General features: G+C 51.3%; 101 protein-coding genes, 1 other RNA gene, 1 pseudogene and 1 other annotated feature (1 of these 104 running past the window's edge). Of the genes and pseudogenes, 26 read left to right on the forward strand and 77 right to left on the reverse strand.

Features of this window, described 5'->3' with window-relative positions; genetic code table 11:
* From emrB to D9742_RS04030, 14 genes are all read right to left on the reverse strand, one after another.
* Window positions 1-1,077, reverse strand: partial view of a multidrug efflux MFS transporter permease subunit EmrB gene (emrB, locus tag D9742_RS03955; protein ID WP_001305258.1) — the 5' portion only. The gene continues 462 nt to the left of window position 1, outside the view; only the first 1,077 of its 1,539 coding nucleotides appear in the window; the start codon lies at window positions 1,075-1,077; its stop codon lies beyond the left edge, outside the window.
* A gap of 16 nt (window positions 1,078-1,093) precedes the next feature.
* Window positions 1,094-2,266 carry a multidrug efflux MFS transporter periplasmic adaptor subunit EmrA gene (gene emrA, locus D9742_RS03960; protein WP_130236054.1) on the reverse strand — a complete coding sequence of 391 codons (1,173 nt, stop codon included), beginning with the start codon at window positions 2,264-2,266 and terminating at the stop codon, window positions 1,094-1,096.
* Between the two features lie 126 nt (window positions 2,267-2,392).
* Entirely contained in the window at window positions 2,393-2,923 is a 531-nt protein-coding gene (emrR, locus tag D9742_RS03965; protein ID WP_000378441.1) for a multidrug efflux transporter EmrAB transcriptional repressor EmrR, read from the reverse strand.
* 90 nt (window positions 2,924-3,013) lie between these two features.
* Window positions 3,014-3,349 (reverse strand): L-valine transporter subunit YgaH, encoded by a 336-nt coding sequence (ygaH, locus tag D9742_RS03970; protein ID WP_130236055.1) that lies wholly within the window; start codon window positions 3,347-3,349, stop codon window positions 3,014-3,016.
* Window positions 3,339-4,076: an L-valine exporter subunit YgaZ gene (gene ygaZ, locus D9742_RS03975; RefSeq protein ID WP_130236056.1), complete on the reverse strand. Its 738-nt coding sequence runs from the start codon at window positions 4,074-4,076 to the stop codon at window positions 3,339-3,341. The genes ygaH and ygaZ overlap by 11 nt, the downstream gene beginning before the upstream one ends.
* A 123-nt stretch (window positions 4,077-4,199) precedes the next feature.
* On the reverse strand, window positions 4,200-5,384 hold the full coding sequence (locus D9742_RS03980; protein WP_130236057.1) for an MFS transporter: 1,185 nt from the start codon (window positions 5,382-5,384) through the stop codon (window positions 4,200-4,202).
* Window positions 5,385-5,674: 290 nt separating this feature from the next.
* Window positions 5,675-6,667 (reverse strand): glycine betaine/L-proline ABC transporter substrate-binding protein ProX, encoded by a 993-nt coding sequence (proX, locus tag D9742_RS03985; protein ID WP_001216525.1) that lies wholly within the window; start codon window positions 6,665-6,667, stop codon window positions 5,675-5,677.
* A gap of 56 nt (window positions 6,668-6,723) precedes the next feature.
* Complete coding sequence (proW, locus tag D9742_RS03990; protein WP_130236058.1) at window positions 6,724-7,788, reverse strand: glycine betaine/L-proline ABC transporter permease ProW; 1,065 nt, start codon at window positions 7,786-7,788, stop codon at window positions 6,724-6,726.
* Entirely contained in the window at window positions 7,781-8,983 is a 1,203-nt protein-coding gene (proV, locus tag D9742_RS03995; RefSeq protein WP_000985483.1) for a glycine betaine/L-proline ABC transporter ATP-binding protein ProV, read from the reverse strand. The genes proW and proV overlap by 8 nt, the downstream gene beginning before the upstream one ends.
* 480 nt (window positions 8,984-9,463) lie before the next feature.
* Entirely contained in the window at window positions 9,464-10,423 is a 960-nt protein-coding gene (gene nrdF / locus D9742_RS04005) for a class 1b ribonucleoside-diphosphate reductase subunit beta (RefSeq protein WP_001521117.1), read from the reverse strand.
* A gap of 9 nt (window positions 10,424-10,432) precedes the next feature.
* Window positions 10,433-12,577: a class 1b ribonucleoside-diphosphate reductase subunit alpha gene (gene nrdE / locus D9742_RS04010; RefSeq protein ID WP_130236059.1), complete on the reverse strand. Its 2,145-nt coding sequence runs from the start codon at window positions 12,575-12,577 to the stop codon at window positions 10,433-10,435.
* On the reverse strand, window positions 12,550-12,960 hold the full coding sequence (gene nrdI / locus D9742_RS04015; protein ID WP_000080947.1) for a class Ib ribonucleoside-diphosphate reductase assembly flavoprotein NrdI: 411 nt from the start codon (window positions 12,958-12,960) through the stop codon (window positions 12,550-12,552). Before nrdI ends, nrdE begins: the two co-directional genes overlap by 28 nt.
* Window positions 12,957-13,202 (reverse strand): glutaredoxin-like protein NrdH, encoded by a 246-nt coding sequence (nrdH, locus tag D9742_RS04020; RefSeq protein ID WP_000028864.1) that lies wholly within the window; start codon window positions 13,200-13,202, stop codon window positions 12,957-12,959. The genes nrdI and nrdH overlap by 4 nt, the downstream gene beginning before the upstream one ends.
* Window positions 13,203-13,410: 208 nt before the next feature.
* Complete coding sequence (locus D9742_RS04030; RefSeq protein ID WP_000209788.1) at window positions 13,411-13,842, reverse strand: carboxymuconolactone decarboxylase family protein; 432 nt, start codon at window positions 13,840-13,842, stop codon at window positions 13,411-13,413.
* An 87-nt stretch (window positions 13,843-13,929) separates the two neighbouring features.
* On the opposite strand from D9742_RS04030, the gene D9742_RS04035 reads away from it, so the two are divergent.
* On the forward strand, window positions 13,930-15,264 hold the full coding sequence (locus D9742_RS04035) for a PLP-dependent aminotransferase family protein (RefSeq protein ID WP_130236061.1): 1,335 nt from the start codon (window positions 13,930-13,932) through the stop codon (window positions 15,262-15,264).
* Window positions 15,265-15,413: 149 nt separating this feature from the next.
* Here D9742_RS04035 and D9742_RS04040 read toward each other — a convergent pair whose 3' ends face one another.
* Window positions 15,414-15,743 carry a DUF883 domain-containing protein gene (locus D9742_RS04040; RefSeq protein ID WP_001295174.1) on the reverse strand — a complete coding sequence of 110 codons (330 nt, stop codon included), beginning with the start codon at window positions 15,741-15,743 and terminating at the stop codon, window positions 15,414-15,416.
* Between the two features lie 151 nt (window positions 15,744-15,894).
* Between D9742_RS04040 and D9742_RS04045 the strand changes: the two genes are divergently transcribed.
* On the forward strand, window positions 15,895-16,239 hold the full coding sequence (locus D9742_RS04045; protein ID WP_130236062.1) for a DUF2002 family protein: 345 nt from the start codon (window positions 15,895-15,897) through the stop codon (window positions 16,237-16,239).
* Between the two features lie 37 nt (window positions 16,240-16,276).
* Here D9742_RS04045 and alaE read toward each other — a convergent pair whose 3' ends face one another.
* Window positions 16,277-16,726 (reverse strand): L-alanine exporter AlaE, encoded by a 450-nt coding sequence (alaE, locus tag D9742_RS04050; RefSeq protein WP_130236063.1) that lies wholly within the window; start codon window positions 16,724-16,726, stop codon window positions 16,277-16,279.
* 661 nt (window positions 16,727-17,387) lie between these two features.
* Here alaE and stpA point away from each other — a divergent pair.
* Window positions 17,388-17,789, forward strand: a complete 402-nt coding sequence (gene stpA / locus D9742_RS04055; RefSeq protein ID WP_064529914.1) for a DNA-binding protein StpA — start codon at window positions 17,388-17,390, stop codon at window positions 17,787-17,789.
* Window positions 17,790-17,835: 46 nt separating this feature from the next.
* Here stpA and D9742_RS04060 read toward each other — a convergent pair whose 3' ends face one another.
* Both D9742_RS04060 and D9742_RS04065 read right to left on the reverse strand, forming a co-directional pair.
* Entirely contained in the window at window positions 17,836-18,360 is a 525-nt protein-coding gene (locus tag D9742_RS04060) for a rhodanese family protein (protein WP_130236064.1), read from the reverse strand.
* A gap of 9 nt (window positions 18,361-18,369) precedes the next feature.
* The gene (locus D9742_RS04065; protein WP_130236065.1) at window positions 18,370-18,669 is read right to left on the reverse strand and encodes a metalloregulator ArsR/SmtB family transcription factor; all 300 of its coding nucleotides are present in this window, start codon (window positions 18,667-18,669) and stop codon (window positions 18,370-18,372) included.
* Between the two features lie 182 nt (window positions 18,670-18,851).
* On the opposite strand from D9742_RS04065, the gene D9742_RS04070 reads away from it, so the two are divergent.
* A complete protein-coding gene (locus tag D9742_RS04070) occupies window positions 18,852-19,010 on the forward strand; it encodes a YqaE/Pmp3 family membrane protein (RefSeq protein ID WP_000508177.1) in 159 nt (52 codons plus the stop codon).
* Between the two features lie 82 nt (window positions 19,011-19,092).
* On the forward strand, window positions 19,093-19,539 hold the full coding sequence (gene kbp / locus D9742_RS04075; protein ID WP_130236066.1) for a potassium binding protein Kbp: 447 nt from the start codon (window positions 19,093-19,095) through the stop codon (window positions 19,537-19,539).
* 6 nt (window positions 19,540-19,545) lie between these two features.
* On the opposite strand, the gene csiR is transcribed toward kbp, so the two are convergent.
* The 8 genes from csiR to smpB form a co-directional block, all read right to left on the reverse strand.
* Entirely contained in the window at window positions 19,546-20,205 is a 660-nt protein-coding gene (gene csiR / locus D9742_RS04080) for a DNA-binding transcriptional regulator CsiR (RefSeq protein ID WP_130236067.1), read from the reverse strand.
* 20 nt (window positions 20,206-20,225) lie between these two features.
* On the reverse strand, window positions 20,226-21,626 hold the full coding sequence (gabP, locus tag D9742_RS04085) for a GABA permease (protein WP_001301367.1): 1,401 nt from the start codon (window positions 21,624-21,626) through the stop codon (window positions 20,226-20,228).
* A gap of 416 nt (window positions 21,627-22,042) precedes the next feature.
* Window positions 22,043-23,323 (reverse strand): 4-aminobutyrate--2-oxoglutarate transaminase, encoded by a 1,281-nt coding sequence (gene gabT, locus D9742_RS04090; RefSeq protein WP_130236068.1) that lies wholly within the window; start codon window positions 23,321-23,323, stop codon window positions 22,043-22,045.
* Window positions 23,324-23,336: 13 nt separating this feature from the next.
* The gene (gabD, locus tag D9742_RS04095; protein WP_130236069.1) at window positions 23,337-24,785 is read right to left on the reverse strand and encodes an NADP-dependent succinate-semialdehyde dehydrogenase; all 1,449 of its coding nucleotides are present in this window, start codon (window positions 24,783-24,785) and stop codon (window positions 23,337-23,339) included.
* A 22-nt stretch (window positions 24,786-24,807) separates the two neighbouring features.
* On the reverse strand, window positions 24,808-26,076 hold the full coding sequence (gene lhgO / locus D9742_RS04100; RefSeq protein WP_130236070.1) for an L-2-hydroxyglutarate oxidase: 1,269 nt from the start codon (window positions 26,074-26,076) through the stop codon (window positions 24,808-24,810).
* Between the two features lie 19 nt (window positions 26,077-26,095).
* Window positions 26,096-27,073 (reverse strand): glutarate dioxygenase GlaH, encoded by a 978-nt coding sequence (gene glaH, locus D9742_RS04105; protein ID WP_130236071.1) that lies wholly within the window; start codon window positions 27,071-27,073, stop codon window positions 26,096-26,098.
* Between the two features lie 701 nt (window positions 27,074-27,774).
* Window positions 27,775-28,137, reverse strand: a transfer-messenger RNA (tmRNA) gene (gene ssrA, locus D9742_RS04115).
* Between the two features lie 214 nt (window positions 28,138-28,351).
* A complete protein-coding gene (gene smpB, locus D9742_RS04120) occupies window positions 28,352-28,834 on the reverse strand; it encodes an SsrA-binding protein SmpB (protein WP_000162574.1) in 483 nt (160 codons plus the stop codon).
* 170 nt (window positions 28,835-29,004) lie between these two features.
* Here smpB and ratA point away from each other — a divergent pair, with 170 nt between their 5' ends.
* Complete coding sequence (ratA, locus tag D9742_RS04125; protein ID WP_001339419.1) at window positions 29,005-29,442, forward strand: type II toxin-antitoxin system toxin RatA; 438 nt, start codon at window positions 29,005-29,007, stop codon at window positions 29,440-29,442.
* A complete protein-coding gene (locus tag D9742_RS04130) occupies window positions 29,432-29,722 on the forward strand; it encodes an RnfH family protein (RefSeq protein WP_130236072.1) in 291 nt (96 codons plus the stop codon). The genes ratA and D9742_RS04130 overlap by 11 nt, the downstream gene beginning before the upstream one ends.
* 56 nt (window positions 29,723-29,778) lie before the next feature.
* Here D9742_RS04130 and bamE read toward each other — a convergent pair whose 3' ends face one another.
* The 3 genes from bamE to nadK form a co-directional block, all read right to left on the reverse strand.
* Entirely contained in the window at window positions 29,779-30,123 is a 345-nt protein-coding gene (bamE, locus tag D9742_RS04135) for an outer membrane protein assembly factor BamE (protein WP_064529892.1), read from the reverse strand.
* Between the two features lie 148 nt (window positions 30,124-30,271).
* Complete coding sequence (gene recN, locus D9742_RS04140) at window positions 30,272-31,933, reverse strand: DNA repair protein RecN (RefSeq protein WP_130236073.1); 1,662 nt, start codon at window positions 31,931-31,933, stop codon at window positions 30,272-30,274.
* 85 nt (window positions 31,934-32,018) lie between these two features.
* The gene (gene nadK / locus D9742_RS04145; RefSeq protein ID WP_001059169.1) at window positions 32,019-32,897 is read right to left on the reverse strand and encodes an NAD(+) kinase; all 879 of its coding nucleotides are present in this window, start codon (window positions 32,895-32,897) and stop codon (window positions 32,019-32,021) included.
* Between the two features lie 121 nt (window positions 32,898-33,018).
* Here nadK and grpE point away from each other — a divergent pair, with 121 nt between their 5' ends.
* Window positions 33,019-33,612, forward strand: a complete 594-nt coding sequence (grpE, locus tag D9742_RS04155) for a nucleotide exchange factor GrpE (protein ID WP_130236074.1) — start codon at window positions 33,019-33,021, stop codon at window positions 33,610-33,612.
* A 54-nt stretch (window positions 33,613-33,666) separates the two neighbouring features.
* Here the strand turns inward: grpE and D9742_RS04160 are convergent, their stop codons facing one another.
* Window positions 33,667-34,953: an HlyC/CorC family transporter gene (locus tag D9742_RS04160; protein ID WP_010723175.1), complete on the reverse strand. Its 1,287-nt coding sequence runs from the start codon at window positions 34,951-34,953 to the stop codon at window positions 33,667-33,669.
* Window positions 34,954-34,973: 20 nt separating this feature from the next.
* Entirely contained in the window at window positions 34,974-35,765 is a 792-nt protein-coding gene (locus D9742_RS04165; RefSeq protein WP_113410710.1) for an inner membrane protein YpjD, read from the reverse strand.
* A gap of 166 nt (window positions 35,766-35,931) precedes the next feature.
* Here D9742_RS04165 and ffh point away from each other — a divergent pair, with 166 nt between their 5' ends.
* The 5 genes from ffh to rplS all read left to right on the forward strand — a co-directional run bounded on the left by ffh (window position 35,932) and on the right by rplS (window position 39,544).
* Entirely contained in the window at window positions 35,932-37,293 is a 1,362-nt protein-coding gene (gene ffh, locus D9742_RS04170) for a signal recognition particle protein (RefSeq protein ID WP_000460033.1), read from the forward strand.
* Window positions 37,294-37,541: 248 nt separating this feature from the next.
* On the forward strand, window positions 37,542-37,790 hold the full coding sequence (rpsP, locus tag D9742_RS04175) for a 30S ribosomal protein S16 (RefSeq protein ID WP_000256450.1): 249 nt from the start codon (window positions 37,542-37,544) through the stop codon (window positions 37,788-37,790).
* A gap of 18 nt (window positions 37,791-37,808) precedes the next feature.
* Complete coding sequence (gene rimM, locus D9742_RS04180; RefSeq protein WP_130236122.1) at window positions 37,809-38,357, forward strand: ribosome maturation factor RimM; 549 nt, start codon at window positions 37,809-37,811, stop codon at window positions 38,355-38,357.
* Between the two features lie 30 nt (window positions 38,358-38,387).
* Entirely contained in the window at window positions 38,388-39,155 is a 768-nt protein-coding gene (gene trmD / locus D9742_RS04185) for a tRNA (guanosine(37)-N1)-methyltransferase TrmD (protein ID WP_000264785.1), read from the forward strand.
* A gap of 41 nt (window positions 39,156-39,196) precedes the next feature.
* Window positions 39,197-39,544, forward strand: coding sequence for a 50S ribosomal protein L19 (gene rplS, locus D9742_RS04190; RefSeq protein WP_000065253.1), 348 nt, complete (start codon window positions 39,197-39,199; stop codon window positions 39,542-39,544).
* 144 nt (window positions 39,545-39,688) lie between these two features.
* On the opposite strand, the gene D9742_RS04195 is transcribed toward rplS, so the two are convergent.
* The 26 genes from D9742_RS04195 to D9742_RS04320 all read right to left on the reverse strand — a co-directional run bounded on the left by D9742_RS04195 (window position 39,689) and on the right by D9742_RS04320 (window position 57,504).
* The gene (locus D9742_RS04195) at window positions 39,689-39,907 is read right to left on the reverse strand and encodes a DNA-binding transcriptional regulator (protein ID WP_019842421.1); all 219 of its coding nucleotides are present in this window, start codon (window positions 39,905-39,907) and stop codon (window positions 39,689-39,691) included.
* 75 nt (window positions 39,908-39,982) lie between these two features.
* Complete coding sequence (locus D9742_RS04200; protein ID WP_130236075.1) at window positions 39,983-41,152, reverse strand: phage late control D family protein; 1,170 nt, start codon at window positions 41,150-41,152, stop codon at window positions 39,983-39,985.
* Window positions 41,149-41,634, reverse strand: a complete 486-nt coding sequence (locus D9742_RS04205) for a phage tail protein (RefSeq protein ID WP_130236076.1) — start codon at window positions 41,632-41,634, stop codon at window positions 41,149-41,151. Before D9742_RS04205 ends, D9742_RS04200 begins: the two co-directional genes overlap by 4 nt.
* Window positions 41,635-41,647: 13 nt before the next feature.
* Window positions 41,648-44,092 (reverse strand): phage tail tape measure protein, encoded by a 2,445-nt coding sequence (locus tag D9742_RS04210; protein ID WP_130236077.1) that lies wholly within the window; start codon window positions 44,090-44,092, stop codon window positions 41,648-41,650.
* Entirely contained in the window at window positions 44,085-44,240 is a 156-nt protein-coding gene (locus tag D9742_RS04215) for a GpE family phage tail protein (RefSeq protein ID WP_309487114.1), read from the reverse strand. Before D9742_RS04215 ends, D9742_RS04210 begins: the two co-directional genes overlap by 8 nt.
* Window positions 44,237-44,572 carry a phage tail assembly protein gene (locus D9742_RS04220; protein ID WP_130236078.1) on the reverse strand — a complete coding sequence of 112 codons (336 nt, stop codon included), beginning with the start codon at window positions 44,570-44,572 and terminating at the stop codon, window positions 44,237-44,239. The genes D9742_RS04215 and D9742_RS04220 overlap by 4 nt, the downstream gene beginning before the upstream one ends.
* Before the next feature lie 63 nt (window positions 44,573-44,635).
* Entirely contained in the window at window positions 44,636-45,154 is a 519-nt protein-coding gene (locus tag D9742_RS04225) for a phage major tail tube protein (protein ID WP_019842426.1), read from the reverse strand.
* Between the two features lie 15 nt (window positions 45,155-45,169).
* Window positions 45,170-46,348: a phage tail sheath protein gene (locus D9742_RS04230; RefSeq protein ID WP_130236079.1), complete on the reverse strand. Its 1,179-nt coding sequence runs from the start codon at window positions 46,346-46,348 to the stop codon at window positions 45,170-45,172.
* A 130-nt stretch (window positions 46,349-46,478) separates the two neighbouring features.
* Entirely contained in the window at window positions 46,479-47,075 is a 597-nt protein-coding gene (locus D9742_RS04235; RefSeq protein WP_130236080.1) for a tail fiber assembly protein, read from the reverse strand.
* Window positions 47,075-48,091, reverse strand: a complete 1,017-nt coding sequence (locus D9742_RS04240; RefSeq protein ID WP_130236081.1) for a phage tail protein — start codon at window positions 48,089-48,091, stop codon at window positions 47,075-47,077. The genes D9742_RS04235 and D9742_RS04240 overlap by 1 nt, the downstream gene beginning before the upstream one ends.
* Window positions 48,088-48,696, reverse strand: coding sequence for a phage tail protein I (locus D9742_RS04245; protein WP_096975215.1), 609 nt, complete (start codon window positions 48,694-48,696; stop codon window positions 48,088-48,090). Before D9742_RS04245 ends, D9742_RS04240 begins: the two co-directional genes overlap by 4 nt.
* Window positions 48,689-49,597: a baseplate assembly protein gene (locus tag D9742_RS04250; protein ID WP_130236082.1), complete on the reverse strand. Its 909-nt coding sequence runs from the start codon at window positions 49,595-49,597 to the stop codon at window positions 48,689-48,691. The genes D9742_RS04245 and D9742_RS04250 overlap by 8 nt, the downstream gene beginning before the upstream one ends.
* A 6-nt stretch (window positions 49,598-49,603) precedes the next feature.
* Window positions 49,604-49,951: a GPW/gp25 family protein gene (locus D9742_RS04255; RefSeq protein WP_000127178.1), complete on the reverse strand. Its 348-nt coding sequence runs from the start codon at window positions 49,949-49,951 to the stop codon at window positions 49,604-49,606.
* The gene (locus tag D9742_RS04260) at window positions 49,948-50,583 is read right to left on the reverse strand and encodes a phage baseplate assembly protein V (RefSeq protein WP_130236083.1); all 636 of its coding nucleotides are present in this window, start codon (window positions 50,581-50,583) and stop codon (window positions 49,948-49,950) included. The genes D9742_RS04255 and D9742_RS04260 overlap by 4 nt, the downstream gene beginning before the upstream one ends.
* A gap of 95 nt (window positions 50,584-50,678) precedes the next feature.
* Window positions 50,679-51,722, reverse strand: a complete 1,044-nt coding sequence (locus D9742_RS04265) for a hypothetical protein (RefSeq protein ID WP_130236084.1) — start codon at window positions 51,720-51,722, stop codon at window positions 50,679-50,681.
* Window positions 51,723-51,747: 25 nt separating this feature from the next.
* Complete coding sequence (locus tag D9742_RS04270; protein ID WP_130236085.1) at window positions 51,748-52,197, reverse strand: phage virion morphogenesis protein; 450 nt, start codon at window positions 52,195-52,197, stop codon at window positions 51,748-51,750.
* Window positions 52,190-52,657, reverse strand: coding sequence for a phage tail protein (locus D9742_RS04275; protein ID WP_130236086.1), 468 nt, complete (start codon window positions 52,655-52,657; stop codon window positions 52,190-52,192). The genes D9742_RS04270 and D9742_RS04275 overlap by 8 nt, the downstream gene beginning before the upstream one ends.
* Window positions 52,620-52,862, reverse strand: coding sequence for an Rz1-like lysis system protein LysC (gene lysC, locus D9742_RS04280; RefSeq protein WP_240780490.1), 243 nt, complete (start codon window positions 52,860-52,862; stop codon window positions 52,620-52,622). The genes D9742_RS04275 and lysC overlap by 38 nt, the downstream gene beginning before the upstream one ends.
* Window positions 52,765-53,178 carry an Rz-like lysis system protein LysB gene (gene lysB / locus D9742_RS04285; RefSeq protein ID WP_130236088.1) on the reverse strand — a complete coding sequence of 138 codons (414 nt, stop codon included), beginning with the start codon at window positions 53,176-53,178 and terminating at the stop codon, window positions 52,765-52,767. The genes lysC and lysB overlap by 98 nt, the downstream gene beginning before the upstream one ends.
* Entirely contained in the window at window positions 53,175-53,672 is a 498-nt protein-coding gene (locus D9742_RS04290) for a glycoside hydrolase family 104 protein (RefSeq protein WP_130236089.1), read from the reverse strand. Before D9742_RS04290 ends, lysB begins: the two co-directional genes overlap by 4 nt.
* Window positions 53,659-53,955 carry a phage holin family protein gene (locus D9742_RS04295; protein WP_097295586.1) on the reverse strand — a complete coding sequence of 99 codons (297 nt, stop codon included), beginning with the start codon at window positions 53,953-53,955 and terminating at the stop codon, window positions 53,659-53,661. The genes D9742_RS04290 and D9742_RS04295 overlap by 14 nt, the downstream gene beginning before the upstream one ends.
* Before the next feature lie 3 nt (window positions 53,956-53,958).
* A complete protein-coding gene (locus D9742_RS04300; RefSeq protein WP_130236090.1) occupies window positions 53,959-54,162 on the reverse strand; it encodes a tail protein X in 204 nt (67 codons plus the stop codon).
* The gene (locus D9742_RS04305) at window positions 54,162-54,671 is read right to left on the reverse strand and encodes a head completion/stabilization protein (protein ID WP_000214251.1); all 510 of its coding nucleotides are present in this window, start codon (window positions 54,669-54,671) and stop codon (window positions 54,162-54,164) included. The genes D9742_RS04300 and D9742_RS04305 overlap by 1 nt, the downstream gene beginning before the upstream one ends.
* Window positions 54,672-54,764: 93 nt before the next feature.
* Window positions 54,765-55,514 carry a terminase endonuclease subunit gene (locus D9742_RS04310; RefSeq protein ID WP_130236091.1) on the reverse strand — a complete coding sequence of 250 codons (750 nt, stop codon included), beginning with the start codon at window positions 55,512-55,514 and terminating at the stop codon, window positions 54,765-54,767.
* A 4-nt stretch (window positions 55,515-55,518) separates the two neighbouring features.
* The gene (locus D9742_RS04315) at window positions 55,519-56,586 is read right to left on the reverse strand and encodes a phage major capsid protein, P2 family (RefSeq protein WP_130236092.1); all 1,068 of its coding nucleotides are present in this window, start codon (window positions 56,584-56,586) and stop codon (window positions 55,519-55,521) included.
* 63 nt (window positions 56,587-56,649) lie between these two features.
* The gene (locus tag D9742_RS04320) at window positions 56,650-57,504 is read right to left on the reverse strand and encodes a GPO family capsid scaffolding protein (protein ID WP_130236093.1); all 855 of its coding nucleotides are present in this window, start codon (window positions 57,502-57,504) and stop codon (window positions 56,650-56,652) included.
* Between the two features lie 165 nt (window positions 57,505-57,669).
* Here D9742_RS04320 and D9742_RS04325 point away from each other — a divergent pair, with 165 nt between their 5' ends.
* The 3 genes from D9742_RS04325 (at window position 57,670) to D9742_RS04335 (ending at window position 61,569) form a co-directional block, all read left to right on the forward strand.
* Entirely contained in the window at window positions 57,670-59,439 is a 1,770-nt protein-coding gene (locus D9742_RS04325; RefSeq protein ID WP_130236094.1) for a terminase ATPase subunit family protein, read from the forward strand.
* 1 nt (window position 59,440) lies between these two features.
* Window positions 59,441-60,487, forward strand: a complete 1,047-nt coding sequence (locus tag D9742_RS04330; RefSeq protein WP_130236095.1) for a phage portal protein — start codon at window positions 59,441-59,443, stop codon at window positions 60,485-60,487.
* Between the two features lie 98 nt (window positions 60,488-60,585).
* Complete coding sequence (locus tag D9742_RS04335) at window positions 60,586-61,569, forward strand: hypothetical protein (protein WP_240780489.1); 984 nt, start codon at window positions 60,586-60,588, stop codon at window positions 61,567-61,569.
* Between the two features lie 564 nt (window positions 61,570-62,133).
* Here the strand turns inward: D9742_RS04335 and D9742_RS23765 are convergent.
* Window positions 62,134-62,325 (reverse strand): hypothetical protein, encoded by a 192-nt coding sequence (locus tag D9742_RS23765; RefSeq protein ID WP_130236098.1) that lies wholly within the window; start codon window positions 62,323-62,325, stop codon window positions 62,134-62,136.
* Here D9742_RS23765 and D9742_RS04355 point away from each other — a divergent pair.
* A complete protein-coding gene (locus tag D9742_RS04355) occupies window positions 62,324-62,755 on the forward strand; it encodes a hypothetical protein (RefSeq protein WP_130236099.1) in 432 nt (143 codons plus the stop codon). The genes D9742_RS23765 and D9742_RS04355 overlap by 2 nt on opposite strands.
* A 67-nt stretch (window positions 62,756-62,822) precedes the next feature.
* Here D9742_RS04355 and D9742_RS23330 read toward each other — a convergent pair whose 3' ends face one another.
* The 11 genes and pseudogenes from D9742_RS23330 to D9742_RS04410 form a co-directional block, all read right to left on the reverse strand.
* Window positions 62,823-63,032, reverse strand: a complete 210-nt coding sequence (locus D9742_RS23330) for a hypothetical protein (protein WP_130236100.1) — start codon at window positions 63,030-63,032, stop codon at window positions 62,823-62,825.
* 199 nt (window positions 63,033-63,231) lie between these two features.
* Entirely contained in the window at window positions 63,232-63,462 is a 231-nt protein-coding gene (locus tag D9742_RS04365) for a DinI-like family protein (protein ID WP_130236101.1), read from the reverse strand.
* Between the two features lie 3 nt (window positions 63,463-63,465).
* The gene (locus D9742_RS04370) at window positions 63,466-63,648 is read right to left on the reverse strand and encodes a hypothetical protein (protein WP_019842452.1); all 183 of its coding nucleotides are present in this window, start codon (window positions 63,646-63,648) and stop codon (window positions 63,466-63,468) included.
* Between the two features lie 113 nt (window positions 63,649-63,761).
* On the reverse strand, window positions 63,762-65,891 hold the full coding sequence (locus D9742_RS04375) for a replication endonuclease (protein ID WP_205712865.1): 2,130 nt from the start codon (window positions 65,889-65,891) through the stop codon (window positions 63,762-63,764).
* Window positions 65,892-66,376: 485 nt separating this feature from the next.
* Window positions 66,377-66,637 (reverse strand): annotated as a pseudogene (locus D9742_RS23335) (DUF5405 family protein); the annotation flags it as partial.
* On the reverse strand, window positions 66,638-66,859 hold the full coding sequence (locus tag D9742_RS04385; protein WP_130236103.1) for a TraR/DksA family transcriptional regulator: 222 nt from the start codon (window positions 66,857-66,859) through the stop codon (window positions 66,638-66,640).
* Entirely contained in the window at window positions 66,859-67,086 is a 228-nt protein-coding gene (locus D9742_RS04390) for a DUF2732 domain-containing protein (RefSeq protein WP_130236104.1), read from the reverse strand. The genes D9742_RS04385 and D9742_RS04390 overlap by 1 nt, the downstream gene beginning before the upstream one ends.
* Window positions 67,087-67,155: 69 nt before the next feature.
* Window positions 67,156-67,356, reverse strand: a complete 201-nt coding sequence (locus tag D9742_RS04395) for a hypothetical protein (RefSeq protein WP_000085637.1) — start codon at window positions 67,354-67,356, stop codon at window positions 67,156-67,158.
* Window positions 67,346-67,570: a phage filamentation protein Fil family protein gene (locus tag D9742_RS04400; RefSeq protein ID WP_130236105.1), complete on the reverse strand. Its 225-nt coding sequence runs from the start codon at window positions 67,568-67,570 to the stop codon at window positions 67,346-67,348. Before D9742_RS04400 ends, D9742_RS04395 begins: the two co-directional genes overlap by 11 nt.
* A 7-nt stretch (window positions 67,571-67,577) precedes the next feature.
* The gene (locus tag D9742_RS04405) at window positions 67,578-68,087 is read right to left on the reverse strand and encodes a phage regulatory CII family protein (protein ID WP_130236106.1); all 510 of its coding nucleotides are present in this window, start codon (window positions 68,085-68,087) and stop codon (window positions 67,578-67,580) included.
* Window positions 68,088-68,119: 32 nt separating this feature from the next.
* Complete coding sequence (locus D9742_RS04410) at window positions 68,120-68,491, reverse strand: hypothetical protein (protein ID WP_001407047.1); 372 nt, start codon at window positions 68,489-68,491, stop codon at window positions 68,120-68,122.
* Window positions 68,492-68,604: 113 nt separating this feature from the next.
* On the opposite strand from D9742_RS04410, the gene D9742_RS04415 reads away from it, so the two are divergent.
* Genes D9742_RS04415 through D9742_RS04430 form a run of 4 tightly spaced genes read left to right on the forward strand, consistent with a single transcriptional unit; the run spans window position 68,605 to window position 71,299 of the window.
* Entirely contained in the window at window positions 68,605-69,447 is an 843-nt protein-coding gene (locus D9742_RS04415; protein ID WP_130236107.1) for a phage repressor protein CI, read from the forward strand.
* 8 nt (window positions 69,448-69,455) lie between these two features.
* Complete coding sequence (locus D9742_RS04420) at window positions 69,456-69,860, forward strand: hypothetical protein (protein WP_130236108.1); 405 nt, start codon at window positions 69,456-69,458, stop codon at window positions 69,858-69,860.
* 26 nt (window positions 69,861-69,886) lie between these two features.
* A complete protein-coding gene (locus tag D9742_RS04425; protein ID WP_130236109.1) occupies window positions 69,887-70,225 on the forward strand; it encodes a DUF2511 domain-containing protein in 339 nt (112 codons plus the stop codon).
* Window positions 70,226-70,249: 24 nt separating this feature from the next.
* The gene (locus D9742_RS04430) at window positions 70,250-71,299 is read left to right on the forward strand and encodes a site-specific integrase (protein ID WP_130236110.1); all 1,050 of its coding nucleotides are present in this window, start codon (window positions 70,250-70,252) and stop codon (window positions 71,297-71,299) included.
* A gap of 172 nt (window positions 71,300-71,471) precedes the next feature.
* Here D9742_RS04430 and D9742_RS04435 read toward each other — a convergent pair whose 3' ends face one another.
* From D9742_RS04435 to D9742_RS04450, 4 genes are all read right to left on the reverse strand, one after another.
* Entirely contained in the window at window positions 71,472-71,954 is a 483-nt protein-coding gene (locus D9742_RS04435; RefSeq protein ID WP_044865867.1) for an OmpA family protein, read from the reverse strand.
* Between the two features lie 15 nt (window positions 71,955-71,969).
* A complete protein-coding gene (gene dgcN / locus D9742_RS04440; RefSeq protein ID WP_130236111.1) occupies window positions 71,970-73,193 on the reverse strand; it encodes a diguanylate cyclase DgcN in 1,224 nt (407 codons plus the stop codon).
* Window positions 73,186-73,704, reverse strand: coding sequence for a YfiR family protein (locus D9742_RS04445; RefSeq protein ID WP_130236112.1), 519 nt, complete (start codon window positions 73,702-73,704; stop codon window positions 73,186-73,188). Before D9742_RS04445 ends, dgcN begins: the two co-directional genes overlap by 8 nt.
* A gap of 150 nt (window positions 73,705-73,854) precedes the next feature.
* Complete coding sequence (locus D9742_RS04450; RefSeq protein WP_130236113.1) at window positions 73,855-74,217, reverse strand: DUF2799 domain-containing protein; 363 nt, start codon at window positions 74,215-74,217, stop codon at window positions 73,855-73,857.
* 211 nt (window positions 74,218-74,428) lie between these two features.
* On the opposite strand from D9742_RS04450, the gene aroF reads away from it, so the two are divergent.
* Together aroF and tyrA are read left to right on the forward strand one after the other, a co-directional pair.
* A complete protein-coding gene (gene aroF, locus D9742_RS04455; protein WP_130236114.1) occupies window positions 74,429-75,499 on the forward strand; it encodes a 3-deoxy-7-phosphoheptulonate synthase AroF in 1,071 nt (356 codons plus the stop codon).
* 10 nt (window positions 75,500-75,509) lie between these two features.
* Entirely contained in the window at window positions 75,510-76,631 is a 1,122-nt protein-coding gene (tyrA, locus tag D9742_RS04460; RefSeq protein ID WP_130236115.1) for a bifunctional chorismate mutase/prephenate dehydrogenase, read from the forward strand.
* Between the two features lie 42 nt (window positions 76,632-76,673).
* Here the strand turns inward: tyrA and pheA are convergent, their stop codons facing one another.
* From pheA to bamD, 4 genes are all read right to left on the reverse strand, one after another.
* Complete coding sequence (pheA, locus tag D9742_RS04465; protein ID WP_130236116.1) at window positions 76,674-77,834, reverse strand: bifunctional chorismate mutase/prephenate dehydratase; 1,161 nt, start codon at window positions 77,832-77,834, stop codon at window positions 76,674-76,676.
* Window positions 77,835-77,856: 22 nt separating this feature from the next.
* Window positions 77,857-77,982 (reverse strand) — a sequence feature (Phe leader region).
* The gene (gene pheL, locus D9742_RS04470; protein WP_100229775.1) at window positions 77,934-77,981 is read right to left on the reverse strand and encodes a pheA operon leader peptide PheL; all 48 of its coding nucleotides are present in this window, start codon (window positions 77,979-77,981) and stop codon (window positions 77,934-77,936) included. It overlaps the preceding feature by 48 nt.
* A 102-nt stretch (window positions 77,983-78,084) precedes the next feature.
* Window positions 78,085-78,426 carry a ribosome-associated translation inhibitor RaiA gene (raiA, locus tag D9742_RS04475; RefSeq protein WP_059272170.1) on the reverse strand — a complete coding sequence of 114 codons (342 nt, stop codon included), beginning with the start codon at window positions 78,424-78,426 and terminating at the stop codon, window positions 78,085-78,087.
* 270 nt (window positions 78,427-78,696) lie between these two features.
* Complete coding sequence (gene bamD, locus D9742_RS04480; protein WP_059272168.1) at window positions 78,697-79,434, reverse strand: outer membrane protein assembly factor BamD; 738 nt, start codon at window positions 79,432-79,434, stop codon at window positions 78,697-78,699.
* Between the two features lie 134 nt (window positions 79,435-79,568).
* Between bamD and rluD the strand changes: the two genes are divergently transcribed.
* From rluD to clpB, 3 genes are all read left to right on the forward strand, one after another.
* On the forward strand, window positions 79,569-80,549 hold the full coding sequence (gene rluD, locus D9742_RS04485; protein WP_059272167.1) for a 23S rRNA pseudouridine(1911/1915/1917) synthase RluD: 981 nt from the start codon (window positions 79,569-79,571) through the stop codon (window positions 80,547-80,549).
* On the forward strand, window positions 80,546-81,277 hold the full coding sequence (gene yfiH, locus D9742_RS04490) for a purine nucleoside phosphorylase YfiH (protein WP_130236117.1): 732 nt from the start codon (window positions 80,546-80,548) through the stop codon (window positions 81,275-81,277). Before rluD ends, yfiH begins: the two co-directional genes overlap by 4 nt.
* Window positions 81,278-81,406: 129 nt before the next feature.
* Window positions 81,407-83,980 (forward strand): ATP-dependent chaperone ClpB, encoded by a 2,574-nt coding sequence (clpB, locus tag D9742_RS04495; protein ID WP_002431841.1) that lies wholly within the window; start codon window positions 81,407-81,409, stop codon window positions 83,978-83,980.
* Window positions 83,981-84,237 lie beyond the last annotated feature (257 nt).

The raw sequence follows: 84,237 nt of genomic DNA on the forward strand, positions 1-84,237 counted from the left end.
CATACCTGGTTCAAAGGTATAGGCACGCCAGTAGAAGCAGACGGCATACATAATAAAGCTAAAGGTTACCAGTCGCCGCATATCCAGTTTATGCGCAAAGCGGCCGATAATCGGCGACAGGATCACCGGAATAATCCCTACCGGCGCAGAGGCCAGCCCTGCCCATGTTGCCGTGTAGCCGTAGACTTCCTGCAACAACTGCGGCAGCAGAACAATTGCGCCGAAGTAGAGCATATACGCGAGGCTGATACACAAGCAGCCAATGGTGAAATTTCGCGACTTAAACAGCGAGAGATCGACTATCGGGTTATCGTCGGTCAGCTCCCAGACAATCAGGAAGCAAATAGCCACCACCGCCACCACGGTAAGGATGATAATTTCCTGTGATGAAAACCAGTCCAGCTCTTTACCGCGGTCGAGCATAATCTGCAGGCTGCCGATACCAATTACCAGCAGTGCCAGCCCCACGGCATCAATCCGCCGCCGTTCGGTGCGGGTTTCGCGTCCGCGCAGCGTCTGCAATGTCATCAACACCACCGCCACGCCAATCGGCACGTTGATGAAGAATATCCATCCCCAGTGATAATTGTCACTGATATAGCCGCCGAGGATCGGGCCGCAAATAGGCGCGACAATCACCGTCATTGACCACAATGCCAGCGCGATCGAGCGTTTGGCTGGCGGGTAGTTATTCAGCAATAGACTTTGCGAAAGCGGGATCAACGGCCCGGCGACAATCCCCTGAATCACGCGGAAGAAGATCAGCATATTCAGGCTGCTGGAGACACCACACGCCCACGACGCAATAGCAAAGGCGATGGTTGACCAGAGGAACAGTTTCACTTCCCCGACGCGCTTTGCCAGCCAGCCGGTAAGCGGGATCGAGATGGCATTCGCCACCCCGAAAGAAGTGATTACCCACGTTCCCTGGCTGAGCGATGAGCCCAGATTCCCGGCGATAGTGGGGATCGCCACGTTAGCAATGGTGGAGTCCAGCACCTGCATGAATGTCGCCAGTGACAGCGCAATCGTCATAATGACCAGTTGCGCGCCTTCCAGCGGTTTTTGCTGTTGCATCACACGCACCTCTGGATTAGCCAGCGTTAGCTTTTACGATATCGTCGATCAGTTTATTGACAGGTTCCAGGCTGATTTCACGCGCGGTACTTACCGCGACCGGTGTGGAGCGTACTTTGTTTGCCAGTACCTGACCGTCACGGTTAGTGGTATTGACGCTCACCAGCGTGGATAAACCGATACGCAGCGGGTATTGCTCCAGCTGTTTCTGGTCCAGTTCGATACGAACAGGCAAACGCTGAACCACTTTGATCCAGTTACCGGTGGCGTTTTGCGCCGGAAGCAGTGAGAACGCGCTACCCGTCCCCATATCCAGACCAACCACTTTACCGGTGTATTTCACATCATCGCCGTAAATATCCGTGGTGATGGTGACCGGCTGGCCGATGCGCATATTGGCAATCTGCGTCTCTTTAAAGTTGGCATCTACCCACATATTCGTGGCTGGAACGACCGCCATCAGCGGCGTCGTTGGGCTAATTTGGGCACCCGGTTGCACGGCACGACGGGAAACATAGCCGGTCATCGGACTGACAATACGGGTACGCTCCAGTGCCAGCCAGGCGTTACGTACTTCGGTGGCAGCCTGTTGCACGGCAGGCTGATCTTCCAGTTTAGTCCCCAGAATCATCGCCTGATTGGCATTGTATTGTTGAATGGCGACGTCCAATTGAGCCTGGGCGCTGGTGACGGCGTCGCGGGCGTGTTGCAGCTCTTCGCGGCCAATCAGGTTGGCATTGCCCAGCGGCACGCGACGGTTGTAATCACTCTGAGCTTTGGTGAGGGCGATTTTCTGCACCTCAATATTTGCCTGCAACTGTTTGCTGTTAATCATCAGTTGGTGGGTTTGACGTACGCTGGAAGCCAGCGCAGTTTTGGCTTTTTCAAACGCCTGGCGAGCATCCGTCGGGTCGAGAGTGACCAGCACATCGCCTTCTTTTACAAAATCGGTGTTATCGGCCCAGACTTTCGTCACACTGCCTGACACCTGAGACATAATTTGAATCTGATTTCCTGCCACGTATGCGTCATCAGTTTCTTCAAAATGACGCAGTACCAAAAACCAATAAATCCCTATCGCTACGGCAATAATAATAAAGAGCAAGGTGAGAAGGAGGAGCAGACGCTTACGTTTGCCGCTCTTCTTTACCGGTTGCTGCGGGGTTTGTGTCTCCGCATTTGCGCTCATAGTATTCTCCACGATCTTCTTAACTCATCGGCTGAGCCGACCTGCTTGCCAAAAAGGCCAGCACGTTGCGATGCTGGCCGGTCAGTTTTTCTTTTATTAAATCTGGATTTTGAGCGAGATGACGCGTTAGCTCATCGCTTCGAGAACCGCACCGTCTTGTTCCATCTGATCGAGACGGGAGAGTAATTTACGGGTGATTTGCTCGAGCTGATCTTTTTCTGTTGTGCTGAGCGCGGACCAGAGTTGATGCAGGCAGTTATGCTGCGGCGGTAAAACCTCGCGCAAAAACTCGTGACCTTTTTCCGTTAATTGCAGATGCAGGCAGCGGCGATCGTTATCGCTTTCACGACGTTCGATCCAGCCACGTTTTTCCAGCTCATCGGCAATACGCGTCGCATTGGTACGGGATGATCCAAGAGCACAACTCAATTCAGAAGGCTGAATACTGTGGTTTTCCTGAGACTCCAGCGTAATCAACGCCATAAACAACGTCTCGTTAATCCCCTGAGCCTTCAGCATTTTATTGCGGTTCTCCAGCAGCTTGCTTTGCATGTGCATACAAAGACGGGTCAGAAGGATCTCCTGATAAGGAAAATCTTCGTGGCGGCTGGCGCGAAATTTTAGCATTTGTTCAATGGGCGTAAACGAACTATCCATTTGGGTATGACCTCATTAATTTCAGCCGATATAGTAACGACAGTGACAAATAAAGTAAATGTATTGTTTTAGAAAAATGATTCTTGTGGTCTATAGAAACGTCATCACTTTCCACGTCAGCCCGTAGGCCAGCGCACTCAATAGAGTGGGAATAATGATGCTTCGTGTTTTATAGAAACTGGCTCCCAGTACCGCAAAACCGACCAGCGTGGGTACGAAACGGCGTGAGTCGTGCATCACTTCTGGTGCGGTAGAGACAACCAGCAGAGCGCAAATCGAGGCGATGCCAATGGTGTCGAGCAAAATACCCACTGCGCCACGCCTGGTTGGGCGGGCATTGCCCACTCGCAGGCGTAGGGGTAAATAGCGGAAGCAGTAATTCGCCGCGCCAACCAGTAATCCAAGCAGCAGAACCTCATAGCTCATCAGGTGCTCCTTGCCAGAATGACTGGATTAACGCGGTGAGGCAGCCAAAGACAATGCCTGCCAGAATGGCGACGGGAATAGAAAATAGCGTTACGCCAGCAAGGGCACCAACTAACGCTGCGGTAACGCAAAGAGATTGTTTGCGCTGGAAAGAGGCGAGCAGAAAACTCATAAAGAGTGCCGGCAGCATAAAGCCTAATGCTGCTTCAACGGCTGGATAACCTTGCAGCAAACCGCTGCCCGAAAATGCCCCTATTACCGTACCAAATACCCACGATGACCATGAACTGAAGGCAATGCCGATCATCCAGTTTTCGCTCCAGCGGCGATTATTACGTACCAGTTTTGCCGTTGCGGCGGCAAAAACTTCGTCCGTCAGGCCAAACGCCCACAATGCGGTTTTCGATTTTTGCAGGCGTTGAACAATGCGGCTACGCAACGATGGACCATACAGTACATGGCGAACATCCATTGCCATAACGGTCAATGCTGCTACCCACAAGCTACTGCCAGCTGCCAGCATCGCGGTGATGACAAACTGGCTCGCTCCTGCATAAATAATGCAGGAGAAAAAAACGCTTTCCAGGGGAGTGAATCCCAGACGGGTCGCATTCAGACCAAATGCAAAGGCCACCGGAATATAACTAATAACAATCGGTAAACTGTCTTTGCAGCCTTCCATGAAGGTCGCCGAACCAGAAGCTGGCAGTGGAGTAGGGCTTACCATAGAGTGTACGCTTAACGATTGTTAATATTATTAATAGACTGAATGAATATCTTAACCTTATCAGACTGATGGGATTCTTAACACCCTTATAAGTGTAAAGCCACGAAAACGGTTGCTGATTGCTTAATTTGCGGCTTCCTGACGATGAAAACCTCGCCACCAGACCAGTAAATTCACCAGGGCAAGTGACGCACCAGCCAGGCAAACGCCAGCCCAACCGGCATGTTGCCAGGCGGATGCCGAGATCAGCGAACCAGCAGCACCGCCAATAAAGTAGCTGGTCATGTAACCTGCAGTCAGGCGATTACGGGCATCAGGGTAAATTCGGTAAATTACGGTCTGATTGGTGATATGCACGCCCTGCACGGTGAGATCCAGTACCAGAATGCCGATAATTAGCGCCAGTACGTAAGCGTGACCAAACCAGATCGCCAGCCATGAAAGTAACAACAGCAGCAGACCAAACGTTGTTGTGAGATGCGATTTGCCCTTATCGGCAAAACCGCCCGCCGGACGAGCGCCCAATGCTCCGGCAGCTCCCGCAAGTCCAAACAGACCAATTACGCCATCGCTGTAGTTAAAAGGTGGGGCGGCAAGCAAAAAGGCCATCGAGGTCCAGAGAATGCTGAAGTTGGCAAAGGTCAGGCAGCCCAGTATCGCGCGGGTGCGCAGAATTTTATCACTGATAAACATGCTGAAAACGGAACCAAGCAACTGTGGGTAGTTGAGGTGGGTTTCTGATTTCATTTGTGGCAGACCACGCCATAATGCCAGCGCCATCAGTGCCATTAATACCGAAGCGACCCAAAAGACGGTGCGCCAGCCGCCGAGATTCGCCAGCAATCCGGCAACGGTCCGTGCGAGTAAGATCCCCAGCAGCAGGCCGCTCATAATGGTGCCAACGACTTTGCCGCGTTTGTCTGGTGAAGCCAGCGTCGCCGCCAGCGGAACCAGAATTTGCGCTACGACCGAGAACAAACCAGTTAAGGCCGTACCGAGGATCATCATCGCCAGTGACTGACTGCTGGCAGTGATTAACATGCCGCCTGCCGCCAGTAAGGTCATCGAGACAATCAGGCGGCGGCGTTCAAACATATCACCGAGGGGAACAAGAAACAGCAGACCTGCGGCATAGCCCAACTGCGCGGCGGTAACAATAAAGCCTGCCGAACTGGCGGAAAGGGAAAAGTTACGCGCGATGGTGTCGAGCAATGGCTGGGCGTAATAGTTGCTGGCGACCGCCAGACCGGTGGCGATCGACATCAGCACGATCAGCGCCGGGCTAAGTTCATGATTAGGTTTAGTCATTATTTTTGTTTATCAGGTGATGATTAAGCTGGAAATCAATAATAGCGGATGTTGATGAATGGGGGCGAAAGATAGCTTGTTGAAATGTGCGGTGTGGTTTGTAGGCATGATAAGACGCGCCAGCGTCGCATCAGGCATTGTGCACAGAACGGCGGATGCGGCGAAAACGCCTTATCCGCCCTACGGAATGAGTGTGGTTTGTAGGCATGATAAGACGCGTTAGCGTCGCATCAGGCATTGTGTACAGAGCGGCGGATGAGGCAAAAACGCCTTATCCGCCCGAATAAAAATTACTTCTGTGCAGCCAGCGCCTCATTCACCCAGCCATCGAACTGCTGCTGGTGGGCTTTGATCCAGCCATCAACGTGGCCCTGAATATCGCCTTCTGAGGCTTTGCCGTCATGCATAATGGCGTTCTGGGCGTTAATATCTGCCACTGGTAACTGCATAATGGCGAACAGTTTGGCTGCTGCCGGGTTTTTCTCGGCCCAGGCTTTATTGGCAACGATATGCATGGTGCTGACCGGGAAGCCGTAATTCGCGCCATTCGGCAGTTTGGTATCGGCATTTTTATCGCCCGGCAGTGCAGAGAACGGCACCTGCAACCAGACCACATCTTTCCCTGGCTTCAGCTCATTACTCACCCAGTACGGCGTCCAGGTGTAGTAAAACACCGGTTTGCCCTCTTTGTAACGACTGATGGTGTCGGCCATCATCGCCGCGTAGTTCCCCTGATTATGCGTCACGGTATTGGTCAGTTCATACGCGGCAAGCTGGTGGTTGATCGCACCTTCGCAGCCCCAGCCAGGGTTACAGCCAGTCAAATCCGCTTTACCGTCGCCGTTGGTATCGAAAAGTTTGGCGATCTTCGGATCTTTTAGTTGTGCGATGTTGGTGATTTTGTACTGGTCGGCGGTTTTCTTATCGATCAGGTAACCCTGCGCCGCGCCGTTAACAAATACCCCTTCACGATAAAATTTCTTATCGCCACCGGCAGCTTCGTACATGTTGTCATGCAGTGGCGTCCAGTTCACGGCGGTGAAGGTTGCATCGCCGGAAGCAAGCGAGGTGTAGCCAACGTTGTAATCTACTTCGCTGGGTTTGTTGACGGTATAGCCTAATTTCTCCAGCGCACGGCTGACCAGCAGCGTCTGGAAGGTTTCTTCGGTGATGGTGCTCTGAACTGGATTAACAGTAATGCCTTTGCCCGGCAGATCGGCAGCAAAAGTTTGTGTAGAGATAAGCGTGGCAAACGCTGTCGCAAAAAGTACGCTATGTCGCATTGTTATTCCTTTTTTTGGCAGGGTGATATGCCCGGCGTCACCGGGCAAGTGCAGAGTTACTTAATGAATGGGCGGGTCAGCAGACCGACAGGACCAGTGGTGTACCAGCGACGGTTGCCGCGACTGCGTGAGTCGCGCCCAACGGCCTGCGTCAGGCGGTCGAGGATAATGGCGAGGATCACAATCCCGACGCCGCCAACGGTGGCAAGCCCCATATCCAGACGACCGATACCGCGTAGTACCATCTGACCCAGCCCGCCGACGGCAATCATCGAGGCGATGACCACCATAGAAAGGGCCAGCATCAGCGTCTGGTTAACGCCCGCCATAATGGTCGGCATCGCCAGCGGTAACTGAACTTTGAACAGCATCTGGCGCGGGCTGGCACCGAATGAGCGCGAGGCCTCAATCAGATCCGCCGGAACCTGGTTAATCCCCAGAATGGTCAGACGGATAATCGGCGGCAGCGCAAAGATGATCGTCACCACCACGCCCGGCACGTTACCGATACCAAACAGCATGACGATTGGCACCAGATAAACAAACGCTGGCGTGGTCTGCATGGCATCAAGCAGTGGACGAATAATTTTCGCTGCTCGCGGACTTCTCGCCAGCCAGATCCCCAACGGCAAACCGATGACGATACAGAACAGCAGGGCGGTTAACACCAGCGCCAGGGTAATCATGGCCTGCGACCAGGCACCGATTGCGCCGATAGCAATTAGCGAAACCAGCGTCGCCACGCCCATTCCGACCCCGGAAATCTGCCAGGCGATTAGAGCGAAAACGATAATCGCCATCGGCGCGGGCATACCCAGCAGCAATTGCTGGAAACCGTTGAGGATATAATCAACCGGAACGCGCACGCCCTGGAAGACGGGACGGAAATGGGTAACGACCCAGTCGATCCCTTCAGTGACCCAACTGTCGAGCGGGATCAGCGTTTTATGGAACGGATCGAGAATATTAAAATGCTCGACGTTTGGCGCAGGCGTACTGGTCAGCCAGTCAGCACCACCGCCGTCAGTCGGTGCAGTCGTCGGTGTACCCCAGGCGTCTGCGGATTGCGCGGCACTGTCCGCCGCTGGCGTGGTATCCCACGGATTATTTTGATCAGCCATTATTTACCCCCTCACGATCTAAAGCGCGCAGCAGCATTCCTTTCGAAATGATGCCGACATACTGTTGGTCCTCGTCGACCACGGGCACCGCACAGGGTGCCTGTCCGACATGAGAGAGCAACTCGCTAAGAGGCGTTTGCGCATCGACCGCTAACGGCGCATCAATCAGCGCCGCATCAAGACCTTGTTGCTGCGTTAACGCAGTTTTAAGCGAATCGATGGAGACTGCGCCGACAAACTTATTACCGCGTTCGATGACGTAGCCATATTCGCGATCTTCATCCTGCAATAATTTCAGTGCCGAACGTGGGCCGAAGCCAGGGGTTTTACGAATTAAGCCATTCGGTGTCCGACGGGCAATATCTTTCGCACTGAATACCTGACTAATATCGACGCCACGGAAGAAGGTACGGACATAATCATTCGCCGGATTATTGAGAATTTCATCCGGTGTGCCGACTTGTACCACTTCACCATTTTGCATAATGGCAATTCGGTCGCCAATACGCATGGCTTCATCGAGATCGTGGGAAATAAAGACAATGGTGCGCTGATGTTTCGCCTGTAATTTTACCAGTTCATCCTGCATCTCGGTGCGAATTAATGGATCGAGCGCCGAGAAGGCTTCGTCCATTAATAATATATCCGGATTAATCGCTAACGCGCGGGCTAATCCCACACGTTGACGCATCCCGCCAGAGAGTTCATCCGGGTAGCTGTGGGCATAATTTTCCAGCCCGACCTGACGCAGTGCATCAATGGCTTTTTCCCGGCGTTCTTCGGCATTAATTCCGGCCAATTCCATACCGAACGCAGTATTGTCCAGCACGGTCATATGCGGCATTAAGGCAAAGGACTGGAAGACCATCGCAATCTTTTTTCTGCGCACCTCACGGAGTTCGGCGTCGGATATTTTGGCAATATCCACACCATCAATCAGTACTTGCCCGCGGGTGGGTTCAATCAGGCGATTGAGAAGGCGTACCATTGTGGATTTACCCGAACCGGATAATCCCATGATGACAAATATCTCGCCTTCTTCAATGGCCAGACTGGCGTCTTTTACGCCAAGCGATAGCCCAGTTTTTTCCAGAATTTGTTCTTTTGAAAGTCCTTGTTCGATATATTTGAACGCTCGCTGTGGATGCTCGCCAAATATTTTATAAAGATTTTTAATTTCTAATTTAATTGCCATGCAATAGAAAGATTCCTGTTATTTGTTTATGTCGATATATTACCCAATGGAAATAGTCACTTTTTTCTACCCTAACATACTGAGAATCTGAGGCAACCCCTGATGGCAAATGTGACATGAATATTAATGCGAGCAAATCGCCGGAATTTCCCGTGATATAAGGGCTGAGAGCAAATCGAGAAAAGTTGATATTTTTTGTCAAAGATAGCGAAAAAACGCCTGAATATTGTGGTTTCAGGAGAATAATGCAACAGAGTATCAGTGTAGATCACCACAAATTATTTGCGTGATATAAAGCTATACTCTAAATAATTCGAGTTGCAGGAAGGCGACAAGCGAGTGAATCCCCATGAGCTTACATAAGTAAGTGACTGGGGTGAGCGAACGCAGACGCAGCACATGCAACTTGAAGTATGACGAGTATATTTGGCGGGAATTATTTCCCTGCTGCGAGTAGTGATATTTTTGAAAATAACACCCTCAGAAATTCCAGTCTTCATCTTCTGTTTCAACCGCTTTCCCCATCACATAAGAGGAGCCTGAACCGGAAAAGAAATCGTGATTTTCATCGGCATTCGGCGAAAGCGCGGCGAGGATTGCCGGATTCACTTCTGCCATTTCTGCGGGAAATAACGGTTCGTAGCCCAGATTCATCAACGCCTTATTGGCGTTGTAACAGAGAAACGCTTTCACATCGTCAGCCCACGGGGTTTCGGCGTACAGCTCATCGGTGTATTGCAACTCGTTGTCGTAGAGTTCCAGCAATAAATCGAAGGCGAAACTCTTCAACTCTTCACGTTGTGCCTGGGAGATCTTTTCCATGTTTTTCTGATATTTATATCCGATGTAGTAACCGTGCACTGCTTCATCGCGGATAATCAGACGGATCAGGTCTGCGGTATTGGTTAGCTTTCCGCGGCTGGAAAAATACATCGGCAGCCAGAAACCGGAATAGAACAAAAAAGATTCAAGAAACACACTGGCGATTTTCTTTTTCAGCGGATCATCCCCGCGATAATGTTGCTGAATAATCTGAGCTTTTCGCTGCAACGGTGCGTTTTCTTCACTCCAGGCGTAGGCAGCATCGACATCTTTGGTCTGGCACAGCGTCGAGAAAATCGAACTGTAAGAGCGGGCATGAACCGCTTCCATAAAGCTGATATTCGATAATACCGCTTCTTCATGAGGCGTGAGTGCATCGGGCAACAGCGAAGGCGCGCCGATAACATTTTGCAGCGTGTCGAGCAGCGTCAGGCCAGTAAAAACGCGCATCGTCAGTTGTTGTTCTACGACACTTAGTGTCTGCCATGCAGGTATATCGTTCGACAGTGGCACCTTTTCTGGTAGCCAGAAATTGCTGGTCAGGCGATTCCACACCTCCAGATCTTTATCGTCAGATATCTTGTTCCAGTTGATGGCGCTGATACGTGAGAGTTTCATAGATATTCCTTAAAGTGCACAGGAGACGCAGCCTTCAATTTCAGTGCCTTCCAGCGCCATCTGACGCAGGCGAATGTAATAGAGCGTTTTGATACCCTTGCGCCAGGCGTAAATCTGCGCTTTGTTGATATCGCGAGTGGTGGCGGTATCGGGGAAAAACAGCGTCAGCGACAGCCCCTGATCGACATGGCGAGTCGCTTCCGCGTAGGTGTCGATGATCTTTTCTGCGCCGATTTCGTAAGCGTCCTGATACAGCGCCAGATTTTCGTTAGTCATAAATGGGGCAGGGTAGTAAACGCGTCCTGTTTTGCCCTCTTTGCGTATCTCTACTTTCGCCACAATCGGATGAATACTCGACGTGGCATGGTTGATATAAGAGATAGAACCGGTTGGCGGCACCGCCTGGAGATTCTGGTTGTATATGCCATAGCGTATCACGTCGTCGCGCAGCTGCGCCCACATCTCACGGGTAGGTAACGTAATACCGCTACGGGCAAACAGTCCGCCAACTTTCGCGGTTTTCGGCTGCCAGTTACCTTGCAGATATTGGTTAAAATAGTCACCGCTGGCATAGCGTGACTGTTTGAACCCGGCGAAGGTTTCACCGCGTTCGCGCGCCAGCAACATCGAGGTACGCAGTGCGTGCCAGGTGATGGTATAGAAATAGAGATTGGTGAAATCCAGTGCTTCCGGCGAACCATAAGCGATGCCTTCCCTCGCCAGATAACCATGTAAATTCATCTGCCCCAGTCCGATGGCGTGCGAGGCGGCATTTCCGGCTTCGATGGACGGCACGCTGCGGATATGACTCATATCTGACACCGCCGTTAAACCGCGTACGGCAGTCTCTACCGTGCGGGCAAAGTCGGGGGAATCCATGGTGTGGGCAATATTCAACGAACCTAAATTGCAGGAGATATCATGGCCTGTGCGGGCATAGTCGAGATTCTCGTTATACTCTGAGGCGCTGTTAACCTGCAAAATCTCTGAGCAGAGATTACTCATATTTATGCGCCCGGCGATAGGGTTAGCACGGTTTACCGTGTCTTCATACATGATGTAGGGATAGCCGGACTCAAACTGGATTTCTGCCAGTCGCTGGAAGAAATCACGGGCGTTGAGGTATTTTTTGCGGATGCGTTCATCGGCAACCAGTTCGTCATAGTGTTCGCTAATGGCGATATCGGCAAACGGCTTGCCATAAACTCGCTCAACGTCATAGGGCGAAAACAGCGCCATCTGCGCATTCTCTTTTGCCAGATGGAAAGTGATATCCGGGATCACCACGCCCAGCGACAGTGTTTTAATGCGGATTTTTTCGTCAGCATTTTCCCGCTTTGTATCGAGAAAACGCAGAATATCGGGATGATGAGCATGTAAATAGACTGCCCCAGCCCCCTGACGCGCGCCGAGCTGGTTGGCATAGGAAAATGCGTCTTCCAGCATTTTCATCACCGGAATCACGCCAGAAGATTGATTTTCAATACGTTTAATTGGCGCGCCCGCTTCCCGCAGATTCGACAGCAAAAATGCTACGCCGCCGCCGCGTTTCGACAGTTGCAGTGCGGAATTTACCGCCCGACCAATCGACTCCATATTGTCTTCAATACGCAGCAAAAAACAGGAAACCAGTTCGCCGCGCTGCTGCTTACCGCAGTTGAGGAATGTTGGCGTGGCTGGCTGAAAGCGTCCTGACAGCATTTCATCTGTCAGTTGCAACGCCAGCGTCTCATCGCCTTGTGCCAGCGTCAGCGCCACCATCGTGACTCGATCGGCAAAATCTTCCAGATAACGTTTACCGTCGAATGTCTTCAACGTATAGCTGGTGTAAAACTTCCATGCCCCGAGGAATGTCTGGAAACGAAAACCGCTGGTGTGTGCGTGGGCAAACAGCGTAATGACAAAGTCGCGAGAGTAGCGATTAAGAACGCTTTCATCATAGTAACCTTCGTTGACCAGCCAGTTCAGGCGCTGCTGCTGGCTACTGAAGGTCACACTGTTCGGACGCACATGCGTCGCAATAAAGGCGTCAACGGCCTGGCGGTCTTTATCGAACTGAATGCGACCTGCGCTATCGTAGAGGTTAAGCATCGCATTCAGCGCGTGGTAATCCATCGTTTCCTGCGTCAGGCATTCTGCGGTTGTCGTTGCCAAAATTCGGTTACTCCTTTACGAACGTTTTCGATATCGCTTTGCGTACCCATGAGTTCAAAGCGGTACAGCCACGGCACGCCGCATTTCCGGGCAATCACATCTCCAGCGCGGCCATACGCCTCACCAAAGTTGCGATTACCCGAAGCAATAACGCCGCGAAGCAACGCCCGGTTGTGCTCGTCGTTTAAAAAGCGAATTACCTGTCGTGGCACCGCGCCAGCCGTACCGCCGCCGCCGTAAGAGGGCACGATCAGGATGTAAGGCTCGTCTACCTGAATCCGTTCCCGCTCATTGAGCGGGATGCGCACCGCGGGCAGACCTAAACGTTCGATAAAACGCTGCGTGTTTTCGGAGCTGCTGGAGAAGTAGACGAGCTGGCTCATGCACTGGCCGCGTGTGGCGCTGGATGCAGACGGTTAATCATGTCCGGACGGAAACCAGACCAGCTAAGATCGCCAGCAATCACTACCGGCAACTGACGAAAGCCCTGAGCACGCAACGCTTCTGCCGCTTCAGGAACGCGATCGACATTAATCATTTCAAAGTCAAAGCCCCGGTTTTCCATCGCCCGTTTGGTGGCGTGGCACTGAACGCAATCGTTACGAGTGTAAATGGTAATGCTCATGATTCGTATTTCCGTTTAAAATGAAGATACGGCGCGATGATACGCGTCGGGTTGTCTCTCTGTTGATACAGAGATACTAGATGTAGTTGAAAAAATATTCAACCACACAAGATATGGGAATTTTAGATTGATTACGCCACCGGTGAATGGCTCAACGGGGTAGGGGATTTTGTGTTTTTTTGCCGGGCGCATACCCGGCAACAGCAAATTACATCCGCATGGAAACGGCCAGACGGTTAAAACAATTCATCAGCCCGATGGCAAACGTTAAGTCGCTGATTTCTGCTGCGCTGAAATGCTCAAGCAAAGGCTGATAAACCTCGTCTTCCGCATGGGTTCTGGCAATATCGGTCACTGATTCCGCCCATGCCAGCGCCGCCCGCTCGCGATCGTCAAAATGATGGCTTACGCGCCAGCCTGCCAGGGCGTCCAGTTTGTGCTGCGGCACACCGGATTTGCGTAATGCTTTGCTGTGCATCTCCAGACAAAATGCGCAGCCGTTGATTTGCGAGACGCGCAAATAAATTAACTCCATCAGCGTGGTATCCAGCGCGCTATTTTCCAGTGCCGTTTTGGCCTGCACCAGTGCGTTATACACTGCCGGGCTAAGTTCGTAGTAAGGCTGACGTAATGTAGTCATACAGTTTCTCCTCTTATTAACGCCCGCAATGTAGCACTATAATGGACTGCTAAAGAGAGCCATAAATTACCTAAAAAAGCAGACCATATGCCACGTTATCAGGATATCGCCCGTCAGTTAAAAACGGCTATTGAGCAAGGGGAACTGAAACCTGGCGCAAGGCTACCTTCGAGTCGTACCTGGTCGCAGGAACTGGGTGTCTCTCGATCCACTGTCGAAAATGCGTATGCTGAGCTGGTGGCGCAAGGATGGCTGGTCAGGCGGGGACAGGCTGGCACATTTGTCAGTGAGCAGATACATCCGCAACAATCTGCTGTGGATGTCGTGGCTTTTGCTGGTGAAAGTCAGCAGCCACTGCCTTTTCAGATGGGGTTACCTGCACTTGATCTTTTTCCGCGGGAACTGTGGGCGAGGGTGATGGGCCGCCGTCTGCGTACCCAGACGCGCTTTGATTTGGCATTAGGCGATGTCTGCGGTGAGGCGGCGTTGCGCGAGGCAATAGTTGATTACTTACGCGTTTCACGCGGGATTGAATGCCAGCCAGAGCAGGTCTTTATCACTCATGGTTATGCGGCCTCATTGGCTTTAATTCTGCACGCGCTGGCGAAACCGGGAAACGGGATGTGGATGGAAGATCCCGGCTTTCCACTGATTCGCCCGATTGTCACTCGCCACGGTGTGGAAATTTTACCTGTGCCGGTTGATGACAACGGACTGGATGTCACAAGCGGAATACAAAATTATCCTGATGCGCGTTTTGCTCTGATTACGCCGGCACACCAAAGCCCGCTGGGTGTGGCACTCTCTTTAGCGCGTAGGTATCAGATACTGGAATGGGCAGAGCGTAGTCAGGCATGGATTATTGAAGATGATTACGACAGTGAGTTTCGCTATCACGGTAAGCCGCTACCGGCGCTGAAAAGTCTCGACGCACCGCAGCGGGTAATTTATGCCGGAACATTCAGCAAATCGCTATTTCCTGCACTGCGCTGTGCGTGGCTGGTGGTGCCGGTGGAGCAGATTTCGCAATTCCGGCAGCAGGCGTCACTGGAACCATGTGCTGTACCCGTACTGTGGCAGAACACACTGGCAGATTTCATCCGTGAGGGGCATTTCTGGCGGCATCTGAAGAAAATGCGCCAGCATTATGCCCAGCGACGGCAGTGGATTGAGCAGGCACTTACGCAGCAGGGATTTCAGGTTGTGCCGCAAAAAGGCGGTATCCAGATGGTGATCAAACTAGCAGGTAATGACGTGACATTCGTGCATAAAGCCAATGCTGCTGGTCTTGCCGTACAGGCACTTAGCGACTGGCGTATCCGCTCAAGCGAGGACGGAGGATTATTGCTCTCGTTTACGAATATCGTTAGCGAAAGTATGGCGCGACAGGTAGCACAGCAATTGCGCAGTGCTTTAAATTAATAACCCCGAAGCCAGGCTTCGGGGTCCTATAAGACTGGTGACCAGGGCAAAATCCCCTGATGCGCTATGTTTTTCAGGCCTGTAGGCGGACAAGGCGTTGACGCACTGAGTACTTTTCAGAAGTCAGACTACTGCTTGTCATCGTCTCACTACGATTTACGCATGCTCAACAACGCGCCGATAAAAATACCTACCGCAGCAGCAGTTCCCACACTACACCAGGGTCTTTCACGAACAAAAGAATCCGCGCAGCCTACGGCATCGCGCGCGGCTTGCTGGACGCGAGTACGACCATGCATTCGCGCCCTGGTTTCTTTCAGCAATGCCTGAGCTTTACTGCGTGCGGCTTCGGCTTCCCCTTTGGCGTCGCTGCCCCAGGACTTCAATACAGATTCCAGGCTGTCAGCTAATTGATTGACATCATTCTGAATATCCTGCACGCCATCATCGACGTCGTTGCGGTTCGGTCTGTTAAACATATGATCTCCCATCAGGATTCAAGGTAATTTTCAGTGTAGACCATAATTTTCTTAACAGAGGATCATCGTGGCTTTATGGACTTTTCTGAAAGCGTTGTGAATGCTCAATCAGGTAAGGTAGGGCCGCGGTAGATAATAACGAGGATAAAATATGTATTTACGACCAGACGAGGTGGCGCGCGTACTTGAGAAAGTCGGTTTTACCGTCGATGTGGTAACCCAAAAAGCTTATGGTTATCGCCGTGGGGAAAATTATGTCTATGTTAATCGCGAAGCGCGAATGGGACGTACCGCACTGGTAATTCATCCCACATTAAAAGAACGTAGTTCGACACTGGCAGAACCGGCTTCCGATATTAAAACTTGCGATCATTACCAGCAGTTCCCGCTCTATTTAGCGGGGGAGCGCCACGAGCATTACGGCATACCACACGGTTTCAGCTCGCGTGTTGCACTTGAACGTTACTTACATGGATTGTTTGGCGAAGCCAATTAAAGACGCGACTGGCATTGCCAGTCGCGACAAAGAAGGGTCAGGCTTTTACCTGCTGGTAACTGCTGACTTTGAACAGGCGGCGGCAGTAATCAAGGAAGTAGCCATAGACCGCACCCATTAACATCGAAACGATGATGTTTGAACTGACCGCAGCCATAATCTGGTGCCAACCCGCGCCCACGACGAGTAAGATTGCCATATATACCGGTGACTGGAACGTCACATAAGCCAGAATATCCGCAAGATTTTTTACCCAGCCCGACGAGCCAACTTTGCGTGCCATTCGCATAAATAGATCGCGGTACATACCGTATGGCCATGCAATTAATATGTTCACCGGAATCGCTACCAGTCTGGAATAAAGGGACTGTTCGAAGCTCATTCCGGAGAGAAATACTTCGATAAACATGTTCACGACAGAACAGTAAACAACCATCGCGAACGTATCTGCTACTGCATGACGCAAGCGTGACTGCGGTGAGAACATGCCCATGCTCCTTAATAAACGCGAAATCGGATGAATGTGAATGCAGTGGTTTAAATTACCGTTTGCACTTTCGCATAGCGTATATCGCTGGCTATTACTTATCAATTAGTGAAAAATTTTTATTTCCTCGGTTTTTGTAGATAAAATATTCCGTAGTGGTGCATTTTTTGTACATTCTGGATTTTTTTATGTCTTAAAAGATAATGTTATTTTAAATCATTATGTTACGACGTGGTTCTGATGTCTTTTGGCAGAGTGATCAAGGTGTGTTTACGCAGCAAAGCGTAGAGAATTCGGCTTAGGAGCGCGCCTGGCCTCATTCAGCATCTTTTATAGTGTAAAGCCTGTAATGGCAGCACAAAGTTTCAAGTTGACATAGCTAATATGTATTCTTTTTATATGCATATTTATGCTGATTGTGTGTTCTATTATCAGCCAGGAGGTTGTATCGTACTCCGGAACACTCGCCAGTAGCTGTAATAAGTAAGTTAAATGGCTGCTATATAATTTGCATATAAGCATTAATGTGTCAGCAAATAACGCACGAAATAATATCCCCCGCGATTGTAAATATATTAAATTTTGTGGAAATATAATAAGTGATCGCTTACACTACGCGGCGAAATACTTTTTGTTTTGGCGTTAAAAGGTTTTCTTTATTATGTCTGTAATGTTACAAAGCTTAAATAACATCCGCACCCTTCGTGCAATGGCTCGCGAATTCTCCATTGACGTTCTTGAAGAAATGCTCGAAAAATTCAGGGTTGTCACTAAAGAAAGACGTGAAGAAGAAGAACAGCAGCAGCGTGAACTGGCAGAACGCCAGGAAAAAATTAGCACCTGGCTGGAGCTGATGAAAGCTGACGGTATTAACCCGGAAGAGTTATTAGCTAACGGCACAGCTGCACCGCGTGCAGGTAAAAAGCGTGAACCGCGTCCAGCAAAATATAAATTCACCGACTTCAATGGTGAAACCAAAACCTGGACCGGTCAGGGTCGTACGCCGAAGCCAATTGCTCAGGCGCTGGCAGAAGGTAAATCTCTCGACGATTTCCTGATCTAATCCCTGGCGCCGGATGCCGCTGTCATGGCGCATCCGGCGTTGCTTCTCAAGTTCGCTGATTCCACGGCATCTTATCTAATAGCCTTGCCATCCCGCAAAAACCGCTGATTCCTGCAAACATTAATCCTGCGCCGACAAATCCACTTAATAAGAAGAAGCTGCTATTAATGGCATAACCCAGTATGACGCCGATTAATATTAAGCCGCCAGCGGTGATCTGTACCTGACGCATTAATGGCAACGGTTGAGATTTATTTTCTGCTACCGGCAATCCCGCTTTTTTCCAGCCATCGATCCCATCTTCCAGTAAAAAGACCTCTGCGGGGGCGGCAATTGCTGCTAATTTATCGGCGTTATTGCTGGTGCGTTTACCTGCCTGGCAGTGGAATATAATTTGTTCGCTACGTAATTTATCCGGAAGACCAGACTGTTCTATCACGGATAATGGTGCCAGAGAGGCTGCTGGAATATGTTCACGAAGATATTCGTCGGCATCACGAATATCGATTAACTTTGCGCCGCGTGCGATTAATTCTTGCGCGTTATGCGGTGAAATTGTTGTCAAAGCCATCGTCACTCCTTACGGACAATAGATATTTTTCAGGGTGGCGATAATGGCATTTACCGCCTCATTTTTAATGGAATAAAGAATGCGTTGGGCGTCCCGTTGGCTGTCAATAAGCCCCTCGTCACGCATGCGAGCCAGATGCTGTGACGTGGCGGAGGCACTAAGTCCGGTTATGCGAGCCAGTTCTCCCGCGCTGGTGCCGGGTGAACCGCAAAGCATGCACAGAATCAACAACCGTTTGGGGTGACTCATTGCTTTCAGTAATGTTGCAGCCTGTTCTGCACTGGCTTGTAGTTGGGCGAGTTCAGTCATAATCATTTTAGTATTTTCTAAATTAAGTAAATTCTAAACTAAAAATGCAACGTATACCAGCGTCAGCAGCGTAAATGAGGGTAAACGCGTAGGCTGAAACTGGCTGGTTCCGCTAAAATTATTACGCTTAAGAGATAAAATCTCTTTTTAAACAATGGTTAATTTTCTTATAGGGAGTACATATGGGTTTCTGGAGAATCGTCATCACCATCATTTTGCCGCCGCTCGGCGTGCTGCTGGGCAAAGGATTTGGCTGGGCATTCATCATTAACATATTGCTGACGCTGCTCGGTTATATCCCGGGTTTGATTCACGCTTTCTGGGTGCAAACTCGCGATTAATCCCGTGCTCACCCCGCGGCGTTAACGCGCCGCGTTCCTCTGCTACACTTTCTGAGTGTTTCCGTTAACGAATGAGGTAGCTATGGGACTGTTCAATTTTGTGAAAGATGCCGGAGAAAAACTCTGGGATGCGGTCACCGGTCAGCACGATAAAGACGATCAGGCGAAGAAGGTGCAGGAACATTTGAACAAAACCGGCATTCCAGATGCCGATAAAGTAAATATCCAAATTACCGATGGCAAAGCGACGGTGACTGGTGATGGTTTGAGCCAGGAAGCGAAGGAAAAAATCCTTGTTGCGGTGGGAAATATTTCCGGTATTGCCAGCGTGGACGATCAGGTGAAAACGGCGACGCCAGCCACTGCCAGCCAGTTTTATACCGTTAAGTCTGGCGACACTCTTAGCGCCATTTCCAAACAGGTCTACGGCAACGCCAATCTGTACAATAAAATCTTCGAAGCGAATAAACCGATGCTGAAAAGCCCGGATAAAATTTATCCGGGACAAGTGTTGCGTATTCCAGAGTAATAGCGGTTAGTCCGCCATCGCTTGCTGGATAATTGGAATCGGCGTCAGCAAATGCTGGCGCATTAACTCACTGGCGCGCGCGGTATCTCGCGCCAGGACGGCTTCAGTCAGGGTCTGGTGCTGATCGAGTTTGTCTTCCAGCATTTCCACAGAAAGTACCGTTCGTCGTAGCCAGATGAACCGATAGCGCGCCGCCAGATCAAACAACCGTTCACGCATTTGCAGCAAATAGTGAGAACCACAGCCCGATACAATTGCAGTATGAAACGCCTGATGACGCAGATCCCACTCATCAAGCATTTTCTCGCTGGCGTCACAGGCCTCAAGCTTACTGAGCAGATGCGCTTTTGCGAGAACGTCAGCCTCCCACTCATCGCCACCGCGGGCAATCGCCAGACTCACCAGCATCGCTTCCATATTGGCGCGGGCGTCGAAAATATCGAGCAGCTCCTGCTCTGACATAGACGCTACCCGATACCCTTTTTGATTCACCACCGTGACCAGTCGTTCCGCCACCAGTTGCGAAAGGGCTTCTCGCAACGGCCCAACGCCAAGAGCATAACGCGATGTCAGCAAACTCATCCGTAATTTTTCATCCGGCTGAAAATTGCCGCGAATAATATCGTTCTTCAACCAGCGATAGCCATCAAGAGAGGTAATGGTCATGGTGTGACTCCTGAACAATATCAACGCGTATTATGGACGGGTGTTTTTTGCCACAATACCAGTTTTTTCCAGCGAGCCATAATTGGCACGGTACAGATAATCCCTATTGCTAATAAGCCGGTGGAGATCACTTCTAACTGTTGCGCCGGGCGGAATAGCATGACCACCAACACAAAGGTAATAAAGCCGATTACCAGCCAGGTGAGCCATGGGTAAAGCCACATGCGCAAGCGAATTTCGCTTCCTTCTGCTCGCAGAATTTTACGCATCCGCAACTGTGAAACGGCGATGACTAAATAAACCAGCAGGGCGATAGCACCGGAGCTGTCTATCAGGAATTTAAACACTTTCGCAGGTGCGTAATAGTTCACCACCACCGTTAAAAATGCCGCGCCGGTGGAGAGTAACACCGCCACATACGGGGTTTTACTGCGGTTGATTTTGCCCATTACCGCAGGCGCATCACCGCGACGGCTTAAGGAGTAGAGCATCCGCGAGGCGGTATACAGCGCCGAGTTCAGGCAACTGGTTACGGAAAGTAATATCACGCAGTCCATGATTAATTTCGCATGGGGAATATTGAGCAATTCCAGAACCGAGCGATAAGAACCAACGGCTTTCAGCCCCGGCATATTCCACGGTATTAATGCCACGACGACAAAAATAGAGCATAAATAGAAGATAGAAATACGCCAGATAACCGAGTTGGTGGCGCGGACAATATGTTTTTCCGGCGTGTCGGATTCCGCGGCGGCAATGGTGACAATTTCTGCGCCCATAAACGAGAACATGGTGATCAACATCGCGCTTAATACCGCGCCGAAGCCGTTGGGCATAAAGCCGCCGCTATCCCACAATCTTGAAATACCGCTCACGTCGGCATACGGGTAAAAACCGCTAATTGCGACTGCACCAAGGAAAATAAAGGCCAGGATAGCGATGACTTTGCACAGCGCCAGCCAGAACTCAAATTCGCCGTAGTTTTTAACGCTTAATAAATTACTGCCAGTTAAGGCGAGGGTAATGACGAGGGAAAATAACCAGATGGGAATGCCTGGAACCCACGAGTGCAGGATCATGGCGGCGATGTTGGCTTCCAGTGGGATAACCAGTACCCAAAACCACCAGTACAGCCAGCCGATGGTATAGCCCGCCCAGCGGCCAATGGCTTTATCGGCATAGGTGGAAAACGAACCGGTATCGGGCGTGGCAACCGCCATTTCCGCCAGCATCCGCATAATCATAACCACCAGTAATCCGGCGAACAGATAGGCCAGTAATACCGCCGGGCCCGCTTCGGCGATAGCGACGCTTGAACCGACAAACAGACTTGCGCCGATAACACCGGCAATAGACAACATGGTGACGTGGCGTGATTTCAGCCCGCCGCCTAACTCATGTGGTTGCGATGATTGCCCCATCCTGAATCCTCTCGAAAGTGTGTCACTTGGGAGAGCGCCCCGACATTTCCCGCGTCGGGTCACGCGTTTAATTGTTATTGATTCTTTTTGCCGGAGAGCGGCTCCGCCTTACCCGGCCAACATAGCTTTATTCCTGTTCACGTACAGATTGTCGGATGCGGCGTAGACGCCTTATCCGACCTGGATCCCCGTAGGCCGGACAAGACGCGCAGCGTCGCCTCCGGCATGGGTGTGCCGATTGTCGGATGCGGCGTAAACGCCTTATCCGACCTACACTTCGTAGGCCGGACAAGACGCGTAGCGTCGCCTCCGGCATGGGTGCGCCGAATGTCGGATGCGGCGTTAACGCCTTATCCGACCTACACTCTCGTAGGCCGGACAAGACGCGTAGAGTCGCCTCCGGCATGGGAGCGGCGCTACTGCTTCGCCTCAGCAAAACACTGGCCGATGACCTCCAGACCCTGACGAATCTGAGCATCTTCAATGGTGAGCGGCACAAGGATGCGCAGCACGTTGTAATACGGGCCGCAGGAGAGAAGAATCAGGCCCTTATCGCGGGCGCGAGCCACGATCTCGGCGGTGAGTTTGGCGTCTGGTTTGCTGTGATCACCATCTTCAAACAGCTCGATAGCGATCATTGCCCCCAGACCGCGTACGTCGCCGATCTCCGTATTTTTTTCGGCGATCGCCAACAATCCGTCTTTCAGCTTCTGCCCCAGGTCGTTGGCTTTTTGCAGCAGATTTTCCTGCTCGAACACCTTCAACACTTCCAGCGCTGCCACGCAAGCAATCGGGTTACCGGCATAGGTGCCGCCCAGCCCGCCCGGTGCGACGGCGTCCATCACTTCGGCGCGCCCGGTGACGCCCGCCAGCGGGAAGCCGCCTGCGATCGATTTCGCAAAGGTGGTGAGATCCGGCGCAACGCCCATTTGCTCCATCGCAAACAGCGTGCCGGTACGCCCCGCGCCGCTCTGCACTTCGTCGGCAATCAACATGATCCCGTGCTCGTCACACAGCGCGCGTAAACGCTGCATAAAGGCTGGCGTCGCGGCGTAGAAACCGCCTTCGCCCTGAACCGGCTCAATCACGATGGCGGCGATATCTTCCGGCGCGGCGTCATTTTTGAAGATCCGGTGGATGCTGGCGATAGCGTCATCTTCACTGATGCCGTGCAGCGGGCAAGGATAAAGCGCGCGATAAACGTGCCCTGGCATCAGGCCCATGCCCGCAGAGTACGGATTCACCTTGCCGGTCAGCGCCAGCGTGTAATGCGTGCGCCCGTGATACGCGCCGCTAAAGGCGATGGTGCCGCTACGTTTGGTGGCGGCGCGGGCGATTTTCACCGCGTTCTCCACCGCTTCGGAACCCGTGGTGACCAGCAGCGTTTTCTTGGCAAAATCGCCCGGCACCTTCTGATTCATAATCTCGCACAGCTCCAGATACGGCTCGTAAGCCAGCACCTGGAAGCAGGTGTGCGACAATTTTTTCAACTGCGCTTCCACCGCCGCAACCACTTTCGGATGCAGGTGCCCGGTATTGAGCACCGCAATCCCGCCCGCGAAATCAAGATACTCACGGCCTTCAACGTCCCACACCCGGCAGTTTTCCGCGCGGTCAGCGAAAATCGGGTGAATTTGCCCGACGCCACGAGGAACTGCCTGACTGCGGCGCTGCATTAACTCTTTATTGCTGCTCATTCGCGTTCTCCAGTTAAAGACCGATGCACATATATTTGATTTCTAAGTAATCTTCGATGCCATACTTCGAACCTTCACGACCCAGACCCGAGGCTTTGATGCCGCCGAACGGGGCCACTTCATTGGAAATAATCCCGGTATTGATGCCGACGATGCCGTACTCCAGCGCCTCGCCCACGCGGAAGACGCGGCTTAAATCACGGGCATAGAAATAGGCGGCAAGGCCAAACTCGGTGTCATTGGCTTGCGCAATCACATCGGCTTCATCTTTAAAACGGAACAGCGGGGCGAGGGGGCCGAAGGTCTCTTCTTTCGACACTTTGGCGTTAGCCGGAACGTTCACCAGAATGGTCGGCTGGAAGAAGTTACCGCCACGTTCATGTGCTTTACCGCCGCAAACCACGCGCGCGCCTTTCTCCAGCGCATCGGCAATATGCTCTTCCACTTTTGCTACCGCTTTTTCATCGATCAGCGGCCCGATGGTGACGCCTTTATCCAGCCCGTCGCCGATGTGCAGTTTGCTTACCGCCTGCTGCAATTTTTCGGCAAAGCGGTCATACACGCCGTCCTGCACGTATAAACGGTTGGCGCAGACGCAGGTTTGCCCGGCGTTGCGGAATTTCGAGGCCAGCGCGCCTTCCACGGCTTTATCGAGATCGGCATCGTCAAAGACGATAAACGGCGCGTTGCCGCCCAGCTCCAGCGACACTTTTTTGATGTCTTTCGCGCACTGTTCCATTAACTGGCGGCCAATTTCGGTCGAACCGGTAAACGACAGTTTGCGCACCAGCGGATTGCTGGTCAGTTCGTTACCCACCGCGCCCGCCGAACCGGTGACCACGTTAAACACGCCAGCCGGAATGCCCGCGCGGATCGCCAGCTCCGCCAGTGCCAACGCAGAGAACGGCGTCTGACTGGCGGGCTTCAGCACCATCGTGCAGCCTGCCGCCAGCGCCGGGCCGGCTTTACGGGTAATCATCGCCGCCGGGAAGTTCCACGGCGTGATAGCCGCGGTAACGCCAATCGGCTGCTTGATAACAATCAGGCGTTTATCGGCCTGATGACCAGGAATGGTGTCGCCATAAATACGTTTGCCTTCTTCGGCAAACCACTCAATAAAAGAGGCGGCGTAGCTGATTTCACCTTTCGCTTCAGCCAGTGGTTTGCCCTGTTCGAGGGTCATCAGGCGCGCTAAATCGTCCTGATGCTCCATCATCAAATTGAACCAGTTGCGCAGAATGGTGGCACGTTCTTTGGCGGTGAGCGCACGCCAGGCGGGCAGGGCGCGGTTGGCGGCGTCGATAGCGGCACGGGTTTCATCAGCGCCCATTTTCGGCACGCTACCCAGCTTGTCGCCGTTCGCCGGATTGGTGACGTCGATGACTTCACCATTGTTGGCGTCCAGCCATTCCCCGTTAATCAACGCCTGCTGGCGGAATAATTTACTGTCGTTAAGTTTCATTGTTACGTCCTGTTTTCAAAGGTTATTGATTAAATGCGGCGTGTAAGGCATCCACACTACGTGCCGCTCGCAGCGTGCGTCCGGGGTTACTCTGGCTTGCCAACAGCGTTTGTACCTTGCTGACAATATGCGCACCAATAGGAATTGCTGATGTCGCTGCCGGGGAGGGCGCGTTGCAGGTGTGGATCGTGCGCGGGGTGGTGACAAACAGAAAATCGTCAATTAGCTTGCCGTCTGGCGATACCGCTTGCGCCCGCACACCGGCGGGCCAGGGCTGGAGATCGCTTAACGAAAGCCGGGGACAATACTTTTGCACCAGCCGCAGATAGCCGCTTTTGCACAGCGAGTTTTTCATCTCGCCCAGTCCTGAGCGTAGATGGTTTTGCAGCACCCGGCGAATCCCCGACGAGCCTAAAATTTCCAGCGTGTCGCTAAATGAGAAGTCGCGCTTGCGATAGCCTTCGCGTTTAAAAGCCAGCACTGCGTTTGGCCCGACGGTGACGCTGCCGTCGATCATGCGGGTGAGATGAACGCCCAAAAACGGCATTGCCGGATCGGAAATGGGGTAAATCAGATGGTTAACAATCTGGTTATGCTCCGGCGCAAGGCGGAAATACTCGCCACGGAACGGGCAGATAATAAAGCCCGGTTCGAGGCCGAGCATTTTCACCAGCCGGTCAGCCATCAGCCCTGAACAGCTAATCAGCGTCGATGCTTCATATTCACCGCCCTGACGGGTACGTATCACCACGCCGTTTTTATGCTCACTGAGGGCGCTGACTTCGGCGTTATAAATAATCTCACCGCCTCTGGCCTGGAAAATTTTTGCCATCGCCGCCGTGACTTCGCGGTAGCTGACAATGCCGCTGGACGGCACAAAAATACCGCCAAGCCCGGTGATATTCGGTTCGCGCTCGCGCAGTTCATCGGCGTTTAACCACTCGCGCTCGATACCGTTCGCCGCCGTGCGTTCCCACAACGCGCGCATCCGTTCCATTTCGAGTTCAGAGGTGGCGACCAGCATCTTGCCGCAGTTGTCGTAGCGAATGCCGTTTTGATCGCAAAAGGCTTTGGTGGCGCGGTTTCCCGCCAGGCAAAACTGTGCCTTCAGGCTACCGGGCGTGTAATAAACCCCGGCATGTATCACGCCGCTGTTGTGGCCCGTCTGATGAAAGGCCGGGCCGGACTCTTTTTCCAGCAACGCAATGCGGGCATCCGGATAAACATCAATCAGTTGCATGGCGGTCGACATGCCGATGATGCCGCCGCCAATAATCACAAAATCATACATCCGCTCAATTCCTTTGCGCTTACTGATGCGTCTGGTAGTGGTGAGTGGCGTAAGCGAAATAGCCGCGCTGACGCATCAGTTCACGACGCAGATCCGGGTGCGGAGTAAAGCGGTCGCGACCGTGCAGCCAGAATAGATTGTTAATCAACAGGAATTTGCCAACGGGAACGGGCACAGAAAGAATGCCTTTGCTGGTTTCAATGGCATCGGAAAGCTCGCTCAACCACACGCCTTCTTCGAAGTCTTTCGGCTGGACAAACTGGTCGATATAGCGCATCACCGGGCGGCCCTGCTGATCAACGTCGAACACCGGATGGAAGACATCTTTGCTGACGTTTTTACTCGGCGGCGCGGCAAAGCGCATCGGACGGCGCGCCAGCGGATGGCGGAAAAAGTGGTCCAGATGTTCCCAGTCATCGAGATGCAGCAGCAGCGAGTTGCCGCCCTGCATGTTCTGCTCGTCGATTTTCATCATCAACACATAGTCGGTGATCTCTTCCACGTAGGTGCCGTCGTTGTGCAGCTCCATTACGCGGTGCGGCTGGCGCAGATAGCTGTCTGAGTTATCGACATTTTTCACCACGAAACGCGCGTAGTACTGGCCGCTCATGGCGTCGAAATTGGAGCGACCAATCAGATGCGCTACCGCCGTTGCCAGCTTCACCATCTCATCCGCTTGCTTCACATCATCGACACCCACCGCATTGATTAATAGCGCACCTTCATCGCGGTTTAGCAGCGTCTTCAACAGCAGCGGTTGCAGCTGATTCGCACACAGATCGTCAAGAATTTTGCCTACCCGAAAACGCAGAAACGATTTGTACTCCAGCGCCTGCACGGGCCATTCGGCAACCTGCGCGAGGAACTGTTTGGTCGTCTGTTCGGTGAAGGTGAGTTCCAGCAGACGCGGGGATTGCGCCGACGGGGTGAGGGTGAATCCGCTATAGTCCTGGCCTGAATCGACAGCGTTATTTTGTACGGCGGTCAGTGCATTCATCAGAAGCGATCCTCTTATGAGATGTAGGGTGACATGGCGATGCTTATTTCGTAGCCATAATCTAAAAATATCTACATTTCTGAAAAATGCGCATAAAAGTTACGTATTGTTTTCTTATTGTGATCAAAAACAACAAATTAATAACAAATAATATGAGGAATAAGAATTGGGTTGAAAGGAAATGAATAATTAAAACAATATATTAAGTGTACTTATACTCATTTTCGAACTGGTGGCATTCGTTTGCTCATTTGTTGAAATGCTATTTAAACTGCTTTTTCAGAGTTCGGAGTTACTTCAACTTACTGAGTTCCGTGTCTACTAATGTGAGTAAGATCAATCCCATCCAACCGATGTTACTTGATGGCATCAACAATAATCTTAATGAAGAAACAGGTTCCGGGAAGGCTGGCTATGGGGCAAATTTTTCTATTTCTGGCAACGGGTAAATGACAGCGACCATTTTCGAGAAGATGATACTGAGCTGAGGGATGCTGTATATGTCTGGACTGTAATTGGATGGATTCTATTCAGGACGGGTCAGGACCAATAAAAAAGCCCGCATCAGCGGGCTTTAATGTCACAGGGAGTCGCGACTCCATTGTGTTCCTTTATGTCTCCTCACCGTCTGGGCGGTGTCCTGCTGAGACTGCTAACTTTCTGTTTTTGTTGGTGTTGTCCTTACACCGTCCAATCATGATTGGTGGAGCTGGCGGGAGTTGAACCCGCGTCCGAAATTCCTACGTCCTCGGTACTACATGCTTAGTCAGTCTTTACATTCGCTTGCCAGCTGCGGACGGACACGCCACTAACAAACTAGCCTGATTAAGTTTTAACGCTTCAACCCCAGGCAGGGCTTCCACGCGATCTCTTTTGGGTTTGACCTCTCTTGATCCCCGTCCTAAGAGCGGAGGCTAGGGAGAGAGGGCTCTAAGCAGGTTATTAAGCTGCTAAAGCGTAGTTTTCGTCGTTTGCGACTATTTTTTGCGGCTTTTTACGAGGCCAACCGCCCCTCGGCATGCACCTTGGGTTTCGCAAATCCCGTCGAATCCAGAATCAGCCCCAATGTGTAACGTTAAGTATACCAGATTTTTGAGCGCCATGACTAGCCCCAAGGGCGTTACCATCCAGGAATTAGCGTCTGTATAGTATGATTTTTCTTCGATTAAGTAATGGGATGGCTACATCCGTGTCAGATTTGATAGTCGACAAGATGTTCATTCGCGCCACCGGATAGGGAGGCGCGGTGAGAATCTGATTAGTATCGCTTATGTAGGTTTAACGGTGCGCGTTTTTCATGATACGCGCTTTATCAACCTGCCATTCGCGTTCTTTGATATCAGAACGTTTATCGTGTTGTTTCTTACCTTTCGCGACGCCGATTTTTACTTTGCACCATGCATTTTTCCAGTACAGGGAGAGCGCCACTACGGTATAACCTTCACGGTTCACTCGGCCATAGAGAGAGTCAAGTTCGCGCTGGTTGAGAAGCAGTTTGCGGGTGCGGGTAGGGTCGCACACCACGTGCGTGGAAGCCACCGCCATCGGCGTGATGTTTGCGCCAAACAGGAACGCTTCCCCGTCGCGCAGAAGGACATAGCTATCGCTAATATTGGCTTTTCCTGCGCGCAGGGATTTAACTTCCCAGCCTTGCAGGGCAAGTCCCGCTTCGAACTCTTCTTCAATAAAGTATTCGTGACGGGCGCGCTTGTTAAGCGCGATGGTCGCTGAACCAGGTTTATGTGCTTTTTTCTTCGTCATAAGCGTCGTGAATCATCGGTAATCTGAAATCGAAAATACCCCATATCAATCCTGCGGGGGACAAGGCTCTATCTTAGCATGAACCGGATGTTACCCAGCGCCGGGATAGCGTTTTTTTTACAGCAGGATAAATGATATTATTTGTTGGATTTTTGTTGATGGAAATTGTTATGCCTCAGATTAGCCGGACCGCACTGGTACCCTACAGCGCGGAGCAAATGTATCAGTTAGTGAATGACGTTCAGTCTTATCCTCAGTTTTTACCAGGGTGCACTGGAAGCCGGATTCTGGAGTCCACTCCTGGGCAGATGACCGCTGCGGTAGATGTGTCTAAGGCTGGGATCAGCAAAACGTTTACAACCCGCAACCAGTTGACCAGTAACCAAAGTATTCTCATGAGCCTGGTTGATGGACCGTTTAAGAAATTGATCGGCGGCTGGAAGTTTACGCCGTTGAGCCAGGACGCGTGCCGTATTGAATTTCATCTCGACTTTGAGTTTACCAATAAGTTGATTGAACTCGCCTTTGGTCGTGTGTTTAAAGAGCTGGCAGCTAATATGGTGCAGGCTTTTACTGTTCGTGCAAAAGAGGTCTACAGTGCCAGGTAAAATTGCCGTTGAGGTGGCTTACGCATTACCCGAGAAGCAATACCTGCAACGGGTAAGTTTGCAGGAGGGCGCGACGGTTGAAGAGGCGATTCGTGCTAGTGGTTTGCTTGAACTGCGTACCGACATCGATCTTACAAAAAATAAAGTGGGTATATACAGCCGCCCTGCAAAATTGGGTGACGTTGTGCACGATGGCGATCGGGTGGAGATTTATCGCCCGCTGATTGCCGATCCGAAGGAGCTTCGCAGGCAACGGGCAGAGAAATCGGCAAATAAATAACAACCAGAAAAAAGGTGCTCACTGAGCACCTTTTTAATCGCGATAAATGGCAAATTTTATTCGTTGCCAGTCAGCGCAGGTTTGTTATCAATATTGGTCAACACACCGCTGCTGTTAAAGGTCAGCGTCAGCGTTTGCTGCGTTACACCTTCATGGCCTGGTTGCTGGCGGAACACATAGAACCAGGTATTTGTACCAAATGGATCAGACATCAGCGGTGTACCCAATGCGTACGCAACTTGTTGTTGCGTCATGCCAACACGTATTTTGGAAACGTCGTTAGCGGTCAGATAGTTCCCCTGGTTGATGTCAGGACGGTAAACCACTCGCTCCAGAGTGGAACAGCCTGCAGTCAACATCAATAGTACTGCTGCGGCAGCAGTCAGCGTTTTACAGCGCATAGTGATTTGATTCCTTTTCGGGCCCGAGCAGTACGTGGCTCATATGTAATATGCCGATGATAATAGACCTTTCATCACTTTAAAACCTTTTGCTTTCCGGTCCTACGGCGTTTTGCTGTCTACTCTGACCGTGAAGCGGTAAAAAAGTTTATGCCGCTAGCAGTTCTTTCGCGTTTGCCAGCGTATTGCGTGTAACTTCGCTACCACCCAATAAGCGCGCCAGTTCCTGTAACCGCGCTTTTTTGTCCAGCGACTCCATATGAGTTTCGGTCATCGCACCATCGGTTTCTTTGCTGACAAAATAGTGTTGATGACCGCATCCTGCGACTTGTGGCAAATGGGTAACACACATCACTTGGGTTGATTCGCCAAGCTGACGTAGCAGTTTGCCGACGACTGCCGCTGTCGGGCCGCTAATTCCTACATCCACTTCATCGAAAATAAGCGCCGGGGTTTCCATTTTACGCGCGGTGATAACCTGGATTGCCAGTGCGATACGCGACAATTCACCACCGGATGCGACTTTGGCGATGGGCTGCATTGGTTGGCCTGGGTTGGTGGTTACCCGAAACTCAATACGATCGGCACCGTCAACACCCAGGTGGTGTTCGTCAAATTTAACATCAATCGTAAATTGCCCATGCGGCATGGAAAGCGCGTGCATACTGTCGGTGATCAGGTGCGCCAACTCATTTGCATAATGCTGGCGTTGCTGGTGTAACGCGCGTGCCGTTTCCAGCGCTTGTTGGTGATGTTTAGTGACTGCCAACGCGAGAGTTTCTTGCGAGTCTGCCTGATCGTCCAGTTGCTGCTGCTCATCCAGTAGCGACTGGTAATACTGTGGCAATGCCTCAGGGCTGACGTGATGTTTACGTGCCAGCGAAATCTGTTTTGAGATGCGCTGTTCAAGTTCAAACAAACGGTTAGGGTCGAGATCCAGACGATCGCAGTAGTGGCGCAGTTCGTCGCTGGCTTCAGCAATCTGGATGGTAGCTTCTTCCAGCATATCAAGTACGCCGGACAGTTTGCTGTCCATGCCAATCAATTCGCTCACCAGCTGTTTAGCCGTGTAAAGCTGACTTTGCAGGTTTGCGTCTTCACCGTCGGCCATTAATGCCAATGCATTCTGGCTGGTAGTCAGCAATTGACCGCTGTTCGCCAGACGTTTGTACTCTTCGTCGATTTGCTCAAACTCTCCGGGCTGCGGATTAAATTCGTTAAGTTCTTTTAATTGGTATTGCAGCAGTTCCGCACGGGCGGCGCGTTCCTGACTTAACTGTTGATGATGCGCGAGATCGCGGCAGCTTTGATGCCACAACTGATAACGTGCGGTCATTTCCTGGAGCAGAGAGGTTTCATTGGCATAGCCATCAAGCAGGAATTTTTGGTGCTCGGGTTTGGTGAGTAACTGATGAGCGTGCTGACCATGGATCTGAATGAGCAACTGACCCAGCTCGCGCAGTTGTGACAGCGGAACAGCCGTACCGTTGATGAAACCACGGGAGCGACCATCGCTACTGATTACACGACGAAGCAGACATTCACGGCCATCTTCCAGTTGGTTTTCTTCCAGCCAGCGCAGGGCCGCTGGCGTATCTTTCAGAGAAAAACGGGCGCACAGGTCAGCGCGAGCAGCGCCGGTACGCACCATGTCGGCTTCAGCGCGACCACCGAGACAAAGACCGAGGGCATCTATTGCAATAGATTTACCCGCGCCGGTCTCGCCAGTTATTACGGTCATGCCGCTATGAAAATCAATCTCAAGCTCACGAACGATAGCAAAGTTGCTGATGGTCAGTTGTGCCAACATAGTCGTTTTCCTGTATGAAAAACCATTACTGTTATTGTGTACAGTATAAACTGGTTTTATATACAGTAAAGAGGCTGGCGTAAAATTAGAATAATTTTTTTGACCAGCCGAGCTTTGTGCTTAATGTGTTGAAATAGCTATAGTCTTTCGGGTGAATCAGATTCAGATGGTAATCACAGCGACGAATCAAGACATCTTCACCTTCCTGAATTGGCAGGGCTATCTGGCTGTCGCAACTGATTTCCAGGTCATTACGACGATGCGAAAAACGCAGACGGATAGTGCTGCTGCTGTTTATCACCAGCGGTCGCGCTGACAACGTATGAGGGAACATAGGCACGAGGGTAATTGCATCCAGAGAAGGCGTCAGGATTGGACCGCCTGCCGAGAGAGAATAGGCAGTGGAGCCTGTAGGTGTCGAAATAATCAGGCCATCGGAACGCTGAGAAAACGCAAAGATCTCGTCGATATACACTTCGAACTCAATCATATGCGCCACTTTGCCAGGGTGAAGTACCACTTCGTTAATCGCCGTGCTGATGCGTTTCTGGCAATCTTGCTGACAGACTTGCGCTTCCAGCAAAAAACGTTTTTCGCTGATGTAGTGGCCTTCCAGCACATCGGCTAACTGTTGCTGGGCGTTATCGGGATCAAGGTCGGTCAGGAAACCCAGGTTGCCACGGTTAATGCCGATAACTTTAATATCGTAGCGGGCGAGCGTGCGCGCTGCGCCGAGCATATTACCGTCGCCACCAACAACTACCGCGAGATCAGCCAGTTGCCCAATCTCGGCGAGTGTGCCGGTTTTCACATTCTTCAGTTGCAGTTCGTGAGCGATTTGCTGCTCGACGATAACCTCGTAACCTTTTGTGCACAGCCAGCGGTAGAGCATTTCATGTGTTGTCAGTGCAGTGGGGTGCCGTGGGTGTCCCACAATGCCAATACACTTGAAATGATTATTCATTTTCCGAGGTCCTTGTTGCGAAGATTGATGACAATGTGAGTGCTTCCCTTGAAACCCTGAAACTGATCCCCATAATAAGCGAAGTTAGCGAGATGAATGCGAAAAAAACGCGGAGAAATTCATGAGTAGTAAAGAACAGAAAACGCCTGAGGGGCAAGCCCCGGAAGAAATTATCATGGATCAGCACGAAGAGATTGAGGCAGTTGAGCCAGAAGCTTCTGCTGAGCAGGTGGATCCGCGCGATGAAAAAATTGCGAATCTCGAAGCTCAGTTGGCTGAAGCTCAGACCCGTGAACGTGACGGCATTTTGCGCGTAAAAGCGGAAATGGAAAACCTGCGTCGCCGTACTGAACTGGATATCGAAAAAGCGCATAAATTCGCGCTGGAGAAATTCATCAACGAATTGCTGCCGGTAATCGATAGTCTGGATCGCGCGCTGGAAGTGGCTGATAAAGCTAACCCGGATATGTCCGCGATGGTTGAAGGCATTGAGTTGACGCTGAAGTCGATGCTGGATGTGGTGCGTAAATTTGGCGTTGAAGTTATCTCTGAAACCAACGTGCCGCTGGACCCGAATGTGCATCAGGCCATCGCAATGGTGGAATCTGACGACGTAGCGCCGGGTAACGTACTGGGCATTATGCAGAAGGGTTATACGCTGAACGGTCGTACGATTCGCGCAGCGATGGTTACTGTAGCGAAAGCAAAAGCTTAATTTCTGTTTTCGTAATACCTTACGGCCCGGCATGTGAATGTCGGGCCGTTTTTATTACTCCGCCACGCTCTCGCGCAGTGGTTTCACAGGAAAAACTTTTACCTGCTTAATCATATTGTCCTGTACGTCGAGAATATCGATATCGTACTCGCCAATACGCACGCGGGTGCCTGCAACCGGGATCTCCTCCAGAGCTTCCAGAATGACGCCGTTAACAGTACGAGCATCATCTTCCGGTAGATGCCAGTTAAAGGCTTTGTTGATTTCCCGCACGTTGGCAGTGCCATCAATAATCACCGAACCGTCGTTTTGTGGCGTAACTTCTTCGGCAAGTGTTGGCGACATCGACGTGGTGAAATCGCCGACAATCTCTTCCAGAATATCTTCAACCGTCACCAGCCCCTGAATGTCTCCATACTCGTTGACGACCAGGCCGACTTTCTTTTTGTTGCGCTGAAACTTCACCAACTGCGTGCTGAGTGGCGTACCTTCCGGGACAAAATAGATTTCGTCTGCGGCGCGTAGCATGGTTTCTTTGGTGAACTCTTTTTTCTCCGACATGAGTCGCCAGGCTTCACGCACACGCAGCATACTGATGGCGTCGTCCAGCGAATCACGATAGAGCACGATGCGCCCGTGAGGTGAGTGGGAGAGTTGGCGCAGAATCGATTTCCAGTCATCGTTGATATCAATACCGATAATTTCACTACGCGGTACCATGATGTCATCGACGGTCATTTTTTCCAGATCGAGCACCGACAGCAGCATATCCTGATTGCGACGGGAAATTTGTGACCGCGATTCGTGCACAATGGTGCGCAACTCCTCTTTGCTCAAAGAGCCGCTGACCACGATATCAGTTTTGATGCCCATCATGCGCATTAACATGCGGGTGATAGCGTTCAGCAACCAGACCAGCGGCATCATCAAAATTTGCAGTGGTGCTAACAGAAAACTACTCGGATAAGCGACTTTTTCCGGGTACAGCGCGGCAATGGTTTTCGGCAATACCTCAGCAAAAACCAGTACGACAAAAGTCAGCACACCAGTCGCAATTGCCACGCCCGCATCGCCGTACAAACGCATCCCAACAATCGTGCCGAGCGCGGAGGCAAGAATATTGACCAGGTTATTACCGATTAACACCAGGCTTATCAGGCGGTCTGGCTTACGCAGCAATTTTTCGACGCGTTTGGCCGAGCGATTACCCTGTTTTGCCATATGTCGCAGACGATAGCGGTTGAGGGTCATCATTCCGGTTTCGGACCCGGAAAAATAGGCTGAAATGACCACCATGATGATCAGAATGATGATCAACGTGGTAGTAGATATGTGTTCCAGGGGAAACTCCTTTTCTGGTTTTAGCTGATTAACTGCTGGACAATTCGGCTGCCGAAATAGGCCATCGTCAGAATGACCGCGCCAGCGACGTTAAACCAGACGACGCGGCGTCCACGCCATCCTTCATGATAATGCCCCCACAGCAGCACAATATAGACAAACCATGCCACGATAGAGAGCACAGCCTTGTCGATATTTTCCATGCTAAATAAGTTGTGCATGTAGAATAGGCCAGTACAAAGAGTGAGCGTTAACAGCACCACGCCAATCTGCGTGATGTGGAACATTTTACGCTCGATACTCATCAACGGCGGCATTTCCTGGTTAAACGCCAGCTTCTTGTTCTTCAGCTGGTAATCAATCCACGCCAGTTGTAGCGCATACAGGGCGGCGATAATCAGCGTGGCATAGGAAAAGAGCGATAAGCCAATGTGCACCAGCATCCCAGGCGTAGCTTCAAGATGGGTGATGTATTCATTGGGCATGAAGGTCGCCAGCGCAAGGTTGATTAGTGCAAAGGCATAGACAATGGGTAGCAGCAACCAGCCGCGGTTGCGAGAAGCCACGATGGTCATCACTGTACAGATCATCAAACTGACCAGCGAACCAACGTTCAGCAGGCTGAGGTTTTGTCCGCTATCACCGTCGGGCAGGATGCGGGCTTCCAGAGCGATTGCGTGGCAGACCAGCGCGATGACCGCAGAAATAATAGCCATTCGCCGCCAGCCGCCGTTTTTTTGCAGTAGACCGGGAACAATCAGCGCGAGGCTGACGGAGTAGGCGACGAGCGCGAGCAGAGCAAAAACGGGCATAGTGATGTCGACAGTTTGAGCAATGAGAAAGAGAAGCAGTATAACGTCAGGTGAACGCTGCTCCAACCGTTGCATAACAACAAAGACGCCTTCATGTTATACTGCGGCAAAATACAGATGATGTGTCGCAATTGCGGCCAACCGTTTCCACCCCAGGCGAGAGACAATGTTTGATAATTTAACCGATCGTTTGTCGCGCACGCTGCGCAATATCAGTGGCCGTGGACGCCTCACTGAAGACAACGTAAAAGATACGCTGCGCGAAGTGCGCATGGCGCTGCTGGAGGCGGACGTCGCTCTGCCGGTAGTGCGTGAGTTTATCAATCGCGTAAAAGAGAAAGCGGTTGGTCATGAAGTTAATAAGAGCCTGACGCCGGGGCAGGAGTTCGTCAAAATCGTCCGTAACGAACTGGTTGCGGCGATGGGCGAAGAGAACCAGACCCTGAACCTGGCTGCGCAACCGCCTGCGGTCGTGCTGATGGCAGGCCTGCAAGGTGCCGGTAAAACAACCAGCGTTGGTAAACTCGGTAAGTTCCTGCGTGAGAAGCACAAGAAAAAAGTGCTGGTGGTTTCTGCAGACGTTTATCGTCCGGCGGCAATCAAGCAGCTTGAGACGCTGGCAGAGCAGGTGGGCGTCGATTTCTTCCCTTCAGATGTTGGTCAGAAGCCGGTAGATATCGTTAACGCGGCACTGAAAGAAGCCAAACTGAAATTCTACGACGTGCTGCTGGTGGATACCGCCGGTCGTTTGCACGTTGACGAAGCGATGATGGACGAAATCAAACAAGTCCATGCGTCGATTAACCCGGTTGAAACCCTGTTTGTGGTTGACGCCATGACCGGTCAGGATGCGGCCAATACGGCAAAAGCATTCAATGAAGCGTTACCGCTGACCGGTGTGGTACTGACTAAAGTCGACGGCGATGCTCGTGGCGGTGCGGCGCTCTCTATTCGTCACATCACTGGCAAACCGATTAAATTCCTCGGCGTCGGCGAGAAAACTGAGGCGCTGGAGCCGTTCCACCCGGACCGTATCGCTTCCCGTATTCTTGGCATGGGCGACGTACTGTCGTTGATCGAAGATATCGAAAGCAAAGTTGACCGCGCGCAGGCTGAGAAATTAGCCAGCAAGCTGAAAAAAGGTGACGGCTTCGATCTCAACGATTTCCTTGAACAATTGCGCCAGATGAAAAACATGGGCGGCATGGCCAGCCTGATGGGCAAACTGCCGGGTATGGGGCAGATCCCGGATAACGTCAAGTCGCAAATGGACGATAAAGTGCTGGTGCGTATGGAAGCCATCATCAACTCGATGACGTTGAAAGAGCGCGCTAAGCCAGAAATCATCAAAGGTTCGCGTAAACGCCGTATCGCCGCCGGTTGCGGTATGCAGGTGCAGGACGTTAACCGCCTTCTGAAGCAGTTCGACGACATGCAGCGCATGATGAAGAAAATGAAGAAGGGCGGAATGGCGAAGATGATGAGAAGTATGAAGGGAATGATGCCGCCGGGATTTCCTGGTCGCTAATCGGCCTGGCTTGTTTGCCATTTTGGCACCGGGGGGTGCTCGTCATCCTCACGTACTGCGTGTACGCTCCGGTGACTGCGCGCACTCCGGCACCAAACTGGCTGCACCGCCGACGGCCTTTTGCAGCAGAGTTAGCAACTGTTGATTGCAATTTCCGCAAAAATGAGTAAAATTTTCGGGCTTTTAATATGACACCGGACTCCGTTCCTCGATGGGGTCCGGTTGTTTTATTCACACAAGAGGATGTTATGGTAACTATTCGTTTAGCACGTCACGGCGCTAAAAAGCGTCCGTTCTACCAGGTTGTTGTCGCTGACAGCCGTAATGCACGCAACGGTCGCTTCATCGAGCGCGTTGGTTTCTTCAACCCAATCGCTAGCGAAAAAGAAGAAGGCACTCGCCTGGATCTGGATCGCATCGCTCACTGGGTTGGCCAGGGCGCAACTATTTCTGATCGCGTTGCTGCGCTGATCAAAGAAGTAAACAAAGCAGCTTAATCTGTCACGGTGGTCATGATGAGCAAACAACTCACCGCGCAAGCACCTGTTGATCCCATCGTTTTGGGAAAAATGGGTTCGTCTTACGGTATTCGTGGGTGGCTCAGAGTGTTTTCTTCCACCGAAGACGCCGAAAGCATTTTTGACTATCAGCCCTGGTTTATCCAGAAGGCGGGTCAGTGGCAGCAAGTCCAGCTGGAAAGCTGGAAGCACCACAATCAGGACATGATCATCAAGCTGAAAGGCGTTGACGATCGTGATGCGGCGAACCTGCTGACGAATTGTGAAATTGTCGTGGATTCATCGCAGCTGCCTCAGCTTGAAGAGGGTGACTACTACTGGAAAGACCTGATGGGCTGCCAGGTAGTAACCACTGAAGGCTACGATCTCGGTAAAGTCATTGACATGATGGAAACCGGATCCAATGACGTTCTCGTCATTAAGGCAAACCTGAAAGATGCGTTTGGTATCAAGGAACGTCTCGTACCGTTCCTCGATGGGCAGGTTATCAAGAAAGTCGATCTCACTACTCGTTCAATCGTAGTAGATTGGGATCCTGGTTTTTAAACCACCGGATAAACGGTAAAAGACGGCGCTATGTGGATTGGCATAATTAGCCTGTTTCCTGAAATGTTCCGCGCAATTACCGATTACGGGGTAACTGGCCGGGCAGTTAAAAATGGCCTGCTGAGCATCCAGAGCTGGAGTCCTCGCGACTTCACGCACGACCGGCACCGTACCGTGGACGATCGTCCTTACGGCGGCGGACCGGGGATGTTAATGATGGTGCAACCTTTACGGGACGCCATTCATGCAGCAAAAAGCGCGGCGGGTGAAGGCGCAAAGGTGATCTATCTGTCACCGCAGGGGCGCAAGCTTGATCAAGCGGGCGTCAGCGAACTGGCAACGAATCAAAAATTGATTCTGGTGTGCGGTCGCTACGAAGGTATAGATGAGCGCGTAATCCAAACCGAAATTGACGAAGAATGGTCAATCGGCGATTACGTTCTCAGTGGTGGTGAGTTACCAGCAATGACGCTGATTGACTCCGTTTCCCGGTTTATTCCGGGAGTTCTGGGGCATGAAGCCTCGGCAACGGAAGATTCCTTTGCTGAAGGATTGCTGGATTGCCCGCACTATACGCGGCCTGAGGTGTTAGAAGGGATGGAAGTTCCGTCAGTGTTACTGTCGGGCAACCATGCCGAGATACGTCGCTGGCGTTTGAAACAGTCGCTGGGCCGTACCTGGCTTAGAAGACCTGAACTTCTGGAAAACCTGGCTCTGACTGAAGAGCAAGCAAGGTTGCTGGCGGAGTTCAAAACGGAACACGCACAACAGCAACATAAACATGATGGGATGGCGTAAGCCCCCGAGATATCAGTTTACCCAGGATAAGAGATTAAATTATGAGCAACATTATTAAGCAACTTGAACAAGAGCAGATGAAGCAGGACGTACCTTCCTTCCGTCCGGGTGATACCGTGGAAGTGAAAGTATGGGTTGTTGAAGGTTCCAAAAAACGTCTGCAGGCATTCGAGGGCGTGGTTATCGCTATTCGTAACCGCGGTCTGCACTCTGCATTCACTGTTCGTAAAATTTCCAACGGCGAAGGCGTTGAGCGTGTCTTCCAGACTCACTCTCCGGTAGTTGACAGCATTTCTGTCAAACGTCGTGGTGCTGTTCGTAAAGCTAAACTGTACTACCTGCGTGAGCGTACTGGTAAGGCTGCTCGTATCAAAGAGCGTCTTAACTGATAACGCATTCACGCTACATCCAAAGCGTGTTATGAAACAAGGGGTTAGCGAATTGCTAACCCCTTTTTGATTGGTGGTGGCGGCAAATTGGCGGCAGAGATTGACGTGATGGCTACAGATATAAAAAAACCTGCCGAAGCAGGTTCAAAGCCAAAGTTGTTGTTGCTGGTTTCTGACGGGGTGGGGTGGGGCAGGATCAATAGCACCCGGTTTCACGATAAACCTTGATAGCGTCTCAAAAGTGATAAATGTGCAGCCGCAATTGATGTTCTGGCACTGGTGATAACGTTCTTTCGTTTCGGTGCTAAGGTATCGGCTAGTGCGAGCATGCGCGGCGTTTTGGCATAACGGGCAGTGCATCATAATTTTTCCCCCTGCTGGCGCGTTTGAGGGAATAATAAACTCTAGTGTTGCATTTGCAAGTTATGATTTGCTTTTTCAGTCTCTATCTTCCTCTGAACTGTACTCCACTTCCGAAAGCTGAACCTCAAGCTCTAGCCCCGTCGTGAAGCCATTATTATTCAGATTGTGAGTTACCTTACTGATTAACCAAGATTGCTCGTCTATGACGCGCTTAAAGCCTGATACGCGCACTGGCGTCTCGGGAAATAAATCAGCGCGACCGAGCGCCAGCGTAATTGAAAACTCGGCAACACCTCGTTGCAGCTTATCCCACTTAGCCTGAGCGGCGCGCATCGCCTGTGCCTTTGATGCGTAGACCGTCGTAAGCGCCAGCACGTTATCGGCTTCACCGGTCATGTACTCACCCTCGCGTGCTTCCTGTTCTTTTTGGGCCTTTGTCTTTTTGCTGACCGGCTTTGCTTTCGGGTGTTCCAGTGCGCGCAGGTGTTTCTCTTTTGGCTGGCGTTTCAGCGTAACTTTCTGCTTTTGCGGCTTCGGGTCTTTAGTGTGCAACCATTTAGCGGTTACGCCGGTATAAGCCCCACGGTCAGCGATAGCAAACTGATGACGGTCACCGTCGCTACGGGTCAACGTCATTTGCGGAATTGGCTTACCGCTGACCGTCGTCGCGCTCCCCGCTTTCATAAACAGCAGTTTCCCCGCTTTCACTGATACCGCAGCTCCGTTTCGGTCAGCCAGTCGGGTCAGAAATACCGAGTCGGACTCCTGCGACTGGTCGATATGCGATACTGGGATTTTTTTTAGTGCATCCGCTACGCTGGCCGTCAGTTTGTTGCGTTTCGCAATGGTGCTGACCAGTTCGTCGAGGGTGGAGTCATGCCATGATTCTTCACGCCTGGAATTGAGCGAACCGCGAAAGTCTGCACTGCGTGCCCGGATGGTCAGGGTATCAGGCGCGCCCCGGTGCTCAATCTCATCGACCGTGAAATCACCCTTATTCAGAAGTGCCGAACCCTGCCAGCCAAGCCACAACGTCAGCACTGCCCCGCGCAGGGGTAATTCGACTTTGCCGTCAGAGTCGTCGAGCTCAATGTCGAGCTGGTCAGCTTCAAAGCCCCGGTTGTCGGTCATGGTAAGAGAAATCAGCCGGTCACTAAAATTGCTGGTAATGTCCTGGCTGTTCAGCGTAAGCATAAATGCCGGTGCAAGGCTGGCACTGGCGTCAATGGTCATGCCCGTAATCATGCTGTAAGTCCTCCGAGCGAACCCTGCAGCTTATCGGCCACATTTCCGGCAGAGCCGAGAAGCTCACTGGCCTGTTTATTCAGGTCGCCAAACATCGCCGTCAGTGATTCGTCGACCCGTTTAAGCGAAAGAGTGAAATCAATCTTTCTGGCTGCACCGTCGCTGAAAAACTCAGTGTGCGTGGTCGATACTCTGTCGACGATATACATCCCGAGAATGTTGCCGGTTCCCTCTATCAGCGGCCATGCTCTGCCCTCGTTAGCCATCACCTCTACAGCTTTTAGTGAGATCCAACCGCCAGTGATAGCGGGGTATAGCGTACCAGCAAGCTGTATCGAGGTTTCCCCCTCGCCAAGAAACTGATAGGCAGGTGGTTTACCCACCCGGTCATTGGACACCCAGCGATAATCTTTCGAATGCTGCATCGACTGGTAAGGCAGGGTGCGAAGTTCAAACACAAACATTCCGAGAGCAAGCATCATCGTTTAATCCCCCTCAATAGTCGTGGGTCATGTTGGCACGCTGGCGGGCGCGTTTATCGCGCTCAATCTGTTCGAGCGTGTCGCGTAGTTGTCTGTCAAGCTGATGCCCCGGCGCAACACCTCCCGGCAGATTGATGTTGTATTCGCTTTTGCTCTGGTCAATGTAAGAGCGCCCCGCCGGTGCGGTAACTGGCTGATAAGCCTGATAGCCGCCATATGTGCTGGTTGCCGGGATGTAGGAATTACCCTGTGTGGCGGCATTGGTTTTGGCGGCGGTCTGGTCGAGGCTGTCCGACTCTTTGTTGATGATGCCGAGCTTTTCGAGAAGCCAGTCGACACCGCTGCGCAGCTTGTTAAAAACATTGAGCGGAGCCATCAAGGCAGAGGCCAGTGCCTGACCAAATATGACGCCGACATTTTTGCAGCTATCAAGCGTTTCCTGCGTGGCCTTAACCGGTGCTATCAGGTCTTTAAACCACTGCCAGACGCCGCGCAGTTTCTCGCCGAGACCATCAAAAATGGGAGCCAGTGGAGCGAACATTTCCCCGACTGGGGCAAAGGCACTCATGATGCCCTCAATCACTCCCGAGAAAAATGCGCTGATGGGCTCCCAATATTTACGGATGAGTAGCGCCCCCGCCACAATCGCCGCACCGACGGCTACTATCGGCCAGGTAATCGCACCGAGCGCTGTCGCAATGGCACTACCGACGACAGTAAAGACCGTACCCAGCACGCCAGCAGCGGCGATAATGGCATTAATCCCCATGACAACCGGCCACGCAACGAGACCAATGCCGCCGATGATACCAATCAGCGCCAGCGCACCACCGGCGATGATGCCGATAGTTTCCGCTAACTCCTTGTTGTCTTTGATCCAGTCATCAAGCTTTAGCACATACTGCGTTGCTGTCTGAGTTAGCTGACGCAATGAGCTATCTTGCTGGTCATAGAGGTCAGTGCCGACCGCCTCATACGCTGACTGGAACTCCTTGAAGTCGCCGCCGAGGTTATCCTGCATAACCTTGACCAGCTCCTCTGTTTTACCGTCTGAATCCTTTATCGTGGCAGTTAGCTTATCGAGTTTTCCGCTTGCCGCTGCCGCCATAAGGACACTTGCAGACTTCATAGCCTCCTCGCCGAATATCGTTTTCACGTACTCGGCCTTTTGTGAGGTACCAAGATTGTTGCGCTTAAAACTGGCCTGCATTTCTTTCAGGATGGTAAATAACGGGCGCGTATTGCCTTTGCTGTCCGAGGTTTTAACTCCCAGCTCTTTGAGAGCATCGTATGCTTTGCCTGTGGGTGCCTGTAGTCTCGTTATAACAGCAGCGCCGCCAGTCCCAGCCATTGACCCCCTGATGTTATTATCATGAAGTGTGCCGGTAATCGCCGCCGCCTGTTCAAGACTCACCCCAGCATTTTTCGCAACAGGGGCAAGGTAACTTAATGAGTCACTTAGTCCCTGAAAATCAGCGGTGGTTTTGTTCATCGTGGTTGAAAGAACATCACCGATATGCGCAGCCGCGTCATTAGAAAGCTGAAAGGCAGCTTTTGTCCCCATCAACAGTTGCGCGTTTTCCTCCATTGTTTTTCTGTTTGCAAGCGACAGGTTGAGAGTCACAGGTGTCATGGCCGCTATAGCTGCCGCATCACCACCACCTTTTGCAATGATAATCTGCGCACTGGCTGCATCATCAGCAGAGGCGGCAGTATTGTCGCCGAGCTGGCGCGCCTGTTTGCGTAGCGCCTGCATTTCTGGCGACTGCTTATCGACCCCGAGCACGGCCTGCAGTTCGGAATTTTTCTGCGCAAAGTCATAACCGGGCATCAGTAATTTAACCCCGGCCATCGTTCCCGCTGTCGCGATACCGACCCCGGCGGCACCTGCAGCGGCCATGTTACCGGCAAGCTCCTTGCCTGATTTATATCGCTCTTTCACCCGGACTAATTTCGCCTGCTGTGCACTGACGCGCGCCAGTGCCTCGCGCTGGCGGTTAAGCTGCGCCGTCGTTTCACTTATGCGACTTTTTAATCCTCGCTCGTCATTGGCAAGGTTGCGGGTATTAATTCCCGCCGCACCCAGCTCGCGTTGCTGACGTTTTATCGACTCGGTAAGGCTGTTGTATTTAACCTGCAGACCATCAGCCGCACGCTTTGCCGATTCAAGCACCTGCGCCTGCGCACGAGTTGGTCGCTCGGTGTTTTTAAATTGGGTAGCAAGCTCCTCGGCTTCACGCTTCGCTTTTTCAAGCGACTGTCCCGTTACGGCCAGTTGTGCACTGGCCTTACGAAAGCCGTCAATTTTTGCTGCCTGCCCGTTAAGGTCACGCAGCCCTTTTTGTGTGTCGCGAATATCCGCCGTCAGGGCTTTACTCTCAGCCTGAATGGATTTAAGCGGTCGGGTCGCCTGGTCGACCGCTTTCAGCAAAACCTCAAGCCTCAGGTTATTACTCATTGTGGTTTCCGCTACGCTGCAGCGCCTTTTCGCGCCATGTGATGAGCTCGGTCAGGCTCAGGGAATAGAGCTCTGATGGCGACCAGTGGAATATCACCGCAATATCCGCCATCAGGTCATCGGTCGACAGGTCGGGCGGGAAATCTATTCCGCCGAAGTCGGTGACAAAAAACCAATCACCTTAGCGGCCAGCGACAGCATATCGGGCAGGTTCATCGCGGTAAGCTCCTGCGCCGTGAGGGCGGGATAGGTCATGCGGGGCAGCACTTTAATCAGCGCATCGACTTCGGACTGCGCCACCGCTGCCAGACTGACACCGCGCAGGGTACCGGCGTTCGGCTCAATCAGTGTGACTTTATCAATCGTCTGACCGGCACGCTTAATCGGCTTGTCGAGAGTCACGACGTTCGGGTTTACGGTGTCTATTTCATTGCCAGCCGTATCTACAAATTCAGCGGTTTTACGTGGTACTTTTGCCATGATGTTTTTCTCTGCTCTGAAAGGGAATTAATAACCGGCCAGTAACACTGACCGGTCAGGGATTTACAGCCCGATTGCGCGGCGGTGCTGTTCCAGACGGTCGACGCCGTTCACCTTCTCGACCATGTTGACGGTGTCGATTTCGATGACGTCGCTACCATCAATTGTGAGGCGGTAATAGGTGCAAACGGTCGACAGTTTGGTCGAGGTGTTTTCACCCTGCTTATTCTCGCCGCCGTCGATTTCTTTATGACGGCCACGCATGACCACCTCGACCGCGATGATTTCGCCAGTGTCGTCGCGTTGGTAAGAGCCAGCAAAACGCAGCGGCACGGCGTCAGCACCCGGCGCAGCGTATTGCGCCCACAGCGTCACATCGGGCAGGCCACCGACAGACCATTCGACGGTTAACGCATCATCGTCGAGACCGAGGTCAATCGCCGCCGCGCCATTCATACCACCGCCGCGATAGTTTTCGAGCTTGCGGGTCAGCTTCGGCAGCGTCACGGATTCAACAACGCCCATGTAGCTGAGGCCATCGTTGAACATGTTCAGATATTTGAGTTTGCGGGGTAGTGCCATGTTGTTTCAGGCTCCTTAGCTGTTGACCGATTCGGCCAGATTCACCAGATATTTATCGGTGATTCGCTGGCGCAGGGTCAGGCTTTCCAGTGGTGGAACCGGCGTATAGTCGTAGTCGATATACAGTTTCCCGGCCTTGAGGGTTTCCTTATCGTTCGATTCCTCGTCGAACCAGCATTCACCGTCCACGATGTAGCCATTTGATTTCAGCTCGCGGAATTTGGCGTTAATGCCGTCGACAATGTCACGGATAAGCGATGCGGTGATGGGCTTATCGACCGCCCACATGTGCGCCTCGGCCATCGTGTCGGCCAGAACCTGCGCGGTGCGGGTGTAGTTCTCAAACAGGAAAAGCGGGTCATCAGAGCAGGTGCGGTTACCCCAGAAGCGGAAACCATCCTTGCGCACCAGCGTTGTGACCCCGGCCTCGTTGAGCAGGTCAGCATCGGTACCGGATGCCTGCAAATCCCAAAAGACTGACGCACTGATGCCGGTGACACCCTGCACGCCGACGTTAGACAGGGTTTTGTGCCAGCCGACGGTTTGGTCGATGTAGGCACGCAGACCGAGTGCGCGAGCGGTGGCGTAGGCCGTTGCGGTGGCGTTCGCGGTGGTGTCCCATGCGAGGAAGTCAGGCCAGATAACCATCAGTTCGCGCTGACTGAAATTCTCGCGATAGGCTATCGCTTCGGAAATGGTCTTACAGCCCCATGCGCTGACGTAACCAAATGCGCGTAGGCTGATACAGACCGACGCAAGTGCGACTGCGACCTCTTTGGTATCGAGACCCGGCACGCCGAGAATGCGCGGCTTAACGCCGGTTACCGCTTCGGCAGTTAACAGCGCTTTGATACCGGTGTATTTACCATTCTCATCCGTACCGCCGATGATGTTCGAAATAGTTTGTGCTTCGGCGTCATCGCCAGAGCCTTCGGCAACGCGCACGACGACGGTGACAGGTTTTGACTGGTCGGCGATAGCCTGCAGGGACGCGGCCAGCGTGCCTTTTTTTCCGGCTTTCGCAATGGCGCTCTGCACATTGGTAATCAGTACCGGCTCGTTGAGGGGAAAGGTTGCCGCATCCGCATCGCTGGCCGTGCAGATCATGCCGATGATTGCGGTTGCAACAGTGGATATGACGCGGGTGCCGTCGTTAATCTCAAGCACCTGCACGCCGTGGTGAAAATCACTCATCCGGTTAACTCCGTGGTTAGTGGGCGAGTGTTATTGTCCTGGCTGGTCTGGTGAGGGGCTATTTGTCGGCGATGGCTAGGCGATGGCACATAAACAAATCATAAAAAAGACGGGCATCAGCCCGCCTGCATTACTCCGGTTTAACCGGCCACTCGATATCCGGTGCCGTTGAGGTGTCGACCGCGTTCAGCGCCTGAATGTATTTCATCCACGCAATGAGGCTTGCTTTGTCAGCATCCCCGATAATTCCAAGCTGCAGCTCCGTCTGCCAGAGACTAATAGTGTTTTTCGCCTTGGCCAGAAATTCGATTCTCTTCTTTTCTGCATCAGCAATCTGATCATCTTTTTGAGCGTCCTTATCGGTAATCCATGCGTTACCATTCCAGCGGTCATAAGGTGTTAATGGTTCGATTGTGGTCATACCCGGAGGATAATCACCTAGCTCGGTAATCTTAACAGGCTGGCCAGTTTCCATGTCATATGCTGTTTCGCCTCGGTGGTCTCTCACATACTCCCATTCGCCAAGACTGACCGTACGACACACAATAAAACCGTCTTTTTCTTCGACCGGCGCATCTATGCATGAGTTAGCCGGAATTCCGACACCCACAGCCAGAAACTCTACTGAGGAAGCCAGATATTCACGGGTGTCACCGTGGTAGTTATAAACTGTCATGTCTCCGGCTTTTGTGGCAATGCCGTTCTTATTCAGTGTCGCTTTAGCCATCATGCAGCCCTCACAATATAATTAAACGCAATATTTCGTGGGCGGTTTTCTGCTGCCACGGGTACGCCCGCATTTGCGGCGTTAAAAAAAGCGAATTGGGCTAATGTCGTCGGATTTCCATCAATGCCTAAATTTACTATGTTCTGCGCCCCACCGATGGTGAATACCCCGTCAGCAACGCTATTCCCTACCATCGTAATAAATCCCAAACTACCCGTGATATTGCGGATTGCATCCCCTTGAGAACTGAGTAATGAACGTCCGCCATCAACGCCGCGCCCGTCATCCCAGCCGCGGAGAAATTCAGCACGCAAATCAGGCAATACCCCTGTCGGATAGACAACGGCCAGCTTTGGATATTTCACCTTATCAAAAGCTGCTCCATTGCATTTCAGCCAGCCGACCGGCAGCGTTGCCTGTGGCCACGGTAGCGGAAAGCCAACCGGAATATATTTATCAATATCTGCCGCTTTTAGGTACTGCGAATGTGGGTCGGCAGTAGCGAGATGTGTTGCCATCAGGTCATCAACATAGGCTTTCACCTCGATAATCTTGTCGTCAACATACTGACGGGTTGCCAGCACGACTGATGGATCAATTTTCAGGGTGATTGCCGATGTGCTCGACACAATCAGAATCATGCGAATGGTCTGCGTGCGGCCGCTTCCCTCCTGCAGTTGCGGCTTGTAGGTCTCCGGGCAGTTCGCTACGGCAATTAGAATACCGTCGTCATCGTAGAGACCAATCTCGCGGATCCAGAAACCGCCCTCATTCTCGGGAATAATCTGCTCCGCGATAATCTGGCTGGTATTGGCCGGGTCAACAGTCAGAAGGTTCAGCGGCGCGATGCGCTTCTGGTTAATGAGCTTTGTCTGCGCCGGGTCAGGGGTCGGCAGCGTACCATTCGCATCACCGACGGCCATTTGCGTCAGGTTGAGTCTGGTACCGAGTGCCGCCGCGTTCGCCAGCCGCGCCGCGCCCTGATTGGTCAGAATGGCAAAATATTTTGCGGTCATGCGTTCACTCTCAGGTTATCAATCAAATGGATGGCCGAGGCCGGGTAATATTCACCGCCGACGACAATTTCCTCGGGGGTGTAGGGGTAAACGGTCAGCGCGTCACCGTCGTAACATCCCGCGCCGACATACAGCTCGCCGGTTGCACTCAGGCTGATAGCCAGCCCGGTCAGGTGGCGGCTTGCCGGTTTGGCATCTTCAATCAGGCGTTCAAGCTCTTGATACATTTCGTCAGTAATACCGCTGTCGAGCACGCCGACAACGAGACGGAATGTTCCTGGCTCCTCATTGAGCTGCCACCATTCGCGCACCTCAATCAGAAAGCCGAGTGGCTCGACCACCCGACGCAATGCGCTGATGGTGCCTTTGTGCTGATGGACGAAAAACGAGGATGCGCAGACGCTGCGCTTTGTCGCCTCCGGCCACTTCTCATCCCACCTGTCGACCGATAGCGCCCACGCCAGATACGGCAGCAGGTTTACCGGGCAAGTACGCCAGTTCCACAGGGTGCGCAACGGTACCGGCACGCGCTGAATCTCAGAGAGTGCAGCAGCGGCGGCAACTTCCAGCGGCGACGAGCCAACGGGTAACAGCCGATCACTCATCCGAGCCCCCGGTAGTTATCTGGTACTCGGTGCAGTTCGACGCCTGCGACTTACTCAGCACAATGTCGGCCTGTGGTGATGCCAGTTCGACACGCTGCACTCCCTCAACATGCAGCGCTGCATAAATGGCGGACAGGCGAATATCTCGCCCGAGGCGGTGCTGCGCGCTGATGTAGCTCTGCAGCTTCTGCTCTGACGCCTGCCTGATGGGTTCAGATTCGGGGCCGGGGTAAACGTAGATCGTCGCGTCAATCTGGTACGGCACAATCTCGGCTGACTGGACGGTCACCCGGTCAGCCACCGGGCGCACATCTTCGGCGTTCAGAGCTTTATCAACAATCGCCAGTAGCTCAGGGCTGGCAGTGCCGTCACCCTCACGTGATAGCACGGTAATCGTCACGCAGGCTGGCGACGGGCTGGCGACCGAAACGTCAGCGACCCGCCCGTCGGCGCTGCGACCGTGATACTCATATGCACCGACCGGACCCGCCACGCTCAATCCCTCAAATGCCTGTTGCGTGCGCAGTCGCAGGTCGGTATCAGACTCCATAACGGCAGGTGTCGGCGGGATGGTGGTGTCATCCGCCGGGGTGATGGTCAGGCGTTCGGTATTATTGTTCCCGGCTACGACGTCGAGGTCGTTACCGGCGGAGTAGGCCAGCGTCACCGCCTGCGCGGCTTCGTTCACCCGCTGACGCCAGATAACTTCACGGTAGGCGTTTTCCTGCAACAGCTTAACAATCGGCTCTGACTCAAGAGCGAGCGTCCGGGCAATGGCCTCCTGCTGGTCTTCGGGATAAAGCGAAATCAGCGTCGCGATGCGTTCCGCAAGGATGGTTTCATAGTTCAGTTCCTCAACCACGTCGGGAACGGGTAACTGACTCAGGTCAACGGTTGCCATAGTGATTTAACTCAGTGAAACAGTGGTTGAAACTGACGCACCTGTATCAGTGCGCATCCCGGTAATATCGACATACATCTCGCCAGCGTCGCCGGTCTCAAAGCTGATGGCGGTAAGCCTGATGCGCGGCTCCCACTTCTGGATCGCCGAATAGCACGCCACCATAATTTGCAGCCTGAGTGCCGGGTTTTGCGGCATATCAATCAGCGCTGACAGGAGCGAGCCGTATTCACGACGCATCACCCGCGAGCCGACCGGCGTCAGCAGAATGTCGCGCATGCTCTGGCTGATATGCTCGGTATCGCTGATGCCGAGGCCGGTATTTCGGTTCATACCCTGATAACGCGCTGTCATATCGGCGCACCCGTTGTCCCGCCGCTGTCGCCGGGGTGTTTATGGGTGTGGAGCACCTTGCCATTAGATGACAGTGACCCGCCTGTATGCTCGATGTTGCCTTTCATCGTTCCGCCCTTTTGCACCTCAAGCGTCGCTGTCGTCAGCTTGTTGGTGCAAATCACCTCGGGAGTGTCGAGGGTGATACTGGTTGAGGCTTTCACCAGTACCAGCGGGACGGTTGCGGTGATGGATCCCGATGCCGTCACGTCGGCCGTTTTTATGCCGCTGACCGTCAGCGCACTGGTCTCGGGCTCGTACTCAATGACCGCACCATCAGGGAAAACCACATGCCACGCATCCGCCGAGGCTGAAGGGGCGGGGTTATCGTCGGAGAAAATACCAGGCAACACGAAAGCGGTATCAAGCTCGCCACCGATTGCCAGCAGCAGAACCTGCTCACCGACCGAGGGAGCCCACCACGTCCGCGAACGACCGGCTCGGGTGGTCAGCCAGTTCAGCCATGTAGTTTGGATCCCGCCGCTTTGTACGCGGCACAGCCCCTCTACGGTGTCGACTTCCGTCACCACGCCTGAGCGGATGAGGTTGCGAATCGCGCGGGCTAGTTCTTGGATATTGTTTAAAGTATTCATACGGACAGAATGCAGATAGGAGAAGTGATGAACAACTTTCTTCCTATCTGTGAGGCATGACACAAACCTGAATCAAACTATACTAATGGTCCGTGCTAATTTTTTGTTTCGAGCTCACTAACTTCTTTTTCTGACAAAGGCATTTTGATATAGAAAAAAGTTCTGCCATCTTTCGAATTATATTTTTTTAGATGTTCCCCTGAGATATTAAAACGTTGGCCATCCCCCATTTTGACGCTCACTGACTCTGTGCTCATACCAGCAATGATCTCGGACTTTATTTTATTTGACGCTATAAGCGTCTGAGGTGCTCCTATGGACTTTAGATAGTCATTCAAAAATCGAGAATCTGTAGAGGGAAGAACAAAAAAGACATCCGAGCCGAAGAAATCTCTAACCGAGGAAATAACACCATTGGAATACACCCATTTTTTGTCATATGTAATGGTTGTTGCCAATCCAATTTTATCTTTTTTGACGTCATAAAAGATATCACTTGTTCCTGGCAGCAAGGCAAGAGCACACCAATCTAAGTTGTTCCTTGCCCCTATGGTAAAACGCACATCCTTAGCATTAGTGTGTTTGGAATTGATACAGAGCATTATTGAAAAATTTGAGGCCAAAAGACCGATTTCAGAGAAAGAACCCGAGGGCCAATACTTGTTTTTTTCATCAATGCTAAAAACGGCGAGCTTCCCATCCAAACCGATTGTAGTCCCGAAATAATCTTTATTAGTCTTCGTTAGGTTATGGAGTGAAAAATTTTCGACCTCACCTCTTGCTTTTTCATTAAGATAGTCTTTGTATTTTCGAACCAGTTGATTCGAATCAGGAAGCAGCGACCAATAGGTTATGGAGACTTCCCCTATTGGCTCACGAGCCTTGGCTACGTCTCTTAATATGTTATCTATTTTGTTTTGGAATTGTATCTTTTCCCGCTCATTATCATTTTTTTCCTTTTTTGCTAATAGCAGTGTTGCAATCGTGGAGATCACAATTACAAAAACAGCCAGCCATCCCCAAAAGCTAAGGCGATTATTCGAAGTTTTAAACACATTGAGAACACCCAACACTCCTAGCAGGCCTGATAAAACTGGCAGCATGTCCTTTAATAAATCGAATAAATATGCACCACCCATTTTTCGCCGCTACCTTTTAACACTATTATTTTGATAAAGATCCAATGATAATATCATTAATAACAGAAACATCATCAGCGTTAATACCTAGCAGCGGGCGCGCCTCGTACTGCACATCCCGGCTGTTGCGGTTTGGCCGGTCTTTTAGGCCGTACTGATGCACCCGTGCCATGCGCTGCACCTTGCCGGTAAAGTCCACCACCGCCGCACTGTCGCTGCCTTTGGCTTTCATAAAGCGATTGGTGCGCAGTTTGGCGAACATTTCACGCTTAATTCGACCTTTCTTGCCCCGCACCGGCTGGCGCTTTCGTGCCGAATATGGGGTGCCGTCGGGTGCCTGCTGGCGCTGGATGCGCTGTTGCTGACTGGTACGCAACTTTTTCGCAATCTCAGCCGCCATTTGCCGACGCGCCGCCGGTGACAGGCTGGCAATCAGACCGGCAAGACGTTCCTGCAGTGCGGTTAACTCACTCATCCCACTTACTCACCAGTTCGCCGTTAACGTACAGCTCGACCGGGCGCGTCACCGGCTCTGGCAGCGGCGGTTCAGGGGCATAGCTGACATGCAGAGCACCGTCGACCTCTTTGACGAGCGTGCGCTCGGTGAGCCTCAGGCTGATACTGATATCGAGCGAATCGTCGTTATTGATATCAATAATCCAGGTGAATCCTTTTTCCCGCCCGTCGTCGGTGGTCATAATGTCCGGTTGATGTTCACGCAGCCACGCCTGCACCGGCACGAATATCAAATCGAGGTCGCCGGTGAAGTCGGTCACCACCATGTTAAGCACATACACCTTTTCAAACGACAGCGAGCTCGCCAGTCGGGAATCGGTATGGCCGTTGTCGGCAAACAGGCGCAGCATATCGGGGTTATTTCGGAGCTGCGGCACTGCATTAATCAACGCTTTGCGCAGGCTTTTGTGCTTCTGCATCGAGTTCATCCTGACAGTGTTTGACGGTTTTGACCTGCAGCGCGCAGGCGGTCAGCGCGCCCTCTAGGCGGCGGATATCTGCACTCAGGTCACCATTGGTTTTCGGGTCACTTCCCGGCATCGGGCAAAGGCTTACCCTCGGACATCCGCTGACCACAATCACCGGCACTGGCGCAGGCTGTGCGGGTGTGCAGCCGACGCACAACGTCAGGCAGAGCAGCGTTATACCAGCGGCGAAAGGCTTCATTTTCATTAAGTAACCTCGTTATCGTCTGCTCACGGCGGCTGGCTTCCTCGCTGGCCTTTGCGAGCTGTTCACGCAGTGCCACCTGCGCAGACTCATTACGTCTGGCAAGCTGACCGGCAACACTGAGCTGATTTTTCAGCATGCCAATCGTCGTCTTTTGTTCGCTCGCGACGCGGTTTGCTGTCTCAAAGGAGCGGGATAAATTGCCGTTCTCATGGCGCAACCACAACATCCCGAGCACAGCCAGCACCAGAAGTGTAATCAGGATTTTCATGCCATTACCCCGCCAGCGGTGCGCCATACGGTGACCAGTTTGTCGAGGCTGTGCTCACGTTGGCCGTAACCGGCACCCGGTAACGACGCCCAGATATTGCGGCAACGTGAAATTGCCCGCTCAATACGCCCCGCCTTAATATCCTCAATGGCACCGCGCTCGCGGATTAACTGAATCGCAAGTTTGTCCTGCGACAACGGGCTGAAATCAGGCAATACGAGTTGTTTCTGATAGTGTGGCCAGTAGAGATAAAGCTGCTGGTAACGCCCTGATGCCGTGGATTTTTCGCCGCGTCGATTAAACACTTTCGCTGGTCTGCCATGTGCGAAAGGGTGGTCGGTGTAGTCGGTGAAAATTTCCGGCTTGCCATCAAGGCCAGTGACAATGACGTCGTAACCACGATTTTTCGTCAGCGGATGCGTCGCCGTCCCTTCGGAATAGGCCAGCATGTCCAGAAATGCGGCGATATTCTGGTGAGTATTAATGACCGGCATCGCTATCCCCCTGTTGTGACTTAAAGCGGCGCTGAATGGCGATTTCCACCACCTGATAACCTGCAATGCCGAGCATGGATCCAATCCCACAAACGGCAGGCAGTGACATATCTGGAAACTGCACCAGAACAACACCTGCGACCATTGAAACAAAACCGCCGAGCAGCATGCGCCCGACAAACAGGCGAGGTGTGATGGGCTCACCACCTGCCAGCACTTTCCCGACAACAATCATCACGCCAATCACAAACAGTGACAGGACGCCTTTTTCCCCTTCTGTCATGGTTTACTCCCAAAGGTTGATAGTTTCTGTTACGGGTGACGATGCTACGTCGGGCAGGTCAATCGCCGTGCCATGCGGCAGAATGACGCCCAACTCAGACAGACCGGAATTAGCCTGCAGCACCGTCTCGACCACGCCCTCAGTGCGCCCGTAATACCGGGCGCAAAGCGCGTCGAGGGTGTCGCCCTGCATCGCGTAGACTTTCATCAGAGCTGACCCACGATGCAGCGCGGCTTATCCTGCAGGCGCGAGACCGACCAGCGCATATCCCGCCACAGGTCATCAATGGTGGTTTCGACGCTGTCGGCTTTTTTGTCACCCTTGCCGGTGGCCTCAACCCCGCGATAACGCTCATACAGGGTGGCGGTCGCCATCGCCGTCACGGCGCTGAGGTAGTGGAAAATGCGCACATTCTCGCCATCGATTTCCTCGGCGTCAGGCACGTCGGCCAGTGTCTTAAACCCTGCGGCAATCTGGCGCAGCCGGTAGTCGTAAAGCTCCGCATTGGTTTCCGCCATGCCGGTCTTGATGGCGTTGCGCAGGCGCGCATCGGAAACCGTCTGCTCAAGGCGCATCAGTTCGCGCACCCGCTTCGGATCCACATCAGGGAAAAAGAACGTGTTTTTAATCACTGCGTCGCCCGTCTCCGGTGCGGGAATCACCACGCCCGGTACGTCCTGCGGTTCGTCGGGCTGATTCAGTATTACTGTCGTCATGACAACCTCATTAGGTTGGGCGGTGGACGCCGGTCGCCGTCAGGGTCAAAACCCGCTTTGACCGGCGTGCCGCCCGGCTCGGGGAGCGTTTAGTTAACCGGCGGTTTTTACCGCCTTTGGTGGACGCCCGCGCTTTGCCGCCGGTTTGGTGGCAGGTTTGCGCGTGCGCGGTTTAGTCGTTTTACGGGGCGTGGCATCGGGCTTAGGCTTCAATGCCCGCTCCAGTCGCTCAATCTCTTTGCGCACACCGGCATTGCGGTCGAGCTGCATCGCGCGCTGAAACTGCGCCAGCGCTTCGGCACTCTGACCGGCATCTCGCAGGGTCAGGCCGGTCACCTTATGCAGGCGGGCGCGCACCATATCGGGAACGTCAGCGGTGTCGGTCAGGCTGAGGGTGGTCAGCAGTAATGCGAGGTCGACAGGCTCACCGGCATCGCGCAGGCGCAGCACGGCAAGCGCCACTTCTTCAACCAGCATGTAAGGTGTGGTGCGACGATGGTCTGAGGTGAGGCCGTATTTCAGCGCGTAGGGCGCAATCTCCAGCGCGCCAGCGATATCACCAGCATCGAGACGCCACAGCATGACGGTCATCAGAATGTCATCCTGCGCGCCACGGCCATCAGCCAGCACACCGGCAACCCACGGCGCATAGAACGGCAGCAGCTCGCGCTTTTTCGCGGCTTTCAGTTCGTTTGAACGGATGGTTTTTAACGTGCGGCGGTCATCGGCCAGCTTTACCAGCATCTGCTCGTAGGCGGTTGCATGGCGCAGCGGGGCTTGTTCCCGCTGCGCGGCTTGAGAGGCCGAGACCCGCATCATGTGACGCTGTGCGGGGCTCGTCATGGGCTTACTCTCCGCTTTCCGGTGTTTTTGGTGCGGTGAAATCGCCCAGGGTGATGTTTTCCAGCAGACACCCGGCGGCATATGCCTCGACCACATAGTCGATATTCATCGACTCGTAGTTTTCCACGCGGTCTTTTTTCGGGTTCTCATCAATGCTGCGGCGGTGGCTCTCATCCATGAAGTAGACAGAGAGGTTTTCCAGCGTGGTCACGAATACCGCATTCGCCGGGAAATACGGCACGCGCACGGCAGGCAGGTTGCCGATGCGCTTCTGGCTGATGATGATATCCGCCGCGAGCGACTCGGTGTTTTCCTGCTGCTTGTTCACCAGCGGGAAATATTTGTCGGCCAGCAGCTTACGGCCAACGATAGCAACGAGTTTCGGGTCATCCTGATAAATCTCGTCAATCAGGGTGTTGGTACCGTCCATCACCAGTGCGTCGAGGTTCTCATAGTCGCCATTCTTACCGACGCGAATCACGTCAGAAATAACACTACCGCCCTCAGCGGTGATTTTGCTCATCACGCGCGCCGGGGCTTCGTTGCGGTACTTCTGCAGCCAGCCGACGGCCACATCCTGCAGCATCGGGTTTTTGCTGCGGTCTGAGGTATCAGCGCGGGTGGTACCGTTGAACCCGGCCATGATGAAATCCAGTGCCTGACGCTGGACAATGGCGTCGCGGATGCGGCGCTGGAAGTCCTGAAAACGCGCCCACAGGTCGAGGCGTTTATAGGTCAGGTGGAAGTCAAAGTTAATCTGATTGCACTCGTACTTGTTGGACTCAAGCGCGGTGAAATCTGCGGTCTGGCGCTCTTTGTCGCCCGATGTGTCGGTCGTGCTGGCGATGGTGCCGGTCACACCGACGCCGATTTTCTCACCCTTCATTTCTGCGACCGGCAGAATGTTAATCGTCTGCAAAAATGCGGATGACGCCTGCACGGTGTTCATCAGCGTTTGTGTAACGGACGGCTCGACGGTGAATTTTTTGCTGACGTCATCAACGCTGATGCCGTTCAGTTTGGCGAGCTGGGTCAGATAGGCATTGAACTTAAAACGGGTTTCCTGACGCATAGTATTTCCTGTTTGAATTAATCGGTTGGGCGGGGTTGCCGCCCGGTGTCGGTCTGCGGTTTATCAGCAGTCGGTCAGCAGCTCATCGCCACCACCGCCGCTTGCTTTCGTGCGTCGCGGCTGGCTGAAACTTTCGGTTTTGTCGAGGGTGGTTTTCAGGGCGGAAAATGCCTGGCTGGTTTCTTCAACCTTGCCGGTCAGTTCCTGTTTGAAAGTGGCAAACGCGGTTTCCATAGCGGAAAGGCGCTCGTCCTGTGAGGTCAGGTTGGTCTGCACATGCTCACTGACGGTGGTCACCGCTTCATGCACATCATTCAGGCGTGCATCGTCGCTGACCTGCTTACGGCTAAAAATGGCTTTCACCTTATCGGCCAGGCTGTTTAGCACCGTGTCGGGAACGTCTTCAAATTCCAGTTCGGCCAGCGTGGCAGCGGAAAAGACGTTTTCAGGGTTGGCCTTAAAGCGCTGCAGGGGGTTGTGCTTCGCGGTGCGGCAGAATTCGAGGTATTCAGTGCCGAGGCTCGCCGGGTCGTCGGTGACCGCAAGGCCGACGAGGTAGCATTTGCCGGTATTGGCAAAATTCGGCTGAATTTCCATTGAGGTGTAGACCTTCTGCAATTTTTTATTCATCGCGATCAGGTCATCGGTCGGGGTGATTCTGGCGAACAATGCCCATTTGCCGTTAAGCGCCGAATCGTCGTCAATCTTTTCGGCTTTCAGTTCAACTACATCGCCTAAGCGTTTGAAGTCGCCATCAGGAAAGAGACCGCGAATATGCTCAAGGTTAATGCGGCAACCGTAGACGCGAGGGTCAAACGATTCGGCCATTTCCTGAATATCGTTACCGCTGATAATGCGACCGTCGCAGGTGTCACCCTCGACGCCGATGCGAAAGAATTTTGAGACTTTTTTTGCCATTGTCAGGAGTCCTGAGGTTGGGGTTACTGGTCAACGCCAGTTTCCAGACTCCGGGCACACCAGACCACTAATGACGGCTGGACAATCTCCCACACAACAGCACCTTAGCGAATCACTGACGGCCATTAAGTAGCCTTGTCCTGAATCCACTACGGCGAGGCATCAATGACCATTTCCACCGATACAACCTTGTTGCATGACCCGCGACGACAGGCATCGCTGCTTTACTGGCAGGGGTTTTCCGTGCCACAGATTGCCGAAATGCTGCAGGTCAAGCGCCCGACCGTGCAGAGCTGGAAGCAGCGCGACGGCTGGGACGGCATCGCGCCGATTTCCCGCGTTGAAAGCAGCCTTGAGGCCAGGCTGATTCAGCTCATCGCCAAGCCGCAAAAGACAGGAGGTGATTTCAAAGAGATTGACTTGCTCGGACGGCAGATTGAACGGTTGGCGCGCGTCAACCGCTACAGCCAGACCGGCAACGAAGCCGACCTTAACCCCAACGTCGCCAACCGCAACAAAGGGGAGCGCAAAAAGCCGAAAAAGAATTTTTTCAGCGACGAGGCTATCGATAAACTGGAGGAATTATTTTTCGACCAGTCTTTCGAGTACCAGTTGCAGTGGTACCGCGCAGGACTGGCGCACCGTATTCGTGACATTCTCAAATCCCGCCAGATTGGCGCGACGTTCTATTTCTCCCGTGAGGCACTGCTGCGCGCACTCAAGACCGGACATAACCAAATCTTTCTGTCGGCCAGTAAAACGCAGGCTTACGTGTTCCGCGAGTACATCATCCAGTTTGCGCGGCTGGTCGACGTCGACCTGACCGGCGACCCGATTGTCATCGGCAACAACGGCGCAAAGCTGATTTTTCTCGGCACCAATTCCAACACCGCGCAGAGCCATAACGGCGACCTGTATGTCGATGAAATATTCTGGATCCCGAATTTTCAGAAGCTGCGCAAAGTCGCGTCGGGCATGGCCTCGCAAAAGCACCTGCGCTCAACCTACTTTTCGACACCTTCCACGCTGGCGCACGGCGCTTACCCCTTCTGGTCTGGCGAGCTGTTCAACAAGGGGCGCAGCCGTATTGCCGACCGCATCGAAATCGACATCAGTCACAGCGCGCTCGCCGGTGGTCAGTTCTGCGACGATGGCCAGTGGCGGCAGATTGTCACTATTGAGGACGCCCTTATCGGTGGCTGCACTCTGTTCGACCTCGACCAGCTCAAACGCGAAAACAGTGATGAGGACTTTAATAACCTGTTTATGTGCGAGTTTGTCGACGATAAAGCGTCGGTATTCCCGTTCGAGGAGCTACAGCGCTGCATGGTCGACGTGATGGAGGAATGGGAGGACTTTGCCCCGTTCGCCGACCATCCGTTCGGCTCGCGCCCTGTCTGGATTGGTTACGACCCCTCACACACCGGCGACAGTGCCGGGTGCGTCGTACTCGCGCCGCCGGTGGTCTCGGGTGGCAAGTTCCGCATGCTGGAGCGTCACCAGTGGAAAGGTATGGACTTTGCCGCTCAGGCCGAGGGCATCCGCAAACTGACCGAGAAATACAACGTCGAATACATCGGCATTGACGCAACCGGCCTCGGTCTCGGCGTGTTCCAGTTGGTGCGCTCATTCTATCCGGCGGCACGCGGCATCCGTTACACACCTGAGATGAAAACTGCGATGGTGCTCAAGGCAAAAGACACCATTCGCCGTGGCTGTCTGGAGTATGACGCCGGTGCGACCGACGTCACGCAGTCGTTTATGTCCATCCGTAAAACCATGACCAGCAGCGGGCGCAGCGCCACGTACGAGGCCAGCCGCACCGAGGAAGCCAGTCACGCCGATATCGCATGGGCGACTATGCACGCCCTGTTAAACGAACCGCTTTCCGCCGGTAGCGGCATGCAGCCTAAATCTATTCTGGAGTTCAACTAAAATGGGTAAGCAAAAATCACGTAAAGCCGCCGCGCAGAAGGCCAGCAAGCCACAACAACTTACCGCCAGCGCACCGCCAAAAACGACAGCGTTCACCTTCGGCGAGCCGGTGCCGGTACTCGATAAGCGCGATATTCTGGATTACGTCGAGTGCATCAGTAACGGCAAATGGTACGAGCCGCCAGTCAGCTTCTCCGGGCTGGCAAAGAGCCTGCGCTCTGCCGTGCATCACAGCTCACCGATTTATGTTAAGCGCAACGTACTCGCAAGCACCTACATTCCGCACCCGTTGCTATCCCGTCAGGATTTCAGCCGCTTTGCACTCGACTATCTGGTCTTCGGCAATGCCTTTCTTGAGCAGCGCAACAGCGTCACCGGCCAGTTAATCAAGCTACTGGCCTCACCGGCCAAATACACCCGGCGCGGGGTCGACGACTCGATTTTCTGGTTTGTGGAAAACTTCACGCGGCCGCATGAGTTCGCGCCTGATACCGTGTTTCACCTGCTTGAGCCCGACATTAATCAGGAAATTTACGGCCTGCCTGAATATCTCAGCGCGCTTAATTCCGCCTGGCTGAATGAAGCCGCGACGCTGTTCCGCCGCAAGTATTACCAGAACGGCGCGCATGCGGGTTACATCATGTATGTGACCGACCCGGCGCAGAGCGCGACCGACGTCGAATCGCTGCGCGAGGCGATGCGCAACTCGAAAGGGCTCGGCAACTTTAAGAACTTGTTTTTCTACGCACCCGGCGGAAAACCGGACGGCATCAAAATCGTGCCGCTGAGCGAGGTCGCCACAAAGGATGACTTTTTCAACATTAAAAAAGCCAGCGCTGCCGACCTGATGGACGCGCACCGCGTGCCGTTCCAGCTCATGGGCGGCAAGCCCGAGAATATCGGTTCACTCGGTGACGTTGAGAAGGTGGCAAAGGTATTTGTGCGTAACGAACTGTCACCCCTGCAGGACAGGTTCAGGGAGGTAAACGACTGGCTCGGCATGGAGGTCATCAGGTTCAAAGAGTATACCCTCGACAACCCGGAATAACTTAGGCCGCCACAATCTCTGCGCTCATTATTGAAGATGCAATCTGCGAAAGCTATAGTGCATCGAATATCAAAACAATGGGCGCGGAGATTAATCTTTTGGAAACTGATTTTAAAATAACCCTCGAAGGTTTCGCTACTGAGCAAGAAGCAAATAATATCGGTAATTTCACACTAGAAGCTATCCGAACTTTAACAAAAAATCTCAATCTTGATATCTCAAAATTAAAATGCGTGATTGTTTCCTATAACTTCAGTGAAGCTCTTCAAAAGGTAACATCCTCTTACCAACACAAATCCCCTAGTTCATTTACCAATAGCAAGCAGGGCGCAGCCGTCGGGCAGTTAGTAACAAAAATTGGCAATGATGGGCTATGTGAAGAATATACCCTTGTGCTATCGATTGATTTTTTTGTTGAGCTTTTCAATGATGGTAGCTTCTTAAAACTGAAAGAAGAAGGATACCTCGCAGTCTTCCATCGCATTCACCATGAATTAGTGCACGTACATGAAAAAAACTTACTAACATGCTTAGCCCAAAACTTTACAGTCAACGAGTATGGTAGCGCGCTTCTTATCTCAGCCACGCGTGCATGGTCTGAATATCTCGCTAATTACATGTCTTCGGGGTCTGCCCCTCAAGAAACTATCGATTTATTTTTAGAGAATCTTGACACTGTTGTAAATGAAGTATCTGACGAGATTGAAAAACTCATCTGGGGTTATAAGTACGGTAATATTTCTCTGAATGACATGTATCTCGAAGTAAAAAAACGTATCAGGCTAATCATCAACTCTTATGCTTATGCGATGGGTTATGTCCATTCTCTAAACATCAATATTAAAGAATACGATCCAAAGCTATCCCTTACACTATCCAACTCAAAGATAAGATATCAATTATCAGAATTAGGCATTGCTTTTCAGAATCTTTATGGGAAGTTTAATGACCAGCACATTACAGGTTTTAATGATTTTCGGGAGATAACAATAATCATTGATGAAATATTCAAGCAGTTTGGGCTTGTTTTAGAGTGTCCCGATTGGTCTGGCGACGGTGAACTCTACATACATGTAAATTAGTTTAATCATAGTAGAAACATAATTAGCAGTTTGAATCCTGCCACTCCTGTAAAGCCGCTGCTCCTGGTGGCTTTTCCATGCACACCACCATCACGCATCAGATGCGTCTCACGCGCACGAACACACCCAACCACCAACGAACCAGCAGCGACACGACAGCGCCATCACGACGCGCTCAGAGGATAATTTTTATTATTACGCACCACTGCTGGCGCGCAATGCTTTCCCCGCCACGCCTGCCCGCTTTATAGGGCGGTTTTAATGCAGTTGCATGATCACTCTGGATCCGCGCCAGCTCAGGCGGCGCACGGCCAGAACGGGCCCCCCCGGCGCATGCAAAACCATGCACCTGTTGCATGCACGGCTAAAAAACAGGGAAATCGCGTAAAAATGGCATAAAAAAAACCGGCATTCGCGGTGCCGGTTTCGGTCTGATTTTGTCGCGATTACTGGCCGCGCAATGCGCTGATAACACTATTGAGGCACATGCTGGCAACAATCAGCAGAAAAATTGTCGTCCACGGATTTTCATAAACGAGAGATAACATATTGATATAGATCCTTTTATTTGTGCATTCTGATGTGGTTTAACAGGTGTTTGATAATGGTCGTAAGCTCATCTTTACTGGCGTGCTCTACCATTTTTGCGGTGTAGCTTTCCACCTCGCGAGAGCTCAGGTCGTTATTTAAAGCCATTACAGTCAGCTTTTTTGCCCAATCGGCAAATGGGTCTATCGATGAAAGGGAATTATGCATGTCCAAAAACCTCGAATTATTTAACCAGCAGACGGCGGAAATCTTTGCGGTGTTATGGGATAACTTCCCGGTGCCACAGGTCATTACCTACGAAAAATTTAACGCCGCGCTACCTGATGACTACTTTGACCAACTTAACTCACCGGAAATGAAAGCACTGAATCAGTTGCGCAGTGTGGTTGAGGGTACATTCACTTTTCTCAGTGAAAACGGCTACATCCAGTACGGAACAGACCACCAGACCTATTTTTATGATGTGCGCCTGACCGAGAAAGCACTCGCCGTGCTTAACAAAAAGCCCGAGGCGCTCGGCGGTAATGAAACAATGGGCGATAAGATTATCAGTGCAGTGAAAGACGGGACGCCGGGAGTGATTGCCGGTGCGGTGACAAACCTGCTTACCCTCGGTGTCAATCTGGTAACCAGCTAACGCCTCGCGGGGCTCGTTGTTCAACCCCGTCAGCACTGAAAGCGAGTTTCAGCGCTGACGACGTTTGCTATCGTCGACGTGGTGGAGGTGCGTATTTTGTCGGTCTGCTGATGCTATCCAGCTTGCCGCAATTATCCCTGACTATTTCGGCACACCCGACCAGCTCGGTGGGTGTCAAATTCTCATTGACCATTATCTGCTGCAGGCGATGAACGATAGCCATTAACTTAATATTTCTGGTCTGGTGCTGCGGTATTTCACTTGGTAGTCGATGCATATTATCACCCTCAATGAATTTTAATCAGTGCCGTCAAAACGCCACTATAAAACCCTCTCAGGTCATGCCTCATTCATCACTGGCGTGTCATCAATAGCACATTGAGAAATTTTGAAAGGCAGGACTAAAGCCTCGTGGGCTCGTTACTCAACTCCGTCGACGCAAAAAGCTAGTTTTTGCGCCAACACGGTTATCATGTTTAACGCCAGCTATCGTCTTCCCAAATCTCTTGTAATATGCCGCTTAATGTTTCTTTGTCTGCTTCTTTATCGAATCCGATAACCTCTACACCAGTCATTGACCCTTTCTTGACGTTAACTTTTATTGCAGGAAAAACGCATTGTACTCGATGTGTTATTTCATTCTGAAAAGCATCAATGATCTGTTGCCCTAATTTTTGTTCTTTATCCAACGTGATATTGATTCTCATAATCTAATCAGCCTTATAAAAATTATCATCTTCGGTTTCGTTATTCTCGCTGTTTGCTAGGTCTGCAATGAGAGTGAGCGCGAGCTTTAAGTCTGATGGCTTGCAGTTTGCAATCAGAGATACCTCGGCAATAAATTGCACACAAGCCCACTTTTGCTGCGTTCGGCTGAAATGTTCGTCAACCATGGAATCCCTCCTACAGGGTTACTGTATGTTTATACAGTAGCACGTATTGGTAAAAGATGGGAAGAAAAAAAACGAATAGGGCGATTGTCGTATGTACATGATATGGATATAAATTACTCTGATATTGGTTTTGATGCTTCAGCTATCGCAGCAACACGATTAAGGATTTTCCTGGCTTTAGCCTCATGCGATGGTGCTGTGGAAAATATTTCTCCTTTGGCCGTTCCGCGTAGCCATTTACCATCAAAACAACTTTTACCACCGGCCATCAGGTGCAGAGCTTCGCCCCGGCTGATATTAATGCCGGTTGTCAAATGTATCTCTTCGATAGTTTTCGCTATAGCTGCGTTTTGCTCATCCGTTCCGTGGACGAATTTTCGCCGTGCTGCTGGCTTTTGCTTCCTGAGTCGGTTGGTCAACTCTCGTCTTTCACGCCGACTCAGTGGTTTTGTTAAATCCAGTATCGGTGGATCGCTTTCGCTTCCCGTACAGTTATTGACAGAACTCCGAGGGACGGCTTTGCCGTCCTGAAGGTCAACGGCCAAATCAACAGCACGCTTCGGAACAATCTTCCACTGAGTGAGCCGGGTTAAAATCGGGCTTCCTGCACCTATGGAGGAATCGTAGACCCCTTTAATACATACCATTTCCTCACCGTACTGATTAAGCTCGGTACGCGGTTCATACAGTGTGCGCACCTGTAAATCATCGCGACGGACAAACGGCCCACCCTGAGCATTAACATAACCAGCCCAGTCACCAGCGTCGGCGGCATCATGGACGGCGGCAAACTCAACGCTCAGCCCGTGCGCGGTTTCGGTATCAGCGAGGCGACGCAACTCACGGTAAACCGTCACCGGCGCACCACCAATAAACTGAAACTGACGGATGTGCCAGCGCGCAGCCCATGCTGAAACGGCGGGGGCTGTCTCTTTCAGCAGCTCACCGCTTTCATCATCGGTTTCACCATCGAGAGCATAACCGTCGATATTTTTTGAGATGTATTTAGCAACATAGCCGGTTGCGCTGCCTTTCTCCGGGTCAATGGACTCGGCGTGGAAACGTGCTTTTTTGGATTTATCGCTTTTCAGTTCGTGGCGGTCTTCTTTCCATGCGTATTTACGGACGATGGAGCGAACATATTCAACATCTTCCGGCAGCATGAACATCAGCATGTGCCAGTGTGGAGTGCCGTCGTGATGGGGCTCGGCGACACGAATACCGAAAATACGGACATCTTCCCGATGTAGTTTGGCACGGATACGCGCCCAGATACCGGTTAGATAGTTTTGCGTGTCAGCCGGGCTGGCACCGCTCCATTTGCTGTTACGGTAACCGGCTTTAGTCGTGGCGTGATATTTTGACGGCGCGGTTAGAGTGTAAAACTCACCGACATAACCGAGCTCATTACAGATGTTTTCAAACCCACGAATGCGGGTCATGAGCTCACAGCGGCGAATCGCAGGGTTAGCAACTGAGCCATCATATTTTTCAATTAGGCTGATACGGTTGCCGTCTTCGTCTTCGAGATCCAGACCTTTGAGAAATTCACGAGTTCGGCGCTTTTGTTCACGCCAGTCAGTCACGCAGTTTTTACTCGCATAGGTGTTTTTTTTCTTGCTGACGTTGCCGACTGCAATTTGCAGGTGTTCGCGCCATGTAGCTGCAACCCGGCGCAAACGACCACGCCACCACCCATCGTTAAACATCTTGGCGATAGCCGGTGCGATTTCATCCGCGCCGACATATTTTTTTGCAACCCGATCCCAATGGGGTGGGATAACGTTGAACTGGAGGGAAATAAAGCCAGCACGATTATACCAGGTGTACAGCGTTTTAAGCTCGCCGAATCCGTGGTCATTAATGCTGGCAAGTTCACCACGAATGAAATTAGCAATATCGGCGGCCAACAGGTCAACATCAGCGCGCGACATATCCGGGAGGCGGTTATATCGGGCGACCATATGAACCATGCGTGACGCCAGATATTGCATAAGCTGGGTATCAAAATGACTTCCAAAAACAGAGGTTGAAACCTTGCTGTTGATACCCGCGCATTCGTATTTTTTTGCGACCAACTCAAGACGCGGCAATGCCTTTTTGCAGAAGCTGATCAAAAAGGCATTGGCTCGTTGAATGCCCTGATTTTGCTCCAGCACTGCCGCAGTGCGATAAACATCTAACCGCACGCAGTCGGGCTGGAGAGAAAGCACCTTTTTCGCATGCAGCAAAGCCGCGAACATACGGTCGCGGCGATGCTGTTGCTCGTAAGTAAGGTATGGGCTGGCTATAGCCGACCGTGGAGCATTCCACGGATAAGCAAAAGTAATATCTAATGCCCCTCCGTCATGTATCATCTGTCGACTTTCTTTTTGATTCCATAACATTGGTCGTGTAGCCTCCCACAAAGTTGAGTGTTAAAAAGGTGCTGTGATGCAACATAAATTATTCAAGATGAAAGACAGTTTGAATCTGCCGCCATATGATTCGGCCCTGTCTGCGTGGCTTGAGAATCAGCAGGAATCCATTCCTGGAGTTCCATATAAAATCCTTGTCTGCAATGAGAATGTTTTTTACAGGGCTCTCACCTGTGATGGATTGGGAGAGTACGCCGCAGCGTGTGAATTTCTCCACTCTCTGGGTCTAGTAGATGCCTCGGATTACGGAATGGGTCTGAAAGATTACGACTCAGTATTTTTAAGTCAGGAGTATATTGACCGAGCATTTTCTCAATAGCATTGGCGAATAATACGCCTATTTTTTCTATTTCTACGACCATCTCTTTAAGTGAAGTTATGGTCGAATTCTGAATATGACGGTGAATTAATCCTGAAATAAGTTGTTCAATTTTTGGGTAATATCCGATGGCATCAAGCCATTCCTCGCCAGATTTTTTCCCGGATTGAGCGACTTTCTTTTCATTAAGGATAAATTGATACTGGTCGCTAGTAATAATCCATTTGTCACCTATTTCGATTCGAAAACTCATTTACACGCCCCTGTAGTGTTTTGATTTGAGCTCGGCGATTTGCTGACAAGTCACGCAAAATGCCACCCCCTGAATTGCCGCACGGCGGGCTTCCTGGATTGGTGCGTCACATTCTTCGCATAGGAAAGGAGAGGTCGCTGCAATACGGCAGCGCGCGTTGCTGATGTGGCGTTCGCGGTCTTCCTGCTCGCGCAGTTGTGCTAAATCCATTGCGTCGGCCATTAGTGCAGCTCCTGTGATTCGTTTTCGTAGCGGTTGGCTTCACGTCGCAGCAATTCAGCGGCTTCGGTGCCGTTCATGCCCTCTTTAGTGATATGGATAGCCAGCGCCTCAAGACGGATTGAAACGGCGAGTGCGCGGTCTTTGCGTTCTTCTTTTTTGGCATCTGTCAGCAGCACGGCCAGCGTGTCACTATCAGTATTAAAACTACGGAGTTCGGTATTACGCATAACTAACTCTCCTGATTTCGGGCAATAAAATGCCCGACGGGTTTACGCCAGATAATTAATTGTGATTAATTAGCTATAGCCAAATACAACGGCAGGTTTACTTTTTAACTGGCTGATAATCTCAGCTTTCAGGCCATCCTTAAACTCTTTGCAGCACTCCCACTCAGGGTCAACGCGAAGTATTGCACCATCGCGGGTTTTAATTTCAAAACCGTCTTCCATATTCGGAATCATGGCTCCTAAAACAATTCTTAATTCATCACGTGACATGCTTAATCCCTTTAATAATAAAGTGGACAATACGAATAATTAAAAAGCCTGACGACTTCGACTGCTTAGATTTCAGCCCTTTTAATAATTCGGACTGAGAGCGGCACGGGTGCCAGCGCTTACCATCTTTACCTGCGATCCAGCCGTGACCGTAATGCATACCTGGACTTTGCTTAACGAGCAGAGATGCGAATGAGGGTTTATTTTTCAGCATAAACACCTCATACCAAACCAAATGTTGCGCCGATGCCGGTCATGGTATCAACCACGCTCGACATTGCCGGGTTAGCCTGTAGACGCGCCTGTAACGCCAGCGCCGACAGAGACAACATGCGGATGCCTGCATTAACACTCTCAACCATGTTGTGTTTGCGGTCAGAGGTCATACGTTCATTTGATACCGCACCGCTCGCCAGTTCGCCGAGTTCACTCATTGCGCGCATCACATAAGACTGCAATTTCTCTTTAGCCAGCTCATTAACTGGCACGCATGGCAGACAATGTATCTGCGCCAGAAAGCCATCAACGAGGGTTGAGTCTTCGGTCAGGTCAGTCAGCAGCCACAATTCAGGCGGTGTGAATTGGTGAGGCTGTTCCGGGTTGAGCTTATTACGTAACGTTTGAACGTTCATACCCGCACGCTCGGCCAGCTTCGCCATGTTGTGACGCTGCGCAAAAGCCCGGCACGCTTCGTCATAGTGAGGATGTTTAGAAATCTGAAAATCAAACATGGTTAAATTCCCTCTAACTTGCATAATCAAATTCAGTTAAGAGCGATGCGGTGATCGATGTAGCGACAATCAATCGCTTGCTGGGTTAGTTTGTCGCGCCATGCTTTCACGTTTACGAGGGTGCGGCTTCGTTTTCCAGCCTCTTCCTTGTTGGAAAAGTCTTTTGTTGGAGCTTTGAGGAGGATTCCCTCATCAAGCCATTGCCAGACCAGACGCTCGCTTACACCGCGAGTGGCGGCAAAGTCTTTCACTGTCATTGTGTCTGACATAGCGGAGCGGATCATTGTCTGCAGAGCTGGCAGCATAGCGGTAACGATGGCATCAAACTGAGCCGGATCTAACAGCACAGTTTGATTTTGTGAGTTTTGCGAATCATGTGTCGAGATTGATTTTGCATCTGACATATCGCATTATCTCCTGTTGTTTGAAATGTGGTGCAGTGGTGTGCATCTTGGTCGATGAATGCCACTTTAGATCGAAAATGAGTTCGTGTAAATCGATTTTGAGTGATTGATAAATGAATGATGAAGATTTGAATACGCAAGATGTGATTGAGCGGATAAGTTCGGCCTATGGTGTCAGCACGCAAAAGGCTTTGGCTGAGGTGCTTGGCGTCCCGTCAAATAGTGTCAGTACGTGGGTTCAGCGGAATAGCTTTCCCGGAAAAGCGATAATTCAGTGCTCATTAGATACTGGTGCCGATCTAAATTGGTTGCTGACTGGAACAATCTCCAGTTTGAATTTGCAAGATGCACCGGCGTTGAAAGGGAAGTTACTTTATGACGAGATTTTAACGAGCGGTGGAAAACCTGTATTGAGGCGTATCCTTGATGCGTATGGTTTTACAATGCAAAAAGAGCTTGGTGATTTGCTTGATATTTCCTCTGGTACTATCAGTACCTGGATCAGGAGAGATTTCTTCCCCGGTGATGTTGTTGTTACGTGCGCCCTTGATACTGGCGTATCGCTGGAGTGGTTAGCTACCGGCAAGGGGAAAATGAGACAAAGCAAAGAGGTCTGCTATCCCGACGTTCTGACAATAAAAAAATCTCGCCTTGAGTCTGGTGAGCTCAAAGATGCAGGAAGTTGGCAACCTGACCCTTCAATGATTCCGTCTAACTCTGAGGAGTTGATTTTTGTTGACGGTGCTGGTGCTTCCTGGCTTGTCGACTGTTCTGCTTCGAATATAGGTAATGGCCGCTGGTTAATTGATATCGATGGCGCTTTTGATGTTTTTGATGTAGTTCGACTACCCGGCGGAAAAGTCAGGCTATCAAATAAATCTGCTGAGTTTGAATGTAATATTTCAGACATTACCCCTTTTGGTGCTGTAATTTTTACTTTGGAAAAACATATATAAGGGAACTTATGAAACGTTCAATTTTTGCTCTTGTGTTACTCACTTCTTTTGCTGTACATGCTCAGCCATCCAATTTGTCTGTGCTTAAAAAGTCGTTGAATGATATGCAGCCTTTATCGATAAAAGATAGTAAGGGTGTGATTACTGTTGTTCTGGATACGCCAACGGTCACACCTGAAATTTATGATACTGCTGTATATGGTGTTTGCTATCCAGTATGGCTACATAAAGAAAATACGGCATACCTAAAAACTACTAAAGCGGTTCAAATCCTCAATAAATTTAGTTTCATGGGGTATACGCTTGAGAATCCGAGAGCTACTTGCGATAAAGCTGGTCAAGAGCAACCGGAACAATCCAAAGTGACTATTAGCTCTAATACCCACTTAGCCACGACAAAGAACATTCAGTAAAAATATTAGCCTCGGTAAGGGAATTTATGAAGCGTAAACTTATTTTAACTCTACTTTTTACTCTTTCATTTAGTGTCGCTGCTGCAGAGAAGAGCAAAGAGATAGACGGGGCTGCATATGGCGACCAGTGGCCTCTAACCTTTGAAAAGGCAAAAGTAGCGTGTGTTAACCGTGCTTATGCTTTTGTGTATGACATCAAAACTGATGATAGATATCCACTGAATGGTATGGCAGTAGATGCTGTTAAATCAGGAAAGATGGAAGGATCTAATTTAGATGACGTATGGAAAGATGACCCTGAGATTGACGGTGTTAAAATTTCAATTTCACCGTTGATTGATGCTGCTACAGCCCTTTGTAATTAACTCTCTTTTAGCCTCGGTGTCGCAATGACTGTAAGTAAACAAAAAAGTGGCAAATGGTTATGTGAGCTCTATCCAAATGGTCGAGAAGGGCGGCGTATCCGTCGGCAATTCAATACCAAAGGTGAGGCCGAGGCATTCGAGTCATTTACAAAAAACGAAAGCGATGAAAAGCCGTGGCTCGGTAAGAAAGAAGACCGCAGGCGCTTAAGTGAGATTATCCAGCTTTGGCATAATTTGCACGGGCAGGCGTTAGTCGCCAGTAAGTCACGGCTGGCAAAACTTCAAATCGTGTGTAACGGTTTGGGTGACCCGATTGCATCCCGACTTACGGCTAAAGACTGGGCGCATTACCGTGATCGCCGTCTGCGTGGCGAGATAGATAATGGATACCATAAAGACCCGGCGAAATGGGTCGCTAAGCCGATAACCGTCAATCGTGAGCAGCAGTATCTTGAAGCGGTGTTTAATGAGCTAAAACGTTTAGGGGAGTGGAGCTTACCTAATCCGCTAGATGGGATCCGGGTGTTCAAAGAAGCTGAGAAGGAAATGTCCTGGCTAACTTTGTCTCAGCTCCCGGAGCTGTTCCGAGCCTGTGAACAATATGGCAAAGAAAATCTTACTATGATTGTTAAGGTGTGCCTGGCTACCGGTGCACGATGGGGAGAAGCTGAGAGACTTACACGTCCCCAACTTTCCCCCTGCAAGCTGACTTTCACCAAAACCAAAGGTAAGAAGAATCGCACGGTTCCGATTCCTAAATGGCTGTATGACGAGTTGTCCGAACGTCAGGGTAGAATGTTCAAGCCCTGCTATCAGGACTTTAAGAAGATGCTCAAACTTACAAACATTGAATTGACTGAAGGGCAGAAAACGCACGTTTTACGTCACACCTTTGGTGCGCATTTTATGATGAATGGCGGCAATATCCTTGTACTCCAGAAGATACTCGGTCACGCAAATATTCGTGAAACAATGAAGTATGCGCACTTTGCTCCTGACCATCTTGAACAAGCTGTCACCTTGAATCCGTTGTCACTGTGTATTGGCGACAACGTGGCGGCAGAGGTTGCGTAACGCTGCAATTCACTGCATTAAAAATTGCATTAACTAATTGTTTTATATGGTAAGTGTTTGTTTGTTATGGGGTGTTAATAGGAGCGTCTTAACTAAGATTTCGCTTAAGCGACATCCTGTTAAGAAGGGCTGGCCGATTGGCTGGCCCTTTTTTTATCTATCAAAATTGCGTTTACGGTGTACTAATCACCACAGCGACGCGACGGTTCTCGGCGCGACCCTGTGCGGTCTTGTTACTGGCGATGGGGTATTTTTTCCCTAAGCCCTGAGTGGTGAGATTGCTGCGAGGAATTTGTCCACCTTCTGCCCACGCATCGGCGACGACATTTGCCCGCTTCAGCGATAAAGCTTCGTTGTAACTGTCTTCGCCGTAATTGTCGGTATGTCCATCCATTCGGGCATGGGTTAAGCCTGTGGAGGTCAGTTTTGCGGCCATGGTCTGGATCTGTTGCTGACTTTCCGGGAGCAGTTTGTAGTCATTTTTAGCAAACAGAATGGTATCAGATAAGCCCAGCGACCAGTCGCCAGCGGATTCAGTAAAACCATAAGACTGCATAGCGGCGATTTGTTCTGGAGTAAACTTCCCTTGTGGTGACTGGCAGCCAGTCAGTATCAGTGAAGAGAACACCAGGGGGACTATAAGTTGCTTTATCATGTAGATATTTCCTTGTTATTTCACCAGCTTTTTGGCGCGCTGGTGTTTGGCCTGATACATATTATGGTCGGCCAGCTCTTGTAATTTTTCGGCGGAGGCGTGCTCAATGGTCATAGCGTAACCAATGCTTAATGTCATCGTGGTTTGATGGCCATTATTAAGATCGAATGGGCGATTAAAAATTTGCGTTAGTGCCGTACAAATTCGCTGCACTTCAGATTCCGACTGCACGCCATAGAGGACCATAGCGAATTCATCGCCGCCTATGCGGTATGCCTGATGTCGCAGCCCGCCAAACGCAGCTAATCGTTTTGCCACTTCAATCAAGACCTGATCTCCCGTCGCATGACCCCAGGTATCATTGATATATTTGAAATTATCGCCATCAAGAAACAGTAATGCCGACGTTTTTCGGGCGTCAGAACTGTTCATCAACGTGTTGATGCCGCTACGAAACGCTGCACGGTTAGCCAGCCCGGTTAATGGGTCATGTAGCGCGGTACGTAGAAGCTGCGCATTCTTGGCCTGCAAACGAAGTTGCCACTCTTCCATTTCATCCAGCAGACTGTTGAAGTCGAGAGCGAAGCGGTGAAACTCTGCGATACGTTCTTCCGAAACTCGTCGGGAAAAATTGCGGTTGGAACGCACATCATGTACGACATCGGTGATGTTTTTTAACGCTTCAACCAGACCATTGTGCAAATGGCGGGTGAGGGTAATTGCGATGCCTGATGCCAGCAGAATGCATGCGGTCAGGACAGCGAGCGAAAACCAGATAAAATGGCTAATTGAGCTGTCGCGTGCGGTTAACTGCACTTCGCCAATGGTTTCACCATTATGGCGAATCGGCTGAATTACGGGGGCAGGAAAGAGCCAGCGGCTAATGAAATTACTGAAGGTATCTCCTGGTTCTCTGGCAGTGTAGTGCCAGGAAGCAATAATGTTTTGCTGATTATCACGCACTTCAGCGGTTGAAAATTGGCCTTGCTGACCTAGTGCGGCCAGAGTTTCTGTCGCTGCGGGACCATCGGCAAAAACGACCGCAGCTTCCAGGCTGTAAGTCATTGTTGCAGCGGTTAGCGCCAGGTTTTTTTGCGCGTATTGTTTCAGGGTTAGCACTGACGTCACGGAAAGCAGCAACCAGATCAGCGTCATAGTGATAAATATGCTGGTCATGCTGATGTTGCGTAATGCTCTTTTAAACGTGGGGCGCTTATGAAGAGAATTATCGTTATCCATCTTTTTTCTTCCGTGCGAGCATTAAGACATCCGGGTTGACCTTAACACCACTCCGCGATAAGGCATCCAGGTTTACGGCAAACCTAACGTTATTATTGTTGATGACCAGACAAAATGCGCTGCCAATAATGCACTCGGTATTTTGTTCGGCAATTAATAATAACGCCTTAGACGGATATTGTTCGATTAATTCTGTCTGGAATGTCGGTGACTCGCTGCCAAAATAAAAACCATTGCAGCCTGAAATCATCGCCTCTTGTTTGTTGTTAACGATGACAGGTAGATAAGGCAAAGGCGTCGCGCCATTCTCTTGCAGGGCGGTGCTAAAGCGTGAAGATGAAAAAATACATAGTCTCGGCGGGCCAGATACCGTCGGCCAGCGAGTGTAGCTTACGATACCGGAAACCATTAAACGCACATTTTTCGCAACGTCAGTGGTTTCCTGAGCGAGTATTGGTGCGCCTGCCAGAAGGAATAGCAGCAGTAATAACAGTAGGTGAGAAAAGCGCATTCAGGGATCCTCACCATCTTCGCTCGAAATGCATCGAAAATTTTTCAGAATGTTCATTAAAATATCATTATTTTGTGTGGTCGTCATCCATAAGAGAATTAAAAATCCAATAAGTTAAATCTCATGAGTAATTTTATTGTGGGATTTAAATTAATTAAGTCTCATCGTGCGGGCATTTTCATCCGCGCCTTTTTGCCATACTTCATGCAATTGGCTGGCATTTTCTACATTGTTGCAGCTGGCTGGGAAACTTTTACCGGAAAGCCCTCGGGCATAAGTAAAATCGATTTGGCAGGTTTTCTTTTGCCCTTCGGCATATCCTTTAAGATATATCCCCCGATCAGCCTGTGAATCGGTAAAAGCATCGTCATTTTTTATGGCAACGCCTGATATCGCATCTTCCATACCAACATCATACCAGTCAGTGCTGGTCAGGGTTGGCGCGTGAGTATAGGGATCAATCTGACAACCGCTAATAATCAAGGCTAACAAAGGGGCGATAAAGTGTTTCATTGTTTTTTCTCCTTTTTCAAAGCATAGCGGATTGTTTTTATTATGTGTGTAAATTTATTTGTACGCTTTGTGGCGAGAAAAACGCATTAAAATTGCTGTCGTAAACTATTGTTTACGAAATATGGATTGAAATCTTTACTTTTTGTGTTATCGTTGCGTCATCCTCGCTGAGGATCAACTATCGCAAACGAGCATAAACAGGATCGCCATCATGCAAAAAGACGCGCTGAACAACGTACACATTACCGACGAACAGGTTCTGATGACCCCGGAAGAGTTGAAGGCAGCTTTTCCATTAAGCCGGCAACAAGAAGCCCAGATTGCCGATTCGCGTAAAACTATTTCAGATATCATCGCCGGGCGCGATCCTCGTCTGCTGGTGGTGTGTGGTCCTTGTTCCATTCATGATCCTGAAACTGCTCTGGAATATGCTCGTCGATTTAAAGCCCTTGCCGAAGAGGTCAGCGATAGCCTCTATCTGGTGATGCGCGTCTATTTTGAAAAACCCCGTACCACTGTCGGCTGGAAAGGGTTGATTAATGATCCACATATGGATGGCTCCTTTGATGTCGAAGCCGGGCTACAGATTGCGCGTAAATTGTTGCTTGAGCTGGTGAATATGGGGCTACCGCTGGCGACGGAAGCGTTAGATCCAAACAGCCCCCAATATTTGGGGGATCTGTTTAGCTGGTCGGCAATTGGTGCTCGTACCACGGAATCGCAAACGCACCGTGAAATGGCATCCGGGCTTTCCATGCCGGTTGGTTTTAAAAACGGCACTGATGGCAGTCTGGCGACAGCAATCAATGCTATGCGTGCCGCTGCACAACCGCATCGTTTTGTTGGTATTAATCAGGCAGGGCAGGTGGCGCTGCTACAAACTCAGGGGAATCCGGATGGACATGTGATCCTGCGCGGTGGTAAAGCGCCGAACTATAGTCCTGCGGATGTTGCGCAATGTGAAAAAGAGATGGAACAAGCGGGACTGCGCCCGTCTCTGATGGTAGATTGCAGCCACGGTAATTCCAATAAAGATTATCGCCGTCAGCCTGCGGTGGCAGAGTCCGTGGTTGCTCAAATCAAAGATGGCAATCGTTCAATTATTGGTCTGATGATCGAAAGTAATATCCACGAAGGCAATCAGTCTTCCGAGCAACCGCGCAGTGAAATGAAATACGGTGTATCCGTAACCGATGCCTGCATTAGCTGGGAAATGACTGATGCCTTGCTGCGTGAGATCCATCATGATCTCAACGGGCAACTGACGGCGCGCGTGGCTTAAGAGGTTTATTATGGTTGCTGAATTGACCGCATTACGCGATCAAATTGATGAAGTCGATAAAGAGTTGCTGAATTTATTAGCGAAGCGTCTGGAACTGGTTGCCGAAGTCGGTGAGGTGAAAAGCCGCTTTGGACTGCCTATTTATGTTCCGGAGCGTGAGGCATCTATGCTGGCCTCGCGGCGCGCAGAGGCGGAAGCCCTCGGCGTGCCGCCAGATCTGATTGAAGATGTTCTGCGTCGGGTAATGCGTGAGTCCTACTCCAGTGAAAACGACAAAGGGTTTAAAACGCTTTGTCCTTCACTACGTCCGGTAGTCATTGTTGGTGGTGGTGGGCAGATGGGGCGCTTGTTCGAGAAGATGCTAACGCTCTCTGGCTATCAGGTGCGGATCCTTGAACAACATGACTGGGATCGCGCGGCTGAGATTGTTGCCGATGCCGGTATGATAATTGTCAGCGTGCCGATTCATGTTACAGAACAAGTTATCGGCAAATTACCGCGTTTACCGCAAGACTGTATTCTGGTCGATCTGGCATCAGTGAAAAATGGGCCGTTACAGGCCATGCTGGCGGCGCATGATGGCCCGGTGCTGGGGTTACACCCGATGTTCGGCCCGGATAGCGGCAGTCTGGCGAAGCAGGTCGTGGTCTGGTGTGATGGACGCCAGCCAGAAGCGTACCAATGGTTTCTTGAACAAATTCAGGTCTGGGGCGCGCGACTGCATCGCATTAGTGCTGTCGAACATGATCAGAATATGGCGTTTATCCAGGCGTTGCGCCACTTTGCCACTTTTGCTTATGGCCTGCATCTGGCAGAAGAAAATGTTCAGCTTGAGCAGCTTCTGGCACTCTCTTCGCCCATATATCGTCTGGAGCTGGCGATGGTCGGGCGACTGTTTGCCCAGGATCCGCAGCTTTATGCCGACATTATTATGTCTTCAGAACGTAATCTGGCGTTGATAAAACGTTACTATAAGCGTTTTGGTGAGGCGATTGAGTTGCTGGAGCAGGGCGATAAGCAGGCGTTTATTGACAGTTTCCGCAAGGTGGAGCACTGGTTCGGCGATTACGCACAACGCTTTCAGAATGAAAGCCGCGTGTTATTGCGTCAGGCTAACGATAGCCGCCAGTAATAATCCTGTGCCGGATGATTCACATCATCCGGCACTTTTTCATCAGGTTGGATCAACAGGCACTACGTTCTCGCTTGGGTAACAACCCAATACCTTCATCGAACGGGTGATTTCACCTAACTCTTTCAATGCTTTTTGCATTTCCACTGATTCGAGATTGGCCTGAATATCCAGATAAAACATCTCTTCCCACGGATTACCGTGAATCGGGCGTGATTCCAGACGGGTCATAATCAGATTGTGGTTACGCAGCACCAGTAACGCTTCGACCAGAGCACCAGCTTGTTGCCCGGTAGCCATTAACAGCGTAGTTTTTGCCGGAACCTGGTCAGACACGTTAATAGCTTTACGTGCCAGCACGACAAATCGGGTGAAGTTTTGTCGTTGATTCGCCTCAATGCGCTCCAACACCTGTAAACCATACAAGGAACCGCCAGCTTCGCTTCCCAGCGCAGCGACATGTGGTGATTTTGCTTGTGCGACTTTTTCCATCGCCGCGGACGTACTCTCGGTATATTCAATCTTCCAGTGCGGATAACGGTTAAGGAATTTACTGCATTGCTGGAATGGCTGCGGGTGGCTGTAGACCGTGTTGATAGTTGATAAATCGGTGGTGCCGGAAACCAGTAAACAATGGTCGATAGTTAACGTCATCTCGCCAACAATCGACAAGCTGGTATGTTGCAGCAGATCGTAAACGTCGTTTATGGCACCGGAGCTGGTATTTTCAATCGGTACGACGGCATAGTCGGCCTGGCCGGTTTCCACCTGATTAAAAATTTCGGCAAATTTGGCGCAGCCGCTTTCAATGAATTGTTCAAAGTGACGGGCAGCGTACTGGCGCGCCGCAAGATGGGAATAAGAACCTTTGGGGCCGAGAAAAGCAATGCGTGCTGAGTGCGGATTAATTTTATTGAGATGTTGCTGGAGCAAAGCCTGCTGAGTTAATACGGAATCTTCAATGATGAGCTGGAATAGGCGAGTAATGTAGTGGGCATCCAGATGGTGTGTTTTACCAAGCGTAATTAATCTCTCCAGCAAATCGCGCTCACGATCGATATCACGCACCGGGCGATGTGAAAGCAGTTTGGCTTTTCCCACCTCAACGGCCAGCCCGCGCCGCTCTGCCAGTAACGCCAGCAATTTTTCGTCCAGCGTGCTAATTTTCTCGCGCAGCGCCAGTAACGGATTTTCCGATGTCATAGTGTTGCCTTTTTTGTTATCAATAAAAAAGGCCTCCCGATTTGGGAGGCCTTGTTGTTCGTCTTCGCATTCTGTTTCACACGACGAAACGCCTCCCATTCAGGGGAAGGTAAAAAAGAATGCGAAGAAAAACGGCGTTTGTTTCATGTTTGTTTCCTTAAGCGACTTCAGTACAGTACCCGTACTGTTTTCATGCTGTCAACAAAAAACGCGCCCGAAGGCGCGTTGGCGATACACTCAATATAAAGGACTACTCTTCTTCAACTTCTTCGACGAAGTTGGCGTCTTTCACCGATGTTGCGGCACGACGTGCTTCGCCTTTGTGCTGCAGTTTATTGAGCTGCCGTTCCAGCTTGTTGATCAATTCGTTAATAGCGGTGTACATATCTTCGTGTTTTGCACTGGCAACCAGAACGCCGTTAGGTGTGTTGATAGTGGCGTCAGCGATGAATCCCTGTGGTTCCTTAGACAGGATGATATGTGGGTTAATCAGATGAGTTTGCCATTTTTCCAGTTTGGCGAGACGGTCTTCGACATGTTGGCGGATAGCCGGAGTAATTTCCATTTGTTTGCTGGTAATGTTCATTGTCATAAATTTTACCTCTTGTCTTCCCGTCTTGGTGAACTCAGCATACCGCTCCTGATGTCAAAATGTGTGATGGAAATCTCATAATTTTGTCACTTTTTGTCAACGAAGTTTTTTTGTGAGAAATCGCAGGAAGAGGTGTTTTTTTACTTGAGGAATGTCTCAAAGCGAGCCATATTTGATAGGATCAATCGCGATTGAATCGCTTTAGTTAGCGCTCGAATCGAATAAAAAAACGGCAGCTCAAAGGCTGCCGTTTTGCGTTTATAACACCTGTTATGTGTTGCTGCTGTTAGCGGCAATAATTTTCGCGACTTTTTCAGCCTGAGCGTTCATCTGCATCTGGCGGTAAGCATTTTCCATCAGCGGCAGCGCATCACGCGTAGCCTGGGTATCCGGGTAGTCACGCAGCATGCCTTCGACGCGGTTGACGACGGCAACCCATGCGCCACGTTCGGTGTAGTACTCTGCCACGGAGTATTCATATTTCGCCAGACGATCTTTCAGGAACACCAGACGTTTGGTTGCATCAGTGGTGTACTGGCTGTTTGGATAGCCGCGGACCAGTTTGGAAAAGTCATTAAATGCATCGCGCGCATGTTGTGGATCGCGATCGCTACGATCGACGCCAAAGAACCCTTGCAATGCGCTATCATCCAGCGCCATATTGGTCAGGCCACGCATGTACATGACATAATCGATATTCGGATGGGTCGGGTTGAGGCGAATAAAACGATCGATGGCAGCCTGTGCTAACGGCAGATCGGCGTTTTTATAGTAGGCGTAGATGAGATCCAGCTGCACCTGCTGCGAATACGGACCAAACGGATAGCGATTATCTAACGCTTCCAGTTGCGTTATTGCCTGTCTCCAGTTACCGTCCTGCAGCTTTTGTTGCGCAGTCGCGTAAATTTCATTTGGCGGATTATCAGGTACTTCTTCCTTTGAACCCGAGCAACCCGCCAAAAACAGGCTTAATGTGGCGGCTGCCACCAGATATTTCATGCGCGTCATGACGTTTTGACTTTCCTCAAAATGTATTACGGGAGATTCTCTGTTCCTGCTCCCGGTTAAGACCAGCTACAATAGCACACTATATTAAACGGCAAAGCCGTAAAACCCCAACGATAAACGAAGAAGCAGTATATATGGCACAACGAGTAGAACTCACTGCAACAGTGTCCGAAAACCAACTCGGTCAACGCTTAGATCAGGCTTTGGCCGAAATGTTCCCGGATTATTCACGTTCGCGAATAAAAGAATGGATCCTGGACCAGCGCGTGCTGGTTAACGGCAAAGTTTGTGATAAGCCGAAAGAAAAAGTATTAGGTGGCGAGCAGGTGGCCATCAACGCTGAGATTGAAGAAGAAGCGCGTTTTGAGCCGCAGGATATCCCGCTGGATATCGTCTATGAAGATGAAGACATTATTGTCATTAATAAACCGCGCGATCTGGTGGTACATCCTGGTGCGGGGAACCCGGATGGCACGGTATTGAATGCGTTGCTTCATTACTATCCGCCTATTGCCGATGTTCCGCGTGCGGGAATTGTCCATCGTCTGGATAAAGACACCACTGGCCTCATGGTTGTCGCAAAAACCGTTCCGGCCCAGACGCGTTTAGTGGAATCTCTGCAACGACGTGAAATTACTCGTGAGTATGAAGCGGTGGCAATTGGCCATATGACAGCAGGTGGCACGGTGGACGAGCCAATCAGTCGCCATCCGACCAAACGTACTCATATGGCTGTGCATCCGATGGGCAAACCGGCGGTCACCCACTATCGCATTATGGAACACTTCCGTGTGCACACGCGTCTGCGGCTGCGTCTGGAAACTGGACGTACGCACCAGATCCGCGTGCATATGGCGCATATCACCCATCCGCTGGTGGGCGATCCGGTTTATGGTGGCCGTCCGCGTCCGCCAAAAGGTGCTTCGGAAGCGTTTATCTCCACGCTGCGTAAGTTTGATCGTCAGGCGCTTCACGCAACCATGTTACGTCTTTACCACCCGATTTCCGGTATCGAAATGGAATGGCATGCGCCCATTCCACAAGATATGGTGGAGCTGATTGAGGTGATGCGCGCTGATTTTGAAGAGCATAAGGATGAAGTGGACTGGTTATGAGTAAGCTGATTGTCCCGCAGTGGCCGCTGCCAAAAGGTGTTGCGGCCTGTAGCTCTACCCGTATCGGCGGCGTGAGCTTGCCGCCTTACGACTCACTCAACCTGGGTGCCCATTGTGGTGATAACCCGGAGCACGTTGAGGAGAATCGCAAGCGACTTTTTGCTGCGGGCAATTTGCCTTCAAAACCAGTCTGGCTTGAGCAGGTACACGGTAAAGATGTGCTTAAGCTTACTGGCGAACCTTATGCCTCAAAACGGGCAGATGCCTCTTATAGCAATACGCCCGGCACGGTTTGTGCCGTAATGACTGCCGATTGCTTGCCCGTGCTATTTTGCAATCGCGTGGGAACGGAAGTCGCTGCTGCCCATGCAGGCTGGCGCGGGCTGTGCGCTGGTGTTCTGGAAGAGACGGTTTCCTGCTTTGCCGATAAGCCCGAAAATATTCTTGCCTGGTTGGGGCCGGCAATCGGTCCACGCGCGTTTGAAGTGGGGGCGGAGGTTCGCGAGGCGTTTATGGCAGTAGACGCCAAAGCAAGTGCAGCTTTCATTCAGCAAGGAGATAAATATCTGGCGGATATTTATCTCCTTGCCCGGCAGCGTCTGGCGAACGTCGGTGTCGAACAAATTTTCGGCGGTGACCGTTGTACATATACGGAAAATGAGACTTTCTTCTCTTATCGTCGCGACAAGACCACGGGGCGTATGGCAAGTTTCATTTGGCTGATATAACCTAAAGAATCAAGACGATCCGGTACGCGTGATTTTCTTTTCACATTAATCTGGTCAATAACCTTGAATAATTGAGGGATGACCTCATTTAATCTCCAGTAGCAACTTTGATCCGTTATGGGAGGAGTTATGCGTCTGGATCGTCTTACTAATAAATTCCAGCTTGCTCTTGCCGATGCCCAATCACTTGCACTCGGGCACGACAACCAATTCATCGAACCACTTCATTTAATGAGCGCCCTGCTGAATCAGGAAGGGGGGTCGGTTAGTCCTTTATTAACTTCTGCCGGCATCAATGCTGGCCAGTTGCGCACAGATATCAATCAGGCATTAAACCGTTTACCACAGGTTGAAGGTACAGGTGGCGATGTCCAGCCATCACAGGATCTGGTGCGCGTTCTTAATCTTTGCGACAAGCTGGCGCAAAAACGTGGTGATAACTTTATCTCGTCAGAACTGTTCGTTCTGGCGGCACTTGAGTCTCGCGGCACGCTGGCCGACATCCTGAAAGCTGCAGGGGCGACCACCGCCAACATTACTCAAGCGATTGAACAAATGCGCGGAGGTGAAAGCGTGAACGATCAAGGTGCTGAAGACCAACGTCAGGCTTTGAAAAAATATACCATCGACCTTACTGAACGTGCCGAACAGGGCAAACTCGATCCGGTGATTGGTCGTGATGAAGAAATTCGCCGTACCATTCAGGTTCTGCAACGCCGTACTAAAAATAACCCGGTACTGATTGGTGAACCAGGCGTCGGTAAGACTGCCATCGTTGAAGGTCTGGCGCAGCGTATTATCAATGGCGAAGTACCGGAAGGGCTGAAAGGTCGCCGCGTACTGGCGCTGGATATGGGGGCGCTGGTGGCCGGGGCGAAATATCGCGGTGAGTTTGAAGAACGTTTAAAAGGCGTGCTTAACGATCTTGCCAAACAGGAAGGCAACGTCATCCTGTTTATCGACGAATTACATACCATGGTCGGCGCGGGTAAAGCCGATGGCGCAATGGACGCCGGAAACATGCTGAAACCTGCACTGGCGCGTGGTGAGCTGCACTGCGTGGGTGCAACGACGCTTGACGAATATCGCCAGTACATAGAAAAAGATGCTGCGCTGGAACGTCGTTTCCAGAAAGTGTTTGTTGCCGAGCCAACAGTGGAAGACACCATTGCTATTCTGCGTGGCCTGAAAGAACGTTACGAGCTGCACCACCATGTGCAAATTACTGACCCGGCAATTGTTGCAGCGGCGACGTTGTCTCATCGCTACATTGCTGACCGTCAGTTGCCGGATAAAGCCATCGACCTGATCGATGAAGCTGCATCCAGCATTCGTATGCAGATTGACTCAAAACCGGAAGAACTCGACCGACTCGATCGCCGTATTATTCAGCTCAAACTGGAACAACAGGCGTTAATGAAAGAGTCTGATGAAGCCAGTAAAAAACGCCTGGATATGCTCAACGAAGAACTGAGCGACAAAGAACGTCAGTATTCCGAGTTAGAAGAAGAGTGGAAAGCAGAGAAAGCATCGCTCTCTGGTACGCAGACCATTAAAGCGGAACTGGAACAGGCGAAAATTGCTATTGAACAAGCTCGCCGTGTGGGTGACCTTGCGCGGATGTCTGAACTGCAATACGGCAAAATTCCGGAACTGGAAAAACAACTGGAAGCCGCAACGCAGCTCGAAGGTAAAACCATGCGTCTGCTGCGTAATAAAGTGACTGATGCCGAAATTGCGGAAGTGCTGGCTCGTTGGACGGGGATTCCGGTTTCACGCATGATGGAAAGCGAGCGTGAAAAACTGCTGCGTATGGAGCAAGAACTGCACCATCGCGTTATTGGTCAGAACGAAGCGGTTGATGCGGTATCTAACGCTATTCGTCGTAGCCGTGCGGGGCTGGCGGATCCAAATCGCCCGATTGGTTCATTCCTGTTCCTCGGCCCGACTGGTGTGGGTAAAACTGAACTTTGTAAGGCGCTGGCGAACTTTATGTTCGATAGCGACGAGGCGATGGTCCGTATTGATATGTCCGAGTTTATGGAGAAACACTCGGTGTCTCGTCTGGTTGGTGCGCCTCCGGGATATGTGGGCTATGAAGAAGGTGGTTACCTGACCGAAGCGGTGCGTCGTCGCCCGTATTCCGTCATCCTGCTGGATGAAGTGGAAAAAGCGCATCCGGATGTCTTCAACATTCTGTTGCAGGTACTGGATGATGGACGTCTGACTGACGGGCAGGGGAGAACGGTCGACTTCCGTAATACGGTGGTCATTATGACCTCTAACCTCGGTTCCGATTTGATTCAGGAACGTTTTGGCGAACTGGATTATGCGCACATGAAAGAGCTGGTGCTCGGTGTGGTAAGCCATAACTTCCGTCCGGAATTCATTAACCGTATCGATGAAGTGGTGGTCTTCCATCCGCTGGGTGAACAGCACATTGCGTCGATTGCGCAGATTCAGTTGAAACGTCTGTACAAACGTCTGGAAGAACGTGGTTATGAAATCCACATTTCTGACGAGGCGCTGAAACTGCTGAGCGAGAACGGTTACGATCCGGTCTATGGTGCACGTCCTCTGAAACGTGCTATCCAGCAGCAGATCGAAAATCCGCTGGCACAGCAAATACTGTCTGGTGAATTGGTTCCGGGTAAAGTGATTCGCCTGGAAGTTAATGAAGATCGGATTGTCGCAGTCCAGTAAAGAAGAAAACGAGCCCTTCGGGGCTCGTTTTTTGTCTAATTTCCAGCCTGGAATGGTCGTTTTTAAGGTGTTTTGCTTAAGAATTGAGCGAACGATAAATTTTTTATATTTTCCGCTTGTCTCTTCAGAATAACTCCCTATAATGCGCCACCACTGACACGGAACAACGGCAAGCAAGCCGCCGGGTCAGCGGGATTCTCCTGAGAATTCCGACAGAGAAAAGTGAAAATAAGCACTTGACTCTGAAAGAGGAAAGC

Source organism: Escherichia sp. E1V33, assembly GCF_004211955.1.
Classification (GTDB): domain Bacteria; phylum Pseudomonadota; class Gammaproteobacteria; order Enterobacterales; family Enterobacteriaceae; genus Escherichia.

What these genes read in the sequence shown, in the direction of transcription:
- emrA (WP_130236054.1), bottom strand. Translation starts at nt 2,266, where the DNA reads ATGAGCGCAAATGCGGAGACACAAACCCCGCAGCAACCGGTAAAGAAG.
- emrR (WP_000378441.1), bottom strand. Translation starts at nt 2,923, where the DNA reads ATGGATAGTTCGTTTACGCCCATTGAACAAATGCTAAAATTTCGCGCC.
- ygaH (WP_130236055.1), bottom strand. Translation starts at nt 3,349, where the DNA reads ATGAGCTATGAGGTTCTGCTGCTTGGATTACTGGTTGGCGCGGCGAAT.
- ygaZ (WP_130236056.1), bottom strand. Translation starts at nt 4,076, where the DNA reads ATGGTAAGCCCTACTCCACTGCCAGCTTCTGGTTCGGCGACCTTCATG.
- D9742_RS03980 (WP_130236057.1), bottom strand. Translation starts at nt 5,384, where the DNA reads ATGACTAAACCTAATCATGAACTTAGCCCGGCGCTGATCGTGCTGATG.
- proX (WP_001216525.1), bottom strand. Translation starts at nt 6,667, where the DNA reads ATGCGACATAGCGTACTTTTTGCGACAGCGTTTGCCACGCTTATCTCT.
- proW (WP_130236058.1), bottom strand. Translation starts at nt 7,788, where the DNA reads ATGGCTGATCAAAATAATCCGTGGGATACCACGCCAGCGGCGGACAGT.
- proV (WP_000985483.1), bottom strand. Translation starts at nt 8,983, where the DNA reads ATGGCAATTAAATTAGAAATTAAAAATCTTTATAAAATATTTGGCGAG.
- nrdF (WP_001521117.1), bottom strand. Translation starts at nt 10,423, where the DNA reads ATGAAACTCTCACGTATCAGCGCCATCAACTGGAACAAGATATCTGAC.
- nrdI (WP_000080947.1), bottom strand. Translation starts at nt 12,960, where the DNA reads ATGAGCCAGCTCGTCTACTTCTCCAGCAGCTCCGAAAACACGCAGCGT.
- nrdH (WP_000028864.1), bottom strand. Translation starts at nt 13,202, where the DNA reads ATGAGCATTACCATTTACACTCGTAACGATTGCGTTCAGTGCCACGCC.
- D9742_RS04030 (WP_000209788.1), bottom strand. Translation starts at nt 13,842, where the DNA reads ATGACTACATTACGTCAGCCTTACTACGAACTTAGCCCGGCAGTGTAT.
- D9742_RS04035 (WP_130236061.1), top strand. Translation starts at nt 13,930, where the DNA reads ATGCCACGTTATCAGGATATCGCCCGTCAGTTAAAAACGGCTATTGAG.
- D9742_RS04040 (WP_001295174.1), bottom strand. Translation starts at nt 15,743, where the DNA reads ATGTTTAACAGACCGAACCGCAACGACGTCGATGATGGCGTGCAGGAT.
- D9742_RS04045 (WP_130236062.1), top strand. Translation starts at nt 15,895, where the DNA reads ATGTATTTACGACCAGACGAGGTGGCGCGCGTACTTGAGAAAGTCGGT.
- alaE (WP_130236063.1), bottom strand. Translation starts at nt 16,726, where the DNA reads ATGTTCTCACCGCAGTCACGCTTGCGTCATGCAGTAGCAGATACGTTC.
- stpA (WP_064529914.1), top strand. Translation starts at nt 17,388, where the DNA reads ATGTCTGTAATGTTACAAAGCTTAAATAACATCCGCACCCTTCGTGCA.
- D9742_RS04060 (WP_130236064.1), bottom strand. Translation starts at nt 18,360, where the DNA reads ATGGCTTTGACAACAATTTCACCGCATAACGCGCAAGAATTAATCGCA.
- D9742_RS04065 (WP_130236065.1), bottom strand. Translation starts at nt 18,669, where the DNA reads ATGACTGAACTCGCCCAACTACAAGCCAGTGCAGAACAGGCTGCAACA.
- D9742_RS04070 (WP_000508177.1), top strand. Translation starts at nt 18,852, where the DNA reads ATGGGTTTCTGGAGAATCGTCATCACCATCATTTTGCCGCCGCTCGGC.
- kbp (WP_130236066.1), top strand. Translation starts at nt 19,093, where the DNA reads ATGGGACTGTTCAATTTTGTGAAAGATGCCGGAGAAAAACTCTGGGAT.
- csiR (WP_130236067.1), bottom strand. Translation starts at nt 20,205, where the DNA reads ATGACCATTACCTCTCTTGATGGCTATCGCTGGTTGAAGAACGATATT.
- gabP (WP_001301367.1), bottom strand. Translation starts at nt 21,626, where the DNA reads ATGGGGCAATCATCGCAACCACATGAGTTAGGCGGCGGGCTGAAATCA.
- gabT (WP_130236068.1), bottom strand. Translation starts at nt 23,323, where the DNA reads ATGAGCAGCAATAAAGAGTTAATGCAGCGCCGCAGTCAGGCAGTTCCT.
- gabD (WP_130236069.1), bottom strand. Translation starts at nt 24,785, where the DNA reads ATGAAACTTAACGACAGTAAATTATTCCGCCAGCAGGCGTTGATTAAC.
- lhgO (WP_130236070.1), bottom strand. Translation starts at nt 26,076, where the DNA reads ATGTATGATTTTGTGATTATTGGCGGCGGCATCATCGGCATGTCGACC.
- glaH (WP_130236071.1), bottom strand. Translation starts at nt 27,073, where the DNA reads ATGAATGCACTGACCGCCGTACAAAATAACGCTGTCGATTCAGGCCAG.
- smpB (WP_000162574.1), bottom strand. Translation starts at nt 28,834, where the DNA reads ATGACGAAGAAAAAAGCACATAAACCTGGTTCAGCGACCATCGCGCTT.
- ratA (WP_001339419.1), top strand. Translation starts at nt 29,005, where the DNA reads ATGCCTCAGATTAGCCGGACCGCACTGGTACCCTACAGCGCGGAGCAA.
- bamE (WP_064529892.1), bottom strand. Translation starts at nt 30,123, where the DNA reads ATGCGCTGTAAAACGCTGACTGCTGCCGCAGCAGTACTATTGATGTTG.
- recN (WP_130236073.1), bottom strand. Translation starts at nt 31,933, where the DNA reads ATGTTGGCACAACTGACCATCAGCAACTTTGCTATCGTTCGTGAGCTT.
- nadK (WP_001059169.1), bottom strand. Translation starts at nt 32,897, where the DNA reads ATGAATAATCATTTCAAGTGTATTGGCATTGTGGGACACCCACGGCAC.
- grpE (WP_130236074.1), top strand. Translation starts at nt 33,019, where the DNA reads ATGAGTAGTAAAGAACAGAAAACGCCTGAGGGGCAAGCCCCGGAAGAA.
- D9742_RS04165 (WP_113410710.1), bottom strand. Translation starts at nt 35,765, where the DNA reads ATGCCCGTTTTTGCTCTGCTCGCGCTCGTCGCCTACTCCGTCAGCCTC.
- ffh (WP_000460033.1), top strand. Translation starts at nt 35,932, where the DNA reads ATGTTTGATAATTTAACCGATCGTTTGTCGCGCACGCTGCGCAATATC.
- rpsP (WP_000256450.1), top strand. Translation starts at nt 37,542, where the DNA reads ATGGTAACTATTCGTTTAGCACGTCACGGCGCTAAAAAGCGTCCGTTC.
- rimM (WP_130236122.1), top strand. Translation starts at nt 37,809, where the DNA reads ATGAGCAAACAACTCACCGCGCAAGCACCTGTTGATCCCATCGTTTTG.
- trmD (WP_000264785.1), top strand. Translation starts at nt 38,388, where the DNA reads ATGTGGATTGGCATAATTAGCCTGTTTCCTGAAATGTTCCGCGCAATT.
- rplS (WP_000065253.1), top strand. Translation starts at nt 39,197, where the DNA reads ATGAGCAACATTATTAAGCAACTTGAACAAGAGCAGATGAAGCAGGAC.
- D9742_RS04195 (WP_019842421.1), bottom strand. Translation starts at nt 39,907, where the DNA reads ATGATGCACTGCCCGTTATGCCAAAACGCCGCGCATGCTCGCACTAGC.
- D9742_RS04200 (WP_130236075.1), bottom strand. Translation starts at nt 41,152, where the DNA reads ATGATTACGGGCATGACCATTGACGCCAGTGCCAGCCTTGCACCGGCA.
- D9742_RS04205 (WP_130236076.1), bottom strand. Translation starts at nt 41,634, where the DNA reads ATGATGCTTGCTCTCGGAATGTTTGTGTTTGAACTTCGCACCCTGCCT.
- D9742_RS04210 (WP_130236077.1), bottom strand. Translation starts at nt 44,092, where the DNA reads ATGAGTAATAACCTGAGGCTTGAGGTTTTGCTGAAAGCGGTCGACCAG.
- D9742_RS04220 (WP_130236078.1), bottom strand. Translation starts at nt 44,572, where the DNA reads ATGGCAAAAGTACCACGTAAAACCGCTGAATTTGTAGATACGGCTGGC.
- D9742_RS04225 (WP_019842426.1), bottom strand. Translation starts at nt 45,154, where the DNA reads ATGGCACTACCCCGCAAACTCAAATATCTGAACATGTTCAACGATGGC.
- D9742_RS04230 (WP_130236079.1), bottom strand. Translation starts at nt 46,348, where the DNA reads ATGAGTGATTTTCACCACGGCGTGCAGGTGCTTGAGATTAACGACGGC.
- D9742_RS04235 (WP_130236080.1), bottom strand. Translation starts at nt 47,075, where the DNA reads ATGGCTAAAGCGACACTGAATAAGAACGGCATTGCCACAAAAGCCGGA.
- D9742_RS04240 (WP_130236081.1), bottom strand. Translation starts at nt 48,091, where the DNA reads ATGACCGCAAAATATTTTGCCATTCTGACCAATCAGGGCGCGGCGCGG.
- D9742_RS04245 (WP_096975215.1), bottom strand. Translation starts at nt 48,696, where the DNA reads ATGAGTGATCGGCTGTTACCCGTTGGCTCGTCGCCGCTGGAAGTTGCC.
- D9742_RS04250 (WP_130236082.1), bottom strand. Translation starts at nt 49,597, where the DNA reads ATGGCAACCGTTGACCTGAGTCAGTTACCCGTTCCCGACGTGGTTGAG.
- D9742_RS04255 (WP_000127178.1), bottom strand. Translation starts at nt 49,951, where the DNA reads ATGACAGCGCGTTATCAGGGTATGAACCGAAATACCGGCCTCGGCATC.
- D9742_RS04260 (WP_130236083.1), bottom strand. Translation starts at nt 50,583, where the DNA reads ATGAATACTTTAAACAATATCCAAGAACTAGCCCGCGCGATTCGCAAC.
- D9742_RS04265 (WP_130236084.1), bottom strand. Translation starts at nt 51,722, where the DNA reads ATGGGTGGTGCATATTTATTCGATTTATTAAAGGACATGCTGCCAGTT.
- D9742_RS04270 (WP_130236085.1), bottom strand. Translation starts at nt 52,197, where the DNA reads ATGAGTGAGTTAACCGCACTGCAGGAACGTCTTGCCGGTCTGATTGCC.
- D9742_RS04275 (WP_130236086.1), bottom strand. Translation starts at nt 52,657, where the DNA reads ATGCAGAAGCACAAAAGCCTGCGCAAAGCGTTGATTAATGCAGTGCCG.
- lysB (WP_130236088.1), bottom strand. Translation starts at nt 53,178, where the DNA reads ATGAAAATCCTGATTACACTTCTGGTGCTGGCTGTGCTCGGGATGTTG.
- D9742_RS04290 (WP_130236089.1), bottom strand. Translation starts at nt 53,672, where the DNA reads ATGCCGGTCATTAATACTCACCAGAATATCGCCGCATTTCTGGACATG.
- D9742_RS04295 (WP_097295586.1), bottom strand. Translation starts at nt 53,955, where the DNA reads ATGACAGAAGGGGAAAAAGGCGTCCTGTCACTGTTTGTGATTGGCGTG.
- D9742_RS04300 (WP_130236090.1), bottom strand. Translation starts at nt 54,162, where the DNA reads ATGAAAGTCTACGCGATGCAGGGCGACACCCTCGACGCGCTTTGCGCC.
- D9742_RS04305 (WP_000214251.1), bottom strand. Translation starts at nt 54,671, where the DNA reads ATGACGACAGTAATACTGAATCAGCCCGACGAACCGCAGGACGTACCG.
- D9742_RS04310 (WP_130236091.1), bottom strand. Translation starts at nt 55,514, where the DNA reads ATGACGAGCCCCGCACAGCGTCACATGATGCGGGTCTCGGCCTCTCAA.
- D9742_RS04315 (WP_130236092.1), bottom strand. Translation starts at nt 56,586, where the DNA reads ATGCGTCAGGAAACCCGTTTTAAGTTCAATGCCTATCTGACCCAGCTC.
- D9742_RS04320 (WP_130236093.1), bottom strand. Translation starts at nt 57,504, where the DNA reads ATGGCAAAAAAAGTCTCAAAATTCTTTCGCATCGGCGTCGAGGGTGAC.
- D9742_RS04325 (WP_130236094.1), top strand. Translation starts at nt 57,670, where the DNA reads ATGACCATTTCCACCGATACAACCTTGTTGCATGACCCGCGACGACAG.
- D9742_RS04330 (WP_130236095.1), top strand. Translation starts at nt 59,441, where the DNA reads ATGGGTAAGCAAAAATCACGTAAAGCCGCCGCGCAGAAGGCCAGCAAG.
- D9742_RS04355 (WP_130236099.1), top strand. Translation starts at nt 62,324, where the DNA reads ATGTCCAAAAACCTCGAATTATTTAACCAGCAGACGGCGGAAATCTTT.
- D9742_RS23765 (WP_130236098.1), bottom strand. Translation starts at nt 62,325, where the DNA reads ATGCATAATTCCCTTTCATCGATAGACCCATTTGCCGATTGGGCAAAA.
- D9742_RS23330 (WP_130236100.1), bottom strand. Translation starts at nt 63,032, where the DNA reads ATGCATCGACTACCAAGTGAAATACCGCAGCACCAGACCAGAAATATT.
- D9742_RS04365 (WP_130236101.1), bottom strand. Translation starts at nt 63,462, where the DNA reads ATGAGAATCAATATCACGTTGGATAAAGAACAAAAATTAGGGCAACAG.
- D9742_RS04370 (WP_019842452.1), bottom strand. Translation starts at nt 63,648, where the DNA reads ATGGTTGACGAACATTTCAGCCGAACGCAGCAAAAGTGGGCTTGTGTG.
- D9742_RS04375 (WP_205712865.1), bottom strand. Translation starts at nt 65,891, where the DNA reads ATGTTCGCGGCTTTGCTGCATGCGAAAAAGGTGCTTTCTCTCCAGCCC.
- D9742_RS04385 (WP_130236103.1), bottom strand. Translation starts at nt 66,859, where the DNA reads ATGGCCGACGCAATGGATTTAGCACAACTGCGCGAGCAGGAAGACCGC.
- D9742_RS04390 (WP_130236104.1), bottom strand. Translation starts at nt 67,086, where the DNA reads ATGCGTAATACCGAACTCCGTAGTTTTAATACTGATAGTGACACGCTG.
- D9742_RS04395 (WP_000085637.1), bottom strand. Translation starts at nt 67,356, where the DNA reads ATGTCACGTGATGAATTAAGAATTGTTTTAGGAGCCATGATTCCGAAT.
- D9742_RS04400 (WP_130236105.1), bottom strand. Translation starts at nt 67,570, where the DNA reads ATGCTGAAAAATAAACCCTCATTCGCATCTCTGCTCGTTAAGCAAAGT.
- D9742_RS04405 (WP_130236106.1), bottom strand. Translation starts at nt 68,087, where the DNA reads ATGTTTGATTTTCAGATTTCTAAACATCCTCACTATGACGAAGCGTGC.
- D9742_RS04410 (WP_001407047.1), bottom strand. Translation starts at nt 68,491, where the DNA reads ATGTCAGATGCAAAATCAATCTCGACACATGATTCGCAAAACTCACAA.
- D9742_RS04415 (WP_130236107.1), top strand. Translation starts at nt 68,605, where the DNA reads ATGAATGATGAAGATTTGAATACGCAAGATGTGATTGAGCGGATAAGT.
- D9742_RS04420 (WP_130236108.1), top strand. Translation starts at nt 69,456, where the DNA reads ATGAAACGTTCAATTTTTGCTCTTGTGTTACTCACTTCTTTTGCTGTA.
- D9742_RS04425 (WP_130236109.1), top strand. Translation starts at nt 69,887, where the DNA reads ATGAAGCGTAAACTTATTTTAACTCTACTTTTTACTCTTTCATTTAGT.
- D9742_RS04430 (WP_130236110.1), top strand. Translation starts at nt 70,250, where the DNA reads ATGACTGTAAGTAAACAAAAAAGTGGCAAATGGTTATGTGAGCTCTAT.
- D9742_RS04435 (WP_044865867.1), bottom strand. Translation starts at nt 71,954, where the DNA reads ATGATAAAGCAACTTATAGTCCCCCTGGTGTTCTCTTCACTGATACTG.
- dgcN (WP_130236111.1), bottom strand. Translation starts at nt 73,193, where the DNA reads ATGGATAACGATAATTCTCTTCATAAGCGCCCCACGTTTAAAAGAGCA.
- D9742_RS04445 (WP_130236112.1), bottom strand. Translation starts at nt 73,704, where the DNA reads ATGCGCTTTTCTCACCTACTGTTATTACTGCTGCTATTCCTTCTGGCA.
- D9742_RS04450 (WP_130236113.1), bottom strand. Translation starts at nt 74,217, where the DNA reads ATGAAACACTTTATCGCCCCTTTGTTAGCCTTGATTATTAGCGGTTGT.
- aroF (WP_130236114.1), top strand. Translation starts at nt 74,429, where the DNA reads ATGCAAAAAGACGCGCTGAACAACGTACACATTACCGACGAACAGGTT.
- tyrA (WP_130236115.1), top strand. Translation starts at nt 75,510, where the DNA reads ATGGTTGCTGAATTGACCGCATTACGCGATCAAATTGATGAAGTCGAT.
- pheA (WP_130236116.1), bottom strand. Translation starts at nt 77,834, where the DNA reads ATGACATCGGAAAATCCGTTACTGGCGCTGCGCGAGAAAATTAGCACG.
- raiA (WP_059272170.1), bottom strand. Translation starts at nt 78,426, where the DNA reads ATGACAATGAACATTACCAGCAAACAAATGGAAATTACTCCGGCTATC.
- bamD (WP_059272168.1), bottom strand. Translation starts at nt 79,434, where the DNA reads ATGACGCGCATGAAATATCTGGTGGCAGCCGCCACATTAAGCCTGTTT.
- rluD (WP_059272167.1), top strand. Translation starts at nt 79,569, where the DNA reads ATGGCACAACGAGTAGAACTCACTGCAACAGTGTCCGAAAACCAACTC.
- yfiH (WP_130236117.1), top strand. Translation starts at nt 80,546, where the DNA reads ATGAGTAAGCTGATTGTCCCGCAGTGGCCGCTGCCAAAAGGTGTTGCG.
- clpB (WP_002431841.1), top strand. Translation starts at nt 81,407, where the DNA reads ATGCGTCTGGATCGTCTTACTAATAAATTCCAGCTTGCTCTTGCCGAT.